We start from the raw sequence: 101,105 nt of genomic DNA on the forward strand, positions 1-101,105 counted from the left end.
GCCGGCCACCGAGACCGTCTTGCCGCCGAGCCATGAATGCGTGACGCTGCGGTAGTCCGGCGTGAAGAAGTACTGCGCCAGGCCGCGCATGACGATGGCAAGGCCAAAGGTCGAGAAGATCTGCACCATGCCGGCATTGGCTTTCGCGCGCACGGCAAATCGCACGATTAGTAGATAAACCACGGCCCCGAACACGAACAGCGCCGCCGCGACCAGCGGCGCCGCCAGCAAGGGGTCGATCGCAAAGAACACGAACAGGAAGAACGTCGCATACATCGCGATCATCAGGAATTCGCCGTGGGCGAAGTTCACGACGTCCATCAGCCCGAAGATCAGCGCGAGGCCGACGGCGATGAGACCGTAGAGCAGCCCCATGAGGAGACCGCTCGCCAGGCTTTGGATGATGGTTTCGGCGGTCACCGGCATTCCCCCATCGCACGTCGTCCCTGCGAACGCAGGGACCCATAACCACCGGAGTCGCATTTGAAAGAAGGACGTGAGGCCACGATGAAACCGATGCTCCCCGGCGTATGGGTCCCTGCGTTCGCAGGGACGACGCTGCGTTTGTGATGTCTTTCCAAAGAAAGACGGCCTACTTCATCGGCCAGACGGCTTCGGCGATGGCGGCCTGCGGCGGGAAGATGGTGACGAACTTGCCGCCGATATATTGCAGCAGCACCGGGTCGGCGTCGTTGTTCTGACCCATCTCGTCGAACTTGACGCGCTTCCAGGGCATGATGGTCTGCTCGCCCGGAATGTCGGTCGCAACCAGCGCATCGCGGATCTTTTCGCCGTCGGTCGACTTGGCGCGGTTGATGGCTTCCGCCATCACCAGGAGACCCATGAACTGCCGCGACGTCAGGTCGTTGAAGTCCTTGCCCGACTTCTCCTTGAACATGGCGTTGATCTTGCCGACCATCGGCCGCTTGGCGGCGAGATCGAGCGAGAAGCTGCCGCGCGAGATCACGCCTTCGAGGTTGTCGCCGACCGCGTCATACAGCGCCTTTTCGGAGAAGCCGGCGTTCTGCGCCACGATCGCGTTCGGCTTGTAGCCGAGTTCGGCCATGGTCTTGACCAGCAGGATACCGTCGGTGGTGTAGCTCGAGGGCATCAGCACGTCGGCATTCGCGGTCTTGAGCTGCTGCACTTCCGCCGACAGCGAAGGAGAGTTGGAGCGGTACTTGATATCGGAGATGACCTTGTAGCCGCGATCGGCAGCCAGCTTGAGCTGGGCGTTGGCGGAGTCGGTACCGAAAATGGTGTCCTCGTGGAATAGCGACAGGGTGTCGATCTTGGCGCCCTTCTTCTTCATCGCGTCGAAGAAATTGAACATGGCGGCCGAGAACATCTCGTCATGCGGCGCGGCGCGGAAATAGAACTTGAGACCGCGTTTGTGCAGACTCGGCGAGGAATTATCCGCCGAGATGAACGGGATCTGGTAGCGCTCGCAGATCTGGCTGACAGTGACGGCGACCGAGCTCTGGTAGGTGCCGATGACGGCGCAGACTTTCTCCTGGGTGATCAGGCGTTCGGTCTCGGCGCGGCCTTTCTGCGGATCGGCCTGGTGATCGGCGAAGACGAGGCGGATCTTGGCGCCGCCGAGGCCGGGCAGACCCTCGCCTTTCGCCAGCGGCAGATCGAAATCATGGTTCTTGTTGATGATGTCAAGCGCGGTCTCGAACGATTTCTGCGCATCGACGCCCATCTGGGCGCTGGCGCCGGAGAATGGATAGATCACGCCGATCACGATTTCGGACGTTTGCGCGCGGGCTGCGACGGGTCCGAGCGCTGCAGCAGCGGTGGCTCCAAGCAAGACGTTTCGGCGCGTGATGTTCATGGCGATATCCTCTGTAGGTCGGCAACTATCGATGAAACGGGCGAAGGTTGGGGTAAAGCCTCAATGATCAGCAAGCGCTGCATCAAAGCACGGCAAGCGCTTTATTCCTGAGATCGGTCACGAGCATCAATCCGGGCGCATGCGTAATCGCAAACGGCACCTTCGCGGCTTGGATGACCGATTGCGGGGTCACGCCGCAGGCCCAGAACACCGGAATTTCATCAGCTTCGATCGGCACTGGATCGCCGTAGTCGGGTTTGGCGAGGTCAGCGATGCCGATCAACTCGGGAAGACCGATATGAACCGGCGCACCATGCACCGAAGGAAAACGCGAAGTGATCTGCACCGCGCGGATCGCGTCCGCCGGCTTGAACGGCCGCATCGTCACCACCATCGGACCGGCAAACGGGCCTGCAGGGCTGCAGGCAATGTTGGTGCGGAACATCGGCACGCGTACATCGCGCTCGATATGGCGTATCGGCAGACCTTCCTCCAGCAGCGCCTCCTCGAATGAGAACGAGCAGCCGAGCACGAAGGCGACGAGATCGTCGCGCCAGTGCGCCATGATGTCGGTCGGCTCCTCCACGATCTCGCCGTCACGCCAGACGCGATAGCGCGGCAGGTCGGTGCGGATGTCGAGGTCAATGCCAAGCGCGGGAATGCGGGGATCGCCGACGTCGGACATGCCGATGATCGGACACGGTTTGGGATTGACCTGGCAGAAGCGGTGAAAGGCGCCCGCGAGTTTTTCCGGCAGGATTGCGAGGTTGCCCTGGACGAAGCCGTTGGCGACGCCCGCCGTGTGATGGGCCATGCCGGTCCGACAGGCATGCCGGGCCGCGACGCTCGGCGATAAATCCGCCGTATCGTGACCGGGTCGTTCGTTCCTCGCCAAGCTGGTCATCATTGATATCAGCTCCATTCTTGTCGACATCTACTCCCGCATAGGACTATGATAATGTCTAATCGTCTTTTTTAATCAAGTTCGATAAATCAAAGTTATCAAGATGCGGGCAGAGAGTGCATGACTGATTTCAAGGCAATTGAGACTTTCATGTGGGTGGTGACCCTGGGCAGCTTCCGCGGCGCCGCCCAGAAGCTCAACACCACCCAGCCTGCGATCTCGCAACGGATCGCGCAGCTCGAACGCGAAGTAGGCGTGCGGCTGTTACAGCGCGACCGCCGCATGGTGCTGCCGACGCCGAGCGGACGGCAATTGATGGTCTATGCCGAGAAGCTGATCGGGCTGCGCTCGGAAATGCTGGCGGTCGTCGGCGACCGTTCGGCGATGCGCGGCGTGCTGCGGCTCGGCGTCGCCGAAACCATCGTGCACACCTGGCTGCCGCAACTTATCAAAAGCGTCAACCACGCCTATCCGAACCTCTCGCTCGAGATCGAGGTCGACATCACCTCGAATTTGCGCAACCGGCTGCTGGCGCAGGAAATCGAACTCGCCTTCGTGCTCGGGCCGCTGACGGCGCCGATGGTCAATAACCGAACGCTGTGCGATTATCCCGTGGGCTTTACCGCCAGTCCCTCGCTCGGCCTCGGCAAGCAGGAACTGACCCTGCACGATCTGGCGAAGTTCCCGATCATCACCTTTTCGCGCCGGACCCAGCCTTACGAAATCGTGCGTTCCCTGTTCAACCGGCCCGACCTGCCGCCGATACGCCTGCATGCCAGCGCTTCGCTCGCAACCGTCATCCACATGGCGATCGAGGGTCTCGGCATCGCCTTGATACCGACCGCGATCGTCGAAGACGATATGGCGAGCGGACGGCTGCAATTGCTGTCGACCAATCTGCAGTTGGCCCCGCTGACGTTTTCGGCAAGCTGGCTCGCCTCCCCCGATACGGTCGCGGTGGAGCGCGTGGTCGAACTCGCCGCCAGCCTGGCGCGAGGCGGCGTCATTGTTGACGCGCCGCCGCAAGCGCGGCATTGAAAACGACGCCGCGCTCGCACCTCACGTTCGGAAGTACCCCATGACCAAAATCGGATCCAACCTGCAGATCGACTCCGCCCGGCTGTGGGACACGATTCACGAAACCGCCAAATTCGGCGCGACGCCGAAAGGCGGCGTGCGGCGGCTGACGCTCGGACCTGAAGACAAGCAGGTGCGCGACTGGTTCCGCGAACGTTGCGAGGCCGCAGGCCTTGAAGTGCATGTCGATGCGCTGGGCTCGATGTTCGGCCTGCGCAAGGGCCGCGACATGTCGAAGCCGCCGATCGGCCTCGGCTCCCACCTCGACACGCAGCCGACCGGCGGCAAATATGACGGCGTGCTCGGAACCCTGGCGGCGCTGGAGGTGGTACGTACGCTGAACGATGCCGGCATCGAAACCGAGACGCCGATCTGCATCTGCAACTGGACCAACGAGGAAGGCTCGCGCTTTGCGCCGGCGATGATGGCGTCCGCGGCTTACGTCGGCGACTTCACCACCGATGACATTTTGTCCCGCAGGGATGCCGAAGGCGTCACCGTGGCGCAGGCGCTCGACAGCATCGGCTACCGCGGCGAGACCCCGGTGGGGACGCAGAAATTCTCGGGCTTCGTCGAGTTGCATATCGAACAAGGACCGATTCTCGAAGCAGAGAACAAGACCATCGGCGTCGTCGATTCCGGCCAGGGCGTCTTGTGGTACGACGGCAAGATCACCGGCTTCGAGAGCCACGCCGGCTCGACGCCGATGCCGCTGCGACGCGACGCGCTGGCGACGCTGTCGGAAATCGTGCTGGCGATGGAAGCGATTGCCAGGAAGCACGGCCCGAAGGCGGTCGGTACCGTCGGCGAGGCGGTGATTGCCAACCCCTCGCGCAACGTCATTCCCGGCGAGATCGCCTTCACGGTTGATTGCCGCAGCGCGGATGCCGCCATCATGGATGCGCTGGATAAGGATTTGCGCAGCTCGATTGCCGAGATCGCGGCGCGGCGCAAGGTCGAGGTGCAGTTCGATCTGATCTGGCGCAAGCCGCCGACACATTTCGATCCCAGGCTGGTGGATGCGGTGGAGAACGCCGCAAAGATGCTCGGTTACTCGCACCGCCGCATCACCTCCGGCGCAGGCCACGATGCCTGCAACCTCAACACCGTGATGCCGGCGGCGATGGTCTTCGTGCCGTGCAAGGACGGCATCAGCCACAACGAGCTGGAAGACGCGACCCAACCCGATTGCGCAGCCGGTGCCAACGTGCTGATGCATACCGTGCTGGCGCTGGCCGGCGTCGCATCCTGATAATCAAAAACGAGGGGAAAAGCCGTGCGTGGAGTTTTTGTCGACGCCAATGAATCGCTGGCCGTGATCTTCGAGCGGCTGCAGAAGCCCGGCGATCCCGAGGTGCGGATCCACCGCGACCCCGACATCACCTCGGATCAGTATCCCCAGATACTCGATGGCGCCGAGATCGCCATCGTCGATCATACGGCGCTGCCGACCGACGTCGCGAAGAAATGCACCGGGCTCAAGCACATTGTATTTCTCGGCACCGGCGCGCGCAGCTACATGAACCCGGAAGAGCTCGCCGAGCTTGGGATTTCGGTGCACCTGATCAAGGGTTACGGTGATACGGCGGTCGCGGAATGCGCCATCGCGCTGATGTGGGAAGGCGCGCGCGGCCTCGCCAAGATGGACCGCGGCATCCGCGCCGGCAACTGGCTGCGCGACGACGGCATGCAACTGACCGGCAAGACGCTCGGCCTGATCGGCTTCGGCGGCATCGCGGCGGAAGTCGCGCGGATTGCGCTCGGTTCGGGCATGCGCGTCGTCGCCTGGAACCGGTCGCCGAAGAAATATCCAAAGGTCGAGTTTGTCGACCTCGACGAACTGCTGACCGAGAGCGACGTCGTCTCGATCCATCTGCTGCTCAACGACGAAACGCGCGGCATGATCTCGCGCGCCTGCATCGAGGCGATGAAGCCCGGCGTCATCCTCGTCAATACCGCGCGCGGCGCCATCGTCGACGAGGAAGCCATGATCGACGCCCTGAAATCGGGCCAGATCCGCCATGCCGGCCTCGACGTCTTCAACATCGAACCGCTGCCGGCCGACCATCCCTTGACGGAACTGCCCAACGTGACGCTGTCGGCGCATTCGGCGTTCCGCACGCCCGAAGCGAGCGAGAATTTGATGCGCGCGGCCTGGGAGCATTGCCGGCGGGTCGTGAAGAGGTGATGCCGCTTCTTCCTTCTCCCCTTGTGGGAGAAGGTGCCGTAGCGAAGCGTAGGCGGATGAGGGGTCTCTATCCGCGGAGACGGACCCCTCATCCGGCTCGCTGCCGCTTCGCGTCAGCGATCCACCTTCTCCCACAAGGGGAGAAGGGAAGAACTTTGCCTCACACTCCAGCCTCATCCTGAGGAGACCGCGAAGCGGTCGTCTCGAAGGATGGCCGCGGGCGAGATCGGGCCTCATGGTTCTCCCGGCGATGCGAAGCATCGTCCGGAGACGGCGCTTGGGCGCCTCCTCACCATGAGGGTCCGGCTAATCCACCATCTCCGCGACCGCCTTGCCGCTTCTTCCTTCTCCCCTTGTGGGAGAAGGTGCCGTAGCGAAGCGTAGGCGGATGAGGGGTCTCTATCCGCGGAGACCGACCCCTCATCCGGCTCGCTGCCGCTTCGCGTCAGCGATCCACCTTCTCCCACAAGGGGAGAAGGGAAGAACTTTGCCTCACACTCCAGCCTCATCCTGAGGAGACCGCGAAGCGGTCGTCTCGAAGGATGGCCGCGGGCGAGATCGGGCCTCATGGTTCTCCCGGCGATGCGAAGCATCGTCCGGAGACGGCGCTTGGGCGCCTCCTCACCATGAGGGTCTGGCCTAATCCACCATCTCCGCGACCGCCTTGCCGCAGGCAGCCGTGTCGGCGTTGCCGCCGAGATCCCGCGTGCGTAGCGTGCGCTCGCCCAGCGTGCGCTCGATGGCGCCGACGATGGACTCCGCCGCTTCCTTCTCGCCGAGATGCTCCAGCATCATCGCGCCCGACCAGATCATGCCGATCGGGTTAGCGATGCCCTGCCCGGCGATGTCGGGCGCCGAGCCGTGCACGGGTTCGAACACCGACGGAAAATTGCCTTCCGGATTGATGTTGCCGGATGGCGCGATGCCGATGGTGCCGGTGCAGGCCGGGCCCAGATCGGAGAGGATGTCGCCGAACAGGTTGGAGCCGACCACGACGTCAAACCAGTCCGGATGCAGCACGAAGTTCGCGGTGAGGATGTCGATGTGGTATTTGTCCCACTTCACGCCTGGATATTTCTTCGCCATCGCTTCCACGCGCTCGTCCCAATAGGGCATCGTGATCGAGATGCCATTGGACTTGGTCGCCGAAGTGAGGTGCTTCTTCGGGCGCGACTGCGCCAGATCGAACGCGAACTTCAGGATACGGTCGACACCAACGCGCGTCATCACCGTCTGCTGGGTGACGAATTCACGGTCGGTGTCAGGGAACATGCGTCCGCCGACGGAGGAATATTCACCCTCGGTATTTTCGCGTACCACCCAGAAATCGATGTCGCCGGGCTTGCGGCCCGCGAGCGGCGACGGCACGCCGGGCATCAGCCGCACCGGGCGCAGATTGACATACTGGTCGAACTCGCGGCGGAACTTGATCAGCGAGCCCCACAGCGAGATGTGATCCGGGATCTTCGCGGGCCAGCCGACCGCGCCGAAATAGATCGCGTCGTGCTTGCCGATTTTGGCCTTCCAATCCTCCGGCATCATCTCGCCGTGCTTTTCGTAATAATCCCAGGACGCGAAGTCGAAATGATCGAAATGAACCGACACGCCGTGCTTTTTCGCCGCCGCCTCGAGCACGCGTAGCCCTTCAGGAATCACTTCCTTGCCGATGCCGTCGCCTGGAACGACTGCGATCCGATACTGCTTCTTGGCGTTGCTCATCGAGAGTTTCCCTGAAAGGTTCGTTGGCTGTTTGTCAGGCGGCTAATGCCGGTTATTTGATTGCCTTGCAATGGACCAAACCTGCCGCCCGCGCAACGCTGCACTGCAATGTTGACCGCCACGGCACCGCGAGCCTAACAATTTCGCCAAGCTCCATCCCACCTCTCCTCACCCAGCGAGCATTCCATGGATCTGCACCTGCGCGGCAAGCGTGTCCTGATCACCGGCGCCTCCAAGGGCATTGGCGCGGCTGCGGCCGAAGCCTTTGCCGTGGAAGGCTGCGACGTCATGCTGGCCGCCCGCAGCGGCGATCAGTTGAACGCGCTGACCGAGCGGCTGCGCTCCGCGCATCAGATCGGAGCTACCGCCCATGTCGTCGACCTGCGCAAGGCGGAAGACATTGCAAGACTAGCCAAGGAAGCCGCCGATATCGATATCCTCGTCAACAATGCCGGAGACATTCCGGGTGGCTCGATCGACAAGATCGAAGAGGCGACCTGGCGTCACGCCTGGGAGCTGAAGGTGTTCGGCTACATCAACCTCACCCGCGCGATCTACGCCCAGATGAAGGCGCGCGGCGGCGGCGTCATCGTCAACGACATCGGCGCGGCCGGCGAAAAATTCGATGCCAACTACATCTGCGGCAGCGCCGGCAACGCCGCGCTGATGGCCTTCACCCGCGCGCTCGGCGGCAAGAGCCTCGCCGATAATATCCGCGTGGTCGGCATCAACCCCGGTCCCGTCGGCACCGACCGCCACGTCACGCTGCTGAAGACGCGGGCCAGGAACCAGTTCGGCGACGAGAACCGCTACAAGGAATTCCAGAAAGGCATGCCGCTCGGCCGTCCCGCGCACGCCCGCGAGATCGGCGATCTCATGGCGTTTTTGGCGTCGGACCGGTCTGGGTATACGTCGGGGGTGATCTTCACGGTGGACGGTGGGTACACGTCGGGGTGGGGTTAGGCGCCTCGCTACGCACACCGACCTCATCCTGAGGAGCATCGCGAAGCGGTGCGTCTCGAAGGATGGGCCGCGGATACGGTGGGGGCCTCATGGTTCTCCCGGCGATGCGAAGCATCGTCCGGAGACGGCGCTGTCGCGCCTCCTCACCATGAGGAGTAGACGTCGGCGCGACTAACTAACCCGTCGTCCGCTCGAACAACTGTCGGATCAGCGTCGTAATCCTTCCCTTCAGCGACATCATCTCGTACAGGATGGTGAAATGGTTCGCGCCGGGAATTTCCTCATACGTTACTGGCAAGCCATATCGGGCGCGGTGGCCGGCGAAATCGGCGGTCTGCTTCCGCAATAGCGGCAACTCGGCGCTGCCGACCACGAGCGACAGCGGTTTTAAGGGACCGCCTTCCTGCATCATCGGCGAGTTGCGGCGTGAAGTCGCTTCATCGGCCTTCAGCTTCTCGTTGAGATAGGAATGGCGGATCGGCTCCAGATCGTAGATGCCTGAGATTGCCATGCCCGCTCTCACCTTCGGATGCGATAGCACCATCGAGGTCAGGTGCCCGCCGGCAGACCAGCCTGATACCACGATGCCGCCGGCCGCGGCGCCAAGCGCCGGCAGTTGCTCGGAGAGATAATCGATGCCGGCGTGGATCTCAGTGACGATTTCGTCCAGTGTCGCCTCCGGCGCCAGCGTATAGCCGATCAGGGCCACGTTGATGCCGTGGGCCATCGGACCTTCGGCAACCACGGTGAAAACCTCCTTCGCCCGCGCCTGCCAGTAGCCGCCGTGGATGAACAGCAGCGTCGGCGCGTTGTCCGCCGCTTTCAAAAAATCAATCCGGTTGCGCTCGCGCGGGCCGTACCCCAGGTCGAGATGCCCGGGGAAGCGCTTGCGCAACTCGGCAGACCGCTGCTCCCAGCCCGCAATCATCTCGACGCTGCCGGGCACCGCAACACCGTTGTTGAGGCCGAGGTCGCGCTCCTGCTGGTTCATCGCGCGCCAGTCCAGCGCAGAGAACAATGTCGTCATGCAATATCTCCGGTCGGCCACAACTTCCATGTGATTCCACTTTGCCGGAAAATGTTCTACAGCACCATCTGCGACAAACGCAAAACGAGCGGAGATAGCGAAGTGGCTGATCAGGGGCTGGTGCGAGAGACGGCGATCGCCATTGTCGGCAAGCTGAAATCGGGTGAAGTTACGCCGCTCGACCTGCTCAACGTACTGGAAAAACGCATCGCCGAAGTCGACGGCAAGGTCAACGCACTCCCGACGCTGTGCTTCGATCGCGCCCGAAAGCACGCCACCGTGCTGATGAAAAAGCCGGCCAGCGAGCGCGGGCTGCTCGCCGGCCTTCCGATCCCGATCAAGGACCTGACCAATGTTGCCGGTGTGCTGACGACGCAAGGCTCGCCGATCTACAAGGATAATATCCCCGCGAAGTCCGATATCCTGGTCGAGCACCTCGAGAACAATGGCGGCGTGATCTATGCCAAATCGAACACGCCGGAATTCGGCGCCGGCGCCAACACCTTCAACGAGGTGTTCGGCCCGACGCGCAATCCATGGGACACGTCGCGATCTGCAGCCGGCTCTTCCGGCGGCGCGGCGGTTGCGCTCGCCACAGGCACCGCGTGGCTCGCACATGGCTCCGACATGGGCGGATCGCTGCGCAACCCTGCGAGCTTCTGTGGCATCGTCGGATTGCGGCCGAGCATCGGCCGCGTCGCGCATACGCTGGCGGCGGCGATCGACCGCAATCTCGGCGTCCAGGGCCCGATGGCGCGCAATGTCGAGGACCTCGCGCTATTGCTCGATGCCATGAGCGGCGAGCATCCCGCCGATCCGCTCTCGCTGCCCGTGCTGCCGACCTCGTTTCTGTCCGCCGCCCGTTCCGGCAACAAGCCAAAGCGCGTCGCCTATTCGCCCGATCTCGGCATCACGCCAGTCGATTCCGAAGTCGCCGCCATCACCCGCAAGGCTGCGCAGCGTTTTGCGGAAGCCGGCGCCATCGTCGAGGAAGCCCATCCGGACCTGCGCGAGGCCCATGAGTGCTTCCATGTGCTGCGCGCGTTCGACTTTGCGCTCTCCAAGGCGGCGCTGTTGCGTTCGAAGCGCGACCTGTTGAAGCCGGAAGTGATCTGGAACATCGAGGAAGGCCTCAAGCTGACGGTCGAGCATCTCGAACGCGCCGAGGCGCAGCGCGTCGCGATGACCGCGCGCACGCTGGAATTTTTCGACAAATACGATCTGTTGCTCTGCCCCGCCACCATCGTGCCGCCGTTCCCGGTCGAGAACCGTTACGTCGCCGAATGCGCCGGCAAGAAGTTCGACAATTACGTCGAATGGCTCGGCATCGTCTACGCAATCACGCTGGTGTGCTGCCCCGCGCTGTCGCTGCCATGCGGCTTCACCGCCTCTGGCCTGCCGGTCGGATTGCAGGTGGTGGCGCCGCCGCGCGGCGAGGCTCAGTTGCTCGCGGGAGCCAAAGTGCTGGAGGATATTCTAGGCGTGCGCGGCACGACGCCGATCGATCCGAAGGCGCCGAAGTAGATATCAACCCCTCATGGTGAGGAGCGCCAACGGGTCCGCGCGTAGCGCGGCCCGATGACAGGCTCCGCGCCGTCTCGAACCATGAGGCCACAGCCGGACCTTCATCCTTCGAGACGCCGCTCCGCGGCTCCTCAGGATGAGGTGAAATTTTCGCCGCTGGCGGTTCATGTCTGTGTCGCTATACTGCCGGCAACAAGGTCGCGATCGACATGACCAATGACCACGAGCCGCCGCCGGAGAGCAAGCTGACGCGCAGCAAAGAGCGCTGGGCGCGCGAGGGAAAATTCCTCACCGGCAAGATGTCACGGCCTCAGGAAGCGCGCCTGCCGCCGGGCCAGCATCTGACCAAGGATTGGCCGACGCTCGATCTCGGCTTGACGCCGAACATCTCGCGCGAGCGCTGGCGGCTCGATGTGTATGGCGCGGTGGAAGCTCCGCTGTTCTGGGATTTCGCGCAGTTTTCCTCGCAACCGCAGAGCAAGTTTATATCAGACGTCCACTGCGTCACGACCTGGTCGCGCTACGACAATCAGTGGGAGGGACTCTCGACCCGCGATCTCCTCGATGCCTGCCGACCGCGCGAGGAAGCGCGGTTCGTGGTGCTGCATTCGCATGACGGCTACACCACCAACCTGGCGCTGGAAGATTTCGCCGCCGAAGATGCCCTACTCGCCCATAGCTGGTCCGGTGCGCCGCTGGAGCAGGAGCATGGCGGCCCGGTACGGCTCGTCGTGCCGCACCTCTATTTCTGGAAAAGCGCAAAGTGGCTGCAAAGCATCGAGTTTCTCGCAGGGGACAAGCCGGGCTATTGGGAAGTCCGCGGCTATCACAACCGCGGCGACCCGTGGGCGGAACAGAGATATTCAGGCGACTAGAACCAGATCCGGGAGAACATCCGTGCCGAACGAACGCTTTCAATTCACGGGCGAAGGCGGCCACCAGCTTGCCGCCGCGCTGGATATGCCTGACAGCCCGGTGCAGGCCTACGCGCTGTTTGCGCATTGCTTCACCTGCGGCAAGGACGTGCTGGCGGCCAAACGCATTGCGACCGCACTAGCCTCCAAGGGGATTGCCGTATTGCGTTTCGATTTCACCGGCCTTGGCTCCAGCGAAGGCGAATTCGCCAACTCCACCTTCTCTTCCAACGTGGCCGACCTCGTCCGTGCTGCCGATCATTTGCGCGAAACCCGCGGAGATCCAGCTCTCCTGATCGGGCACAGCCTAGGCGGTGCGGCGATCCTTGCCGCCGCCGGACAGATTCCGGAGGCAAAGGCGGTCGTGACTATCGCCGCCCCTTCCGATCCCGTGCATGTCACGCATCTGTTCAAGGATCGTATCGAGGACATCCGCAAGCATGGCAAGGTGGAGGTTCAACTCGCCGGGCGGCCGTTCCACATCAAGCGCGAATTTCTCGACGACGTCGCCGAACACAACCTGATGTCGCATATCGCAAAGCTGCACAAGGCGCTGCTGATCATGCATGCACCGACCGACGACACGGTCGGTATCGACAACGCGACGAAGATCTTTGCCGCCGCCAAGCACCCCAAGAGCTTTGTTTCGCTGGCGGGCTCGGATCATCTGCTGAGCGGCAAGCGCGATGCGGCCTATGTCGCCGGCGTCATCGCCGCCTGGGCCGAACGCTATATCGAGCCCATTGCAGCGCAGCCCGCCAGTGCCGCGAACGATGCGCCGCGCCACGTCGTGGTGCGCGAAACCCGTAACAGCAAGTTCCAGCAAACCGTCACTTCCGGTCCGCATGAAATGGTGGCGGATGAGCCCGTTGCCGTCGGCGGCCAGGATAGCGGGCCCGGACCGTATGATTTCGTGCTCGCCGGCCTTGGTGCCTGCACTTCCATGACGATGCGGATGTATGCCGAGCGCAAATCGCTGCCCGTCGAGCGCATCACGGTGACGCTGAAGCACAGCAAGATTTACGCAAAGGATTGCGAGGAATGCGAAACGCGGGAGGGCATGCTCGATCAGATCGACCGCGTGATCTCGATCGAGGGCGTTCTCGACGCCGATCAGCGCAAGCGCTTAATGGAAATCGCCGACAAGTGTCCGGTGCACCGGACGCTCACATCGGAAATCCGTATCGTGACGAAGGCGGCGGACTAGTGGACCGGCCACGGGCCTTCATGGTTCGAGACGCGCAGCTTCGCCGCGCTCCTCACCATGAGGGGATAAAAAGACCTCATCCTGAGGAGCATCGCGAAGCGATGCGTCTCGAAGGATGAAAGCCCGGCTATCGAAGCGCGCTCTAAGCCGTCGCCAGCGGGCGCACGCGCAGCGCGCCGCGCAGGCCCGCGGCGGTGCCGACCAGAATGCCGGAGAATGCGATCAGCGATGCCACCGCCAGCGTGGAAAATCCCGTCAGGCCCTGCCCGATCGAGCAGCCGAACGCCATCACGCCGCCGGCGCCCATCAGCGCAGCGCCGCCACCGGAGCGCAGCATGTGGCGCGGCGACTGAAAGCCCTCGAGCTGAAAGCGTCCGGTCAACAGCGCGGTGACGAGGCTGCCGGCAAACACGCCGAACACCGTGACGATGCCGAAATTCAGCGTCGATCCCGTCGACAGCATGACGTATTGCAGCGCGTCCGCAATCGGCGCGATGAAGGTGAGCGAGGTCACCGGCGTCGGGTTGAAATCGTCGGCGCCGAGGTAGCCGGTCGCCAACCAGCCGCCGGCTACCAAAAGGCCGATCGCGAGGCCCGCGGCGATCTGGCCCGGCGAGCGCCGGAAGGCCGGATGCGCAAAGGCGAAGATGATCAGCGCCGCGGAGATGATCGAGGCGGCCAGCATCCGCGCCGCCGTTGCGCTCAGGCCCGCGGCGGCGAACAACGCCGCGACCGAATTTGCCGTCGTCGTGGTCTGCGACGCGGCGACCATCGCAATGCGGGGCGGTGCGATCAGGCCTTTCAGCGTCATCTGCGCGAAAATCGCCAGCACGACCACCACCACGAAGGAACGAAGATTGCCCCGGCCGAGCAGCACCAGCGCACGAGAGCCGCAGCCGTTCGAGAGCACCATGCCGTAACCGAACAACAGCCCGCCGAGGAACATCACCGGCGCGGAGAACGAGGACTGCAGATAGATCGACTTTCCGATATCGACGAGACCGGCGGCCGCCAGCAATTGCGTCGCGGCGACGGCGACGCCGATCGCCAGCGCATAGGTGCGGACCAGGCGGCCATCGCCATCGGCCCACCAGCCGCGCAAGCCAGAGAGCAGGCAGAAGCCGCTCAACAACCCGGCCGCCCCATAGATGAGGCCAATCAGCAACCCGCTCGCGACGATAATTTGGCCACCGTCCAGTACTGGCATTTCCCTGCTCTCTAGGCGCCGCGGACGCGGCTGCGACTGCTCGAATAAGATGCAATTTCCGGCTGCTAATACGTTGGAAGCATGGGTCCGTCCACGGCTTGCCAACGCAGAGAATGAATCTCTCGCACGACCTAACAATCGGGGAACAAAAATGTTGCCGGTAACCGAGGCAGGAGATTTGTTTTTCCGCGAAGTCATGGAGGTAGCGGCCGCGAAGCCTAGGCCGATGGCCGCAGGATCACGCGATCGCGCGATGATCCGGCCACGGCCATAAATGCCGCCTTGGCCTGCTCCAGTGGGTAGATCGCGCTCGGCTTGATCGGGAACGGCTTGAGATGACCACTGGCGAAGCCGGGACCGAGTTCCCGCAGCACCGCACCGGTCGCGACCGACGACAGGCCGAGCGTATCGATGCCCACGTAAGTGTGCTGGCCGCGATAGAATTCCAGAATGTTGAACTGCACGATGCGGTCAACCGCGGCGATCAGGATCTGCCGCCCGCGCAAGCCGAGCGATTGATGCGCGGCCTGGAAATAGGGATCGCCGACTGTGTTGAACACGATGTCAGCGCCCTTGCCATCAGTGAGTTCGCGCACGCACGCCGCGACATCGGTTTCGGAGGCATCGATGACTTCGACTTTCGAACTGGCATGGCCTTCATACGGCTCGGCCTTGCGCACAACGCCGATGACATGCGCGCCGTGCCAGCTCGCGATCTGTACCGCCGCCTGCCCGACCTTGCCGTTGACGCCCATCACCAGCACGGTCTCGTCCGCCCTGGGAATGCCGGCGCGGCGCAGGCCTTCCATCGCCGTGACAAAGGGCACGCCGATGCCGGCGGCCTCTTCCCAGGAAATGCTGTTCGGCTTCTCCACCACGGCGTCGGCTTCGACGACGAGATGCGTGGCATGCGTGCCGTCGCGGCGAATGCCGAGATCACCGGACGAGCCGAACACCTCGCGGCCGATCCAGCCCGTTGGCCCGTCGATCACAACGCCCGCATAGTCGCGCCCTGGGGTGCGGGGAAATACGGCATAAGGCATCAAGCCGGTCGCGGCCTTCACGTCGGATGGATTGACGGCGGCAGCCTTGATCTCGATCAGCAGATCGTTTTCGCCGCGTGACAACGCGCGCGTCTCGATGACCGGTGCAAGCGACGCGGCATCGGCGACTTTTGCCGGCAAACGGATGCAGCGGGCCTGGACTGCAAGGGGCTTAACATCTGACCTTTGGGCAACCGGCATCACGGCCTTCCCGCTCTCTCATTCATGAGGAGCACGAGTTACCCTTTCGGCCGCTTGTCGTAAACACGTTTTGCCTTGCCGAGCGAACGTTCGAGCGTGTTCGGGGCCACCGCCTTGATGCGCGCTGTGATGCCGATGGTGTTTTTGATGAAGACCGCGACTTTTTCGGCATGCGCGTGGAGCCCACTGCCGTCCCAGCTTTCCGGACGGACTTCGGCGAGCACGGTCATCTCGTCCATACGGCCCTCGCGCGTCAGCTCGATGGTGAAATGGCCGCCGCACCAATCGGTCGCGAGCAGCGCTTCCTCGATCTGGGTCGGGAATACATTGACGCCGCGCAGGATAATCATGTCGTCAGAGCGCCCTGTCACCTTCTCCATGCGCCGCATGCCCGGCCGCGCCGTGCCCGGCAACAGCCGAGTCAGATCGCGGGTGCGATAGCGGATGATCGGAAAGCCCTGCTTGGTCAGCGAAGTGAATACCAGCTCGCCCTTCTCGCCGTCGGGCAGCACCGCGCCGGTCTCTGTGTCGATGATCTCGGGATAGAAATGATCCTCCCAGATGTGCAGGCCGTCCTTGGTCTCCACGCATTCCTGCGCCACACCCGGGCCGATCACTTCTGACAGGCCGTAAATGTCGGTCGCGTCCATGTCGAAGGTCTGCTCGATCTCGGCGCGCATCGCGTTGGTCCAGGGCTCGGCGCCGAAAATGCCGAACTTCAACGACGACTTTCGGGGATCGAGGCCCTGTCGCTTGAACTCGTCCGATATCGCCAGCATGTAGCTCGGCGTCACCGTGATGATGTCGGGCTTGAAGTCGTTGATCAGTTGCACCTGCCGCTCGGTCATGCCGCCGGACACCGGCACCACCGTGCAGCCGAGCTTTTCGGCGCCGTAATGCACCCCAAGCCCGCCGGTGAACAGGCCATAGCCATAGGCATTGTGGATGATCATGCCGGTGCGGCCGCCGGCGGCGCGGATCGAGCGCGCCATCACGTCCGACCAGATGTCGACATCTCCTTGCGTGTAGCCGACCACGATCGGCTTGCCCGTCGTGCCCGACGACGCATGGACGCGCACCAGTTTTTCGCGCGGCACCGCGAACATGTTGAAGGGATAATTGTCGCGAAGATCAGTCTTTACGGTGAACGGGAATTTGGCGAGATCGGAGAGTTGCCTGAAATCGGATGGATGCACGCCGGCAGCATCGAAGGCCTTCTTGTAATGCGCGACGTTGTCGTAGGCATGCGTGAGCGACCAGGCGAGGCGCCTCGTTTGCAGTGCCATGATCTCGTCACGCGAGGCGCGTTCGGCCTCGTCCAGTTCGGGGCGATAACCGATTCCGCTGGATTTCAATCTTGCCATGGCCATGACGCGTTTCCCTTCCTATTCTTGTGTGGCCGCGCTCGGCAACCAGGTGCCGGAAATCGTGCGGGAGTGGCCGCGAAATTCGGCAATCACGACATCGCCTGCGGTGACGCGCACGTCGTAAATTCCGGACCGGCCGTTGCGCGAGATTTCCCGCGCGGTCGCAACCAGAACGTCGCCGAGCTTGCCCGGACGGATGAAGGCGATGTCGCATTGCGCGGCGACGGCGCGTTCGTTGCGGGAGTTGCAGGCAAAGGCGAAGGTGGAATCGGCCAGCAGGAAGATGAAGCCGCCATGGGCGATGCGCTGGCCGTTGACCATGTGCGGCTGCACCGTCATCGTTAGCGTCGCCCGCCCGGGCTTCACCTCGACAATTTTCATGCCGAGGCCCTTGCTGGCGTCGTCTTCCTTCCACATCGCATCCGCGCAGGCGCGGGCGATTTCGTCGGGCGACAGCGCGACGGTCATAGCTGATAGCCCGCTCTGCGAGATGGTTCCACGACGTTCTCTCCCTGTGCGTACGGGCCTGTTTGGCCTCTTTACGTAGTTACTCAGTGTTGGGACGAAGCACCTGAAGTGTCAACGATCCCTCGATTTACAACTGCTTCCGTCATTCCGGGATGGTGCGTTAGCACCAGACCCGGAATCTCGAGATTCCGGGTTCGCTTCGCGCCCCGGAATGACGGTGTAGTCACACATGGTCGTAATCCACCACGACCTTGTCCGAACACGGCCGCGCCTGGCAGGTCAGGATGAAGCCTGCCTTCAGCTCCCACGGCTCCAGCGAATAGTTCACTTCCATCTGCGCGTCGCCTTCGACCAGCTTGGCGCGGCATGTCGAGCACATGCCGCCCTTGCAGGCGAACGGCAAATCCATGCCGGCGCGCAATGCGGCGTCGAGGATCGATTCTTCCTCGGCGACCGGGACCTCGCGGCGCTTGCCGTCGATGATCAACGACGCCGTCGCCTTGGGCGGCGCGGACGCCTCAATGACCTTCTTCGGGCGCGGTTTGCCGCCAAACTCCGAGACGAAGCGCTCGACATGGATGCGATCTTCGGCAACGCCGATGTCGCGGCAGGTCGCCTCGATATCCTCGCTCATGCCCGCAGGCCCGCAGATAAAGACATGATCCACGCTTCCCGCCGGCACCAGCGAGCGCAACAGTACGCGCACCTTCTCGCCATTGAGTCTGCCGTGCAGGATCGGGATATCCTGCTCTTCGCCCGAGATGACGTGGAAGAGCGAAAGCCGCTGCATGAAGCGGTCTTTCAATTCCTCCAGCTCTTCGAGGAACAACATGCCCGATGTCGTGCGGTTGCCATAGAACAGGAAGAAGCGGCTGTTCGGTTCGCGCGCGAGTACGCCCTTGACGATCGACAGGATCGGCGTGATGCCGCTTCCCGCGGCCAAGCCGACATAAATCCGCGCCTCATCGGGCGCATGGGCGATGCCAAAACGGCCGGTCGGCGTCATCACGTCGAGCTCGTCGCCGCTCTTCAACTCTTCCGCGGCCCAATTGGAGAACGCGCCGCCGTCGACCTTCTTCACTGCGATACGCAGCTCGCCATCGTCAGGGCCAGAGCAGATCGAATAGGAACGGCGCACTTCTTCGCCGTCCATCGTCGTGCGGAGCGTGAGGTACTGCCCCGGCGCGAAGCTGTAGTCGTCTTCCAGCTCTTTCGGAATGGAGAAGGTCATGGACACCGCGTCGGCTGCCTCACGGCGGAGGTCATTGACGGCGAGACGGTGGAAGCGCGGTGCGTGAGACATCAGTGTTTCCCCACCGTCATTGCGAGGAGCGAAGCGACGAAGCAATCCACCGCCCTACAGCATGGTTAGATGGATTGCTTCGCTTCGCTCGCAATGACGGCATAGAGGACCTCAATGACACTTGAAATAATCGAATGGTTCGCGGCAGCTCTTGCAGCGCCAGAGCGCCTTGCACGAGGTCGAGCCGAACTCCGAGAGAAGTTCGGTATTTTGCGAGCCGCACTGCGGGCATGCCACCTGCTGTTCGCCGAACAACGCGCGGCGCGAGTTCGAGGCCTGCGGCGGAGCGATACCGTATTCACGGAGCTTGCTCCGGCCGTCCTCGCTCATCCAGTCCGTGGTCCAGGCCGGCGACAGCACGGTGCGGATGGTCGGCCGTGCGATGCCGGCGCGTTCCAGCGCCAGCTCGATCTCGAGTGCGATCACGTTCATGGCGGGACAGCCGGAATAGGTCGGCGTGATCGCGACCTCGACACGGCCGTCATGGACTTCGACGTCGCGCAACACGCCGAGATCGGCGATGGTGAGCACGGGTATCTCGGGATCGACCACCTTTGAGGCCGCGTCCCAGGCGCGACGGCGCAGATCGGTATCGTTTGATACTGAAATCACCATGTCGCCCCCGGAAAGGTTCGCTGCATCGATTGCAGCTCGCTGAGGAGATGGCCGAGATGCTCGCTGTGCCGGCCGCTGCGGCCGCCCTGCTGCATCCAGTCGTTCTTCGGCAAGGCCAGCGTAGCCTCGTCCACGACACCGGTGATCGTCTTCAGCCATTGCGGACGCAGCGGCGCAGGATCGATCGCGATGCCGGCATCGATCAGGCCGCGCTCGCTATCATCGACGGCGAACATTTCGCCGGTAAAGGCCCAGAGTTCATCGATCGCTCCTTGCGTGCGGCGGTGGCTTTCCTCGGTGCCGTCGCCGAGGCGAACGATCCACTCCGAACAGTGCCTGACGTGGTAGGCGCTTTCCTTTTCCGATTTCGCCGCGATCGCCGCCAGCGTCGCGTCGGTAGAGCGCATCATTGCCCGCCAGTAGAGATCGGCGAAGGTAGCGTAGAAGAATTGCCGTACCATGGTGCGCGCGAAATCGCCGTTCGGCTGCTCCAGCAGCAGCAGATTGCGGTACTGCCTGACGTCGCGCAGATAGGCGAACTTGTCCTCGTCGTTGCCCCTGCCCTCGACCTCTGCCGCATAGGAATAGAGCTCACGCGCCTGACCAAGCAGATCGAGGCCCATATTGGCGAGCGCCATGTCCTCTTCCAGCATCGGCGCATGGCCGCACCATTCCGACAGCCGATGCCCGAGGATCAGGGCATCATCGGCGCGGCGCAGGGTGTAGAGCACCAGTGGCGTTTCGGAGACGGTGATGTTGGCGACGGTCATTCTTGAGTCCTGCCTATTCACATTCCGACCTCATCCTGAGGAGCGCGGAACGCGCGTCTCGAAGGATGGGCCACGAGTCCCTTTGCCGCCATCCTTCGAGACGCTTGCTTCGCAAGCTCCTCAGGATGAGGTCTGTATTTCTTGGCCGCGGGCCTCGTGGTTCTCCCGGCGATGCGAAGCATCGTCCGGAGACGGCGCTTGCGTGCCTCCTCACCACGAGGGGTGAGGAATTCACATATGCCCGACTTCCTCCGGCACATCGTAAAACGTCGGGTGCCGGTAGATCTTGGATTCCGCCGGCTCGAACATCATGCCCTTCTCGGACGGATCGGACGCGGTGATCGCGCTCGACGGCACCACCCAGATCGAGAGGCCCTCACCGCGGCGGGTGTAGATGTCGCGCGCGGCTTGCAGCGCCAGCGTCGCATCGGTCGCATGCAGCGAGCCGACATGCTTGTGCGCCAGCCCGTTGCGGCTGCGGATGAAGACTTCCCAGAGCGGAATATTCGGCGTTGCCATTGCTCGTCTCCTTACTCTGCGGCCTGCAAGGCGGAGCGCTGCCGGCGCTTCTCGGCATAGGCCATCGCCGCCTCGCGCACCCAGGCACCATCTTCATGCGCCTTGCGCCGTGCGGCCAGACGATCGCGGTTGCAGGGGCCGTTGCCAGCCAGCACCTGCTTGAATTCTTCCCAATCGATCGCGCTGTATTCCCAATTGCCGTTTGCGTTCTGCTTCATGCCGGGATCGGGAATCGTCAGGCCGAGGAACTGCGCCTGCGGCACCGTGGCGTCGACGAATTTCTGGCGCAGCTCGTCATTGGAGAAGCGCTTGATCTTCCATTTGGTCGAGGTGTCGCTGTGCTGGCTGACCTGATCGGGCGGGCCGAACATCATCAAGACCGGCCACCACCAGCGGTTCAGCGCATCCTGCGCCATCGCCTTCTGCTCCTCGGTGCCGCGGCACAGCGTCAGCATGATCTCAAAGCCCTGGCGCTGATGGAACGACTCCTCCTTGCAGACGCGGATCATCGCGCGCGCGTAAGGGCCGTAGGAACAGCGGCACAGCGGGATCTGGTTCATGATCGCGGCACCATCGACCAGCCAACCGATCGTGCCGATCTCGGCCCAGGTCAGCGTCGGATAGTTGAAGATCGAGGAATACTTTGCCTTGCCCGCCAGCATGAGATCGACGAGCTCCTCGCGCGAGGAGCCAAGCGTCTCGGCGGCAGCGTAGAGGTAAAGTCCGTGGCCGCACTCGTCCTGAACTTTTGCGAGCAGCGCGGCCTTGCGGCGCAGCGACGGCGCACGCGTGATCCAGTTGCCCTCGGGAAGCATGCCGACGATTTCGGAATGCGCGTGCTGGGAAATCTGCCGCGTCAGCGTCTTGCGATAGGCCGCCGGCATCCAGTCGTTGGGCTCGATGCGCTCGTCGGCGTCGATGCGCGACTGAAACTGCGCAGCCCGCGCGGCGTCCTCAATGTTGCGGTCTTCGCCCTCGGACGAATTGAGCGCCTGCGTGTACATGGCGGACCTCCCGGTATTTGTTGGGAGGAAATATATAACATAATTTTCGATATGCAATGTCTTTCTGTAACGTATTCACGACCCATCGAACCGCTGGAACAGTTCGGCGGCGGGTTTCGGAAGCGGGCCGGTTTCGTTCGTCGCGTGCAGGTCAAGCCATTGTTCCGATGCTGGAAGCAGCGCGCGATAGATTTCGCCGCACAGCGTACGGGCTGCCCTGCCCGGCCAGTCCGCGGGCAACAGCGACGTCGGCAACAGCGGGTCACGGAGCACCACGCGGCGATAATGGTGGATCAGAAGCACGCGCGCGGTGAAGGCGTCGGCTTCCGCCAGCCGTTCCCCCCTGATGATCCAGCCGTGCAGCGGCTCGAAGGTCTTCATGAATTTCTGATAGGCGTCTGCGGTGCGATCAAGCGGCCAGCTTTCGCTGAGCAGGCGCCGCCCGCTGTCGTCCTCGGCCGACACTTCGAGACGAATGGCGCCCGAAGCTTCCTTAGGGATGGGCACGCCCGACGGTGCGACCCACACGCCCGGCAGCGGACTGCCGAAGCCCGCATTCTTCAGCGCCTCGCGCGAGGCGTCGCGATCTTCACCATTGCCGATCAGCAGCAGTTCGAACCGCCCGGTCCAGTCGGAGACCGGCGGCCCATAGATGTGTTTCGTTGCGATATCAAAAGTTTGCCGCCCGCTCTGCACCAAGCGATAGAAGCTGTTGCGGCCGACCTTGTTGCGCTCGAACCAGCCATCGGCGGTCAGTCGCGACATCGCAGTCCGCACCACGCTGGCGTCGATGTCGAGTTGCTCGAAGAACTCAAGCAGCGTGCCGAGCCATACCGAGCCGCCGCGCGGCACGATGGCATCGCCGAATACGGTGATGACGATGGAGCCGGTGCGCGAAGGTTCGCGCTTCAAGTGTTGAATGATACGGGCAAGCGGCGGCGGCATGCGTGAAGGCATACCGCGTTTTGGGGATTTACAACAACGGCAGCATCTCTCCCTCTCCCCGTTCTTCACGGGGAGAGGGTCGGGGTGAGGGGCTGCCTCGGCAAATTCGATAGATGTGAGCGCGCGGAGAGAGCGCCCCTCACCCGGCGCTACGCGCCGACCTCTCCCCGCAAGAGCGGGGCGAGGTTAGCAAGCGTCCGCCCGCCTCAGCGATGCGGATTCGGATAAACCAGGCTGCGCCAGCCGCTTCGATCGAACGGCGCCCACTCGCCTTCCGGCTGCGCCAGGCGGTCGGCGACCGCGTAGACCGCGGCCGGGTGATGGCCCATGCCGCAATGGCTGCTCTCGACCTCGATGCTCTCAGAAGTCGCTGACGTCTTCTCCATGCAGCCCTGCCAGGCGCAGATGCCGTCGGTGCGGCTGAAGATTGCGGTGGTCGGCACCGGCGGCGTCGCCGACAGCGCGCCGCCGAAACGCGCATCCTCTTCATCGGCGCGTCGCCCGCTTGCCATCTCGTAGACGCGCCACGCATTGGTCGCCTTTGGTCCCGCGGCAAACGGGCTGCCGAGCGTGATCACCGAGCGCACGCGCTCCGGCATCATCTTGGCAAGCTGCCGCGCATAGAGGCCGCCGAGGCTCCAGCCGACCAGCGAGACCTTGCGGCCATGGGTGTCATTCAATTCGTGAACCAGATCGACCATCGCGTTCTGCACACCGTGACGCAGCCCGAGATTGCGTCCCTGTCGCCAGCCGCTAACGGCATAGCCGCGATTGCGCAGAAAGGAACGCAACGGACGCGTCGAGGTGTCGGACGCCACAAGCCCGGGCAGCACCAGCACCGGATGCCCATCGCCACGCGGCGCGAGGCTCAGAAGCGGCAACGCGCCGAGAAACGCACCCAATTCGTGAATGGCTCGCCCCTCCAGAAACATCAGCGTTCTGGACGGCGGTGAAAGCGGCTGCGCAGCAACGGACATCGTATCTCCTCTCGGGCCGGCCCCTTACGTCTCGGCAGCCAAGCCGCTCGTTAGGTTGAATGGACGCAAACGCAGCAGAATCTCACCGCAACGCAACATGTTCCACAAAAAGCTAAGGAACCGGTTTTGCTCTTGCAAGCGGCCCAGATCACATCCGGAATAACGAAAGCGTTGACGTGATTAATTAGTCACAGCAGCCGCAGCAAGTATTCGAGAGTATAGAGCGCCAGTCCGGCAAGCCCGCCGATCAGCGAGCCGTTGAAGCGGATGTATTGCAGGTCGCGGCCGATGTTGATTTCGATCAGCGAGATCAACTGCCCCATGTCCCAGGATTTCACCTGATCGGAGATGAAGGTCGAGACGCCGCTCTTCTGTTCGGCGACCACGGTTCGCAGCACAGCCACGAGGCCCTGATTTATTTCGGTGCGCAGCTCGGCATCGCCGGCAAGCGCCTCGCCCGCTTTCACGAACATGCGCACCAGATATTGCTCCAACACCTGGGTCTCGCCCGAGGCGCTGCGTTCGAAGAACGTCCGCACGTTTTCCCAGATGTGCCGCGCGAGCCCCGCCACTTCAGGACGCGCCAGCAGATCGCGCTTCAGTCCTTGGATGCGTTCGGCGTAGCTCGGATCGGTGCCGAGGCGGTCGACGAAGGAGAGCACCATGCGATCGAACTCGCCGCGGAACGGATGCGCGGGATCGTTGCGGACTTCCTCGAAGAAGGCGGTGGCGGAAGCAACGATCTTGTTCACCAGGAACTTGTCGGCGCGATATAGCTTTAGCAGCGTCGGCAATTCATTGCGGACCTTCTCGCGGATCATGGCCATCGTTTCGGCCTGCGTCATCATCTCATGCACTCCGCGCAGGAGATCGTCGAGCAGCCCCCGATGGCGACCCTCCTTCACGAAGGTGCGCAAGGTGCCGGCCGCGAGGGGCGCGAGATCGATCGCCATCAATTGCGCGGTGATGCGGCGGCTGACGAATGTCATCAGCCCGGAGGTCTCTGTCGCTGCCACCGCTTCGGGCAGCAGCCGCAGCGCAAAGCGCGCGAGATCCTCGCTGCGCTTGCGGTCGCGCAGCCAGTCGGCGATGAACGAGCCGAAATCGATCTGCCGCAGTTTCGCTTCGACGGGCGCGGCTTCGAGGAAATGCTTCTCGATGAATTCGCCGAGCTTGTCGGCAATGCGCTGTTGATTGCTCTGGATGATCGCGGTGTGCGGAATCGGCAATCCCAGCGGCCGTTTGAACAGCGCCACCACGGCGTACCAGTCGGCGAGGCCGCCGATGGTGGCCGCTTCGGCAAAGGCTGCGATGAAGCCGAACGCGGGATGCAGGGGCAGCAGCGCCCTTGCGGCGAGGAAGATCGCAAACGTCGCCGCCAGCACCGACGTTGCCAAAATCTTCACGCGCCGCAACTCGGCGGCGCGGATCGCGTCGCCGGGAGAGTCGATGACGAAGGTGGCGGGAAGGGTCATGACGGCTTTCGGAGAGCTACACCCACTTCAATCATAGCGCGATGCGCCCACCGCCGTCATTCCGGGGCGTGCGAAGCACGAACCCGGAATCTCGAGATTCCGGATCGCCGCTTCGCGTCGTCCGGAATGACTGGGACACCCGACAAAAAGAAGGCCCGCCTAGGCGGGCCTTCGAAACGGCAGTTGGCAGGCGGATCGCGATCAGGCGGTCTTGGAGTAGACCTTGGCGAAGTTGTCCTGCGCGTTCTTGGCACCCTCGGTGACGAGCTTGCCGAGATACTCAGTGGTGGCCTTCGCCCGCGAGACGAACATTTCGCCGCGCGCACGGACCATGTCCGACTGGATCTGGGCGGCTTCGCTCAGCGACTTGGCCGAAGCAAGCTGGTCGATGCCGGCGAAGAACGCTTCCGCGTCCTGATAGAACGCCTGCTGGATGTTGCGGCTGATCTTGGCAGCCTCGGAAACCGAACCGGCAACGGCGGTCTCGATGGCGGCAGTGACCTTCTCGGAGCCGGCATGCATGTCGGCGGCGCGAACCTTCGCGGTCTCGGCCTGCTTCTTCACGAACTCACGGGCGGCTTCCGGAACTTCCAGGTTCTGGAGCTTGGTGAACGCCTCGGTGACGGGCGCGAAGGCTTCCTTGACGGTGTTCAGCACGGAATTGGTTTCGGTGGTCATTGCAGTCTCTCCATCCTCAGGTTTGAGCTATGGGCTCACCCCGTCCGGATTGGCCCGGGGCGTGAGTGTTGTGCCATAGTTAATGGTGCGTCGCAACATTAATGTTGCAGCGCGATATCACGAATTCGTGAAAAGCCTGATGGGTGAGCGGTTCGCCCAGAGGACCGGCAAAAGTTCCACTTTAGGCTAATGCCGGCGCCGGCCCATCTACTTTGCATGGGGTTGATTTCGCGATTTTGTGTCTGGCTAGTGCTGGACAGCTCCGGGAACCCCATAGGCTTCGAGTTGTGCCCGAACCTGCGCCACGTTGTGCCCGAGCACGACAATATCGTGCTTCTTGCCGTCGACGTCCCGCACATGGTCCCGCAGCAGGGCCTCGGCCTTGAAGCCCAGGCTTTCGAACAGGGCGATCGCTGCCTGCTGGTCGACGGTCATCTGCACCGACAGCTTTTCCAGGCCGGCGCCCAAGGCCAAGGCAAAGGTCTCCTGCGACAGCGCCCGGCCGACCCCCTGCCCGCGGACATCAAGCGAGACCACCATCCGGATCTCGCCGACATGGGGCGACCAGGAATGGGAATCGCGCACCAGCGTGCCGCAGCCGACCACCGTCCCGTTTTTCACCGCGAGCAGGCTGACGATGGCGCCGCGCTCGATCTCGTTGATCCAGGCCGATAGCACTTTCGGCTGGCTGATGTTGCGCGGCAGGAACAGCAAATCATGCGTCGGAAGTTTTTGCGCAAACGCCAGCACGGCCGGCTCGTCGGCACGCGACATCAGGCGGAATTCGATGTCGCCGGCGTCGGTCTTGACGTGGCGCGGGTAGGAACGTGTTTCGCTCATGTTGATCTCTTACCTAACCAGGAGTCCAGTTTCGGCCACAGCCGCTTGATGGCGTTGGCGCCGGCGACGAGGCTGACGTGACCGCCCTTCAGCATCACCTCTTCCTTGTCCGTCGAGCCGACCTTGGCGATCAGATGTCTTGCGGCGTCATAGGGCACGATGTGATCGTGTTCGGCCACCGCATGCAGGATCGGCACCGTGATCTTGGAAATATCCGCCGCGCGCCCGCCGACCGACATGGTGTCGTTGTAGAGCTTGTTGTCCCACATCAGGTTCTTGGTGACGTCGCGGAAATACTCGCCCGCCAGCGGCAGCGTATCGGTCGCCCAGCGGTCGAACATCCGGTACGATTTTACAAACTCGTCGTTCCAGATGTTCTCCCACAATTGCACCTGGCTGACGGCGCGCGAGGCCGGCCGCAGCATTTCGAACGAGGACAGGATCATCTCCGGCGGCACGTTGCCGACGCTGTCGACCAGACGGTCGACGTCGAAATAGCGACGGTCCGAAAAATTCTGGAACAGCTTCATCTCGCGGAAATCGATCGGCGTGGTGAAGCAGATCAGGTTCTTCATCGGCCCGTCGTTGAAGATCGAGCCGTAGAGCAGCGACAGCACGCCGCCGAAGCAATAGCCGATCACGGTGACGTCGTGCTCGCCGGAATCCTGCTGCACGCGGCGGACGCAATCCGGGATGAAGTCGAGGACGTAGTCCTCCATCCGCAGGCATTTTTCTTCCGGCTTCGGTGCGGTCCAGTCCAGCATGTAGACGTCGTAGCCGCGCTTCAACAGAAACTCGATAAAACTCTGGCCGGGCACCATGTCGAGGATGTAGCCGCGGTTGGTGGTGGCCATCACGATCAGGATCGGCACCCGGTAGATTTCATCCGCGACAGGACGATAGTGGTAGAGGTTCATGGTGCCGCGGGCGGCCAAAATGTCCTTCGGCGTCGAGCCGAGCGAGGGACCCGAGGAGGAAATATATTCGACGCCCTTGATGCTGCGCTGGATGGCGCGCTGCACCTCGGACTGAATCCGTTCCGGGATGTCAGCCAGATCGAGGCCCGCGGGAGCGTTCATTTCTGCTCCCCCTCAGATGGCGGACGCTTGGTGCGCGGCGGCCGCGGCGTGCCAAGGCCGCTCTCCGGCGACAGCGAGTTATGATGCACCTGATGCAGCAGCGCCTTGATCTCGTTGAGCTGACCCTCGATCGACTGCAGCCGCTCGGCCATGCCGACCATCTGGGCACGGCTCGGCAGGTTCATCGCGAGCAGATATTTCTCCATCAGTTCGCCAAGCTGCTTTTGCGCGCCCGCCGTCGCGCCGCCGACCTGGTTCATCGCCTTGGAAAATTCAGGCGACGCCATCGCCTGATTGGCAAAGGAGTTGAACCCCTTTTCCATCTCACCGATCATGGTCTGCCAGATCGCGGCAGGATCATTGCCTTTGTCGGCCATAGGCGCCCTCTCCCGAAAGGTTACGAGCGCTTGCCACGCTTCGCTTCTGTTGAGCCCATACCACACCGTTGCGGCAGGCCGGTCAACCACCGCAAAGCCTTCTGCGGTGCGGGAAACCATGCCATAGTTACTCAAAGCTCAGGTCACCCAAGGGAAGACACACGCGATGCTCGCCCATCAGCCGCCACAGATTGCTCGCGCCAACGGCATCGACATTTGCTACGAAATTTTCGGCGATCCGGCCGCGGAACCGCTGCTCTTGATCATGGGCCTCGGCGCCCAGATGATCCATTGGGATGACGATTTCTGCCGTCAGCTGGCCGCGCGCGGCTTTCGCGTCATCCGCTTCGACAACCGCGACATCGGCAAATCCTCCCACCTTTCCGGCGGCGGGAGGCTGACCCCGTTCGAATTGCTCAAGCTGCGGTTCCTGAAGATCCCGATCGCGTCGACCTACAAACTGATCGACATGGCCAAGGACACCGTCAGCCTGATGGACGTGCTCGGAATCAAGTCGGCGCATCTGGTCGGCGCGTCGATGGGAGGCATGATTGCGCAGGAAATCGCGCTCTCGTTCCCGCAGCGGGTGCGGTCGCTGACCTCGATCATGTCGACGACGGGTAACCCCAAGATACCGCCGCCGACCCGCGAGGCCTCCGCTGTGCTGATGGCGCCGCCGCCGAAGACCAGGGAAGAATATTTCGAGCGGTTCGCCAAGACCTGGAAAGTGCTGCGCGTCGGCTCGTTTCCCGAGGACGAGGCGCTCGACCCTGCGCGCGCCGCCCGCACCTACGAGCGCGGCCTCAATCCCGCCGGTGTCGGCCGGCAGTTGCGCGCCGTGCTGGCGTCCGGCAGCCGCAAGGAACGGCTGGGCCAGGTGAATATCCCGACGCTGGTCATTCACGGCACCGTCGATCCGCTGGTACGCCCCGAAGGCGGCAAGGACACGGCGGCGTCGATCCCCGGCGCAAAGCTCCTGATGATCGAAGGCATGGGCCACGCGCTGCCGATCCCGATGTGGCCGCAGATCATCGACGCCATCGACAAGCACGCGCATGGCGCGGCGGCGAAGGCGGCGTAACCTCTCACCGTCGTTCCTGCGAAAGCAGGAACCCATAACCACCCGGGGGCGATGGGTTAAGCAAGGCGGCAACCATTGCATTTCATCAGGCTGGCCGCGGCGTATGGGTCCCTGCGTTCGCAGGGACGACGGTGAGAGTTGAGGCGTTTAATTCTCAGCTCTTTGTTGCGATCCAGATGACGTGGCGAACACCGCGGCCTTTGCCGGTTGCGCGGAGATTGACTTCATTGACGTCGAAGCCCGCGCTCTGAAGGCGTTTTGCGAACGCCGGATTGGGCCCCGAAGACCAGACCGCCAGCACGCCGCCCGGCCGCAGCGCGGTGCGCGACGCGTTCAATCCGGCCCCGCTATAGAGCGCATCGTTGGCCTTGCGGGTCAGCCCTTCCGGCCCATTGTCGACGTCGAGCAGAATGGCGTCGAATTTTGAACGATGCGATCGGATGATTTCGGTGACATCGGCTTCGCGAATGGTCACGCGCGGATCATTCAGGCTGTCGCCAAAGATTTCCGCCATCGGGCCGCGCGCCCAGGCGACAACGGCCGGCACCAATTCCGACACCACGATCCTTGCCTTGCTGCCGAGAACGGCGAGCGCCGCGCGCAACGTAAAACCCATGCCGAGGCCGCCAATGAGCATATGCGGGCTTGCGAGCTTCTCGATCTTCTTTGCCGCTAGGGTCGCCAGCGCCGCCTCGGAGCCCGAGAGGCGGCTGTTCATCAGCTCGTTGGTGCCGAGCATAATGGAGAATTCTTTCCCGCGGCGCATGAGGCGGAGCTCGCCATCGGTGCCGGGAATGCGGGTGGTGTCGATCTTTTCCCAGGGAATCATGCGGCGGCTTTTAGCATGATCGGCTAGTAGCCGTCGTCCCGGCCAAGCGAAGCGCGAGCCGGGACCCATAACCACCGCAGCCAAATTGGCGATGGCTGGAGCTACAACCCAGTGCATCAACAAACGATTGTGGTTATGGGTCCCTGCGTTCGCAGGGACGACAGATAGAGCTTACCCACCAGCCCACACATCCAGCACGTAGCGGTTCTTGGTGCCGAGATCGTCGATCCAGCGCAGGCCGGCGTCAGCGTCGGCGCCGGACTTTTCGCGATAGATCGCAACCAGCGCGGCCTTGACGTCCGGCTCCATCTTGCCGCCGTCGCCGCAGACATAGACGATCGCGCCCTGCTCGATCAGGCTCCAGACGCGATCCTTTTGCGCCGTGACCTGATGCTGCACATAGGTCTTCGGCCCGTCGGCACGCGAGAAGGCGGTGTGCAGTTCGGTGATGCCGTCGGCGGCAAAAGCCTTCAACTCATCGGCGTAGAGAAAATCCTGGTCGGGATGCCGGCAGCCAAAGAACAGCATCGCCGGCCCAAGCCTGGCGCCGTGTGCCTTGCGGTGCGCGCGCTCCTGCAGGAAGCCGCGGAATGGCGCCAGCCCGGTGCCGGGACCGATCATGATCACGGGCTGCGCCGGATCTTCGGGCAAGCGGAAGCCGGCCTTGGTCTCGCGCACGGTCGCATGCACGTTGTCGCCGACGCGGCGGCCGGCGAGATAGTTCGAGCAGACGCCCTTGTAGACGCCGCGTCCCGAACTTGCCGGCGCTTCGACGACGCCGACGGTGACGCTGCAACGCGCCGCATCGCCCGACGGCGACGACGAGATCGAATAATAGCGCGGCGCCAGCAGCGACAGCATCTCCAGATAGGCGTGGAACGGCAGTTCGCAGGCCGGATGCTCCTCCAGCAAATCGAAGACCGATTTGCGCTTGGCCAGGACGTCGGCGCGGTAAAGCTCCGTAGAGGCGTCGTCGTCGCCTACATATGCGAGCAGCTTCGGCTTGGTGACGGGGCAGCGCGTGTGCTCCGACATGATCTGGATCTGCTTGCGGGTCGCGATCTGCTGCAACTCGACGAACTCGGTCAACAACCGGCCGACCGAGACGGCATCGCCGATCGGCAATTGCGCGCGGCGCCCTTCTGCGACCTGCAGCCGGATCTGGTCGGCCGGCAAAAAGCCGAAGCGGCGCGCAACGGAATCGACCAGCGCCGGATCGTTGCGCGGCACCACGCTGAGATGGTCGCCGACGCGGTAAGTAATACCGGGCGGCAGTTGCACCTCGACATGGCGGGTCGACCGGTCGGAACCATTGGCGCCGGCCTGGTTCTGCAGCTCGGAATTGACCAGCACCTTCATCGGAGCAACGCCGCCCTGCGCCACGATGGCGTGAACAGCCGACGGCGCCACCGGTTCGATCGAATAGAGCGGCGCATCGTCGGCGCTGCGGGTAAAGCTGGAATCGACACCCAACTCCTTCATCGCCGCGGGCGCGGCCGCCGCAAACCACTTCTCGAACTGGCCGTCGAGATCGCTGCGCGCATCGCCCTCGCCGCGAGCATAGAGGCTGCGCGCGCCATGCGCCGCCAACTGATCGTCGATCATTCGCGGCACGGATTGATAGGTCGCGGCCCAATCGCTGTTACCGCAGCCGAACACGGCGTAGCGGACCTTGGCGAGCGCGTCCTTCGGCAGGCCGCTGTCCAGCCATTTGACGAACTGCGTCGCGTTGTCAGGGGCTGCGCCGTTGTAGGAAGCGCAAAAGATCAGCAGCGCACCCTGCTCCGGCAGCTTCCCGACATGATCGTCGAGCGTGCCGAGCTTCGTCGCAAAGCCGTTGACCTCGGCCAGATCCGCCACCCGCGTCGCCAATTCTTCCGCCGTGCCGAGGTTGGAGCCGTAGAGCACCAACAGCGGTGTGTTGTGTCCCGGGCGGGTCCGCGCCTGCGGCGCTGCCGCAGCATTCGAGGCGGCTGCGGCGACCGCTGCGCGGCCGGCGAAGGCGCCACGATCCTTGTCGGCGCGCGGCCGCACCTTGATCTTGAAGCCGTCCGGCTTGATCGTCAGCGTTTCCTTCAGGTGCATCTGATAGCGGTGTGTGTCTATCAGCTTGAAGCGCTGCAGGATCATGCCGATCGCAAGCGCCGCCTCGTGCATCGCAAAGCCGCGGCCGATACAGGCGCGCTGGCCGTTGCCGAACGGCTTCCAGGCGTTGATCGGACGCTTGGCCTCGGCCTCGCGGCTGAAATTTTCGGGATCGAACGCATCGGGGTTCGGACCCCAGACGCTTGGGTCGCGGTGCAGCGCCATAACCAGCACCGTGACGAACGTATTCTTTTTCAGCTTGTACTTGCCGCCGATGGTTTCGTCCTGGAGCGGCGCGATGCCGTAGGCCGGCGCCGGCGGCCATAGCCGCAGCGCCTCCTTCAGGATCTGTGTAATGTAGGTGAGCTGCGTGACCTGCTGATAGGTCGGCCTGGCGTTGATATCGGGTCCGAGCACCCGGTCGACCTCTTCATACGCCTTCTTCAGCACGTCGGGGTGCTTGAGCAATGCGTAGATCGTGCACGACAGCAGTCCGCTGGTGGTCTCGTGGCCCGCGATCAGGAATGTGTTGATCTGGTAACGGATGTTGATGTCGTCGAGCTGTTCGCCGGTGGCGCGGTCGACGCCGGTCATCATGGCGCCCAGCATGTCCTTCTTGCCTTCGACGACCTCGGCGCTGCCGCGGCGCTCGGCGATGATTTCGTCGACCATCTTGTTCATGAAGGCGACGTCCTGTGCGAGCGTCTTGCGGCGCTTCTGCATCCAGAGATATTCCAGCGGCAGGCCGCGGGTCATCATGATGGTCTCGAGCGAGCGCACCAGCGATTCAACGAACGGGTGGTAGTCGCGGCGGTAGAACGAATTGAAGCGGTAGTCGAAGCCGCAGAGCCCGATGGTGTCGAGCGTCAGCGCCGTCATGTCGTGCACGACGTCGATTTCCTCATCGGCGTTGAGCCGCTCCCATTTCTTGACGAGCTGCTCGGCGATATCGACCATGCTCGGATGATAGGACTGCATCGCGCGATTACCGAACGGCTGCAGCAGGATGTTGTGCGCCTTGCTCCAGTTCGGCTCATTGGTATCGGCGGTGAACAATCCGTCGCCGCCGACGGCGCGGACGCGGCGCAGCGAACCGCGCACCGCCTTGTCGAAGCGCTTCTCGTCGGAAAGCTCGTCGATCAGGTCATGGCCAGAGACGATGACAAGCGGCGCGCCCATCATGTCGAGCCAGAAGATCGGACCCAGTTCCTTGGTCAGCCGCACCAGATGCTGCACCGGCGCGTTCGGATCCAGCGACAGCATGTTGCCGACGACGGGCTTTTTCGGCGGATGCGGTATCGGACTAAGTTTATTGGGGGACGCCATCTTGGTCGTGTCTCCTGCCCTGTCTCTTCTCACCGTCATTGCGAGCGAAGCGAAGCAATCCATCGTGCCGCAAACGAAAGAATGGATTGCTTCGTCGCTTCGCTCCTCGCAATGACGATGGGTTAGCTTCTTCAGCTCTATCCAAATCGCTTTCTACGCCATTCGATCAGCTTGGCGCTGACCTCGTCCGGCTTTTCCTGCTGTGTCCAATGGCCGCTGCCGCGCACGAGATACTTCTCCAGATCGGGGACCAGCTTCTCCATGCCGTCGGCGGACGATGGCGGCAGTACCGCATCATTCTCGGCCATAATCATCAGTGACGGCACGCGGACGGTATGGTCGAGGCCTTTCGAGCGTTGCCAGTTGCGCGAAAAATTGCGGTACCAGTTGATGCCGCCGGTGAAGCCGGTCCTGGTGAAAGTATCGACGAAGACCTTCTTTTCCTCCGGCGACAGGATCGGCGTGCGCGGATCGTGCTTGGCATCGTAGTTCGCGATCATCTGCGGAAACGCCAGATTGAGCCGCGGCGACGCGCCGATGCCGGCAATCGGCTGCTCCTCCGGTGTACCTTCGGGGCGCGCCACCGGCTTGCGCATGAACGCATCAAAGGTCTGCTCGACGCGGCTTGCGAAAATCCTGTCAGGCTCGCGGCCAGGGTCCTGGAATTGCACAATGTACATCTTGTCGCCGAAGCGCTGACGAAACAGCTCGATCGGATCGGCTGGCGTGCGGTCCCAATGCGGCGTGTTGACGCCGATGACGCCGGCCACGCGACCTGGATGACGCAGCGGCATCTGCCAGACGATGAAGCCGCCCCAGTCGTGGCCGACGAAGATCGCCTTGTCGATCTTCAGGTGATCGAGCAGCCCGACGAGGTCGCCGGTCAGATGCTCCATGTCGTAGGCCTCGACCGGCTCGGGCTGGTCGGTCGCGCCATAGCCGCGCTGATCCGGTGCGATTACCCGGATGCCGGCCTCGCTCAAGGCCTTGATCTGGTGACGCCAGGAAAAAGCGATTTCCGGCCAGCCGTGGCAGAGGATGACGGGCGGCGTGTCCGACTTCGGCCCTGCCTCATAGTAGCCCATGCGAATACCATTCGTCTGAGCGAACTGCAGCGGCGGCATGTCAATCATCACAAGCCCCTATTCAGCCGCGCGGGTCATGCTCGGCGGCGGCGCGAACGCCGCCTCCAGCGCCTCGAATTCGACCGGCAGCATGTCGCACATAACCTGGACATGCGGAATGATGTTGGCGCCCGCGATGAAGCCGAAATCGAGCTGGTCGCGATAGCTCTGCACGGTGATGTTGAGCGCGATTCCATGGGTTGAGATCGACACCGGGAAAATGTGCAGCAATTCCGCGCCCGCGGCGTACAGCGTTTGCCGCGGCCCCGGCACGTTGGACACTGTGATATTGGCCGACGGCGGCAATACGTTCGACAAGTCCGAGCGGCTATAGAGCAGCGCCAGGATCTGCACCAGAATCGGCGCACCCAGCATCGAGACGTTGGAGACCTGCGGCATGAAGGCCCGCAGCGGATGCGACATCTCCTTGGACTTGGTGGACTGCGCGATGATCGCCTCCAGCCGCGCCTTGGGATCCTCGATATTGGTGGCGATCGAGCAGATCATGCCGAACACCTGGTTGTTGGCCTCGGTGTTGCCCTCCTCGCGCAGCGAGATAGGCACCGCGGCCGTCATCGACTTCGCGGGCAACGCGCCGCGCTCCAATAGATAGCGCCGGACCACGCCGGAGGACAGCGCCAGCACCACGTCGTTGAGCTTGCCGCCGGATGCCTTGGCGACCGCCTTGGCCCGCGATAGCGAAATCGAGGTGCCGGCGAAACTGCGCTCCGACGAAATCGCCTTGTTCAAAATCGTCGACGGCGAAACCATGCTGGCGATGCTGTCGCGCGAGTTCGGGTCGGAGATCTTGCCGACCACGTCAGAGACGCTTTTGAGCATCGCGGGAATGCTGCCGGCGAATTTCACCGCGCTTTCGATCTGGAACATGGCGTTGTCGAACAGGATCGATCCGAGATCGCTCTTGCCCGAGCGCGGCAGATCGAGGGTCTTCGGCGTCGACGAGCCGTCGAACGGCTGACGCCAGAGCTGTTGATAGGAATCGATCAGGTTGGCGGCGATGTCGCGCGGCTCGTTGCCGCCTTTCGCCTGCGGAAGCGGTTTCTCGACCACGCGCGGCACCGGTGTGACGTCATAGATCATGTTGGTCAGTGCCGCGCCTGCACCGCCATCGATGCAGGCATGGTGCATCTTGGAATAGAGTCCGATCTCGTTGTCCTTCATGCCCTCGAAGACATAGAACTCCCACAGCGGCCGGGCGCGGTTCAGGAGCTTGGCGTGCATCCAGCCGACGATGCGTTCCAGCGTCGCGCGGTCGTAAGGCGCGGGCAAGCTGCCGCGGAAAATGTGACGGTCGATGTCGAATTGATCGTCCTCGACCCAGGACGGATGATCGATGTCGAGCGGCGCCTTTTCCAGCCGCGCTTTGAGGATCGGCGCGATGTGCAGCCGCGAGGCGATCATCGCCTTGAAGTCCTCGAAGAAGTTGCCGCTGTAGTTCTCAGGCAGGCGGAAGATCGCCATGCTGCCGACATGCATCGGCATCTCCGGCGTTTCCAGATACAGAAACGACGCGTCCATCGAAGACAGCTTCTTGGCGTCCGCCATTTATTCCTCCCGCGGTAGAAAACGCGGCGCCTTGGCGGCGCTTCTGGCGTCTGGAATGTCTTTGTTATTGGAGCATATCCGAAAACCGCTAGCCATCCCGCATCAATTGCAGGGCGGGACCTTTCGAGATTATGCCCTCAAGCTCAGGGCGTAGGCTCAGGATTGTGCATTTTCAGGGGGGCCGTAGGCAATGGCAAATGGTCCTGATCGGTCAAAATGCTTAAATTCGCCCTCGGCCTGCGCCAGACGGTCGGCCACCGCCCACAATGCAGCGGGATTTACGCCGAGCCCGATATGGCTGGCAAAGTGCACCTCGATGTTCTCGGCCGTCGCGGAGGGACGCGACAGGCTGGTGTGCCAGTTCACGATGCCGTCGGTACGGGAATAGATCGAGGTCGCCGGCACCGGCAGGTCACCGGCGATCGCCTGGCGGATTTCCAGATTATCGTCGACCGTCTCCCCCGACAGCACCTCATAGAGCCGCGTGGCGTTGGTCGCCCTTATGTCGTTGGCAAACGGACTGCCGAGCGTAATCACCGAGCGCACCATGTCCGGCATCTGGAGTGCGAGATCGCGCGCATAGACGCCGCCGAGACTCCAGCCGACCAGGCTGACCTTGCGGCCGGTCGATTCGTGAATGCGCCGCAGGAGGTCGCGCAACGCACCACGCTTGGAGGCGACACCGCCGAAATTGCGGCCCATGTGCCACGCATAGGTGTCGTAGCCGAGTTCTTTCAGGTAGCGCCGCATCGGCGCCATCGAAAGATCGCTGGCGAGAAAGCCCGGCAGTGCCAGCACCGGATGCCCGTCGCCCTTCGGCGCGCGCAACAATAGTGGCGACAGCAGCAGGCTCGAATTCAGTTCGAACAAGCACCTCGCCTCGGCCAGCATCAGGAACAGGCTCGGCGGCTGAAGCCTTTGCTCGCTTGTCGCTGCGCCGCCGTCCGCGAGGGCCACTATTTATTGTCCTTCTTGGCCATGCCGCCGAGACCGGCCATGGTCACGAACATATCCTGGAAACGTTCAGCGACCTTGGGATCGAAGGTGAACCAGCTTTGAAGCAGCGACTCCGGCGAGACCTTTTCGATGTTGGCCATCACCTGCTGCTGCATCTTGTCCATCACGGCAGTCTGCATCGGCGAGACATCGGGCAGTCCGAAAAATTGTCTGGCCTCCAGCGGCGTGCAATCGATTTCGACGTTAACTTTCATGGACCGCTCCTTTTGCTGGCTTGCTGCAGTATCGCCACGATGGCCCGAGTCACGCAAGGACAAGAGCCGGGCCCCGGCCCTCTCAATTTCCGATATGGTCAACCAAAGCGTTCGACGGCAAAAGGCCTAACATCGGCAAACGGGGTTTCACCGGTCATCATTTCAGCCAACAGGCGCCCGGTTGCGGGTCCGAGCGTCAGGCCGTGGTGCTGATGGCCGAAATCGAACCACAGCCCGCCATGGCGGGGAGCCTTGCCGATAACCGGCAGCATATCAGGCAGACAGGGCCGCGCGCCCATCCAGGGCCTGGCGTCGACCGGCCCACCGAGCGGAAACAGTCTGTGCGCCCGCGGCAGGGCCCGCTCGACCTGGACCGGCGTCGGCGGCGCATCGCGGTGGGCAAACTCCGCGCCGGTCGTCAGGCGAATGCCGCGATTCATCGGCGCCAGCAGATAGCCGAGATCGGTGTCCAGCACGGGATGATTCAAGACCGCGTTGCCACGCGGCTCGAGGTGCAAATGATAGCCCCGCTTGACCTGAAGCGGGATCGAATAGCCGAGCGGCGCGAAGATCTGGTCGGACCACGGCCCCATCGCCACCACGACCTCGCGCGCCGTAATGGTGCCTTCCAGCGTCGCCACCCGCCACCGTCCGCCTGAGGGTTCGAGCGTTCGGGCGTCGCCAACCAGATAGCGCCCGCCCTTGCGGCCGAACAGCGCCGCATAGGCCTTGGCCAGCCCGCCGGGATCGGGCACAAATCCCGGAGCTGGGAAATGGATTGCGCCAGTGAAATCGCCGGTCAGATGCGGCTCGCGCGCTGATATCGCCGGCCCGTCCAGCACTTCTCCCGTCACGCCATACTGCCGGGCGCGCTCCAGATCCCGCACCGCGTCCGAAAGCGTCACCTCCGAGCGAAACAGCTTGATCCAGCCCGACCGCTGCAACAGTTCCGGAACATTGGCTTCCGCAATCAGCGCCTCATGCTCGATCAGGCTGCGCTGGATCAGCGGCAATTCGGCCATCGCACTGTGCAGTGCACGCTCCGGCGACGAGGCGAGGAAATACCGTGTCAGCCACGGCAGGAAGGCCGGCAAATCCCTGAAATGGTAACGCACCTGTGGCGCGCGAAGGAACGCGTAGCGCAGGATCTGGCCTACATCGCGCGGAAACATGTAAGGAAAGACCGAGGCGCATTCGATCAGTCCGCCATTGCCGTAACTGGTTTCCTCGCCGGCGACCTCGTGCCGGTCGATCAGAACCACGTTCCGGCCGCGCTTCTGCAGATGTAAAGCGGCGCTGACGCCCACCATGCCCGCCCCCAGAACGAGAACGTCGGCCTTCAGTTCCGCCATCCGGCACTCCGAAAGTTTAATGTCACGTGCTTGCGCGCGCGCCTTAAGATGAAACTAGTCTTTGCCGCACCGCCGCGCAAACCGGCACGCGGTGCAGGATAATGATGCTTGCGCGGCGGCTGGACTTTGGCAACATGGCTCGGCAATATCCGCCGCCAGTTGCGGAAATTGGCGATCAAAGCGGGGAAATTGAACAAATGTCGGTACGTCGGAGTTTGCTTGCAGCGGCCACGGCTTCCATTCTTGCCTTGGCGATGGCCCCGGCATTGGCCCAGTCCTTGCGCTATGCCAACCAGGGCGATCTCAAATCGCTTGACCCGTACACGCTGAACGAGAGCACGACCCATGCGCATCTCGGGCAGGTCTTTGAGGGCCTTACCGCCCGCGACAAGGATCTGAAGATCATCCCGGCGCTGGCGGAGAGCTGGGAAACGCCCGAGCCGACACGCTGGCGGTTCCATCTGCGCAAGGGCGTGAAATTCCACAACGGCGATCCCTTCACCGCCGATGATGTGTTGTTCTCGGCGGACCGCGTACGCAAAAAGAGCTCGAACCTGCAGACCCGCGTTGCTCCCGATACCAAGGTCGTCAAGGTCGACGATTACACGGTCGATTTCATCCTGACCTCGCCTAATCCCATTCTCAATTCGCAATGGGATACGTGGTACATCATGAGCAAGAAATGGGCCGAGGCGAACAATTCCGTCGACCCGACGCCCGCCGCGGCGACGACGCCGAGCTTCGCCTCGCTCAACGCCAATGGCACCGGCGCCTTCTCGGTCGAAAGCCATCAGCCTGGCGTCAAGACCGTGTTCAAGGCCAATCCCAACTGGTGGCGCAAGCCGGAATACAACATCAAAGAAATCGTCTTCACGCCGATTGGTTCGGATGCGACCCGCGTAGCCGCGCTGCTGTCGGGCGAAGTCGACGTCATCGAGCCGGTTCCGATCCAGGATATTTCGCGGGTCGATTCCAGCCCCAACGCCCAGGTGCTGAAGGGACCTGAACTTCGCACCATCTTCCTCGGCATGGATCAGGTCCGCGACGAGCTGCTCTACTCTAACGTCAAGGGCAAGAACCCGTTCAAGGACGTCAAGGTGCGCGAGGCCTTCTTCAAGGCCATCGATATCGAACTGATCAAAACCCGCGTCATGCGCGGCCTGTCGACGCCCTCGGCGCTGATGATCGCACCGCAATTGTTCAAACTATCCGGCGACTTCACGCGGCCGAAATTCGATCCCGACGGCGCCAAGAAGCTTCTGACCGAAGCCGGCTATCCCGACGGATTCGAAGTCACGATGGATTGCCCGAACGACCGCTATGTCAACGACGCCGCGATCTGTCAGGCTGTCGTCGGCATGCTGGCCCGCATCGGCGTCAAGGTGACACTGCTGGCGCAGCCCAAGGCGCAGTATTTCGCCAAGGTGCTGAAGCCCGGCGGCTACCAGACCTCGTTCTACCTGCTCGGCTGGACTCCCGGCACGCTCGACTCCCACAACGTCCTGTATGATATCATGGGCTGCCGCGATGATCCGAAATCCAGTCGCGGCGAGGCCAATCTCGGCGGCTACTGCAACAAGAAGCTCGATGAGCTCACCGACAAGGTGCTGCAGGAATCCGACACGACCAAGCGCGACCTCCTGATCAAGGAAGCCTTCCAGATCGCGGCCAAGGATTTCGGCTACATCCCACTGCACCAGCAGGCGCTGGCCTGGGGCGTGTCGAAAAAAGTCAAGCTGAGCCAGCGCGCCGACAATCAGGTCCTGCTCTACTGGGCGACCAAACAGGACTAGTCAGGCGTCAGCACCAGGTCCCGGCGGCTTAGTGGCTTCCGGGACCTTTCTTTTCGAGGCGACAGCGACTTGCGCCGCCGCACGAGAAAGCAGTGAAAGGAATCCATGCTCGCTTTCACTCTTCGCCGCGCTATCCAGGCCATCGGCGTCATGATCGCGGTCGGCGTCATCGCCTTCTCGATGTTCCGTTTCGCCGGCGACCCCGTCAACCAGATCGTTTCGCTGGATACGCCGGCCGCTGAGCGCGAAGCGGTGCGCAAATCGCTCGGTCTGGACGATCCGGTGCCGGTGCAGTTCGCCCGCTATTTTGGCAACGCCGTGCAGTTCAAGTTCGGGGTGTCCTATCAGTTCCGCCAGCCGGTCTCGAACCTGCTGATGGAGCGGATGCCGGCGACGCTGGAACTCGCCGCCTGCGCCACCGTTCTTGCCATGGTCTTCGGCATCCTCATGGGCGTCTATTCCGCGCTGCGGCGCGATACCATTCTCACAAAGTTCTTCCAGGCCGTGTCTCTGATCGGAATCTCCCTGCCGACGTTCCTGATCGGCATTCTCTTGATCTATCTGTTCTCTGTCACGCTGGGCTGGCTGCCTTCATTTGGGCGCGGTGATGTGGTGCGGATCGGGTGGTGGACCACCGGCCTCCTGACGCTCTCCGGCCTCAAGGCGCTGATCATGCCCTCGATCACGCTCGGCCTGTTCCAGATGACCCTGATCATGCGGCTGGTGCGCGCTGAAATGCTCGAAGTGCTCCGTACCGATTACATTCGCTTCGCCCGCGCCCGCGGCCTGACGACCCGAGCGATCCATTTCGGTCACGCGCTGAAGAACACGCTGGTTCCCGTTATCACTGTGGCAGGCCTGCAGTTTGGCTCGGTAATTGCATTTGCCATCATCACCGAAACCGTCTTCCAATGGCCTGGTATGGGATTGTTGTTCGTGCAGGCCGTCCAGAATGTCGATATCCCGATCATGGCCGCCTACCTGCTGATGGTCTCGCTGATCTTCGTCACCATCAACCTGGTTGTCGACATCCTCTACACCATCGTCGATCCGCGCCTGCGCTCGACCATCAGCCGTCCGGCTTAGGAAAGACACCAGATGTCTGACGCCGTAGTCCCTCACCGACTAGAGCCGAACGCGCAAGCGTCGCGCTCCGGCCCGGGTTGGCTCAAGCGCGCGCTCGACAGCGACATCTTTTATTCGTTCCGCCGTTCACGAATGACCATGGTCGCGGCGGCCGTCACCATTCTGTTCTTCCTGCTGGCGATCTTTGCATCGCAACTGTCGGTGCAGAACCCGTTCGATCCGGCGCAACTGCAATTGATGAACTCGCGGATCTCGCCGCTGTGGACCGCCGAAGGTCAGAGCCCGTTCCTGCTCGGCACCGACGAACAGGGCCGCGACGTGTTTTCGGCCATTCTCTATGGCTTGCGGATTTCACTCGTGGTCGGCGTGCTCGGCGTGGTGCTTGCCGGCACGCTCGGCATCACGCTCGGGCTGATCGCAGGCTATTTCGGCGGCACCGTCGACGGACTGATCATGCGCATTGCCGACGTGCAGCTCACCTTCCCTGCGATCCTGATCGCGCTATTGGTCAATGGTGTCGCCAAGTCCGTGTTCGGCAACCGGCTCGACGCCATGAGTACGCTGGCGGTGCTGGTGGTCGCGATCGGCCTGAGTTTCTGGGTGCAGTATGCCCGCACCGTGCGCGGCTCGGTTATGGTCGAGAAGAACAAGGACTATGTCGCGGCCGCGCAGTTGATCGGCCTTCCCGCGCCGAAGATCATTTTCCGGCACGTGCTGCCCAACACGATGGGGCCGATCCTGGTGATCGCGACCATCAATCTGGCGCTCGCCATCATCACCGAGGCGACGCTGTCGTTCCTGGGCGCCGGCATGCCTGACACCATGCCCTCGCTCGGCACACTGATCCGGATCGGCAACAACTACCTGTTCGCCGGCGAATGGTGGATCGTCGCCTTCCCCGGCATTGCGCTGGCGGGACTGATCCTCTCCATCAACCTGCTCGGCGACTGGCTGCGCGACGCGCTCAATCCAAAGCTCCGATGACCGTGCCTGTCCTCTCCGTGCGTAACCTCGAGGTGGAATTCCTCACCCGCCGCAGCACGCTGCGCGCGATCAATGGCGTGTCCTTCGACATCGCCAAGGGCGAAGTGCTCGGCGTGGTCGGCGAGTCAGGCGCCGGCAAATCAGTCACCGGCCTTGCCGTAATCGGGCTGATCGACCCGCCCGGCCGCATCGCCGGTGGCGAAATCTACCTGTCGGGCACCCGGATCGATCACCTGCCGCCGGAAGAAATCCGCCGCATCCGGGGCAAGCGGATCGGGATGATCTTCCAGGATCCGCTGACAAGCCTCAATCCGCTGTATCGTATTGGCGACCAGATCGTGGAGACGATCCGGACCCACCTGAATCTTTCGGAGACGGCGGCGCGCAAACGCGCCATCGATCTGCTCGCCGAAGTTGGAATCCCGGCGCCGGAGAAACGCATCGACGCCTACCCACACGAATTCTCCGGCGGCATGCGCCAACGCGTCGTGATCGCGCTTGCGATCTGCGCCGAGCCGGAGCTGATCATTGCCGACGAGCCGACGACCGCGCTCGACGTTTCCGTGCAGGCGCAGATCATTTCGCTGATCAAGCGGCTCGGCCGCGATTACGGCACCGCCGTCATGCTGGTCACCCACGACATGGGCGTGATTGCCGAGACCTCCGACCGCGTGGCGGTGATGTATTCGGGCCGGATCGCCGAAATCGGCCCGGTGCAGGATGTCGTGCAGAACCCGCTGCATCCCTACGCCAAGGGCCTGATGGGCGCGATCCCGACGCTGGCCGGCGAAGACAAGCGGCTGGTGCAGATTCCGGGTTCGATGCCGCGGCTGTCGGCGATTCCGCCGGGCTGCTCGTTCAATCCACGTTGCGCCTTTGCGTTCGACCGCTGCCGCGTCGATCGGCCGGAGCCGCTCAAGCACGGCTCGCACGCCGTGGCCTGCCATCTCTTCGATACCGCGCCCGGTGAAGCGGCGAAGGAGACCGCGGCATGAGTCCGCCCTTTGTAGATGTCAGAAATTTACGCCGCGTGTTCGACGTCTCGAAGCCATGGCTCAACCGCGTCCTCGAAGGCGGCCATCTCGAATTCCTCAAAGCCGTCGACGGCGTGACCTTCGATATCAAGAAGGGCGAAACATTCGCGCTCGTCGGCGAGTCCGGCTCGGGCAAGACCACCGTGGCGCGGATGGTGGTAGGGTTGCTGCCGCCGAGTTCGGGCGAAGTGATCATCGACGGCGTGTCGATGACGAGTGCCAGACAGGCACAGGCGCGGCAGCGGCTGCGGCGCCGCATCCAGATGATCTTCCAGGATCCCTATGCGAGCCTCAATCCCCGCTTCCGGGTCGATGCCATCGTCTCCGAACCGATCCGCGCCTTCGATCTGATCCAGGGCGAGCGCGACATCCGCATGCGCGTCGGCGAATTGTTGAACCTCGTCGGGCTGCATCCCGATGACGGATTGAAGTATCCGCACGAATTTTCCGGCGGGCAGCGCCAGCGCATCGCGATCGCGCGCGCGCTGGCGTCCGAGGCCGAATTCATCGTCTGCGACGAGCCGACCTCGGCGCTCGATGTCTCCGTGCAGGCGCAGATCCTCAATCTGATGCGCGACCTGCAGGACAAGTTCGGCCTGACCTACCTCCTGATCAGCCACAACCTCGCCGTGGTCCGCCATATGGCGACCCGCATCGGCGTGATGTATCTCGGCCGCATCGTCGAGATTGCCGAAGGCCGCGAGCTGTTCGCCAATCCCCGAATGCCCTACACCAAGATGCTCTTGGGCGCGGTTCCTGATCTCGCGATGTCCGGCCGCCAGCGGATTCCGGTCAAGGGCGAAATCCCCAATCCGATCCATCCGCCGCCCGGCTGCGCCTTCAATCCGCGCTGCCCGTTGGCCTTCGATCTCTGCCGCCGGCAGGCGCCGGCGCTGATCGACGGCGTCGCCTGCCATGCCGTCAACCATCCGGTTGAAGCCGCCGCTGCGATATGATCACAGGGATGGGAGCAATGCGTGGCATGCCACCGGTTGGCATCCAGCTTCGCCTGTGGTCAAGTGCACCGGCATCGCGATACCAGCACGGCATTGGATTCCCATGAGCAACATCAACCCCGATCCCTTCACCACAAGACCGGAAATCGAAGGCACCTTTGGCGTGGTCACCTCCACCCACTGGATCGCCACCGCGGTCGGTATGAGCATTCTGGAAAAAGGCGGCAACGCGTTCGATGCCGGTGTTGCTACCGCTTTCACGCTGCAGGTGGTTGAGCCGCATCTGAACGGTCCCGGCGGCGACGTGCCGATCATTGTGCACGACACCAAGCGCGGCCGTACCGAAGTGATCTGCGGCCAGGGTCCGGCGCCTGCGAAGGCCACCATCGCGCATTACAAGAGCGAAGGCCTGGAAATGGTGCCGGGCACCGGCCTTCTCGCCGCCTGCGTGCCCGGCACGTTCGAATCCTGGATGCTGCTGCTGCGTGACTACGGCACGATGCGGCTGCGCGAGGTGCTGGAGCCCGCAATCGCCTACGCCCGCGACGGCTATCCGCTGGTCGAGCGCGCTTCCGCAACCATCCAGGTCGTCGAGCAGTTGTTCAGGAAGCACTGGACCACCTCGGCGGCGGTGTACCTGCCGAGCAACGAAGTGCCGAGGCCCGGCACGCTGTTCACCAACAAGCAGCTCTCGGAAACCTACGCCCGCATCCTCAAAGAGGCCGAAAGCGCCGGCTCCGATCGCGTCGCGCAGATCGAACGCGCGCGAAAGTCCTGGTCGCAGGGTTTTGTGGCGGAAGCGATCGACAGGTTCTGCCGCACGCAGGACGTGATGGACGTCTCCGGCTCGCCGCATCGCGGCGTGCTAAGCGCCGACGACATGGCGCGCTGGCAGCCGACCGTCGAGGCGCCGCTCACCTACGACTATGGCCGCTACACCGTCTGCAAGCCCGGCGTCTGGAGCCAAGGCCCCGTGATGCTGCAGCAGCTCGCGCTGTTGAAGGGCTTTGAGCTCGACGGGCTCGATCCCGCCGGCCCCGACTTCATCCATCTGCAGATCGAATGCGCAAAGCTCGCCTTCGCCGACCGCGAAAAATTCTACGGCGATCCAAAGTTCACGGACATCCCGATCACGACCTTGCTGTCGGACGCCTACAATGACGAACGCCGCAAGCTGATCTCGAAAGACAAGGCCTCGCTCGACTTCCTCCCCGGCTCGGTCGAAGGTTTCGGCTCGGTGGTGAAGCTGCGCCGCGCCGAAGGTCACCGCGAGGCGGTTGGCGCCATGGGCGCGGGCGAGCCGACGGTCGGCCGTTTCGGCGAGGTGCGTGGCGATACCGTTCATTTCGATATTATCGACCAGGCCGGCAACATGGTCTCGGCGACCCCATCCGGCGGTTGGCTGCAATCTTCACCCGTCATTCCCGAACTCGGCTTCTGCCTCGGCAGCCGCGCGCAGATGTTCTGGCTGGAAGAAGACCACCCGGCGGCGCTGGCGCCGGGCAAGCGCCCGCGCACCACGCTCTCGCCGACCATGGCGCTACGCGATGGCGAGCCGTACATGGCCTGGGGCTCGCCCGGCGGCGACCAGCAGGATCAATGGACCACGCAATTCTTTCTCCGGCACGTCCATGCAAAACTGAACCTGCAGGAATCGATCGACGCGCCGGCCTGGCACTCCGAACATTTCCCGATTTCGTTCTGGCCGCGCACCGCGCGTCCCGGCGTGCTCGTGCTCGAAAGCCGCGTGCCGAAGGCGACGATCGACACGCTGAAGGGCCGCGGCCATGTCGTCGAAATCGGTCCCGAATGGTCGGAAGGCCGCCTCACCGCAGCCTCCAGGGTCGGCCGCCGCCGCCGCGCCGCCGCCAATCCCAGGGGCATGCAAGGCTACGCGGCAGGCCGGTAATTCACAGGAACGAGACAAGATGACCTGGTCGATCATCGCCCGTGATCCCTCAACCGGCCAACTCGGCATCGCGGTTGCGACCAGGTTTTTTGCGGTCGGCGCGCGGGTGCCGCATATCGCACCCGGCATTGGCGGCATCGCGACGCAGGCGCTGGTCAATCCCTATTACGGCATCGACGGCGTGAGGCTGCTGCGCGAAGGGCGCAACCCGCGCGAGGTGGTGGACGCGCTGATTGCCGCCGACGACGGCCGCGAGAGCCGGCAACTGCATGTCATGGATATCAAGGGGCGGATCGCTGCGCATACCGGAGCCGAATGCATCGACTGGTGCGGGCATATCCAGGGCGACGGCTTTTCCCTCGCCGGCAACATGCTGGCTGGCGCCGCCGTGCTCGACGACACCGCACAGGCTTATCTCGGCAACGCCAAACTGCCCTTCGCGCAACGGCTGATCGCGGCGATGAAAGCCGGCGAGGCCGCCGGCGGCGACAAGCGCGGCAAGCAATCCGCGGCGCTGTTGATCCATGGCGAGGAGGAATGGTCCGATCTCGACCTGCGCGTCGACGACCACGCCGATCCGCTCACTGAGCTCGAGCGGCTGGAACAGGTGAGCCGCGAGCGCTGGGTGCATTTTCGTCCCTTCCTGCCGACGCGCAAGAACCCGGCCGGGATCACCGACCGCGCCGTCATCGATGCCAGCGTTCAAGCGGCGACGGCGGGCAAGGCATGAGCGCGAGCCCGCTGATCGAAATCGAGGGCCTGCGCGTCGTATTCCACGGCGATGACGGCCGCACCACGCACGCGGTGGACAGCGTCGACCTCAGCGTGGCCAATGGCGCGACGCTGGGCCTCGTCGGAGAATCCGGCTGCGGCAAGAGCGTGACTTCGCTCGCCATCATGGGACTTTTGTCGAAACATTCAGCCGAAGTCTCCGGCTCGATCCGCTTCGACGGCTTCGATCTGCTCGACGTCCCCGACGACACGCTGCGCGACCTCCGCGGCAACCGGCTCGCGATGATCTTTCAGGAGCCGATGACCTCGCTCAATCCGAGCTTTACCATCGGCGACCAGATCACCGAGACAATCCTGCGCCATCGCGGCGGCTCGCGCCGACAGGCGCGCGAGCGCGCCATCGAGCTATTGCGCCGCGTCCACATTCCCTCGCCCGACAAGCGGATCGACGAATATCCGCATAAGCTTTCCGGCGGCATGCGCCAGCGTGTGATGATCGCGATGGCGCTGGCCTGCGACCCGCGCCTGCTGATCGCGGACGAACCGACCACCGCGCTCGACGTCACCCTGCAGGCGCAGATCCTCGATTTGATGCGCGAGCTGAAAGCCGCAAGCGGCGCTGCGATCATCCTGATCACCCATGATCTCGGCGTGGTCGCTGAGGTCTGCGACGAGGTCGCGGTCATGTATGCCGGCGAGATCGTCGAGCGCGCGCCGGTCGACGAGCTCTTTGCCAACCCGCAACATCCCTACACCGTCGGCCTGCTCGGCTCGATTCCACGGCTCGGCCGCCGCACCGCACATCTCGCGACGATCGAGGGCATGGTGCCGAACATGGCGAACCCGCCTTCCGGCTGCCGCTTTGCCGCCCGCTGCCCCTTTGTCATCGAGATCTGCACCGCTGCACCGCCGCCGCTGGCGATGGTGAGCCACGGTCACGCCTCGCGCTGCATCCGGGCACCGCTGGAGCGACTGGTGTCATGACGACCTCATTCTCAGCTTTCGTGCCCCGGGCGCGGTGCAGCGCAAGCGAAGCGCGACGGTGCACTGCTGAACCGGGGCCCATTTTCAGTGTCTCCTCCTGCAGGTCCCGGTTCTGCAGCGCAACGCTGCGCGCTGCGCTGCGCCCGGGACACGAGGAGCGTCAGCAATGACCGCCCTTCTCGAAGTCGAAGGCCTCGTGAAGCATTTCGTCGCCGCGCGTTCGGTGTTCGGCCGGCCCACCGCGTACGTGAAAGCTGTCGACGGCGTCAGCTTTACCGTCGAGGCCGGCAAGACGCTGGCGCTGGTTGGCGAATCCGGCTGCGGCAAATCCACCGTGAGCCGGCTGGTGCTGCGGCTGATCGAGCCGGATGCGGGAACCGTTCGCTTCGAAGGCCGGGACCTCGGCGCGCTCGGCGCCAACGCGTTGCGCGCCTTCCGCCGCGATGCGCAGATCATTTTTCAGGATCCCTATGCGTCGCTCAACCCGCGCATGACTGTCAGCCAGATTCTGACCGAGCCGTTGGCGCTGCACGATCTGGTGCCGGCTCCGCGCCGGCGCGAGCGGGTCGAGGAGCTGCTGCGGCTGGTCGGGCTCGAGCCGCGCTTTGCCCGCCGCTATCCGCACGAGTTTTCTGGCGGCCAGCGCCAGCGCATTGCGATTGCGCGGGCGCTGGCGGTCGAGCCGAAGCTGATCATCTGCGACGAGCCGGTATCCGCGCTCGACGTCTCGATCCGTTCGCAGATCCTCAATTTGTTGCGCGACCTGCAGAACCGGCTCGGTCTCGCTTATATCTTCGTCTCACACGATCTTGCGGTCGTGAAGCATATCGCTGACCGCGTCGCCGTGATGAATCTCGGCGGCATTGTCGAGACCGCGGACGCCGAGGCGCTGTTCGCCGCCCCGCGGCACCCCTATAGCCGCGCATTGTTGTCGGCCATTCCCGTGCCCAAGCCCCAGGCGAAGCGCAGCCGCATCGTGCTGGAGGGCGAGTTGCCGAGCGCGCTCGATCCGCCCTCCGGCTGCCGCTTCCATACCCGCTGCCCTTACGTCATCGAGCGCTGCCGCGTCGAGGTTCCGCCGCTGCTCTCCGACGGCACAGGACATGCCACGGCGTGCCACCGCACGACTGAGCTGCCGGCAGCCGAGGCCATCATTCCTGCCGATGGCGATTTTTCGCCGGTGCTGGAAAAATTGGTCGCCGCCTTTAGCGGTGGCACGGAAGGCGCAAGCCGCGCCGGGGTTGATATGTCAGAGTCACGGCCAATGGCGTAATCGTGAATAAGGGGATGGCAGCAATGAAAATTTTTCGTTTGGCAGTTACCGCGGCGGCGCTGCTGCTGTCGCTTCCGGCAACCGTTCAGGCCCAGACGACGCTTCGGATCGGGCTCGCCGAGGATCCTGATATTCTCGACCCGACCATGGCACGCACCTATGTCGGCCGCATCGTGTTCGCCTCGTTCTGCGACAAGCTTTTCGACATCGACGAAAAGCTCAACATCGTGCCGCAGCTCGCGCTGAGCCACGAGACGTCGGCCGACGGCAAGGAAGTCACCATCAAGCTCCGGCCCGGCGTCAAGTTTCACGACGGCGAGGCCTTCAACGCGGAGGCTGCAAAGTTTTCGCTGGAGCGCCATCTGACATTTCCGGGCTCGTTCCGAAAGCCGGAACTGGCGGCGGTCGATCACATAGATGTCGTCGATCCCCTCACCATCAAACTGGCGCTGAAGGCCCCCTACTCGCCGCTGGTCGCGCAGCTCACCGATCGCGCGGGGATGATGGTGTCGCCCAAGGCGGCAAAAGAGGCCGGCGACAAGTTCGGACTGCGCCCGGTCTGCGCTGGTCCTTACAAGTTCGTCGAACGCGTGCAGCAGGACCGCATGGTGTTCGAGAAATTCGCCGACTACTGGAACAAGGACAATATCCATATCGACCGTATCGTCTATCTGCCGCTGGTGGACGCGACCGTCCGCCTTGCCAACCTGAAATCCGGCGGCCTTGACCTGATCGAACGGGTGCTCGCGACAGATCTCAAGGAGGTGCAGTCGGACTCGAAGCTCAAACTGTCCAGCGCGATCGAGCTCGGCTATCAGGGTGTGACGTTGAACGTCGGCAAGGACAAGGCCAAGGGGCCGCTCAGCCAGTCCGCCAAGGTGCGACAGGCACTCGAGCTCTCGCTCGACCGCGACGCCATCAGCCAGGTGGTGTCCAATGGAGAGTTCAAACCCGGCAACCAATGGATCAACCCCGACCATCCCTATTACCAGAAGGCCTTTCCGATACCGAAACGCGACGTAACCAAAGCCAAGGCGCTGCTGAAGGAAGCGGGCATCACGACGCCGATCAGCGTCGACTTCATGGTGTCAAAGGGAGCAGAAACCGAAGCAGCCGCTCAAGTGATTCAGTCGATGGCGGCGGAGACGGGTTTCGACATGAAGCTCCGGGTCACCGAGTTCGCGACGTCATTGAAGCAGGCCGAGGCCGGAGAATATCAGGCCTATCTGCTGGCCTGGAGCGGGCGGATCGATCCGGACGGCAATTCCTACGTCTTCCAGAAGACCGACGCACCGCAGAACTACAGCGGCTGGTCCAACAAGGAGGCCGACAAGGCGCTCGATGACGGCCGCCTCGTCACCGATCAGGCGCAGCGCAAGGCGATCTATGAAAAACTTGCGAAGATCGTGCTCGAGGAGAAGCCGCTGCTCTACATCTATCACCGCCGTATCCTGATCGCGCATACCACCAAGCTCGAGGGCTACAAACAGATGCCGGACGGGCTGGTGCGGGTGCTTGGGCTGAAGCTGAAGTGAGCAGCGTTCTCTCGCTCTCGTGTCCCGGATGCATTGCAGCGCGCAAGCGGTGCAATGCTAAGCCGGGACCTATTTCCTGTGGGACATGGGTCCCGGTTCTGCGGCGCAACGCTTCGCATTGCACCGCGCCCGGGACACGGATAGCGCTATGCTGAACTTCCTCGTGCGGCGCATCGTGCAGCTCATTCCGACGCTGTTCTTCGTGTCGGTGCTGATCTTCTCGCTGCAGCAACTGCTGCCGGGCGATCCGGCGCTGGTAATGGCGGGCGAGGAACGCGACCCTGACGTCATCGCGCAGATCCGCCAGCAGTACCGGCTCGATCAGCCGGTGCCGGTGCAATATGTCTACTGGGTCAAGGGCGTGCTATCGGGCGATTTCGGCGAGTCGCTGCGCAACAAGGTGCCGGTGCGTGAGCTGATCGCGCAGAAACTTCCCGTGACGATGCAACTGGCATCGATGGCGATCATCATCGCTTTCCTGATCGGCATTCCCGCCGGCATCGTCTCGGCGGTAAAGAAGGGCACGGCCTGGGACTATGGCGCCAATTTCTTTGCGCTGTGGGGCATCTCGACGCCGAATTTCTGGCTCGGCATCATGCTGATCTTCCTGTTCTCGATCGAGCTCGGCTGGCTGCCGGCATCGGGCTATGTGCCGCCGACCGAGAATTTTCGCGCCAGCGTTGCCTCGACCATCATGCCCGCTTTCGTGCTGGGCAATGCGATTGCAGCGATCCTGATGCGGCACACCCGCAGCGCCATGCTGCAGGTGCTGGAAAGCGACTACGTCCGCACCGCCCGCGCCAAGGGCCTTTCCGAGCGTTCCGTCATTCTCAAGCACGCCATGCGCAACGCACTGACGCCCATCATCACCCTCGGCGCGCTTGAGCTGGGTACGCTACTGTCGGGCGCGGTGCTGACCGAGCAGATTTTCTCGATTCCGGGTTTCGGCAAGCTGATCGTCGATGCGGTGTTCAACCGCGACTATGCGGTCGTGCAAGGCGTCGTGCTGACGACGGCGACGATCTACATCACGCTCAACCTCATTGCAGACATCGCCTATGTCCTCGTCAACCCGCGGCTGAGGACGTAGGCCATGACCAATACCACGCTCAGTGCGATACCGATTGCGATCTCCGACGAACTCGAGAGCCCCGCACGGCGCGCGCTGCGGCGGCTGTTCAAACGCAAGGGCGCGGTGGCGGGCCTTGCCGTGATCGCAACCTTCGTGCTGCTCGCGTTGTTTGCGCCGCTGATCTCGCCTTATGAGCCGATCGCGACGAGTTGGTCGCTGGTGCGCAAGCCGCCTTCCACACTGCACTGGTTCGGCACCGACGAGCTCGGCCGCGACATTCTTGCGCGCGTGATCTACGGCGCCAGGGCGTCGCTGCTGGCCGGCGCGATCTCGGTCGGGATCGCGCTTTCGATCGGCGTGCCGCTCGGCCTGTTGTCGGGCTATCGTGGCGGCTTCATCGATGCCCTGATCAGCCGCATCACGGACGCAATGCTGGCCTGCCCGTTCCTGATCCTCGCGATTGCACTGGCCGCATTCTTAGGCCCCAGCCTCGGCAACGCCATGATCGCGATCGGCATATCGGCAACGCCGATCTTCGTGCGGCTGACCCGCGGCCAGGTGATGAGCGTCAAGGTCGAGGATTACGTCGAGGCCGCGCGCGCCATGGGCAATCCGCGCTGGCGTATCGCGTTGTTTCACATCCTGCCCAACATCATGCCGGCGCTATTGGTGCAGGCGACGCTGTCGATCGCTGCCGCGATCATCGCGGAAGCCGCGCTGTCCTTTCTCGGCCTTGGCCAGCAGCCCCCGGCCCCATCCTGGGGAAGCATGCTCAACGTCGCGCAACGCTTCCTCACCAATGCGCCGTGGATGGCGATCTGGCCGGGACTGGCGATCTTCCTCGTCGTGCTGTCGTTCAATCTGGTCGGCGACGGCCTGCGCGACGCGCTGGACCCGAGGGAGCGGTGAGTATAAGTCCCTCATGGTGAGGAGGCGCATAGCGCCGTCTCGAACCATGAGGCCCACTGTGGCCTCATCCTTCGAGACGCGGCGCAAGCGCCGCTCCTCAGGATGAGGGGTTAGATCACCACCTCCCGCAACACCCTCCGGCAATCCATCTCATACTCGAGATCGATCACCGGCGGCCGCGCGAAATGCCAGGTCAGGCCTGAACGCGCGGCGCCACGGCGAACCAGCGCGTCAGTAAAGACGTGGTGGAAGTCGTGGATTGTGTAGGTCTGCACCGCGGTCGCATCCTTCCAGCCGAACCCGAACTCGCCCATGCGCCGCTCCATCACGCCGGCGACGTAGCGGACCTTCTCTGCAATGCCCTCAGGGCTGACGTCCCGGTAACGGACCGTGCGCTCCGCATAGCTCGCGTTGCCTTCCTGCGACTCGCCGCTGCCTGCGATCACGAAACTCGGCATCGCACCCTGGTTCGGGCGCGTAAACGAAAAGGCGTAGAACGACGGCTCGGCCGGCGGATCGATCTCCGGACAGACGTTGCTGCGCGCCACCGGATTGATCGTACCGTCATAGACGCCCCATTCGCTAAGCGTCTTGACGTAGTGCAGGTTGAAATTGCGGAACCCCTCGTCGGTGAATGCCGCCGGCGACCGTAATTCACAAGCACAGAACGACGTCAGCGGCCTGCCCGCCGCCTCTATGTAGCTTGCGATCCGCGCAAAACCTTCGGCCAGCGGCAGCCATTTGTCGAAGCGCACCCGCTCGATCTCAAATCCAGGATTGGCGGCGACACCGCCCGAATACTGGAACACGGCGGGAATGAAGCGGTAATTGCCGGCGGGAAAGTCGCTCGTCATGTTGGCTCCTTGCTTTTTCTATCTTTTAGCATCGAGATACACCGGCGTCGCATCTCCCGGCATGAAAAAGCGGCGGCAACGATTTCCCGCTGCCGCCGCTTGCTATTCTAGAGTTACAAAGACTCAGGTCGGCTTGAGCCCCGACCTTCCGAGATCGAAATCGGAGATCTCCTTGGTCCGCTGCGAGCCGGCCTTGGCCTGGTGGTCGGTGGCCATCCAGACATAGACCGCCGGCAGCACGAACAACGTGAACAGCGTGCCGATCGACATGCCCGCGACCACGACGAGGCCGATCGAGAAGCGGCTCGCCGCGCCCGCGCCGGTCGCCGTCAGCAGCGGGATCAGGCCGGTGACCATCGCCGCCGTCGTCATCAGGATCGGACGCAACCGGATGCGGGCCGCCATCTCGATCGCCGAACGCTTGTCGAGACCTTCCTTAAGCTGCAATTCATTGGCGAACTCGACCATCAGAATGCCGTGCTTGGTGATGAGGCCGACCAGCGTCAATAGCCCGACCTGGGTGTAGATGTTGATGGTCGCCACGCCGAAGAACAGCGGGATTAGCGCGCCGACGATCGCCATGGGTACGCTGATCATGATCACCAGCGGATCTCGCAAGCTCTCGAACTGGGCCGCCAGCACCAGGAAGATGATGATCAGCGCGAAGCCGAAGGTGATCGCAAGCTGGTTGCCTTCCTGCACATATTGGCGAGAATCAGCCAGATAGTCATGGCCGAACCCGGCAGGCAGCTTTTTGGCTTCGCCCTCCAGGAAGTCCACGGCCTGTCCCACCGTCACGCCCGGCATCGGCACCGCCGAGAAGGTCGCGGAGTTGAGCTGGTTGTAGTGCGTGAGCGAATTCGGATCGGTACCGGTCTCGATCGACACGATGGTCGAAAGCGGCACCAGTTGCCCGGTGTTGGTCGGGACGTAGTAGCCGCCGAGCGATTCCGGCGACAGCCGCTTGTCCCGCGACACCTGCGGGATGACCTGATACGAACGTCCCTCGAGATTGAAGCGATTGACGTAATTGCCGCCCAGCAGCGTCTGCAAAGTGGCGCCGACCTGCGACATGTTGATGCCGAGATCACTCGCCTTGGAACGGTCGATGGAGACGCGCACCACCGGCTGGTTGAACTCGAGGTCGCTGTCGGACACGATGAACAGCCCGCTCTTGCGCGCGGCGTCCTTCACCTTCGCCATCTCGTCATAAACGGCCTGGAAGCCGGCGGTGGAATTGACCACCATCTGTATCGGCAGCCCGCCGGGTCCGCCCGGGAGCGGCGGCAGGTTGAACGCGAACGCCTGGACGCCTTCGATCTTGCTGATCTCCGCCTGCACCAGCGGCTTCAGCTTAATCGAGGAACGCTCGCGCTCATCCCACGGCTTGAGCAGCATGCCGGCAATGCCGCCCTGCGGCCCGTTGATCCCGTTCAGGACGAAGCGCAGGTCGGTTTCCGGAAATTTGGCAAACGCCTTGTCGAGCTTGTCGCCGTAGAAATCGACATAGTCGATGTTGGCGTATTTCGGCGCCTTGGTCACCGAGAACACGATGCCCTGGTCTTCCTCGGGCGCGAGCTCCTTGGAAGTGTTCATATAGAGGAAGCCGACCAGACCGAGGATCGTCAGCGCGAACAGCCCGGTGATCGGACGATAGTCGAGCGAGCGGTCGAGCTGGCGTCCGTACCAGCGGGTCATCGCGCCGAATACCCTGTTGACCAGTCTCGAGAATCGCCCTTCGTCCGCGCTCTTCAGGAGGACCGAGCACATCATCGGCGACAGCGTTAGCGCGATCACGCCCGACACGATCACCGAGCCTGCAAGCGTGAAGGCAAACTCTCGAAACAACGAACCGGTCAAGCCGCCGAGGAATCCGATCGGCGCGTACACCGCTGCCAGCGTGATAGTCATCGAGATTACGGGACCTACAATTTCGCGCGCGCCCTGCAGCGACGCCTGTACCGGAGTTTTTCCCTCTTCCAGATGTCGATGGATGTTCTCGACCACCACGATGGCGTCGTCGACCACGAGCCCGATCGCCAGCACCATCGCCAGCAACGTCAGAAGGTTGAAGCTGAAGCCCATCGCCAGCATCAGGCTGCAGACGCCGATCAGCGACAGCGGAATCGTCACCACGGGAATGATGACCGAGCGGAACGAGGCCAGGAACAGGAAGATCACGACCACGACGATCAGCACCGCCTCGATCAGCGTGTTCTGCACCTCGTCGATCGACGACTGAATGAACTTGGTGGAATCATAAGCCACCTTCATCTTCATCGACGGCGGCAGGTTGCGTTCGAGCTCCGGAAACAGCGCGCGCACGCCCTTGACCAGCGTCAGCGGGTTGCCTTGTGGCGTCGCCTGCACGCCGATGAAGATCGCGCGCTCGCCGCTGAAGGCGACGCTCGCATCCGAGCTTTGGGCGGCGAGTTCGACAGTCGCGATATCCTCGATCCGCACGAAGCCGCCGTCCTTGGATTTGACGATCATCTTCTTGAATTGATCGAGATTCCGCAGGTCCGTGTTGGTCTGAACGTTCGAGACGATGAAGTAGCCCTTGGCCTGACCGGCCGCGGCCTGGAAGTTGTTGGCGGCAATCGCCGCCGAAACGTCGCTCGGCGATACGCCGCGCCCCGCCATCCGCACCGGATCGAGCCACAGCCGCATCGCGAACGTTTGTCCGCCGAGAATGTCGGCGGATGCAACGCCGTCGACCGTCGACAGCACCGGCTGCACCACGCGTGTCAGATAGTCTGAAATCGCCGACCCCGAGAGTTCTTCGCTGGAGAAGCCCAGATACATCACCGCCGTGGTTTGGCCGGTCGTCTTGGTTATGACCGGATCGTTCGATTCCTTCGGGATCAGGTATTTGACCGAGTTCACCTTGGCGAGAACCTCGGTCAGCGCCTGATTCGGGTCGAAATTCAGCTTGATGTAGACCTGGATCGTGCTGGTGCCTTGCACGGACGACGAGGTGATGTAGTCGACGCCCTCGGCGGAGGCGACCGCCTGCTCGATCGGAGTGGTGATGAAGCCCTGAATGAGGTTAGCCGACGCGCCCGGATAAGACGTGGTGATGTTGACCACCGTATTCGACAACTTCGGATATTGCCGGATCGGCAATACGCTGGCGGCCCTGAGACCGATCAGCAGGATCAGCAGACTCACGACGACCGAGAGGACCGGACGCTTGATGAAGATATCGGTTAAGGCCATCGCAGATTTATCCCGGTGAGTTCAGCAGTTTTGGGCGCGGTCTCGTCTCGAGGGCCGCTGCCCGTCTTTCGCCAACGCGGCCCCTCAGGATCGCGCTCATCTGTTGTCAGTAGCGCGGTGGCTTCGCGGGAATCGGCGGTGTCGGATCGGTCGAGATCGTCACGGCGGATCCCGATTGCAGCTTGAGCTGCCCCACCGCCACGACGCGGTCGCCGTCCTTCAGGCCCTTCAGGATTTCAGCCCGTCCTTCGACGCGCTTGCCGGTCTGCACGAACGTCCGCGTCACCGTGAGGCTGGTTTTGCCGTCCTCTTCCTTTTTCTCGCTGAGCAGGAAGACCGAGTCGCCATAGAGCGTGTAGTCAACCGCGGTTTCGGGCACGGTGACCACAGGCGGCTTGTCCGGCAGCACCACGGTGGTGGTCACGAACATGCCGGGCTTGAGGATACGGTCCGGATTCTGGATCGTCGCCTGCACGCGAATGTTGCGCGTTTCGGCCGCGATCTGCGGCTCGATGGTGGTGATCTTGCCCTCGAAGGTACGGCCCGGATAGGCATCGACCGCGATACGGACGATCTGGCCGACCTTGAGCTGGCCGGAATCCTTTTCCGTCACGGTGAAGTTCGCATACAGCGCCGACAGATCGGTCAGCGAGACGATCTGCGTGCCGGCCGTGAGATATTGTCCAACCTCGACCCTGCGAACGCCGAGTTCGCCATCGAACGGCGCCCGCACCAGCTTCTGCGAGATGATCGCCTCGGTCTTGGCGATGCCGGCGCTGGCCTGGTCGAACGCCGCTTGCGCGGTGTCCACCGTCGCCTGCGGCCCGACCTGACGCTCGGCCAGTTGCTTGGCGCGATCCAGCGATATCTGCGCCACTCGCTGCTGCGCCTTATAGTTCGCGAGGTCGCCCTGCTCCGGACCGTCGAACAACTGCACCAGCGGCGTACCTGCCTTCACGCTTGCACCAGCTGTAAACTGGATGTCGGTGATGCGGCCGTTGACGTCGGAGGTGACGTTGACCTGATGCACGGCGGCGAGATCGCCGACCGCGGTCAGGAGGTTCGGAATGGTCTCGGACTTCGCCGTGGCAACGTTGACGCTCACCGGCGGCGGCTTGTTGTTCGCGAAGAACTGCGCAATCATCTTGCCGCGGAAGTAGTTGAACCAGACGAGGCCGCCGACCAGCAAGGCCAGCAACAATCCCACGACGATGAACCATCGCACCATCCGGACCGGCCGCTTGTGCGTCTTATCGACAATCGGCTTGCCCGATATCTTGTGTTCAGTCACGATATTCATGTCATGCACTTTCTGCAGTTACCGATCGTCCCGAATTCGGTGACAGCTCGCCGTCCAAATGAGAAGCAATTGCGGCTTCGGTAAGTCCGATGCCGCGCAGGATGAATTGACAAAGTTGCCGCTGCAGATCGGCGGCGTTGCCGTAGGAAAGACAGGGCACGGCCGGAAGCCGCGTGAGCGCCGCCATCAGCACGGTGTGGTGCGCGAACCAGAACAGGTTGAGCGGGTCGCTGCCGATCCGCACCGCATCGCCAACCGCGACCGCGCGTTCGATCGATGTGGAAAATACCGGCCCGATTAGGCCGCCGATCTTGTCGTAAAGCAGCCGCGCGAATTCGCCGTCGTCGAGATGGCTCGTCGTCATCAGCCGCAGCCGCTGCGCTTCCTCCGGATCCGACCCGTCCGACACCTCGACGAAATGGCCAACCATGCCCTTGACCAGCTCGACCAGTGTGGCAGTTGAAGGTTCTTGGCCGAGCAGATGTGCGAAATCCGGATCGGCCTCGCACTCCTCGGTGAGAATTTCGGCGTAGAGCGCGGCCTTGGAGGGGAAGTGCTTGAACAATAGCCCTTCCGAAATGGCTGCGGCCGCTGCCACGCTCTTGGTCGTGGTGCCGGCAAAGCCGTTGCGGGCAAAGCATCGCTTGGCGGCGCTCAAGATCAATTGCCGCCGCAAATCACTGGTCATGCGCAGGGTAGACATGGGGGCGTGAGTAATCACTCACCTTGACAGAGTCAAGGATCCATTGCAGCGCACCAAGCGAATTATGTCGCGGGGTGACGTCAAAGACACAGCTTCATCGCGTTGTTTGAGCATGACTTTTCCTGGAATCCGGCGCTCACCTTGCCGGCTCATCCTGGATCAGCTGCAACCCCAACGCGCCGCGGATGGTTTCGGAGCTGGAAAATGCGCTCTGGCTTGACGCCCCGGGAATGGCATCTAAGATAGTTGCAGTTGCGACTAATTTGATGGTCGCTTGCTTAATTTTCCCAAAGAGTGTGCCGGGCCATGAATTTGGATGCGCGCGAACTGGCGGCCACCTTCGACCTCGAAAGGCTGACGCGGGAGTTCTACGCCGACCCCTACCCGACCTACCGCGCGCTGCGCGAGACCGAACCGGTCAAGCGGCTGCCGAATGGCTCGTATTTTTTGACCCGCTACGACGATCTGGTTGCAGCCTACAAGAACACCAAAGCCTTCTCTTCGGACAAGAAGAAGGAGTTCTCGCCGAAGTACGGTAATTCGCTGCTCTACGAGCACCACACCACAAGCCTTGTGTTCAACGATCCGCCCGCCCACACCCGCGTGCGGCGGCTGATCATGGGCGCGCTCTCGCCGCGCGCGATCGCCGGCATGGAGCCCGATCTGATCCGGCTGGTCGACCGCCTGCTCGACGCCATCGCCGCCAAGGGCAAGGTGGACCTGATCGACGATTTCGCCGCCGCGATCCCGATCGAGGTGATCGGTAATCTGCTCGACGTCCCCCAGGGCGAGCGCGAGCCCTTGCGCGATTGGTCGCTGGCTATCCTCGGTGCGCTGGAGCCGGTGATCGGCCCGGACGCCTTCGCCCGTGGCAACAAGGCGGTGGAGGATTTCCTGTCCTACCTCGAAGGGCTGGTGGCGCGGCGACGGGCCAAGCCTGGCAATCCCGACCGCGACGTGCTGACGCGGCTCATTCAGGGCGAAGACAATGGCGAACGGCTGACCGAAAAGGAGCTGCTGCACAACTGCATCTTCCTGCTCAATGCCGGCCACGAGACCACCACCAACCTGATCGGCAACGGCCTGGTGGCGTTGTCGAACCACGCCAGCGAGAAACGCCGGTTGATCGAGAATCCCGCGCTGATCAAGACCGCTGTCGAGGAAATGCTGCGGTTCGAGAGCTCCAATCAGCTCGGCAATCGCATGACGGTGGAGCCATTCGAACTGGGCGGCATCGCGATGCCACCGGGCACGCCGGTGACGCTGTGCATCGGCGCCGCCAACCGCGACCCCGCGCAGTTCGCCGATCCCGAACGTTTCGATATCAGCCGCACGCCGAACCGGCATCTGGCCTTCGGCACCGGCGCGCATCAATGCGCCGGCATGGCGCTGGCGCGGCTCGAGGGCGCGATCGCGATCTCTCATTTCCTCGCGCGCTTTCCGGATTATGCGCTCGACGGCGCACCGGTACGCGGCGGCCGCGTGCGCTTCCGCGGGTACTTGAGCGTGCCTTGCACGGTCAGCTAGCGCCGTAGGCGAACTGCATCAGTCCTGCGTCGCAAAATCGCAATGTAAGCCACAGACGCCAGGCGAACGATTTCTGCGGTTGCGCGTTGACACTTCCGGGCGACGAAGCACGAGGGAGTTGAGACCATGCTTCCGCGCGTCGCCCGCGTTGCAACGCTTCTTCTTGGTGTCTCCGCGATCGCGCTGAGCACCGGCTCATCCGCCCAAATGGGAAGGGGTCACGGTCCAGGGGGCGTGGCTGCGCCGGCAGCACCACCTGCCATGTCCCGTCCAGCGGGACCACCGCCGGCTATGGCCCGCCCAGCGGCACCTCCGGCTATGGCCCGCCCGGCGGCACCGCCCCCGATGGCTCGTCCTGCGGCGCCTCCGGCTATGGCGCGACCCGCCGCGCCGGCGATCCGTGCAGCTCCCCCGCCTCAGCGTCCAGCCATGGCCCCGCGCGCGGCGCCGCAAATCGCCGCACCGCCGCGAGCGGCCGCGCCGCGCATTGCAGGGCCACGACCCGAGATCCAGCGTTCCGCGCCGTCGCAGCGACCGGCCATGACGAGACCCGAACCGCGCATCGCCGCACCGTCGCGCCCGAGCACGCTGCCCGCTGTGGGCGGCCGACCGTCGCGACAGGAGCAGATCGAAACGCGCGCGCAACAGCGTGAGCAGCGCATCCAGCAGCGACAGCAAATTGTGCAGGAACGCCAGCGCGAGACGCTGTCGCGCCAGAGCACAGAGCGCCAGAACCGGATCGATCGCTTGCAGCAGCGCGTACAGCAATTGCAGTCGCAGCAGCCGGAAGGTCTCCGGGCGCAACGTGCGCAGGAACGGTTGCTGCAGACGCAGAACCGGTTGCTCCAGCGCGAACAGCGCCTGCAGCAGACCGATCAGGCGCGCCTGCAGCGGCTGGCGCCACCTCCTTCGGCTGAACGATCCGCCGCTGCTGCCGCCGCGCAGGCTGCAGCCCGCGGACGGTTTGCCGCGCAGTTCCGCAGCAATGATGCCTTGCAAGCCCGAACCGCGCTGATGGCCCGCGAGAACCACTGGGCTCCCCGCCACGCTTGGCGGCACGGGCACCGCGCCGCGTTTGTGGCCTGGCTCGGCCCGGTCTTCTGGCCCTACGCCTATTCCGACATCTTCAGTTACACCTTCTGGCCCCATGCCTACGATCCCGGCTATTGGGCCTACGCCTACGACGATTTCGTCGACACGGTGTTTTGGGGTACGGACAGCCCGTACTCCGCTTATGCCAGATATCCCGAACCCGGCGCGGCAATCACCGATTTCCGAGCGCGCAAGCCTGCAAGCGTGAGCCGGCAGACGATCCGGCAATTGTGTGGCGATCCGGATAAGGGCGTGACCGCCTGGCCAATCGCGGAGATCACGCGCGCGGTCCAGCCAACGCCCGAGCAGCGCGCCCTGCTCGACGAATTGAAAGCCGCTGCGGCAAAGGCTGCCGATGTGTTCAAGGAATCCTGCGCCGATACCTATGCGATGACGCCGCCCGGCCGCTTGCGGGCAATGACGAACCGCGTCAGCGCAACGCTCGACGCGGTGAGGATCGTCCGGCCGGCACTGGAGCAGTTCTATAATTCGCTGGACGACGAGCAGAAGGCGCGCTTCAACGCGCTCGGCCCGAACGTCGGCGAGCGATCGCCACAGCCGCCACAGCAGGAAGCGAATGCTCAGGCCGAGGCTTGTGGCGATCCGAAATCCAGCCTCACCCAGCTACCGATCGAACGGATCGAGGCTGTCGTACGGCTGGCGGGCGAGCAAAAGGAGGCGCTTGACCGCTTGAGCGACGTGACCAAGAAGGCCGTTGCAGGGCTACAAGCTGCCTGCCCGGACGACGTGCCGCTTACGCCGGTCGGGCGGCTGGACACGATGGAGAAGCGGCTCAAGGCCATGCTCGAGGCAGCCGATTGGGTGCAGGACGCATTGGACAAGTTCTATGCCACGTTGAGCAGCGAACAGAAGGCGCGCTTCAATACGCTGCAACAGACCGCAAGCCCCTGACCACAACTCTGACCCGATCCTCTTGCTGACGAGGTGATCGAATGAGGCAATGGAACTTCATCATGCTTCTGGCCCGGCCAATGTCCAGCCGGCTAGACGCATCTGTGCGGCGCCGTAACCGGATGTTCCTGATAGGGACATTGAGCGCAATGGCGTACATGTTTCCATCGCCTTCCGCCCTGCCTCAGGCGTCGCAGGGCACGGAGGACGCCTCAGGACAACAAGCGTTCAACAATGCCTGTAGAACCTGTCATATCGTGAGAGAGGGCGACAACCGGCTCGGCCCGAACCTGCACAAGATTATTGGTCGGAAGGCAGGATCGCTACCGGACTACGGGTTTTCCAGCGCGATGAAGGAGGCAGGCTTCGTCTGGGACGAGGAGAAGCTCGATCGCTTCATTGCAAACCCCGATGAGGTCGTACCCGGCAACAGCATGAAGCCGTATGGCGGCCTCACATCGAGCGAGGATAGAAAAAAGATCATCGCTTTCCTTGCTCAACCGCGATGACGCCGCAGCCGCAGGCGTTTTCGGAACGCAGGTCGGCTAGCCATCCATTACCTCACCGTGCGCGCCAATGCTAAAGCGCGTTCCATCGCCTGCGTCACAATCACCGCAGAGCGTTCGTCGAGATGAACGCCGTCCGCCCAGCGCAGTTCGCTTCGGTTCACTTCGACAGGCAACCATCGTTTCGTATCCGGAAACGCGGCGTGAACCATCTCCCGCGTGGTCGCTGCATACCGCGAGCCTTCAATCGGCTCCGAATACGGTAGCTCGAACAGCAACACCCGCGCGCCGCGATGCTCCACCATCCGGATCAATTCCTCAATTCGTTTCGCGTTGACCCGGGCGGCATCCGCCGGATCCTCCGCATTGAATTGCTGCAGCGCGCGATCCGCATAGACCCGGTTGTCGAAATCGCTCGGCGGCTGCTCGGTCAGTTTGCGCAGATTGAGTACGACCTGCTCATGCGTGAGGGGGGCGTGAAGCCGCTGCTCATAGGCGGCGACCGCAGCCCTGACGGGGCGAAAGAACAACGGCTCGGTGTCACCGCGTGAGTAACGCTCGACCAGCGCGGCATCGGTGGGACGGGTCAGAACATTCGCCTCGACCAGAATGAATTTCGGGAGCGGCGGCTGGTTCGCGACGATCTCCAGCCCGGTGATCGGAGAGCCCCCCGCAAGCGCCAGATTCCGCAAGCCGGCCGTTGCAAAATATTCCTCCTTGAGGCGGAACGTGATCGAGCTGCCCACCAGCACGATGTCAGGCACGGGCTCGCGCAGGTAACGGCTCAGGTTGATCAGCGTGCCATCCCGTGTCGTCGTCGCCGGCATTTGCAACCCGATGCCGAAGCGCATGGTGGCGAAGCCGCAGGCGATCAAGACAATCGCCGCGGCAGCCCCGCATTGTACCAACCACCTAGCGGCAGACATTTTTTCCTCGTCCCTAGAACTGAAAGTAGATGAACGACGTTTCGGGACCGGCCTCCAGATACATCAGCGCGGCCATCGAGCCATAGAGATAAGGTTCCACCCGGCGCAAATTGCCTTCGAAAAGCGGTCGGGAAACAAAGTGCTGGATCATGACGGGCAGCGAATAGAGCAGCGCCAGGCTGTAGAACAGCTTGGTCGGATTGGGATTCGTGCTCGGCGTAAACATGCCCGTGAGATAGCCGATCGCATGATCGAAGTTCGGCAGCTTGAAGAAGATCCAGAGCATGGTGACGCAGACAAAGACGACGGTCATTCGCGCCGCTCGAAGCGCCGCAAAATCGATCGAAGCCAGCCGCGCCAACAAGGGGCGTTCGAGCACCAGCAACAGGCCGTGCATCAATCCCCACAGCAGATAGCTAAGACCGGCGCCATGCCAGAGACCGCCTAGTCCCATGACGATCATCAGGTTCAAATAGGTCCGCCATATGCCATGGCGGTTGCCGCCGAGCGGAACGTAAAGATAGGTCCGCAGCCAGGTCGATAGCGAGATGTGCCAGCGCGTCCAGAACTCGGAGAACGATGTCGCGATGTAGGGAAGATTGAAGTTGATCGGCAGACGGTAACCGAACAAGAGACCAAGGCCGATCGCAATCGCGGAATAACCGAAGAAGTCCGCATAGATCTGATAACTGTAGAGGAAGACGAGCAGCCAGCGATCCTGGGTCTGTAGCGTCTCGTAGAGCGGGAAGCTCATATAAGACGTCATTTCATTGAGGTTGTTCGCAACGTAGAGCTTGAAGAAGAACCCGGTCAGGATCCATTTCGCGGCCTCGACGAGCGGAACGTCCGAAAAATATTTCGGCTTGATTTGCGGCATGAACATTTCCGCGCGCGTGATCGGACCTGACACGAGTTGCGGAAAGAAAATGATGTAGAGGAATACGCCGGTCAGCGTCGGCGGTGCCGTCTTCTGCCGGGTCAGATCAACCAGAAGGCTGATGTTGTGGAAGACGAAAAAAGAAATGCCGATCGGCAGCGGCAGTTTCAGAAGAAAGTCAAGCGGCGCGAAGTCGACCAGGCTGGGCGACGCCGGATCGATGAACAGCAGCTTGTACTTGAAGAAGGCTAGCAGTGCGACGTTGAAGACGATGCCGACCGGAAGCCAGACCTGCCGGTTTCGCAATGCCAGGACCAGGAAGAGATAAGTTCCGAAAACCGCGACAGCCAACAGCGCCAGCAGTTCCGGCTGGCCATATCCATAAAAGAACAGGCTGGCGAAGACCAGGAGATGGACCTGAAACGCCCTCAGCGCCGGCAGATAATAGGCCGCAAATATGATCGCGACAAAGGCGCCGAACTGCCAGGAAGTGAAAGTCATGCCGCCCCAACGGTGGTTGGGGAAGCTCTAGCATTTCGGCCCCGGAGGGCATAGCCGAAACCGGACCACCGTCCCGCATCGGGCGACCCGAGAGGGCTCAGGCGCCGCTCGGTTCCGCCCTAGCGTGCGGCAGTTCTAATTGCCGGCGGTGTTGAAGCGGGAAAGATCGCAATCCCGTTCGGCATATTTCACGCGCCGCAGGCCCTCGCGGTCTTCGACCACAGTCGGTCGGCAGCGCTCCTTCCAGGCAGCCTGGGCGGCGGCCTCATCGGCCTTCAACTCTTCCGCTGTCCGGGGCGCGATCTTCAAGGTGCCGCGGTTGCCGACGTAGAAGTTGGTTTGCTGGCTGGGAAGCAGCGGCGCGCCGGAGGCAATGGCCGCGGCCTTGGCATCCGCTGCAGCCCGCGCCGCCCGGGCGGCCTGCGCGGCATCCGCGGCGTGGCCGTGATCCATCGCGAATTGCGCGGACGCGGACGATACCGAAGCTGCGACAATCGAGATGGCGATGAAGACGCGCATGGACACTGCCCCTTGAAATGAATGCCGAACGTCAGGAATGCCCGACAAGCATTGAGGCGGCGTAAAGCGGCGTGACTAACCGGGTCGCAATTTGGTAGATAAAGATTTAGCGGAATTTCGGGCGCGACAAGGCGCCGTCGAGCCCGGAGTGCTCCGCGCCGATTGCGGGGAGCGCAAGCGACCAGTTACTCGCTGCGGCCGAACTCGCAGCCCTTGCGGGCGTAAACCAGGCGGACGACGCCTTCGCTATCGTAGGTGCGCTGCGGCTTGCAGAACGCTTCCCACTTCTCGATGCTGGCTCGCCTTGCCTTCTCGTTTTCCTGATCCTGCGCCGCGTTGCGCGGCGGATCGTCCAAGTAGGACGTCGTACACACATTGCCATAGAACTTGCTGTGGGTGCAGCGTTCGACGATCTGCCATGCCTGCGCCGACGTCGACAGCAGGGTGAGGGTCGCAATTGCGTAAAGGATTTTCATGTTGTCGCTCATCGCTATCGGAGACGTTCTCCGTGCGGAGTAGCTAGCGCCGGAGTTCTCGCGCGCGCAACGGTAACCCTTTGTTAATCTAAATAGCCACGGAAAAGGTTAAACCTGGAACCGCGCGCTGTCTCTTCGCGCGACATTATCAGAAAAGAGAACGCGCTGCAGTTCACATACGAGACAACACCGTCCGCCATTGAGACAGCGAACAAACGACTTCGATCGCCGGCTGCTACACTACCGTGCGATGCCGCTCGATGCAGGTCCTCAAAACCTCGTCCATCGGCCTTGCCCACCAGTCGCTGGAGAAGATTTCGATCTCGGAATAGCCGGCAAAGCCCTGCGCCTCAACTGCCGATCGTGCGGATTTGATGTCGATGACGCCGTCGCCCATCATGCCGCGGTCGTTGAGAATGTCCTTGGTCGGCACCAGCCAGTCGCAGACGTGAAACGCAAGCAAACGATCCTTCCCCGCGCGCGCGATCTGCGGCATCAATTCCGGATCCCACCAGATGTGATAAACGTCCAGCGCGACACCGAGCGCGCCGGTGCGCTGCGGATCGAGCTCGTCGCAAATATCCAGCGCCTGTTTTGTCGTGTTCACGCAAGCGCGGTCGGCGGCATAGGCCGGATGCAGCGGCTCGATCGCCAGCGGCATACTGGCCCCTTTCGCGTATTCCAGCATCTCCGCGATGGCGTCATGAACCTGTGTCCGCGCAGCGACGATGTCTTTCGAGGCCGCGCTTCCCGGGCGCGAATATTGCGGCAGGCCGCCGACGACCAGCACGATGCAGGGCGCGCCCAGCGCCTTGGCTTCGTCGACGGCGCGGCGGTTATCGTCGCGCGCCTCGATGCGGTGCGCCGCATCTGAGGTGAACATGCCGCCGCGGCAGTAGCCTGACAATTCAAGCCCGGCGTCACGCACCGCGCGGACGGCGCGATCGAGACCAATGGCCGCGACCTGGTCGCGCCAGGGATCGATGGCGCGGATGCCATGGCGCGCGCAGGCGTCGATGATGGCAACGAGATCGCCCTGCTTGCGGACCGTCGCCGTATTCAGCGACAGCCAGCGATGATCGGAAGAAAAATCGCGCATCAGGGCTCGATGCCGCGCGTTGCCAACACCGTCTTCATGCGCCGTGTCGCCAGTTCAGGGTTGGAGAGCAGCCCGGCCTTGTCGGCGAGCCGGAACAGGTCGGCCAGATGCAGCGTCGAGCGTGCGCTCTCCTGCCCGCCGACCATGGTGAAATGATCCTGATGGCCGTTGAGATAGGCCATGAACACGATGCCGGTCTTGTAGAACCGCGTCGGCGCCCGGAAGATATGGCGCGACAGCGGAACAGTCGGCCCCAGCACGTCGTGGAAGCCGGCCTCGTCGCCGGCGGCGAGCCGCGACAGCGCATAGGACGCCGCCGGCGCGATGGCATCGAAGATGCCGAGCAGCGCGTGCGAAAAACCCTTGTCGTCGCCGGCGATTAGTTCGGCATAGTTGAAATCGTCGCCGGTATACATCTTGACGTTCTTGTCGAGCCGCCGGCGCATGTCGATCTCGCGCTGCTTGTCGAGCAGCGAGACCTTTACGCCATCCACCTTGGCCGCGTTGGCGTTGATAATGGCAACCGCAATATCCATCGCCTTGTCGAGATCGGCAGTGCCCCAATAGCCTGAAAGCGCCGGGTCGAACATGTCGCCGAGCCAGTGGATAATCACGGGCTCGCGAACCTGCGACAGCACGCGATTATAGACCTTGGCGTAGTCGTCGGCGCTGCGCCCGAGTTTCGCCAGCGCGCGCGAAGCCATCAGAATGATGCGGCCGCCGGCCTTCTCCACCGCCGCGATCTGCTCTTCATAGGCACGGATGACGTCGTCGATCGTCTTGGCGTCCTCCACCGCGAGGTGATCGGTGCCGGCGCCGGAAAACACCAGCGCATTGCCCTTTGCCTTTGCCGCCTTGACCGAGCGCTGGATCAATTCCAGCGAGGTCGGCCAGTCCAAGCCCATGCCGCGCTGCGCGGTATCCATCGCCTCCGCGACGCCGAGGCCGAGGTCCCAGACATGCTCGCGGAACGCAATGGTCCGATCCCAGTCGATCGCAGCGCTAAGCCAGGGATCGTTGTCCGCCAGCGGATCGGCGACCACATGCGCGGCCGAGAAAGCCACGCGGCTCAGCGTGCCTTCGAGCTTTGCCGGAAACGTCCGCGACGCCGCCAGACGATAGGTCTCGATCGAGCGATCCGCTGCCGGCAATTTCAGCGACAGCGATGACATCGGTGGGACAGGCTTGTTCATGGTTAGGCCTCCTCACACCTTGATCGGGGCAACGTCGATCCAGCGCCGCTCCCGCCAGCTCTGCAGCGCGCATTCGGCAAGCTGCACGCCCTTGGCGCCTTCGAGCAGCGTGAACTTGTAGGGCGCATCCTCGCAAACGTGGCGGATGAACATTTCCCACTGCTCCTTGAAGCCGTTGTCGTAGACGACATTTTCCGGAACCTTCTGCCAGTCGGCATAGAAATCATGGGTGCGCTTCTCGTCCGGATTCCACACCGGACGCGGCGTCGCCTGGCGAGCCTGGATCACGCAATCGGTCAGGCCGGCCACCGCCGAGCCATGAGTGCCGTCGACCTGGAAGGTGACGAGGTCATCACGATAGACCCGCGTCACCCAGCTCATGTTGATATGCGCGATCACGCCGCCCTTGAGGCGGAAGGTGGCGTAGGCGGAGTCATCGGCGGTCGCCGTGTACTTCTTGCCCTTCTCATCGAAACGCTCGGGGATATCAGTCGTGCCGAGGCAAGAGATACTTTCGACCTCACCGAACAGATTGTCGAGCACGTAACGCCAGTGGCAGACCATATCGAGAATGATGCCGCCACCATCCTCGCTGCGGTAATTCCACGACGGCCGCTGCGCCTCCTGCCAGCCGCCCTCGAACACCCAGTAACCGAACTCGCCGCGCACCGAGAGCATGCGGCCGAAGAAGCCGGAATCGCGCAGGAACGCGAGCTTCTTCAGGCCCGGCAAAAACAGCTTGTCCTGCACCGTACCGTGCTTGACGCCCCTGGCATTGGCGAGCCTGAGCACCGCAACCGCCTCATCCAGATTGGTCGCGATCGGCTTTTCGCAATAGACGTGCTTACCGGCTTCGATCGCCTTGGTCAGCAGCGAGGGACGCGCCTGCGTGGTTGCGGCGTCGAAGAAGATGGTGTCGTCCTTTGCGGTCAGCGCCTTGTCGAGATCGGTCGACCACCGCTCGACGTTGAAGCGCTTGGCGAGCCGTTCCACCTTATCCGCATCGCGGCCGATCAGGATCGGGTCGGGCAGCATGCGGTCACCGTTAGACAGCAGCACGCCGCCCTGGTCGCGGATCGCGACGATGGAGCGGATCAGATGCTGGTTGAGCCCCATGCGGCCGGTCACACCGTTCATGATCAGGCCGAGGCGTTTGGTCGTCATACTGCTTTCTCCAAGGAAATTCTGGCTGTGGGCTGCTCAAGCGGCGACATCGCGGACCATTCCGGATGCGTGGCCGTGGCGAAGCCCGGCGTGGTCAGCGATCCCGTCAGGAGATCGCCATCGTGTATCGCGAGCCGGACCTTGCCGGCGTCGCGGGCATAGAGATCGGGATGCGCCGCAAGAAAAGCCGCCGCTTCGACGGCCGGCGTGTCGCCAAAGCCGTCGACATAATGATGACCGTTGCGCTCGGCATGGGTGACGCCGATCAGCGCGCCGAGCGCGAGATCCTGCTGCACGGCAAGGCCCGCCTGACAAGTCAGATCCTCGCCGGCAACGAAGCATTTTTCGCCGCCTGCGCTCCACTTGGCCGCGCGGGTCGCGTTAATCACCGATTTGTAGATACCCTTGCAGGATTTTGAGGAGATACCACGATAGCCGAGCGTCCGCGCCACTGGGAACGCGTCGTAAGAGTCGTCGGCTTCGTCAACGATGAAATCGCGCCGCGCCAGCGCGCCGAGCGGCGATTGTCGGGTGATGTCTCGCGGCATCGGCTGTTCGATATAGAGCAATTTGGACGCGATCGGCCGTAGTGCAGCCTCGCGATCGAGCCGCTCGACCAGCGCGCTCAAAGCTGCGAGATCGGCATATTGCTCGTTGGCGTCCAGCGTGACGCGGTAATCATGGGGGAGCGTGGCAAGCTCGCGGCCGATCCGGATGAGCCGATCTGCGTCGTGAGTGGGATCGCCGTTGAGCTTGAGCTTAAAATAGCGTGCTCCGGCGTTTTCCCTGCTGTCGGCAACCCCGCCCTCGCCTTCGACCTTATCGTCCATGCCGACGGTGTGTCGGATCGCGACGCGCTCCAGCCGCTTGCGGCTCGCGAGAAACTGCGTCACGTCATTATCGCCGAGATCACGTGACAGGCGGGCATCGATTCCGGCGACATTGGCCGCCATGCCGTCGAAGAAATTGGCGCCGGTGCAGCGCAAAAGGGCATCGAGGATCGCTTTGTCGATTTCGGCCGGTCCGTACGCCGCGGCCAGCCGCGGGATATCTTCTCTGGCGCATGCTTCGATCTGCGCGCCGATGCAGGCGGCATGCAGGCCGAACGCGGTCTCGAACCCGGAATGGGCCAGATAAATGTCCCGCGCGATCAGCAGTGAGCGCCGCAGTTCGGTCACCGTCTCCAGCGGCGAAAGGTGCGGCCGCTTGTCGAACCATTTTGGCACCAGGAATTCGGCGCTGGCGCCAATCGCGCTGCCCTTGCCTTCGACCTCGATTTCGACCCGCACGAAAGCCTGCGGCGTCGCGTTGATGACAACCGCGCCGAACCGGAACGGCCGGGCAAAGTTTACCTGCCGGTCAAAAAAATCGATGTCCTTTACGGCCAAACGATACGGCATGAAGCCAGCTTTCAGTCCAGCGCGCTTTGGGTGAAGAAATGCTTGCGAATCCGCTGCACCAATTCGGTGAAAGCGGGATCGGCCATCGCATCCAGCGAGCGCGGGCGCGGCAGCGGCACGTCGTAGATGGCGGCGATCGCGCCGGGACGCTCGGTCATGACCAGCACGCGGTCGGCGAGAAACACGGCTTCCGGTATGGAATGCGTGATCAGGAGAACAGTCTTGCCGGTCTCGCGTTGAATGCGCATCAGCTCAACGTTCATCTTTTCGCGCGTCATGGCGTCGAGCGCGCCGAACGGCTCGTCCATCAGCATGATCTTGGGATCGTGCACCAGCGCCCGGCAGATCGAGGCGCGTTGCTGCATGCCGCCCGAAAGCTGCCAAGGCAATTTCTTCTCGAAACCTTCCAGGCCGACCAGCTTCAACAGCGCTTTCGCCCGCGGCAGGTACTCGTTGCGCGGCAGTTTCTTCATGTCGATCGGCAACATCACGTTGGACAGGATGTTGCGCCATGGCAGCAGCAGCGCGTTCTGGAACACGATGCCGACATTGCCGTGCGGCTTCGTCACCGGCTCACCCTCGACCAGGATTTCGCCGGTCGACGGCGCGAGCAGCCCGGAGATCATCTTCAAAAGCGTGGACTTGCCGCAGCCGGACGGGCCGACCACGACAAAGAACTCGCCCTCATTGATGTGGAAATCCAGCGGCCGCAGCGACGGCACGTCGCCGTCGCGCGAGCGATAGGTTTTTGAGACGCCGGATAGCGTGATGCCCGGCGCAGCGCTACCTGCGCGATCTGACACCAGACGCAGATGTGCAGTTGGTTGGTCGATCTCGGTCGGTTTGGTCGCAGGGTTCATTCAGATGAGTCCATTCGGAAAAGTCTCTCCGCTCGTCGTCCCTGCGAAAGCAGGGACCCATACCCCGTGTCCTTTAGTTCGGGCACCCTGGCAGGGACCCGCTGTAACAACAAAGGCCGGTGGTTATGGGTCCCCGCGTGCGCGGGGACGACGATAGAATTGTCAAAAGCAGATCACGAACCGCCCTGCGGCAGGTAGTCGTTGGTATAAAACGCCTTCGGATTGTCCTTGGCCTTGGCATCCAATCCGCCATATTCGACCATCAGATTGACCGTGTCGGTCATATTCTGGTCGGTCACCTGGAACGGCCGCTTGTTCTTGGTTTCAGCCGTCCGGTAGAGCGGGATCGTCAGCTCAAAACCCTTCGTCAGCGTCTCGATCTTGCCGCCCTTCGGGTTGGCATCGAGGATCGACTGCGCCGCACCCTTCGGATCCTTCTCGGCGGCTTCGACCGCTTTCGTCGTCGCCGACATGAAGCGCTTGACGAGGTCGGCATTGGCCTTGACGAAGTCGGTGTTGGCGACGACGCCCGAGCAGACCATGTTGATGCCGTAGTCGGCGAACTTGATCGCGTTGACGTCCTTGCCGGTCGCGTCTTTGATCTTCATCGACTGGTCCATGACGTAGCCGAGCAACAGATCGGCCTGGCCGTTGATGACGGCGTTCAGCTTGGTCTGGCCGTCGCCCGCCACCGTCTGGAAGTCGCTTTCCTTCAGGCCGGTCTTCTTCAAGAACAGCGGCCAGATCTGCGTCATGGAATCGGCCGGCGTGATCGCCACCGTCTTGCCCTTGATGTCCTCGGGCTTCTTGATGTTCTTTTCGACAAAGCCCATCGCCGACATCGGGCTGGTTTGCAGCAGCACGCCGGTGGCGACGATCGGCGCGCCCTTCACCGCCGCGCGCATCATGGTGGGCACGTCGACATAGCCGAAATTGGCGGTCTTGGCCGCAACGGCCTGCGTGGTCGCCGCCGACCCGCGGCCTTCCTGGATCTCGAGGTCGATGCCCTCGGCGGCATAGATGCCCTTGGCCTTGCCATAATAGAACGGCGCGTGCTCGCCGTAGACGTACCAGTTCAGCATCAGCACGACCTTGTCGGCGGCCGATGCCGGAAACACCGAAAGCGCGGTCCAGATCAGGGCGACGGAAATTGCCGCTATCGTTCGTATCATTGTCTTCCTCCCTTTTGCTTCGTCATTGCGAGCGAAGCGAAGCAATCCATTTCTCTACTTGCGGCGCGATGGATTGCTTCGCTGCGCTCGCAATGACGGCCATTACCTTCTCTCGTTTACGAAGCAAAAATGATGTCCTCGCGCTGGCTGACATGCCAGGGAATCACGAGGCGTTCGATGCGATCGACGACCCAGAACAGAACGACGCCGAGCAGCGCGAGAATCACCAGCGCGGCGAACATCGTCGGCAGGTCGAACGTTCCGATCGAGCGCTGCATCACATAGCCGATGCCGGAATTGGAGCCGACGAATTCGCCGACCACGGCGCCGACGACGGCGAGCGTCACCGACACTTTCAGGCCGGAGAAGATCGCGGGCATCGCATGCGGCAGGTTGACGGCGCGAAACACCTGGAAGCGGCTGCCCTGCATCGCACGGGCAAGGTCGACCATATCAGGGTCGACCGACTTGAAACCCTGCACCGCGGACACCACGACAGGGAAAAATCCGAGCAGGAACGCCGAAATCACCTTCGGGATGATGCCAAAACCGAACCACACCACGAACAGCGGCGCGATCGCGATCTTCGGCACGGATTGCGAGAACACCAGCAGCGGATAGACATAGCTTTCCACCGTCTTGGATCCCGCGATGAGCATCGCGACGGGGATGCCGAACAGCGCGGACAGCAGGAAGCCGCAGATGGTGGCGTAGGTGGTAGGCCATGCCTGCCGGAGCAGTTCCGGCCACTCCGTCCGCAGCACCGCCACGACATCGCCGGGCGCCGGGATCTGGTAGGCCGGAATCTGGAACAGGCGAATGGTGAGGTCCCAGGCCACCACGATGAACAGCAGGAACAGAAACGGCCGCACCCACGCCGCGTTCAGCGCTTTCGACACGCCACTCTCGCGCTTCAGCTCGGCCACGTCCCGCTCCCTGGTGATCGTCTCTTGGAACGAAATTAACCCGTTGGATAAATACTGGCAAGCGGGTTTTCGTGCGATATTTTGTCGTTCCTGCGAAAGCGCCCGCGGCGTTATGCCCCCCGGAATCCCCCGCTGTGGAAAGCAGGGGCCCATAACCACAGGCGCCTGTTTAGCGAAGGCTGGGGCCGCCGTCCGGTACGACAACAATCAAGATCGGTGTTATGGGTTCCTGCGTTCGCAGGAACGACGGTTAGACCGGCTGACGCTCAGGCGACCGCGTGCCTTGCCCCACGGCCTTGCCGAAATCCGCTGTTGATTTCCCCGTCAGCGCCGCCAGCACCAGCGCCACCATATGCGCAAGCCGCTCGTCCCTCGCCTCCTTCTTCAGGAGGTCGCGGCCGAAGATCACGGAAAGTGTCGCGCTGTTGGAGAGATAGAAAAAGCACAGCGCCGCGATTGAAATGTAGAGCTGGACCGGATCGACGGCGACGCGGAAGTCGCCGCTTTCGACGCCGCGCGTCACCACCGTGCGAATCATCTCGACGAACGGCGAATGCATCGATTTGACCTTGGTCGAGCGCTTCAGGTGCCGGGCTTTTGCAAGGTTTTCGGTGTTGAGCAGCGCCAGGAATTCGGGGTTGCGGAGGAAATAGTTCCAGGTGAAGTCGATCAGCCGTTCGATCGCCTCCGGGGGATCTAGATGCTCGAGATCGAGGCCACGCTCCTCGGAACGGATCTTCTCATAGGCGCCCTCGAGCACCGCGAGGTAGAGGTCTTCCTTGTTGCCGACGTGGTAGTACAGCATGCGCTTGTTGGCGCCGGCATTGGCGGCGATGCGGTCGACGCGCGCGCCGGCCAGGCCGTGAGCGGCGAATTCCTGCTTGGCGGCCTCGAGAATGCGAAGTCGCATGCCCTCGGGGTCCCGCTGCCATTTCTGAACGCGTTTTGCCTTTGCCAAATCAGTCGCCCGGTAGACACACGATGTCTGCTGTAGCACGCGTTGCGCGATTTGAGAACGAGGCGGTACTGCTCTTCCCCTTCTCCCCTTGTGGGAGAAGGTGCCTTCGCGAAAGCGAAGGCGGATGAGGGGTCTCTATCCGCGGAGACAGACCCCTCACTCGTCTCGAATGAGCTGACGCTCATTCGATCCACCCTCTCCCACAAGGGGAGAGGGAGGGCTTACGCCGGCCCCGCCGACGGCTGCACCAGTAGTGTCGGAACGCCGCACGTCCCGCTGCGCACCGTCACGACCCGCGTGCCCGGCTTGCGGCCGGTGCGGACTTCCGAGACGTCGACGCCGGCCTGAACGAGCCGCGCGTGGGTGGCGTCGATGTCGGCGACGCGCCAGCACAGGCCGTGCAATTTGTCCTGCGTCGTGTCGGCCTGCTTGCCGGGTCGATGCGTGACCTCGACAATAAGGTCGCCGCAGCGGAAGAACATCAGCCGGCCCCAATCCGGGTGCGAGCGATCGAGCGCCATGTCAAGGCCGAGCCGCGCGCCATAGAGAGCGGCGGCCCGCTCGGGGTCTGACGTCGAGATCACGACATGGTCCATCGCCGTGATCGATCCGGTCGTCGTTCGCACCGAAAGCGGCCGCTCCTTGTCGCGCTCGAGGAAGAACATACGGACGCCGCGCGTGGCCTCCGTCGCCGCACGGGTCCGCTTCCATGCCAGCACAGCACCCGAGACCACGTCGCGGCTTTCCACCTCGGCAATGGTGTCGGGCTTCAGCGTGAGCCGATCGAGCCTGCGATGCATCCTGGCGATATCGCCGGTCCGGAAGCAGATGCTCGCCAGTCCCTCGCCCTGGGCCGCAAGCACCGCGCGAATCCGGTCGGCGTTCGCGCCGTCGCCGCTCGGCGCGATCAATTCCAGCGAGGTGTTGTCGAGCGTGAATAGGACGCGGTCGGCGCCCTCGCCGCTGTTCTGCCAGGCCGGCGCGCGCGCAAACAAGGTCTGGTAAGCGGCGGAGGCGGCATTGATGTCGCCGGTGAGAACGACGACGTGATCGAGGCCGGTGATCACGGAAAGAGTCCTCGCACGTTCTTGGCCGCGCGCACCTTCTCGACGCCGATCGCCATCGCCGCCGTGCGGTGCGGGATCTTATCGGCTTTCGCGCGCTGCACCATGGCATCGAAAGCGCGATCGAGGATCGCATATTCGCGCCGCGTCACCTCCTCTTCCTCCCAGAACAATTGCTGCAGGTCCTGCACCCATTCGAAGTAGCTGACTACGACGCCGCCGGAATTGCAGAGAATGTCGGGGATCAGGAACACCTCGACCTGCCGCTTCTCCAGCACCAGATCGGCTTCCGGCGTGGTCGGACCGTTGGCACCTTCGGCCAGCACGCGGCACTTCAGGTTTTCAGCGACCTTGGCATCGATCACGCGCTCCATCGCCGCCGGCACCAGCACGTCGCAGGGCAGCGTGAGGATCTGCTCGGGATCGAAAGTCAACTCATTGGAGAATCCGGCGATACTTCCGTGCGCGCCCGCATGTCGCATCAATGCTGGAATATCCAGCCCCTTCGGATCATGCAGCGCGCCTGTGTGATCGCTGACCGCGATGATCTTCAGGCCATATTGTTGTAGTTCCAGCGCGGCATAGGAGCCGACATTGCCAAAGCCCTGGATCACGGCGGTCGCGCTGCCCGGATTGATCGATAGCTCCTTGAGCACCCGCTTGGCGAGATAGGCGACGCCGCGCCCGGTTGCTTCGCGACGGCCGAGCGTACCGCCTGACGATACCGGCTTGCCGGTCACGATCTCGGTCACGGTTTGGCCCTGATACATCGAATAGGTGTCCATGAACCACGCCATCACCTGTTCGTTGGTGCCCATGTCCGGCGCCATCACATCGGTATGCGGACCGACGAACGGGATCATCTCCTGCATGTAGCGGCGCGACAGCCCTTCCAATTCGCGCTTGGAAATGGTGGAGAGATCGACATTGACGCCGCCCTTGGCACCGCCATAGGGCAAACCGACAAGGGCACATTTCCAGCTCATCCAGATCGCCAGCGCCGCGACCTCGCCGATGTCGACAGAGGGAGCAAACCGCGTGCCGCCCTTGGTCGGACCGAGCGTAAGGTGGTGCTGGACACGATAGCCTTCGAACACCGCAACTGTGCCGTCGTCGCGGTGGATCGGGCAAGAGACAGTAACCGCCCGCTTCGGCATCAGGATGCGATCGCGCTCGTCCATCGGAATTTCCAGATGGTTGGCGATGACGCCAAACTGATTAACTGCCATGTCGAACACGGGACCGGAATAAACCGTCATCATTTCCTCCACTTTTGTCGCGCCGGCGGGAAACCCGGGCAGCCGTCAGCCGTTATACGACGGTATGCCCAAGCCCCCCTTAAGGACGGTCGCAGTCTCCTCTATACTCCCATCTCAGGCAGCAAAGACGGCACGGTTGCGAATAATTTCAGCGAATGCATCCGATAACCAGTGCTAATGTGTGTGCGCCGCGCCGGGACCATCTTCGCCCAACACTCTGCAGGACACGACGGAAAACGCATGCAGGCTCTCTTCATCGGACAGACCTATATCGACGTTACCTTCATCACCGACCACATGCCGACCGGCGACGAAAAACACGTGGCCTCCGCCTACGCGGTGTCGTTTGGCGGCAACGCGGTAACGGCGGCATTCTGCTGCGCCAAGCTCGGCATCGTGCCGGACCTGATCGCGACCATGGCCAACGACTGGCTCGGCCGCATGTTTCAGGACATGACCGCGAAATACGGAATCTCGATCCATCCGCGCAAGGTCAACTCCTCCTCGCTGTCGTTCATCATGCCGAAAGACGGCAAACGCGCCATCGTGCGCTGCCGCGACGACGAACACATTCATCCTTTCCCGATGCTGAACCTGAAGGGCTGCCGCGCGCTGCATGTCGACGGCCATCAGCCGGACGCAGCAATCCATTACGCAAAACTCTGCCGCGAGGACGGCATCCTGACCTCACTCGACGGCGGCGGCCTGCGTACCAACACCCATGAGCTCCTGGAATTCATCGACGTTGCCATCGTCGCCGAACGGCTGTGCGAGCAGATGGACAAGACGCCGGAGGCCATGCTGGATTACCTGAAGAGCCGCGGTTGCCGGATCGGCGGCGTCACCATGGGAGAGAAGGGCCTGCTCTGGTATGACGAGACGGGCGCCGTCCGCCGTCTTCCCGCGCTTCCGGTTCCGCCCGAGCGGGTCATCGATACCAACGGCGCAGGTGACGTCTTCCACGGCGCCTATGTCTATTCCTATCTCGCCAATCCCGCTAAAAGCTGGCAGGAGCATTTCGAGTTTGCGCGCGCTGCCTCGACCTTCAAGGTCCAGCGCCTCGGCAACGAGGCCGGCTTGCCGACGGTGACGGATATCGAGGCGATCAAGCGGGAATTTCAGGTACACGCCTGAGGGCGCGAACGGGGGTATTACGTATGGGGCGCGTGTTCGTTGCCGGCAGCATCAACATGGATGTGGTGGCGACGGCCGACCGGCATCCGAAGGTCGGCGAGACGGTCGCCGGCAAGGAGGTGCACTATTTTCCAGGCGGCAAGGGCGCCAACCAGGCCGTGGCCGCCGCAAAACTCGGTGCACCGTCAACGCTGATCGGCCGGCTGGGGATGGATGCGTTCGGCCAGCAATTGCGACAATTTCTCGCCGCGCAAGGCGTCGACCTCGCCTTGGTCAAGGACACCGCGGATATCCATACCGGGACGGCCGTAATCACCATTGCCGATGCCGACAATACGATCGTCGTCGTGCCCGGCGCCAATGCGCTGGTCAGTACTGAGGATGTCGCCGCGCCCGTCCTAGCCAAGGGCGACGTTGCGGTGAGCCAGTTCGAAATTCCGCAGCCCACGATTAGCGCCTTCTTCAAACGGGCGCGTGCGGCCGGGGCCACCACGATCCTCAATCCCGCGCCGGCGATCGCCTGCGGCCCTGAATTGCTCGATCTCGTCGATATCCTTGTTCTCAACGAAACCGAACTGGGGCTTCTCGCGCAGACCGAGCTTCGCGACACTGATGCCCCGGTCCGTTTCACCGAAGCGGCGCGGCGCCTGCCAACGGGCTCCGAGAAAATCATCTGCGTTACACTCGGCAAGCGCGGCGTGCTCGCGCTTGTCGGCGGCGAACCCTCGCTGATCGCGGGACGGACCGTAAAGGCCGTGGACACCACCGGCGCCGGCGATTGCTTCGTCGGCGCCCTCGCCGCGCAGCTTGCCAACGGCAAGGCAATCCACGAGGCGCTCGAATACGCCAATGCCGCCGCGTCGATCTGCGTGCAGCGAATGGGCGCTGCGCCGTCGATGCCGACGGCGGCGGAGGTGGCGGCGGTTTTGCGTTCGTAGCTTCGTAGGGTGGGCAAAGCGACAGCGTGCCCACCATCAGGCGCTCCGCAACAACGGTGGGCACGCTTCGCTTTGCCCACCCTACGAAATATCAACCGAGCGCGCTCTTCAGATCGAAGCCGGTGTCGGCCGCCTGCTCGGGCGTGATCGAGCCGTTGGCGGCAAGCAGGCGCCGTCCGAACATGTGGTCGCCCGCGCGGTTGACGGACTCGATGCCGACGAGCTGTCCGGATTTGTAGCAGAACGCGGAGAACGCCCCCTGCGCGCGATCGCCACGGACCACCACGCGGTCATAACCGGTGGTCAGTCCCACCATCTGCAGCTTGTCGGGGCCCTGATCGCTCCAGAACCAGGGCAAGCCGTCGTACGGCTTGGCATCGCCGGTCAGCCGGGCCGCGACGCAGCGCGCGTGGTCGGTGGCGTTCTGCACCGATTCCAGCCGCAACGAGCCGCCGAACCGTGGGCTCTCATATAGCGCGCAATCGCCCACCGCCGAAATATTCGGATCGGCCGTCAGGAGATGCTCGTCGACAACGATTCCGGCCGCGACCGGCAAGCCAGCCTCCGCCGCCAGTTCGACGTTGGGCAGGACGCCGACGCCGACTACGATCAGATCGGCTTTGATATGCCGCCCGTCGCTGAGGCTCACACCAGTGACCTTGCCGCCATCGCTTTCGATGCTCGTGACCTGTACGCCGAGATGAATCCGGATACCGGCCGCGGCGTGCCGAGATTGAAAATATTCCGAGATTTCCGCGGTCACCGCGCGCGCCATCACCCGCGGCGCGAGCTCGATGACGTCGACTTCGGCGCCCTTGGCCCGGGCGGTCGCAGCGAATTCCAGGCCAATGAATCCGGCGCCGATCACGATGACGCGCTGACCCGGAGCGATGTAGTCCCGCAGAGCCTGGCTTTCGTCGAGCGTCCGCAAGTAGCGCACGCTGTCGAGATTGGCGTTGGGAATATCGAGCAGGCGATTGCGTGCGCCGGTCGCCAGCACCAGATGGCCGTAATCGAGGAAAGCGCCGGAGGCGAGCAACACCTTGCGCCCGGCGCGGTCGATCGATACCGCGCGACCTGCGATCAGATCGATCTTCTGGTCGAAATAGAATTTTTCCGGGCGGAACATCAGGCTATCGGGCCCGCCGGTCCCCTTCAGGTAGGCCTTGGATAGCGGCGGCCGCTGGTACGGCAAATGGCCTTCATCGTTCAACAGCGCGATGCGTTCGGAAAAGCCGTGCTGGCGCAGCGACATCGCGAGCTGGAAGCCTGCATGGCCCGCGCCAATGATGACAACCGGTCCTACCATCATGGAGACATCCTACGTTCGAGCACACGGGAATGACCCATGTCGTTTCCTCTCCACTGATGTTGGCTTGCCTGTCTCGTCCCTTGGAAGCGGCGCTCGTGTCCGTCCTGAACGATGACAGACGCTATCTGACCTCATGGCGCGATGAGACGCAAGAGCGCCGTGGCCCAGGGGGAATGATTGTGCGGTATTTTGCGGACCTTGCCGGGGGATTGTCACCTGTTATCCTCTCTATTTAAATGCTGCCCCCGTTCCGAGCCGAGGCCCAGCCATGCCGACCTCCAATGATACCGCCGCCAGCGCCCCTGCCCTGCTCAGGATCGATGGCGCGATTGCCACGATCACGCTCAACCGGCCAGCGGCCTTCAATTCGATCAATCTCTCGATCGCGCAAAAGCTCGAGCAACTCGGCGCCGAGGTCGAACGCAACGACGACATACGGGTGCTGGTGATCGAGGGCGAAGGCCGCGCTTTCTCCGCCGGCGGCGACTTGCAGACCATCGGTGCAGCCGCCGCCAACGACACCGTTGCGCCCGTGGTGGGAGAATTGCTGAAGCACTACCACGCCTTTATCGAGACGGTGCGACGGATGCCGAAGATCGTTCTCTCCAGCGTCCACGGCTCCGCCGCCGGCGCCGGCATGGGGCTGGCCTTCGTCACCGACCTCTGCATTGCCGCCGATGACGCCCGCTTTACGCCGGCCTATGCCAAGATCGGGGTTTCGCCGGATGGCGGCAGTACGGTCGGCATGGTCGGGACCGTCGGCACCCGTCGCGCGCTTCAGATATTTTTGGCCGAGGACAGCTTTACCGCGCAGCAGGCTTATGAATGGGGCCTGGTCGCCCGCGTCGTTCCGGCCGCGGAGCTGAAAGCGGAAACGCGCAAATTCGCCGAGCGGCTGGCGCAGAACCCGCCAGCGGCGATCGCAGGCACCAAGTCGCTGGTCTATCAGGCCGCCGTTACGCCGACCAAACAGCAGCTCGATGCTGAGGAAGCGAAGATCATCGACGCCATGCAGACCGACGACTTCCGCGTCGCCGTGAAGAAGTTCACCAGCAAGTCGAAGTGACTGTTGGCAGAGCTGGTGCCTCGCATGCGGCTGTCGTCCCGCTCTGGAAGTCGTCCCTGCGAACGCAGGGACCCATAACCACCGTCTCGAGTTGTTTGAAGACGCGACTGTCATCTCACTTCAACGGAGAGCACAACGCGGTATAGGTCCCTGCGTGCGCAGGGACGACCATATAGTGCGCTGAAGCGTGCTAATCCTTGCCCTGCTCGCGCATGAAATCGAAGTCGCAGCCCTCGTCGGCCTGCAGAATGGTCTCGTTGAACAGGTGCGCGTAGCCGCGCCTGGCCCAATCGGGCGCGACGGCGGGCGACAGCGCCGCGCGACGTTTCTCCAGTTCGGCCGCGTCGATCAAGAGATCGATGCTGCGCTTCGCGACATCGAGGCGGATCATGTCCCCGTTCTTCACCAGCGCCAGCGGCCCGCCCACGGCGGATTCCGGCGTGATGTGCAGCACGATGGTGCCGAACGCGGTTCCGCTCATGCGTGCGTCGGATATCCGCACCATGTCCTTGGTTCCGCCGCGCGCGAGTTTCTTGGGAATCGGCAGGTAGCCAGCCTCCGGCATGCCGGGCGCGCCCTTGGGGCCGGCATTGCGCAGCACCAGCACGTCGTCGGCGTTGACGTCGAGATCGGGATCGTCGACCCGTAGCGTCATGTCTTCCACGGATTCGAACACCACGGCACGGCCCGTATGTTGCAGCAGCTTGGGGCTCGCCGCCGATTGTTTGATGACCGCCCCGCGCGGCGCAAGATTGCCGTGCAGCACCGCCATTGCGCCTTCGGCCTTGATCGGATTGTCGCGCGGACGGATGGCGTCCTGCCCCGGCACCTCCTCGGCGCCGGCGACAACATCGCGCAGCGTTTGGCCGGTGATGGTCTTGGCATTGAGGTCGATGAGATCGCCAAGCTGTGCCATCAGCTTCGGCACGCCGCCGGCGTGATGGAAATGCTCCATATAATGCTCGCCTGACGGTTTCAGGTCGATCAGCACCGGCACCTCGCGGCCGAGCTTGTCGAATGCTTCGAGATCGATACGGTGTTTGGTGCGGTTAGCGATTGCCGTGAGGTGAATGAGGCCGTTGGTCGATCCACCGATCGCCTGGAGCACCACCTGCGCGTTGCGGAACGAAGCCGGCGTCAGCAATTCGCTCGGCCTTGGTCCCTTCGCCTTAGCCATCGCGGCGGCGACTTTGCCGCTGGCTTCAGCCGAGCGAAACCGCTCGGCGTGCGGCGCCGGAATCGTCGCGCTCATCGGCAGCGACAGGCCTAGCGCCTCGGTGATGCACGCCATGGTGCTCGCGGTGCCCATCACCATGCAAGTGCCGACTGAAGGTGCAAGCCTTCCGTTGACGGCTTCGATCTCGTTGTCATCGATTTCGCCGGCGCGATACTTCGCCCAGAGCCGACGGCAATCGGTGCAGGCGCCGAGCACCTCGCCCCTGTGATGTCCGACCACCATCGGCCCGACCGGAATGACGACGGTCGGCAGATCGGCGGAGACCGCCGCCATGATCTGCGCCGGCAACGTCTTGTCGCAACCGCCGATCACGACCACGGCGTCCATCGGCTGGGCGCGGATCATCTCCTCGGTATCCATCGCCATCAGATTGCGCAGGTACATCGAGGTCGGATAGGCAAAGCTCTCGGCGATCGAGATGGTCGGGAACACCATCGGCATCGCACCGCTCAGCATTACGCCGCGCTTCACCGCTTCGATGATCTGCGGAACGTTGCCGTGACAGGGATTGTAGTCGCTGTACGTATTGGTGATGCCGACGATCGGCCTGTTCAGCGCATCATCCGAATAGCCCATGGCCTTGATGAAGGCCTTGCGCAGGAACAGCGAGAACCCAGCGTCGCCATAACTCGTCAGTCCCTTGCGAAGTCCGTCGGCCATCTTCTTGTTCCCGTCTTCGAGGCTCTAGATTCCGGGCGCCCTAGCGAGCTCGGGCCACGATATGATCGTCAGTATGGTTTCCAGGCCCGCGCCGCAAGGGCGCATGACCCGGAATTAGAGATCTCACTTCCAGTCGATGATCCTGTTCTTGTCGCCGTCGAACTCCATGCTGCAGAACGTGCCGCCCTGGTAGTAATCGCCGACCGGATCCGGCTTCAGCTTGGCCTGCTCGGCCATGGCGTGTTCGCGGAAATCCTCGCCGCGGCCGGTCGGCCGATAGCCGAGCTCGTAGGCGCGGTGGTTGTCCCACCAGGCGCGCTCATTATGGGAGGCGCCGTAGAAGATCTCGAAATGGATGTCAGGGTGCTCGAGCCCGATGCGGCAGAGCTGCACCAGGTCTTCCGGCTTCAGCCAGATCGAAAGCCGGCGGTGGTCCAGCGGCATCTCGCCGAAATTGCCGATCCGCAGGCAGGTAACGCCAAGCCCGTGCTTGTCGGCATAGAGCGCGCCGACGGCTTCGCCGAACACCTTGCTGACGCCGTAGCGGCTGTCCGGGCGCGCGGTGACGTCGGTGCCGATCCGGTGATGGCGCGGATAGAAGCCGACGGCGTGGTTCGACGAGGCGAATACTACCCGCTTCACGCCCTTTTTCCGCGCCGCCTCGAACAGGTTATAGCCGCCGATGATGTTGGACTGCAGGATTGAGTCCCAGGGACCTTCGACCGAATAGCCGCCGAAATGCAGGATGCCGTCCACGCCTTCACAGATCGCCTCGACCTGCGCCAGATCGGCAAGGTCCGCCGCCTTGAATTCCTCGTCCTTGCCGAGATCGACCGGCGCCTTCAGATCGCTCAGCAGCAGATCCGGATAGATCGGCGGCAACAGCTTGCGCAGGCTCGTCCCGATCCCGCCGGCAGCGCCGGTCATCAATATGCGTGGCATTTCGTTCCTCTTAATCTCGCGACCGATTTGCGGTCATTAGCCGGGAATGATAGCAAACTCAAACGGTCAGGGAACGCAACAACGAGAACAGCAAATGTCCGATGCAGCATCGCATTCCGCCGGCTGGCGCCCGGCGACGTACTACCCCGATCCGGCCATCCGTGCACTCGATCCGCGCTTTGAAAAATATTGGCTCAAGCTGTCGGCGGTGGAGCGACTGACCACCGGCCTGCGCTGGGCCGAAGGGCCGGTATGGTTTGGCGACGGGCGGTATCTGCTGTGCAGCGATATTCCGAACCAGCGCATCCTCAAATGGGAGGAGGAGACTGGCACGGTAAGCGTGTTCCGCAAGCCGTCCAACTTCGCGAACGGCAACACCCGCGACCGTCAGGGACGGCTGGTCACCTGCGAGCACGGTGGCCGGCGGGTGACGCGCACCGAATATGACGGATCGATCACGGTGCTGATGGACTCCTTCGATGGCAAGCGGCTGAACTCGCCGAACGACGTCGTCGTGAAGTCCGACGGCTCGATCTGGTTCACCGATCCGGTGTTCGGCCTGCTCGGCAATTACGAGGGCTACAGGGCCGAACCCGAGATCGACGCCAATGTCTACCGGATCGACGGCGCGACCGGCAAAGCCACCATCGTCGCCGAGGGTGTGCTCGGCCCGAACGGGCTCTGTTTCTCGCCGGACGAGAAGATCCTCTACATCATCGAATCCCGCGGCGTGCCGAACCGCAAGATCCTCGCCTACGACATCGCTGCCGGCGGCGACAAGCTCTCCAACAAGCGCGTCCTCGTCGATGCCGGCCCCGGCACACCCGACGGCATGCGCTGCGACATCGACGGAAATCTGTGGTGTGGCTGGGGCATGGGCGACCCCGAGCTCGACGGCGTCGTGGTGTTCGCGCCCGATGGCGTCATGATCGGCCGCATCGCCCTGCCCGAGCGCTGCGCCAACCTCTGCTTCGGCGGCTTGAAGCGCAACCGCCTGTTCATGGCCGCGAGCCAGTCGATCTACGCGCTCTATGTGAACACGCAGGGCGCGCCTGGCGGCTGAGTATCCTGCATATATTTCTGTCGTCCCTGCGAACGCAGGGACCCATACCGCGTGATCTATCAATGAGGCAGTGTGGCTGACGCCTTGTAACGCAATTGCATTCGGTGGTTATGGGTCCCTGCGTTCGCAGGGACGACACTGAATTTGTTTCTGCAGCGAACAGAACGCAACACGCCGGAGCGAGATTCGCTCCGGCGCTTGGTGACCCCTCGATGATTTACGCCGCGTTGTAGCCGGCGACCGCCTTCACCTCGAGATATTCCTCGAGGCCGTACTTGCCCCATTCGCGGCCGTTGCCGGACTGCTTATAGCCGCCGAACGGCGCAGTGCGGTCGTTCGGCACGCCCTGCAGGTTGATGTTGCCGGCGCGAATCTGTTTGGCCACGCGACGCGCGCTTTCCACCGTATCGCCCGAGACGTAACCGGCGAGACCATAGGGCGTGTCATTGGCGATCTTCACGGCGTCGGCTTCATCCTTGGCGCCGATGATCGTCAGCACCGGCCCGAAGATTTCCTCCCGCGCAATCGTCATGTCGTTGGTGACGTCGGCGAAGATGGTCGGGCGCACGTAGAAGCCCTTGTTGACACCCTCAGGCAGACCGGGACCACCGGCCACCAGCGTCGCGCCTTCGTCGATGCCCTTCTTGATCAGCGCCTGAATCTTGTCCCACTGAATGCGCGACACGACCGGGCCGATGGTGGTGCCCTCGGCGCGGGGATCGCCGGCCTTGGTCTTGTCGGCGACGCCCTTGGCGATGGCAGCGACTTCCTTCATCTTCGACAGCGGCACGATCATCCGCGACGGCGCGTTGCACGACTGGCCGGAGTTGTTGAACATGTGCATCACGCCGCCGGTCACGGCCTTGGTGAGGTCGGCGCCTTCGAGGATGACGTTCGGCGACTTGCCGCCCAATTCCTGGCTGACGCGCTTCACGGTCGGCGCGGCACGCTTGGCGACATCGACGCCGGCGCGGGTCGAGCCGGTGAATGAGATCATGTCGATGTCAGGATGCTCGGCCATCGCGGCGCCGACTTCGGGACCGAGGCCGTTCAGCAGGTTGAACACGCCCTTCGGCACGCCCGCTTCATGCAGGATTTCGGCAAAGATCAATGCGGACGTCGGCGTGAATTCCGAGGGCTTGAGGATCATGGTGCAGCCGGCGGCGAGCGCGGGCGCGACCTTGCAGGCGATCTGGTTGAGCGGCCAGTTCCAGGGCGTGATCATGCCGACGACGCCGACCGGCTCGCGCAGCACCACGGCGGTGCCGACGTTCTCCTCGAAGTGATAGTTCTTCAGCACTTCAAGCGTGGAAGCGATGTGGCCGAGGCCGGCGCCGGCCTGCAGGCGTTCGGCCATCGGCAGCGGCGCGCCCATCTCGTCGGACACGGCGGCGCCGATGTCCTTCATGCGGGTCTTGTAGATCTCGATGATCTTCTCGAACAGCGCGATGCGCTCTTCGCGGCTGGTCTGCGAATAAGTCACGAAAGCGCGCTTGGCGGCGGCAACGGCCTTGTCGAGGTCGGCCTTCGAGCCGAGCGCAACTTCGTACATCGCTTCTTCGGTCGCCGGATTGACGACGGGGGTGGATTTCTTGACGGCCGGATCGACCCAGGCGCCATCGATGTAGAATTGCATGCGATTGACCATCGGAAACCTCTTTAATCTCGGAGCAATGGAGGAGCAGCGGAAGCGTTCTGCAACATCCTTGCACGAAAGCCAGGGCAGTTGAACCCGCCATATGCGGGGTGCCGCGATGCGGCAGGCGCTGGATATAAGGACAGGGGCATGGGGGTGGCAAGGTGCTCCGCCCGTCATTCCGGGGCGCGCCTCTTGGCGCGAGCCCGGAATCCATCGGGCCGCATAACCCGTGTCACGATGGATTCCGAGTTCGCGCTGCGCGCGCCCCGGAATGACGGCAGCAGATGTCTCACACCGCCATCTTCCGGTGCCGCACCGGCGCCCCGACGGTCAACGCCTCCGCCGCATCGATGATGGCGTTGGCGTCGATGCCGTAGTGGCGGTAGAGATCGCCAATCGTGCCGGTCTGGCCGAACTGCTCGACGCCGAGCGCCTCGAGGCGGTGGCCGCGCACGCTGCCGAGCCAGCCGAGCGCGGCCGGATGGCCGTCGATCACCGTCACAATGCCGCAGTCGCGGGTGAGCGGCGCCAGCAGCTTTTCGACATGGCTGAGATGCTGGATGCCACGGCGGTCGCGCCGCAAATTCCGCGCGGCGGACCATCCCGCATGCAGCCGGTCCGCCGAGGTTACCGCCAGTAAACCGACATCGCGGTGGCTTTCGCCGATGAAGCCCACGGCCTCGATCGCCTCCGGCGCTACCGCCCCGGTATAGGCAATCACGATATCGCAATTCGGCCCGGGCTCGCGCAGCCAGTAGGCGCCCTCGGTGATGTCCCTTTGCAGGTCCGGCGTCATGATCCGCTGCGGCTGATCGACCGTGCGGGTCGACAATCGCAAATAGACCGAGCCGCCCTCGCCGGCTTCGCGCTGCATGTGGCGAAAGCCCCACCCCATGATCACGGCAAGTTCATCGACGAAGGCCGGTTCGAACGAGGCCAGCCCATCCTGCGCCATGCCGATCAGTGGCGTCGCGATCGACTGATGCGCCCCGCCTTCCGGCGCCAGCGTGATTCCCGACGGCGTCGCCACCACCATGAAGCGGGCGTCCTGGTAACAGGCATAATTCAGTGCATCGAGGCCGCGCTCGATGAAGGGATCGTACAGCGTGCCGACGGGCAGCAGCCGCTCGCCATTGATCTGATGCGACAGCCCCAGCGCCGAGAGCATGATGAACAGGTTCATCTCGGCGATGCCGAGTTCGAGGTGCTGCCCCTTCGGCGAGAACTCCCAGGTGTAGGCGGACGGGATCTTCTCCTGCCGGAACAGGTCGTGGTTCTCGGCCTTGGCAAACAGCCCGCGGCGGTTCACCCAGGCGCCGAGATTGGTCGAGACGGTGACATCAGGCGACGCGGTCACGATCCGCGCGGCCAGTTCGGTATCGCCGCGCGCGAGTTCATTGAGCACCAGCCCAAAGCCCTGTTGCGTCGACATCTGCGCCGCCGGCTTGAAGGTGAGCTGTTGCGGAACGTCGATGACATCAGCGGTGAGACGGCGGCGCCCCTCCTGATTGAACGGTGCTGCCGCCAGGAATGCTTCAAGCTCGGCCGGCGCCTGCGACAGGCCTTCGAACTTGTCCCATTCATGGCCGGGGCGGATGTTCTGCGCGGCGCGCCACTTCTCCATCTGCGCCACCGTCATCAGGCCCGCATGGTTGTCCTTGTGGCCCTGCATCGGCAGGCCGACGCCCTTGATGGTGTAGGCGATGAAGCAGACGGGACGATCGTGATCGATCGCCTCGAATGCCTCGATCATGCTGGCCATGTCGTGGCCGCCGAGGTTGGACATCAGCGCCAGCAGCTCGTCGTCGCTGCGCCGGTCGATCAGTTGCGACACCTGCCCCTGATCGCCGATGTCGTCCTGCAGATGCTTGCGGAAGGCCGCCCCGCCCTGGAAGCACAGCGCCGCATACATCTGGTTCGGGCAATTATCGATCCAGCGCCTCAAGGCCTCGCCGCCGGGTTCGGCGAACGCCGCCTGCATCAGGCGACCGTATTTCACGATCACCACGTCCCAGCCGAAATTGCGGAACATGGTCTCGAACTTCTCCCACAGCCCTTCCCGCACGACGGCATCGAGGCTCTGTCTGTTGTAGTCCACCACCCACCAGGTATTGCGCAGCGCATGCTTCCAGCCTTCCAGCAGCGCCTCGAAGATGTTGCCCTCATCCATCTCGGCGTCACCGACGAGCGCAATCATCCGCCCCTCGGGGCGGTCCTTCATCCAGCCATGCGACGTGACGTAGTCCTGCACCAGCGAGGAGAACAGGGTTTGCGCGACGCCGAGGCCTACCGAGCCGGTGGAGAAGTCGACGTCATCGGTATCCTTGGTGCGCGACGGATAGGATTGCGCGCCCTTGAAGCCGCGGAAATTTTCCAGCTTGTCGCGGGTCTGGTGCCCGAACAGATACTGGATGGCGTGAAACACCGGGCTTGCGTGCGGTTTCACCGCGACACGGTCCTGCGGGCGCAGCACCGAGAAATACAACGCCGACATGATGTTGGCGAGTGAGGCGGATGAGGCCTGATGGCCGCCGACCTTGAGCCCGTCGGCACTGGGCCTGACATGGTTGGCATGATGGATCGTCCACGACGACAGCCATAACACCTTGCGTGCCAGCGCGGACAACAGCTCGAGGCGTGCGGGCTCTATGGGCATGGCGATGCTCCCGGAGAGAATTCAGTATGCGCCGATCTTAACGGCCGCGCAGGAGCCAAAATTCTCAATTTCCTGCGGCATACCGCCCAATATTGGGATAAAATACCACCATATGCCTTCAAACCGCGAGTTTATCCCAATGGCAACCCTCGACGCCATCGATCGCAGGATCCTCAGCCTACTGCAGACTGACAGCCGCATGACCATGCAGGAGCTAGCCGACAAGGTCGGCCTCTCAGTGTCGCCCTGCCATCGCCGGGTCAAGCTGCTGGAAGAACGCGGCGTCATCACCCGCTACATCGCGACCGTCGATCAGAAATCGTTGGGCTTGCACGTCAGCGTCTTCATCTCGATCAAGCTGGCACGGCAGAAGGAGGAGGACCTCAACCGGTTTGCGAAAGCGATTTCGAAATGGGACGAGGTGCTGGAGTGTTATCTGATGACCGGCAACCGCGATTATCTGCTGCGCGTCGTCGCCGCCGACCTCTCCTCCTATGAAGCGTTCCTGAAGAACAAGCTGACACGGCTCGACGGCATCGCCTCGATCGAGTCGAGCTTTGCGCTCAGCCAGGTGAAGTATTCGATCGCGCTGCCGGTGTAGCCGTCGTCCCTGCGAAAGCAGGGACCCATAACCACCGTCGCCAATTGTTGAGGGAAAGCCGTCAACCATCTTGCCAGGACAACAACCGCCGCGGCGTATGGGTCCCGGGATGTTGCACGAGTTCGTCATACCCGCGAAGGCGGGGTATCCAGTACGCTGCGGCCTATCGGTTCAATCACTGGCGTCTCTGGGATACTGGGTCACCCGCCTTCAGCGCCGCTGCATGAAGTTGCGCTTGCGTGCAAAGCAAATCAGTCCGGAGAAGTTTGCAGGGTGGGCAAAGCGACAGCTGTGCCCATCTTCACAAGCGCAGCATGAATGGTGGGCACGTCGCTCACGCTCCTTTGCCCACCCTACAGGATCTGCCGGCCTTGCAATTGCGGCGTGTACGATCCACCTTCCTGAGTGGCGGCATATCAACAGCGGCATATCGAATTGGAACGGTTGGACGATCTCGAAGCCTTTCTGGCGGTTATCGAGAAGGGCAGCCAGGCGGCGGCATCACGGCATCTTCGGCGCCCGCTGCAATCGCTCAACCGGTCGCTGATGGCGCTGGAGCGCGCGCTTGGCGTCGAGCTCGTGAAGCGCACCACGCGGCGATCAGAACCCACCGAGGCGGGACGCGTGTTCTATGAACGTATCAAGCCGGCGGTTGCGGAGATCATCGAAGCGCGGGCCGAGGCAGCCAATCTTCGCGGCGAAATCTCGGGCCCGCTGAAAGTCGGTGCGCCAATTCTGTTTGCGTCATCCTACGTCGCGCCGATCGTCAGCCGTTTCCTAAGGCTCTATCCCAACGTGGAGATCGAACTGCGCGCCTCCGACGAGCAGGTCGACCTCGTTGCAGAGGGCCTCGACATCGCCGTGCGGATCGGCGACTCCACCGATGAGTCCCTGATCGCGCGCCGATTGCACGTGCTGCGCGTCGTCATCGCCGGCGCACCATCCTATTTCGCCGAACATGGCCGGCCGAAGCATCCCAGCGATCTCGAGCTGCGTTCCTGCATCTTGCGGGCCGGTACTGAGGTGGTCGACAAATGGCCGTTTCGCATTGACGGCCAGATCCAGTCGGTCAAAGTGCACGGCCGCTTTCGCTCGAACAGCGCCGCCGCAATCCGCGCCGCCGCGAGCGAAGGCGCCGGGCTTGCCCGGCTGCCGCTGTGGCAGATCAGCGATCTCGTCTCACAGGGCGCGCTCGCAATCGTTCTGCCGGAATTTGAAACCGAGGGAATGCCGATCCAACTCGTCTGGCCACCGACACGAGCACCGCTGGAAAGAGTCCGGCGGTTCGTGGATTTTCTGGCGAGCAGCCTGAAGACCGATCTGCTTTAGCGGGGCACTCCTCGCAGCTCGCCCCGCGTCAAAATACATTATAGCCGGGCGCAAGCAGGTGCTCAGGATCGTGGCGCCGCTTGGCCTCGCGAAGCTGCGGCCAGCCTGATCCGAAATGAACCTCCCAGTGGCCGGGCGACATCGCGAAGGCGCTGACCGGATACTGAACGCCGCCGGCTTCTCGAATGCGATCGTACAGCGCGCGATTTTCTGTGGCCATCCGCTCCGCCGCCGCCGCATCGTTCGATGCCGGGATGCGAATGAGATTGAAGACAAAGACGATGTCTTCCGCCGGCAGGCGAAGCAGCGGCGTCCGAAACGCCCTTGTGAGTAAGGGATAGACGGTTATCCGCCCGAACGGACCGACCGCATCGCCGGTCAGGCCGGCCAGGATGTCGCCGGCAACCCGTTCGGCATTGCTGCCGCGCAGGAACGTCAAAAGCCAGGGCTGCGGGTTGGACCACTGGCCTTTCGACCGCAGCAGATTTTCGAACTTTCCAAACGCCAGGGCATCCTCGCGATAGGTCAGGTCGGCGATGACGGCGGCGCCGCGCTCATCCGACAATCCGGAAAGCACGGCCGTATCGTCGGGAGCCGAACCGCTCCCATAAGATACCGCGCCGTCGAGCTGATACCGCCAACCGCCGCTTCCATCGGGAAGGACTGCCCCCTGTAACTGATCGAAGCGCCCTTCCGTGAGCACGCGCCGCTGGTCCGCCGTCAGCGACGGCAAATCGCGGTAGAAGAGCTGAAAGCGCCTGATACGCTCAGGCGCGCGCACCAGGCGCAGCGTCGCTCGCGTGACGATGCTGCATTGGCCTAGGCCGGCGCGGACGCCGTCAAAGAGATCCGGATTTTCGGTCGCAGAACAGCTCACCTCATTTCCGTCGCCGGTCACCACGTCGAGCGCAATGACGTTGTCGGTTTGCATGCCATGCCGGGATGACGCAGCTCCAATGCCGCCCACCGCGATCGTTCCGCCGATCGAGAGGCCGAGATAGTTGGTCAGCACCGGCGGCGTAAGGCCGTGCGCCAATGTCGCCTCAAACAGATCTCTCCACGTCGCTCCGGCATCGACCACGACGCGATCGACCTTGATATCGCGGATCGAGTTCATCGCGCCCATATCGACCACGATGCCGTTCTCGACCAGGGCGCGGCCGTAGATCGAATGGCCCTGCCCGCGCGCCGCCACCTTGACGCCCTGGCCCTTGGCCCAACGCATCAGGCTCGCGATGTCGGCACCCGATGTGGGCCTCTGTACCCCGTGCGGTTGCCTGTGAATGAGGCGGCCGAAATCATGGGCGGTTGCGGCACGGGCGTCCGCATCCAGACTGACATTGCCAGGAAGAGGCGGGCTCTCGAGTGAGACCGCTTGCGCCGATGTCGTCAGCCCACTGGCGCGCGAAGCAAGCGCGGCGGTGACGCCGAGGCCTGCGCTCAAAAACATGCGTCTGTCCGATGGCATGAAGCCCTCCTTGTCCAGAGGCCGTGATGCTTTCCCGTAAAACTGCGGCGCCATACGGCATCAGACAATGGCCGCCTCGCCGGATGGACATTCCCGCAAACCGGGAGGATCCCTATTGCGTCGACCGCCGTCATGCGTGAGCGTGAAAGCTAGTGTCTGGAATTCGCCCTCCGCGGTTCCTCGATCTCTCAACTTGCGTTCCCCGGACGCAAGCGCAGCGCGTTCGGGATCGCGCTTCGCGCGACTCCTACGGTGCGCTGCAGAGCCGGGATCCACGCGGGCACACACAGCCATAGGTCCCGGCTCTGCGGTGCAGCGTTTCACGCTGCACCGCGTCCGGGACACGAAACTCGGACTGCGTCGTCGAGGTTTACCTCACGCCCCTTTCGTTTCGCATTTCTCGATGCATGGCCGTTTTCGCCGGATTTATGTCATTTCAGACGGATCATGGCCGCAGTAGAACTGGAACCGGTTGAAATGAGTGAGGCGCGAGCCGGCAGACCATGAATTCTCGACGTGTATTGTGGAGCGCGCTCGGCGCAATCGCGCTTGCCGCCCTGATCGGCGGCGCCTGGATTTTCTCGCTGCCGACGGCGCCTTCCGTCGCCGCCCCGCCGGCGATCGCGCAAGACGAACACGATGCGACGATCGCGGCGCTGAAGCCGCCGAAGCGACAGCGCCCGCTGATTGCCATCATCGGCATCAACGATGCTACCGAAACCACCGATTACCTGCTGCCCTACGGCGTCCTCAGGCGCGCCGACGTCGCCGACGTCGTGACTCTGGCTACCGCTCCCGGTCCCGTGACGCTCTATCCGACGCTGAAGGTCGAACCGCACGCAACAACAGCGGAGTTCGATGCGCAGCATCCCGACGGCGCCGACTATGTCATCGTCCCCGCGATGAGCCGCGATGATGATCCGGCGGCGCTGCAATGGATCAGGAGTCAAGCGGCCAAGAAGGCGATCATCATCGGCGTTTGCGTCGGCGCCAAGGTGGTCGGCGATGCCGGGCTGCTACATGGCAAGCGGGCGACCACGCACTGGTATTCCATCAAGGAATTGCGCGGCAAGCACCCCACGATGCGCTATGTCGAAGACCGCCGGCTGGTGGTCGATGACGGCGTGGCGACCACGACAGGCATCACGGCATCGATGCCGATGTCGCTGACGCTGATCGAGGCCATCGCCGGACGGGAGAAGGCCAAGGCGGTCGGCCGTGATATCGGCCTGACCGATTGGGACACGCGGCATGAAAGCGACGAGTTCAGGTTCACTCGGCCGTTTGCACTGACGGCGATCGGCAACACGGCCGCGTTCTGGGCGCACGAGCGGCTCGGCATCGAACTGAAGGAAGGCGTCGACGAAGTGTCGCTGGCGCTGGTGACGGACGCGTGGTCACGGACCTATCGATCGCAGGCGGTGACGTTTGCGCGCGCAGCCGGTGCCCACCAAAGCCGCAATGGCATCCGCATCTACCCCGATCAGGTTGCGTCAAGCTGGCCAGCGGAACGCCTGCTGCCGTCTCTCGGGGACCGGAAACCAGCGGACGCGCTGGACAACGCGCTAGAGGGAATTGCGGCGCGCTACGGGACGCAGACGACCGACTTCGTCGCAATGCAGCTTGAGTATCCGAGACATCGGGCAGCGGGTCCGTAGTATGGCAAAGCGGAGCGTGCCTGGTCTCTCGTCATTGCGAGCGCAGCGAAGCAATCCATTGTCACCCTATGCACGGAAAGATGGATTGCTTCGCTGCGCTCGCAATGACGTGGAGAGAGCGCGGGCCTCATGGTTCGAGACGGCGCTAAGGCGCCTCCTCACCATGAGGGTTTAATAGTTGCTACGCGTTCCGACGATCATCACCGCCACGGCTGGACGATGATCTTGGTGTGTGATTCCGGGTTGGCGAGGTCGGCGAACGCCTTCGCGACGCCGTCGATGCCGACGGTGGCGGTCACCATCGAGGCCGCATCGACCTGTCCTTCGGCGATCAAGCGGAGTGAATACGCGAATTCTTCCGGCGTATAGCCCAGGACGTACTGAACATTGAGCTCCTTGAGGATGCCGAGCATCGGCTCTGAGCGATCGGTTTCCATGCAGACGCCGACCACGACGATGCGCGCATCGCGCGGCGCGCTCTCGAACACCTGCTGGATCAGGCCGGGAACGCCGACGCATTCGAAGATCAGTGCAGGCTTCAGCGCGGGCAACAGCGCCTGTAGCGGCGGGCGCGCGGCTTTTTCCTCGGGCGACATCTGGGCGTGCTCGGCCCACGTCGCATAAGGCTGCGAGCGCGCGGGATCGACGACGACGTCGGCGCCGAGCTTTTCGGCGAGCGCGCGGCGTGCCGGCGAATAATCGGCGGCGACGATCGGGTGCAGCCCCCTGATCTTCAGCGCCGCGATGACCGCGAGGCCGACCGGCCCGCAGCCGATCACGAGCGGCACCTCGCCGCCTTTGATGTTGGCTTTCGCTACCGCGTGGACGCCGACGGCCAGCGGTTCGGTCAGCGCGGCGTGTTCGGCGGCGAGGCCGTTCGGGACCTCCAGCAGCAAGGCTTCGCTGAGCAGCATGCGCTCGGCGTAGGCGCCGATATTGTCGTTGGAGTAGCCGATGCCTTGCGGGCCGTCCGCGGTCAGCAGCGCGGGAAGCGAGCAGACCCTGGTGCCGGGCCTGAGTTTGCCCGTGGTGCCCGGACCGTAGTCGAGCACCTCGCAGCAGAATTCATGGCCGAACACGACGTCACGGGAAAGGTCCATCGGCTTGCGGCCGGGAAAGTGCTTTGCCAGCTCGACCATGCGGTGCGCGTGCTTGCGCGCGTGCAGGTCGGAGCCACAGATGCCGCAGGCCAGCGACTTCACCAGCACCATGCCCGCGCCCGGCTTGGGCTCGGGCATCTCGTCGACGATGATCTCGCCGCTTCTGAAAATGGCAGCGCGCACCAAAGTTCCTCCCGTGGTTTCCCCTCACATTACCACGGAGGTTCACCACGCATAGCGCACAACGCCCTTCCCTGCGTAGGAATTGGTGACGTTCGAGAACTGCCCTTCGAAGATCGCAGCCGCCGACCAGCCGTTCAGCCACGTCATCTCGGCGGCGCCGGTGACGAGCGCCGAATCGCGCGCCTGCGCCGCGCCGTTGACGACGAAGGCCGCGCCCGGCAGCGTCTGGAACAATGCCGTGACGTTGCGATCGGTATTGAAATCATGGGCCCAGGCGGCGTGGCCGCGCAGGGTCAGTATGCCATTCTGCACGGCGAAGGATTTATCGGTGCGCACGCCGAGTTCGGTGCGCGAGGCCGTGACGTCCTTGGCCGCATAGTTCAGCGCGAACGTGCCGGCGCCCGCCAGCACCTGCTCGGCATAGGCCGGCAAAGTGTAGGTGGTGAACTGGCCGGCTGCGTAGGGCGTGATGCCCATCCAGGGCGTCGTGTAGCGGTAGCCGCCCTCGATGCGGCCGGACCAGGCGTTGGCGTTGAACTGTGCGCGCAGGCGCTCGAAGCCGGCCACTGTGACGGTGCGGTCGGTCGTCACGTCCTGCCAGCCATAGGCCGCCGCAGCGGTGATGTAGGCAGCGCCCATATTGTGACGCAGGAAGGCGCCGGCCTGGAACAGATCCGAGCGCCCGGAGCCGAAACCGCTGACGCTGAAATTGGTGCCGCCGCCGGCTAGCGCAAAACCGGCCAGCGTGTCGCGCGAGAAGCGATAGTCGGCGCCAACAGCAAAACCGAAGGCGCGCGCGGTCGCGTCGTTCGATCCGAGCGCGGCGTTGCCTGACGTGTTGCTGCCGCCGCCATAGGCGGAGCCCCAGATGCTCCAGCGCTGATCGAACAGATCGTTGCGCACGGCATCCGCTTTGGTCGGGAATTTGGCAAAGGCGTCGCGCGCAGCGCGCGGCTTCTTCGCGGCATAGGCGCTTGCGCTCTCTTCGGCGAACGGGATCGCGCCGGCATTGCCGCCGAAGCCGCCATGGCGACCTACCACGAACGGATCTGAGATCAGCGAGAGGAACAGGTTCATGGCGTCGAAGGTGGCCTGCTGCGAGCCGGTCGCGAGCTCGCCGGAGACCTGCGTCAGGCCGGCCGGCGAGAGCGAGGCGAAGCCGACCGGAATGCCGCCGGTGGTATTGAAGAAATTGGTCAGCGCGTTGGCGACGTTCTGCTGATTGACATTGAGGCCGCCGCCGTAATTCAGCGCAAAATTCAGATAGACGTTGTTAGCGTCGTAGCTGAGGGCCGGGTTCAGGTTAGGCGAAACGCCAGATACCACCGGGTTGAACGTGTCGGGCACGCCGCCGGTCGCGGTCAGGATCGTGTACTGCTTCGTCACCGTACCGCTGGGAATGACGACGACGGTGGCGCCGCCAAGGGTCGCCACGCCGCTGACCCGGGTCAGATCGCTGCTCGCGCCCGAGACCTCGACCATGTAGCTCGACGCCGCCGAAAACGTCAGGCTGCCCGCCACGTTGAGCGTGCCGATCGAGTTACCCGGCGCCAGCGCACCGCCATTGACGAAGACGTTGTTGATCGTGCCGATGCCGCCGAGCGTGCCGCCGGCATTGACCGTCGCGAGACCGTTGATCACGCCGTTGACCGAGAGCGTGCCGCCGAGGACATTCCAGTTCTGCGCGCCGGTGCCGATGACGCTCCAGGTCGAACTGTCGACCTTGTTGAAGGTCGTGAAGCCGTCATATTGCCGGCCGCCGCCGATCAGGCTGAGGTTGAAGGTGTCCTTGCCGGTGCCGCCGAGCTGGAACGTATCTGTTCCATTGCCGAGCACGAGGCCGTTGATGACGCTGCCCGGGCCAAGCGTCAGCACGCTGTTGCCGCAGCCGCAGAGTTCGATCGCCGCGAACCCCGCCCCGGCATTGATGGTGCCCGAGTTGAAAATCGTACCGGTGCCGCCGAGGAGTATACCCGTCGCGTTCGCGCCGACGTTGATGGTGCCGGTGTTGATGACGGAATTGCTGCCGCCGAAACTGGCGACGTCGATGCCGACGGCGAAGCCGGCTCCGACGGTGATGGTGCCGCTGTTGGTGACGGTGTTGGAATCGCCGACCACGACGATGCCGAAGGCATCGTCGCCAAGAAGGATGCGGCCGCTGTTGTTGACCGTGCCGGACGAGCCGTTAAAGGCGATACCGGCGCTGTCGATGGTGCCATTGATGGTGCCTTTATGGGTGATCAGGGCGCGGTCGCCCTGCGCCGAGATTCCAGCGGCGTTGCCGGCAATGTTGATCACCCCGATGCTCGTGATCAACGCATCGTCGCCGAACACGTTGATCGCGGTGCCGGAAACTCCAACGTTGATCGTGCCCGCGTTGTTGACGATGAAGCGATCGCCCTGCGCGAAGATACCGTCGGCGTTGAGGCCGACGGTAATGGTCGCGCCGGCGAGGTTGCTGACGGTGTTGTCGTCATTGATTGCAAGGATGGCGGCTGCCGGGCCGGCCGCGTCGCCAATCGTAATGGCGCCGGCGTTCGTCACGGTGCTGTTGCCGGCCGCGAAGATGCCCGAGCCGCCGTCGCCGACGGTGATGACGCCTGAGGCGGCGTTGACAATCGTGTTGTTCACCCCGGCGAAGATGCCGGTGACCGAGGGCCCGGCAGTAAGCGTGCCGCCGTTGGTGACCGTGTTGAGGTCGTTGACGCCGATGATCACGCCGCCGCCGCCGTCGCTGACGACAGCCCCGGACAGGACGTCGACGGTGAGGTTGTCGACGCCGCCGCCGGCCTGAAAGCCGCCCGGCACGTTGCCGCTGCAGGTGACCGTCTGGCCGCTCGATGCCGGATCGGGCGTGCACGCCGCGTTCGCGGGCGTCGTCAGGCCAAGACCGACGAGAAATGCCGATATCGCGACTGCGCATGCAGCCGCATCCCGGCGACGTCGGCCCTGCGCCGACGAAAGCAACTGAAAATGCAACGCCCGAACCCCATTCCCCGGCGCTCTGCGGCGCCATCGGAACGCACTAGCATGGGTTCCGCCGTGGAATTACGGATGCGAGGTTGAATCCGGCAGATTTGCGCCACAACCAAGCGTTTTGCGGCGCCGCTGTGGCACTCGCGCCACGTTTCGGCGGCCCAGCCACGACAGCGGCCGGGCAGAATCAGGCGTTCGGCGACGGCTCGCCCGAGACGACGAGAAGCTGCGAGCGCCTGATACGCTCGCGATGGGCGGTGTAGAGCCCGCTCGCGACAATGAAGACAGCGCCGGTGATGGTGTACGCGTCCGGGACCTCGCCGAAGACCAGGAAGCCGAGCACGCTGACCCACAGCAATTGCATATAGGAGAACGGCGCCAGCACGGAAGCGTCGGCATAGCGAAACGCCAGCACCACGATCCACTGCCCCGCGGTCGAAGCGACGCCGATCAAAACGCCGAAGGCGATGTCGTGCCAGGTCGGCGTCACCCAGACGAACGGCACCAGCGCGGAGAGAATGAAGAGGCCGGCGATCGATGAATAAGTCATGGTGGTGATGGCGCGCTCGGTGCCGCTCATCATCCGCGTCATGATCAGCGTGCAGGCCCAGGCCAGCGCCGAAACCAGCGGAAAGAACGCAGCCGGGTGAAACGCGCCGGTGCCTGGGCGCAGAATAATGAGCACGCCGATCAGGCCCACTGCCGTGGCGATCCAGCGGCGCAGGCCGACCTTCTCGCCGAGGAAAATAATCGACAGCGCTGTGACGAACAGCGGCGCGACGAATCCGGTGGCGGAGGCTTCGGCGATGGGAAGGAACCGCAGGCCGGAGATGAAGAACAGCGACGAGCCAAGCAGCGCCGCGCCGCGCAACAGGTGCAGGCCGCGGCGCTTGGTCTGCAGCGCAAAGAGCGGGGAACCCGGCATCATGGCCGGCGTCATGATCAGCGCGAACACCAGGAAGCGGATCCAGGCGATCTCAATCGAGGGCAGCGTCGCCGAGAGGTATTTCGCCGTCACGTCGGAGGCGCCGAGAAAGACCGTCGAGGCCAGCACCAGCGCGATGCCCTTGAACGGCCGGTCGGCGCGCGCGGGCGCCTTGCGGGCGACGGACTTCTTCTCGGGCAAAGGTAATGGAGCGCTGTCCAGCCTCGCGGCTGCGGCGGGGGGCGGTGTCACGGCAATCTCGAAAGGCAGTAATGTTCGAATCGGGCGAGGCTGTAAAAAACACCAGATAGGCCGGCAGGACTAGGTCCGAAAACAGGATGCGGATATGCGCGGAGGGCGCGATTGCAACACTTTGTTAAGTACGGTGTTCCCAGCAGTGACTGCTTCGATGCGAGAGCGATGTGGGGTGGACCCATCTTCTCCCTCGCCCCGCTCTTGCGGGGAGAGGGTCGGGGTGAGGGGCATCTATCCGCGAATGCTGCGGCCCATTGATTGACCTGTACCCCCTTGTATCTGCCCATTGAGCAAAATGTGCGATGGAAGCGACTGAGCGCTTTGGCCGGTGGCCACCGGCCAAAGCGCGCGGCGATGTCGCCCGATACCCCCTGGGTAACACCCGTG

Annotated in this window: 85 protein-coding genes (1 of these 85 cut by a window edge); 30 read left to right on the top strand and 55 right to left on the bottom strand. The window is 63.2% G+C overall.

Annotation, left to right across the window (positions count from 1 at the left end; all coding sequences use genetic code 11):
- From GWE18_RS18315 to GWE18_RS18325, 3 genes are all read right to left on the bottom strand, one after another.
- Positions 1-420: the 5' end (the start) of a branched-chain amino acid ABC transporter permease gene (locus GWE18_RS18315; RefSeq protein ID WP_057854060.1), read on the bottom strand. 459 nt of this gene lie to the left of the window's left edge; only the first 420 of its 879 coding nucleotides appear in the window; it begins with the start codon at positions 418-420; the stop codon falls past the left edge of the window.
- Positions 421-592: 172 nt separating this feature from the next.
- Positions 593-1,837: an ABC transporter substrate-binding protein gene (locus GWE18_RS18320; protein ID WP_275187104.1), complete on the bottom strand. Its 1,245-nt coding sequence runs from the start codon at positions 1,835-1,837 to the stop codon at positions 593-595.
- Between the two features lie 82 nt (positions 1,838-1,919).
- Positions 1,920-2,741 (bottom strand): putative hydro-lyase, encoded by an 822-nt coding sequence (locus GWE18_RS18325; protein ID WP_275187185.1) that lies wholly within the window; start codon positions 2,739-2,741, stop codon positions 1,920-1,922.
- Between the two features lie 120 nt (positions 2,742-2,861).
- Between GWE18_RS18325 and GWE18_RS18330 the strand changes: the two genes are divergently transcribed.
- From GWE18_RS18330 to GWE18_RS18340, 3 genes are read left to right on the top strand one after another with little or no spacing between them, the layout of a single operon-like run.
- Positions 2,862-3,779, top strand: coding sequence for a LysR family transcriptional regulator (locus GWE18_RS18330; protein WP_057854058.1), 918 nt, complete (start codon positions 2,862-2,864; stop codon positions 3,777-3,779).
- A gap of 40 nt (positions 3,780-3,819) precedes the next feature.
- Positions 3,820-5,070 (top strand): Zn-dependent hydrolase, encoded by a 1,251-nt coding sequence (locus GWE18_RS18335; RefSeq protein WP_275187105.1) that lies wholly within the window; start codon positions 3,820-3,822, stop codon positions 5,068-5,070.
- 24 nt (positions 5,071-5,094) lie between these two features.
- Positions 5,095-6,006, top strand: coding sequence for an NAD(P)-dependent oxidoreductase (locus GWE18_RS18340; RefSeq protein WP_275187106.1), 912 nt, complete (start codon positions 5,095-5,097; stop codon positions 6,004-6,006).
- A 639-nt stretch (positions 6,007-6,645) separates the two neighbouring features.
- Here the strand turns inward: GWE18_RS18340 and GWE18_RS18345 are convergent.
- A complete protein-coding gene (locus GWE18_RS18345) occupies positions 6,646-7,725 on the bottom strand; it encodes a tartrate dehydrogenase (RefSeq protein ID WP_275187107.1) in 1,080 nt (359 codons plus the stop codon).
- A gap of 186 nt (positions 7,726-7,911) precedes the next feature.
- Between GWE18_RS18345 and GWE18_RS18350 the strand changes: the two genes are divergently transcribed.
- Complete coding sequence (locus GWE18_RS18350) at positions 7,912-8,688, top strand: SDR family oxidoreductase (protein WP_275187108.1); 777 nt, start codon at positions 7,912-7,914, stop codon at positions 8,686-8,688.
- 175 nt (positions 8,689-8,863) lie between these two features.
- Here GWE18_RS18350 and GWE18_RS18355 read toward each other — a convergent pair whose 3' ends face one another.
- Entirely contained in the window at positions 8,864-9,715 is an 852-nt protein-coding gene (locus GWE18_RS18355; protein ID WP_275187109.1) for an alpha/beta hydrolase, read from the bottom strand.
- A gap of 102 nt (positions 9,716-9,817) precedes the next feature.
- Here GWE18_RS18355 and GWE18_RS18360 point away from each other — a divergent pair, with 102 nt between their 5' ends.
- From GWE18_RS18360 to GWE18_RS18370, 3 genes are all read left to right on the top strand, one after another.
- Positions 9,818-11,239 (top strand): amidase family protein, encoded by a 1,422-nt coding sequence (locus tag GWE18_RS18360; protein WP_275187110.1) that lies wholly within the window; start codon positions 9,818-9,820, stop codon positions 11,237-11,239.
- Positions 11,240-11,448: 209 nt separating this feature from the next.
- Entirely contained in the window at positions 11,449-12,114 is a 666-nt protein-coding gene (locus GWE18_RS18365; RefSeq protein ID WP_275187111.1) for a sulfite oxidase-like oxidoreductase, read from the top strand.
- A 22-nt stretch (positions 12,115-12,136) separates the two neighbouring features.
- Positions 12,137-13,360: a bifunctional alpha/beta hydrolase/OsmC family protein gene (locus GWE18_RS18370; protein ID WP_275187112.1), complete on the top strand. Its 1,224-nt coding sequence runs from the start codon at positions 12,137-12,139 to the stop codon at positions 13,358-13,360.
- A gap of 142 nt (positions 13,361-13,502) precedes the next feature.
- Here GWE18_RS18370 and GWE18_RS18375 read toward each other — a convergent pair whose 3' ends face one another.
- The 16 genes from GWE18_RS18375 to GWE18_RS18450 form a co-directional block, all read right to left on the bottom strand.
- A complete protein-coding gene (locus tag GWE18_RS18375; protein WP_275187113.1) occupies positions 13,503-14,567 on the bottom strand; it encodes a YeeE/YedE family protein in 1,065 nt (354 codons plus the stop codon).
- A gap of 218 nt (positions 14,568-14,785) precedes the next feature.
- Positions 14,786-15,811: a zinc-binding alcohol dehydrogenase family protein gene (locus GWE18_RS18380; protein WP_275187114.1), complete on the bottom strand. Its 1,026-nt coding sequence runs from the start codon at positions 15,809-15,811 to the stop codon at positions 14,786-14,788.
- A gap of 38 nt (positions 15,812-15,849) precedes the next feature.
- Entirely contained in the window at positions 15,850-17,181 is a 1,332-nt protein-coding gene (paaK, locus tag GWE18_RS18385; protein WP_275187115.1) for a phenylacetate--CoA ligase PaaK, read from the bottom strand.
- Positions 17,182-17,196: 15 nt separating this feature from the next.
- Entirely contained in the window at positions 17,197-17,646 is a 450-nt protein-coding gene (paaI, locus tag GWE18_RS18390) for a hydroxyphenylacetyl-CoA thioesterase PaaI (protein WP_275187116.1), read from the bottom strand.
- 223 nt (positions 17,647-17,869) lie between these two features.
- Complete coding sequence (paaE, locus tag GWE18_RS18395) at positions 17,870-18,949, bottom strand: 1,2-phenylacetyl-CoA epoxidase subunit PaaE (protein ID WP_275187117.1); 1,080 nt, start codon at positions 18,947-18,949, stop codon at positions 17,870-17,872.
- A 111-nt stretch (positions 18,950-19,060) separates the two neighbouring features.
- The gene (gene paaD, locus GWE18_RS18400; protein ID WP_275187118.1) at positions 19,061-19,564 is read right to left on the bottom strand and encodes a 1,2-phenylacetyl-CoA epoxidase subunit PaaD; all 504 of its coding nucleotides are present in this window, start codon (positions 19,562-19,564) and stop codon (positions 19,061-19,063) included.
- Positions 19,558-20,334: a 1,2-phenylacetyl-CoA epoxidase subunit PaaC gene (gene paaC / locus GWE18_RS18405; RefSeq protein ID WP_275187119.1), complete on the bottom strand. Its 777-nt coding sequence runs from the start codon at positions 20,332-20,334 to the stop codon at positions 19,558-19,560. Before paaC ends, paaD begins: the two co-directional genes overlap by 7 nt.
- A gap of 231 nt (positions 20,335-20,565) precedes the next feature.
- Positions 20,566-20,853, bottom strand: a complete 288-nt coding sequence (paaB, locus tag GWE18_RS18410) for a 1,2-phenylacetyl-CoA epoxidase subunit PaaB (RefSeq protein WP_057854047.1) — start codon at positions 20,851-20,853, stop codon at positions 20,566-20,568.
- An 11-nt stretch (positions 20,854-20,864) separates the two neighbouring features.
- A complete protein-coding gene (paaA, locus tag GWE18_RS18415) occupies positions 20,865-21,857 on the bottom strand; it encodes a 1,2-phenylacetyl-CoA epoxidase subunit PaaA (protein ID WP_275187120.1) in 993 nt (330 codons plus the stop codon).
- Positions 21,858-21,932: 75 nt separating this feature from the next.
- Positions 21,933-22,802 (bottom strand): phenylacetic acid degradation operon negative regulatory protein PaaX, encoded by an 870-nt coding sequence (paaX, locus tag GWE18_RS18420; RefSeq protein ID WP_275187186.1) that lies wholly within the window; start codon positions 22,800-22,802, stop codon positions 21,933-21,935.
- Positions 22,803-23,008: 206 nt separating this feature from the next.
- Positions 23,009-23,779, bottom strand: coding sequence for an alpha/beta hydrolase (locus GWE18_RS18425; RefSeq protein WP_275187121.1), 771 nt, complete (start codon positions 23,777-23,779; stop codon positions 23,009-23,011).
- Positions 23,780-23,967: 188 nt separating this feature from the next.
- Positions 23,968-25,254, bottom strand: coding sequence for a DUF445 family protein (locus GWE18_RS18430; RefSeq protein WP_275187122.1), 1,287 nt, complete (start codon positions 25,252-25,254; stop codon positions 23,968-23,970).
- Positions 25,255-25,455: 201 nt separating this feature from the next.
- Entirely contained in the window at positions 25,456-25,932 is a 477-nt protein-coding gene (locus GWE18_RS18435; protein ID WP_275187123.1) for a phasin, read from the bottom strand.
- Positions 25,933-26,178: 246 nt separating this feature from the next.
- Positions 26,179-26,772: a GNAT family N-acetyltransferase gene (locus GWE18_RS18440; RefSeq protein ID WP_275187124.1), complete on the bottom strand. Its 594-nt coding sequence runs from the start codon at positions 26,770-26,772 to the stop codon at positions 26,179-26,181.
- Positions 26,769-27,851, bottom strand: a complete 1,083-nt coding sequence (locus GWE18_RS18445; protein ID WP_275187125.1) for an alpha/beta fold hydrolase — start codon at positions 27,849-27,851, stop codon at positions 26,769-26,771. Before GWE18_RS18445 ends, GWE18_RS18440 begins: the two co-directional genes overlap by 4 nt.
- Entirely contained in the window at positions 27,848-28,228 is a 381-nt protein-coding gene (locus GWE18_RS18450) for a hypothetical protein (protein WP_057854039.1), read from the bottom strand. The genes GWE18_RS18445 and GWE18_RS18450 overlap by 4 nt, the downstream gene beginning before the upstream one ends.
- Before the next feature lie 166 nt (positions 28,229-28,394).
- Here GWE18_RS18450 and GWE18_RS18455 point away from each other — a divergent pair, with 166 nt between their 5' ends.
- Positions 28,395-29,309 (top strand): alpha/beta hydrolase, encoded by a 915-nt coding sequence (locus GWE18_RS18455; RefSeq protein ID WP_275187126.1) that lies wholly within the window; start codon positions 28,395-28,397, stop codon positions 29,307-29,309.
- 154 nt (positions 29,310-29,463) lie between these two features.
- On the opposite strand, the gene GWE18_RS18460 is transcribed toward GWE18_RS18455, so the two are convergent.
- The 7 genes from GWE18_RS18460 to GWE18_RS18490 all read right to left on the bottom strand — a co-directional run bounded on the left by GWE18_RS18460 (position 29,464) and on the right by GWE18_RS18490 (position 38,802).
- The gene (locus tag GWE18_RS18460) at positions 29,464-30,138 is read right to left on the bottom strand and encodes a spermidine synthase (RefSeq protein WP_275187127.1); all 675 of its coding nucleotides are present in this window, start codon (positions 30,136-30,138) and stop codon (positions 29,464-29,466) included.
- A 171-nt stretch (positions 30,139-30,309) separates the two neighbouring features.
- Positions 30,310-33,549 carry a cytochrome P450 gene (locus GWE18_RS18465; RefSeq protein ID WP_275187128.1) on the bottom strand — a complete coding sequence of 1,080 codons (3,240 nt, stop codon included), beginning with the start codon at positions 33,547-33,549 and terminating at the stop codon, positions 30,310-30,312.
- A gap of 137 nt (positions 33,550-33,686) precedes the next feature.
- The gene (locus GWE18_RS18470) at positions 33,687-34,682 is read right to left on the bottom strand and encodes an alpha/beta hydrolase (protein WP_275187129.1); all 996 of its coding nucleotides are present in this window, start codon (positions 34,680-34,682) and stop codon (positions 33,687-33,689) included.
- 9 nt (positions 34,683-34,691) lie between these two features.
- Positions 34,692-36,239: a wax ester/triacylglycerol synthase family O-acyltransferase gene (locus tag GWE18_RS18475; protein ID WP_275187130.1), complete on the bottom strand. Its 1,548-nt coding sequence runs from the start codon at positions 36,237-36,239 to the stop codon at positions 34,692-34,694.
- Between the two features lie 156 nt (positions 36,240-36,395).
- A complete protein-coding gene (locus GWE18_RS18480) occupies positions 36,396-37,130 on the bottom strand; it encodes an alpha/beta hydrolase (RefSeq protein ID WP_275187187.1) in 735 nt (244 codons plus the stop codon).
- Between the two features lie 65 nt (positions 37,131-37,195).
- The gene (locus GWE18_RS18485) at positions 37,196-37,450 is read right to left on the bottom strand and encodes a DUF6489 family protein (RefSeq protein ID WP_275187131.1); all 255 of its coding nucleotides are present in this window, start codon (positions 37,448-37,450) and stop codon (positions 37,196-37,198) included.
- 98 nt (positions 37,451-37,548) lie between these two features.
- A complete protein-coding gene (locus GWE18_RS18490; protein ID WP_275187132.1) occupies positions 37,549-38,802 on the bottom strand; it encodes an FAD-dependent oxidoreductase in 1,254 nt (417 codons plus the stop codon).
- 197 nt (positions 38,803-38,999) lie between these two features.
- Here GWE18_RS18490 and GWE18_RS18495 point away from each other — a divergent pair, with 197 nt between their 5' ends.
- The 12 genes from GWE18_RS18495 to GWE18_RS18550 all read left to right on the top strand — a co-directional run bounded on the left by GWE18_RS18495 (position 39,000) and on the right by GWE18_RS18550 (position 53,069).
- Complete coding sequence (locus GWE18_RS18495; protein ID WP_275187133.1) at positions 39,000-40,595, top strand: ABC transporter substrate-binding protein; 1,596 nt, start codon at positions 39,000-39,002, stop codon at positions 40,593-40,595.
- Positions 40,596-40,700: 105 nt separating this feature from the next.
- Entirely contained in the window at positions 40,701-41,681 is a 981-nt protein-coding gene (locus tag GWE18_RS18500) for an ABC transporter permease (protein ID WP_057854029.1), read from the top strand.
- Positions 41,682-41,693: 12 nt separating this feature from the next.
- A complete protein-coding gene (locus tag GWE18_RS18505) occupies positions 41,694-42,665 on the top strand; it encodes an ABC transporter permease (RefSeq protein WP_275187134.1) in 972 nt (323 codons plus the stop codon).
- Positions 42,662-43,660: an ABC transporter ATP-binding protein gene (locus GWE18_RS18510; RefSeq protein ID WP_275187135.1), complete on the top strand. Its 999-nt coding sequence runs from the start codon at positions 42,662-42,664 to the stop codon at positions 43,658-43,660. The genes GWE18_RS18505 and GWE18_RS18510 overlap by 4 nt, the downstream gene beginning before the upstream one ends.
- Positions 43,657-44,655: an oligopeptide/dipeptide ABC transporter ATP-binding protein gene (locus GWE18_RS18515; protein ID WP_275187136.1), complete on the top strand. Its 999-nt coding sequence runs from the start codon at positions 43,657-43,659 to the stop codon at positions 44,653-44,655. The genes GWE18_RS18510 and GWE18_RS18515 overlap by 4 nt, the downstream gene beginning before the upstream one ends.
- A gap of 103 nt (positions 44,656-44,758) precedes the next feature.
- Positions 44,759-46,564, top strand: a complete 1,806-nt coding sequence (locus GWE18_RS18520) for a gamma-glutamyltransferase family protein (RefSeq protein WP_275187137.1) — start codon at positions 44,759-44,761, stop codon at positions 46,562-46,564.
- Between the two features lie 19 nt (positions 46,565-46,583).
- Entirely contained in the window at positions 46,584-47,294 is a 711-nt protein-coding gene (locus GWE18_RS18525; RefSeq protein WP_275187138.1) for a DUF1028 domain-containing protein, read from the top strand.
- Positions 47,291-48,280 carry an ABC transporter ATP-binding protein gene (locus GWE18_RS18530; RefSeq protein WP_275187139.1) on the top strand — a complete coding sequence of 330 codons (990 nt, stop codon included), beginning with the start codon at positions 47,291-47,293 and terminating at the stop codon, positions 48,278-48,280. The genes GWE18_RS18525 and GWE18_RS18530 overlap by 4 nt, the downstream gene beginning before the upstream one ends.
- Positions 48,281-48,446: 166 nt before the next feature.
- The gene (locus tag GWE18_RS18535) at positions 48,447-49,553 is read left to right on the top strand and encodes a dipeptide ABC transporter ATP-binding protein (RefSeq protein WP_275187140.1); all 1,107 of its coding nucleotides are present in this window, start codon (positions 48,447-48,449) and stop codon (positions 49,551-49,553) included.
- A gap of 23 nt (positions 49,554-49,576) precedes the next feature.
- On the top strand, positions 49,577-51,088 hold the full coding sequence (locus GWE18_RS18540) for an ABC transporter substrate-binding protein (RefSeq protein ID WP_275187141.1): 1,512 nt from the start codon (positions 49,577-49,579) through the stop codon (positions 51,086-51,088).
- Positions 51,089-51,236: 148 nt separating this feature from the next.
- On the top strand, positions 51,237-52,178 hold the full coding sequence (locus GWE18_RS18545; RefSeq protein WP_275187142.1) for an ABC transporter permease: 942 nt from the start codon (positions 51,237-51,239) through the stop codon (positions 52,176-52,178).
- Positions 52,179-52,181: 3 nt separating this feature from the next.
- On the top strand, positions 52,182-53,069 hold the full coding sequence (locus GWE18_RS18550; protein ID WP_275187143.1) for an ABC transporter permease: 888 nt from the start codon (positions 52,182-52,184) through the stop codon (positions 53,067-53,069).
- 110 nt (positions 53,070-53,179) lie between these two features.
- Here the strand turns inward: GWE18_RS18550 and GWE18_RS18555 are convergent, their stop codons facing one another.
- From GWE18_RS18555 to GWE18_RS18570, 4 genes are all read right to left on the bottom strand, one after another.
- Entirely contained in the window at positions 53,180-53,923 is a 744-nt protein-coding gene (locus tag GWE18_RS18555) for a hypothetical protein (protein ID WP_275187144.1), read from the bottom strand.
- 123 nt (positions 53,924-54,046) lie between these two features.
- Positions 54,047-57,142 carry a MexW/MexI family multidrug efflux RND transporter permease subunit gene (locus tag GWE18_RS18560; protein ID WP_275187145.1) on the bottom strand — a complete coding sequence of 1,032 codons (3,096 nt, stop codon included), beginning with the start codon at positions 57,140-57,142 and terminating at the stop codon, positions 54,047-54,049.
- A 106-nt stretch (positions 57,143-57,248) separates the two neighbouring features.
- Positions 57,249-58,442, bottom strand: a complete 1,194-nt coding sequence (locus GWE18_RS18565) for an efflux RND transporter periplasmic adaptor subunit (RefSeq protein ID WP_275187146.1) — start codon at positions 58,440-58,442, stop codon at positions 57,249-57,251.
- A 1-nt stretch (position 58,443) separates the two neighbouring features.
- Entirely contained in the window at positions 58,444-59,145 is a 702-nt protein-coding gene (locus GWE18_RS18570) for a TetR/AcrR family transcriptional regulator (RefSeq protein ID WP_275187147.1), read from the bottom strand.
- A gap of 306 nt (positions 59,146-59,451) precedes the next feature.
- On the opposite strand from GWE18_RS18570, the gene GWE18_RS18575 reads away from it, so the two are divergent.
- The 3 genes from GWE18_RS18575 (at position 59,452) to GWE18_RS18585 (ending at position 63,185) form a co-directional block, all read left to right on the top strand.
- A complete protein-coding gene (locus GWE18_RS18575; protein ID WP_275187148.1) occupies positions 59,452-60,672 on the top strand; it encodes a cytochrome P450 in 1,221 nt (406 codons plus the stop codon).
- 540 nt (positions 60,673-61,212) lie between these two features.
- Positions 61,213-62,676 carry a Spy/CpxP family protein refolding chaperone gene (locus tag GWE18_RS18580; RefSeq protein ID WP_275187149.1) on the top strand — a complete coding sequence of 488 codons (1,464 nt, stop codon included), beginning with the start codon at positions 61,213-61,215 and terminating at the stop codon, positions 62,674-62,676.
- 158 nt (positions 62,677-62,834) lie between these two features.
- A complete protein-coding gene (locus GWE18_RS18585; protein ID WP_275187188.1) occupies positions 62,835-63,185 on the top strand; it encodes a c-type cytochrome in 351 nt (116 codons plus the stop codon).
- Positions 63,186-63,232: 47 nt separating this feature from the next.
- Here the strand turns inward: GWE18_RS18585 and GWE18_RS18590 are convergent, their stop codons facing one another.
- The 14 genes from GWE18_RS18590 to GWE18_RS18655 form a co-directional block, all read right to left on the bottom strand.
- Entirely contained in the window at positions 63,233-64,108 is an 876-nt protein-coding gene (locus GWE18_RS18590; RefSeq protein WP_275187150.1) for a hypothetical protein, read from the bottom strand.
- Positions 64,109-64,121: 13 nt separating this feature from the next.
- Positions 64,122-65,486 (bottom strand): MBOAT family O-acyltransferase, encoded by a 1,365-nt coding sequence (locus GWE18_RS18595; RefSeq protein WP_275187151.1) that lies wholly within the window; start codon positions 65,484-65,486, stop codon positions 64,122-64,124.
- A 135-nt stretch (positions 65,487-65,621) separates the two neighbouring features.
- A complete protein-coding gene (locus GWE18_RS18600) occupies positions 65,622-66,005 on the bottom strand; it encodes a hypothetical protein (protein WP_275187152.1) in 384 nt (127 codons plus the stop codon).
- A 185-nt stretch (positions 66,006-66,190) separates the two neighbouring features.
- The gene (locus GWE18_RS18605) at positions 66,191-66,481 is read right to left on the bottom strand and encodes a hypothetical protein (RefSeq protein ID WP_275187153.1); all 291 of its coding nucleotides are present in this window, start codon (positions 66,479-66,481) and stop codon (positions 66,191-66,193) included.
- A 235-nt stretch (positions 66,482-66,716) separates the two neighbouring features.
- Positions 66,717-67,580 carry a sugar phosphate isomerase/epimerase family protein gene (locus GWE18_RS18610; protein ID WP_275187154.1) on the bottom strand — a complete coding sequence of 288 codons (864 nt, stop codon included), beginning with the start codon at positions 67,578-67,580 and terminating at the stop codon, positions 66,717-66,719.
- Positions 67,580-68,773: a dihydrodipicolinate synthase family protein gene (locus GWE18_RS18615; protein WP_275187155.1), complete on the bottom strand. Its 1,194-nt coding sequence runs from the start codon at positions 68,771-68,773 to the stop codon at positions 67,580-67,582. The genes GWE18_RS18610 and GWE18_RS18615 overlap by 1 nt, the downstream gene beginning before the upstream one ends.
- Positions 68,774-68,785: 12 nt before the next feature.
- Positions 68,786-69,937, bottom strand: coding sequence for a Gfo/Idh/MocA family oxidoreductase (locus tag GWE18_RS18620; RefSeq protein ID WP_275187156.1), 1,152 nt, complete (start codon positions 69,935-69,937; stop codon positions 68,786-68,788).
- Complete coding sequence (locus tag GWE18_RS18625; RefSeq protein WP_275187157.1) at positions 69,934-71,337, bottom strand: hypothetical protein; 1,404 nt, start codon at positions 71,335-71,337, stop codon at positions 69,934-69,936. Before GWE18_RS18625 ends, GWE18_RS18620 begins: the two co-directional genes overlap by 4 nt.
- Positions 71,338-71,348: 11 nt before the next feature.
- Positions 71,349-72,197, bottom strand: coding sequence for an ABC transporter ATP-binding protein (locus tag GWE18_RS18630; protein WP_275187158.1), 849 nt, complete (start codon positions 72,195-72,197; stop codon positions 71,349-71,351).
- 173 nt (positions 72,198-72,370) lie between these two features.
- The gene (locus GWE18_RS18635; protein WP_275187159.1) at positions 72,371-73,369 is read right to left on the bottom strand and encodes an ABC transporter substrate-binding protein; all 999 of its coding nucleotides are present in this window, start codon (positions 73,367-73,369) and stop codon (positions 72,371-72,373) included.
- A 116-nt stretch (positions 73,370-73,485) separates the two neighbouring features.
- Positions 73,486-74,295, bottom strand: coding sequence for an ABC transporter permease (locus tag GWE18_RS18640; RefSeq protein ID WP_275187160.1), 810 nt, complete (start codon positions 74,293-74,295; stop codon positions 73,486-73,488).
- 250 nt (positions 74,296-74,545) lie between these two features.
- Positions 74,546-75,205: a TetR/AcrR family transcriptional regulator gene (locus tag GWE18_RS18645; protein ID WP_275187161.1), complete on the bottom strand. Its 660-nt coding sequence runs from the start codon at positions 75,203-75,205 to the stop codon at positions 74,546-74,548.
- 269 nt (positions 75,206-75,474) lie between these two features.
- Complete coding sequence (locus GWE18_RS18650; protein WP_275187162.1) at positions 75,475-76,320, bottom strand: VOC family protein; 846 nt, start codon at positions 76,318-76,320, stop codon at positions 75,475-75,477.
- On the bottom strand, positions 76,317-77,576 hold the full coding sequence (locus tag GWE18_RS18655) for a Glu/Leu/Phe/Val dehydrogenase (protein WP_275187163.1): 1,260 nt from the start codon (positions 77,574-77,576) through the stop codon (positions 76,317-76,319). Before GWE18_RS18655 ends, GWE18_RS18650 begins: the two co-directional genes overlap by 4 nt.
- A 240-nt stretch (positions 77,577-77,816) precedes the next feature.
- Between GWE18_RS18655 and GWE18_RS18660 the strand changes: the two genes are divergently transcribed.
- Complete coding sequence (locus GWE18_RS18660; RefSeq protein WP_275187164.1) at positions 77,817-78,710, top strand: sugar kinase; 894 nt, start codon at positions 77,817-77,819, stop codon at positions 78,708-78,710.
- Positions 78,711-78,733: 23 nt separating this feature from the next.
- The gene (gene rbsK / locus GWE18_RS18665) at positions 78,734-79,648 is read left to right on the top strand and encodes a ribokinase (protein WP_275187165.1); all 915 of its coding nucleotides are present in this window, start codon (positions 78,734-78,736) and stop codon (positions 79,646-79,648) included.
- 91 nt (positions 79,649-79,739) lie between these two features.
- On the opposite strand, the gene GWE18_RS18670 is transcribed toward rbsK, so the two are convergent.
- Positions 79,740-80,960, bottom strand: coding sequence for an FAD-dependent oxidoreductase (locus GWE18_RS18670; RefSeq protein WP_275187166.1), 1,221 nt, complete (start codon positions 80,958-80,960; stop codon positions 79,740-79,742).
- Between the two features lie 268 nt (positions 80,961-81,228).
- Here GWE18_RS18670 and GWE18_RS18675 point away from each other — a divergent pair, with 268 nt between their 5' ends.
- On the top strand, positions 81,229-82,026 hold the full coding sequence (locus GWE18_RS18675; protein WP_275187167.1) for an enoyl-CoA hydratase/isomerase family protein: 798 nt from the start codon (positions 81,229-81,231) through the stop codon (positions 82,024-82,026).
- Between the two features lie 190 nt (positions 82,027-82,216).
- Here the strand turns inward: GWE18_RS18675 and GWE18_RS18680 are convergent, their stop codons facing one another.
- Together GWE18_RS18680 and GWE18_RS18685 are read right to left on the bottom strand one after the other, a co-directional pair.
- Positions 82,217-83,923: an IlvD/Edd family dehydratase gene (locus GWE18_RS18680; protein WP_275187168.1), complete on the bottom strand. Its 1,707-nt coding sequence runs from the start codon at positions 83,921-83,923 to the stop codon at positions 82,217-82,219.
- Between the two features lie 123 nt (positions 83,924-84,046).
- Complete coding sequence (locus GWE18_RS18685; protein ID WP_275187169.1) at positions 84,047-84,865, bottom strand: NAD(P)-dependent oxidoreductase; 819 nt, start codon at positions 84,863-84,865, stop codon at positions 84,047-84,049.
- A 94-nt stretch (positions 84,866-84,959) separates the two neighbouring features.
- Between GWE18_RS18685 and GWE18_RS18690 the strand changes: the two genes are divergently transcribed.
- A complete protein-coding gene (locus tag GWE18_RS18690; protein WP_275187170.1) occupies positions 84,960-85,928 on the top strand; it encodes an SMP-30/gluconolactonase/LRE family protein in 969 nt (322 codons plus the stop codon).
- A gap of 217 nt (positions 85,929-86,145) precedes the next feature.
- On the opposite strand, the gene GWE18_RS18695 is transcribed toward GWE18_RS18690, so the two are convergent.
- A complete protein-coding gene (locus GWE18_RS18695) occupies positions 86,146-87,576 on the bottom strand; it encodes an aldehyde dehydrogenase family protein (RefSeq protein WP_275187171.1) in 1,431 nt (476 codons plus the stop codon).
- A gap of 280 nt (positions 87,577-87,856) precedes the next feature.
- A complete protein-coding gene (locus GWE18_RS18700; RefSeq protein ID WP_275187172.1) occupies positions 87,857-90,223 on the bottom strand; it encodes a transketolase in 2,367 nt (788 codons plus the stop codon).
- Between the two features lie 139 nt (positions 90,224-90,362).
- Here GWE18_RS18700 and GWE18_RS18705 point away from each other — a divergent pair, with 139 nt between their 5' ends.
- Positions 90,363-90,824, top strand: a complete 462-nt coding sequence (locus tag GWE18_RS18705; protein WP_275187173.1) for an Lrp/AsnC family transcriptional regulator — start codon at positions 90,363-90,365, stop codon at positions 90,822-90,824.
- Between the two features lie 435 nt (positions 90,825-91,259).
- A complete protein-coding gene (locus GWE18_RS18710; RefSeq protein WP_275187174.1) occupies positions 91,260-92,153 on the top strand; it encodes a LysR family transcriptional regulator in 894 nt (297 codons plus the stop codon).
- 28 nt (positions 92,154-92,181) lie between these two features.
- Here GWE18_RS18710 and GWE18_RS18715 read toward each other — a convergent pair whose 3' ends face one another.
- Complete coding sequence (locus GWE18_RS18715) at positions 92,182-93,621, bottom strand: FAD-binding protein (protein WP_275187175.1); 1,440 nt, start codon at positions 93,619-93,621, stop codon at positions 92,182-92,184.
- Positions 93,622-94,124: 503 nt separating this feature from the next.
- Between GWE18_RS18715 and GWE18_RS18720 the strand changes: the two genes are divergently transcribed.
- On the top strand, positions 94,125-95,279 hold the full coding sequence (locus GWE18_RS18720; protein ID WP_275187176.1) for a DJ-1/PfpI family protein: 1,155 nt from the start codon (positions 94,125-94,127) through the stop codon (positions 95,277-95,279).
- 200 nt (positions 95,280-95,479) lie between these two features.
- Here the strand turns inward: GWE18_RS18720 and GWE18_RS18725 are convergent, their stop codons facing one another.
- The 3 genes from GWE18_RS18725 to GWE18_RS18735 all read right to left on the bottom strand — a co-directional run bounded on the left by GWE18_RS18725 (position 95,480) and on the right by GWE18_RS18735 (position 100,715).
- A complete protein-coding gene (locus GWE18_RS18725) occupies positions 95,480-96,562 on the bottom strand; it encodes a zinc-binding dehydrogenase (protein ID WP_275187177.1) in 1,083 nt (360 codons plus the stop codon).
- A gap of 42 nt (positions 96,563-96,604) precedes the next feature.
- Positions 96,605-99,541, bottom strand: a complete 2,937-nt coding sequence (locus GWE18_RS18730; RefSeq protein ID WP_275187178.1) for an autotransporter domain-containing protein — start codon at positions 99,539-99,541, stop codon at positions 96,605-96,607.
- A 184-nt stretch (positions 99,542-99,725) separates the two neighbouring features.
- Positions 99,726-100,715 carry a DMT family transporter gene (locus tag GWE18_RS18735; RefSeq protein ID WP_275187179.1) on the bottom strand — a complete coding sequence of 330 codons (990 nt, stop codon included), beginning with the start codon at positions 100,713-100,715 and terminating at the stop codon, positions 99,726-99,728.
- Positions 100,716-101,105 lie beyond the last annotated feature (390 nt).

Origin of the sequence: Bradyrhizobium sp. CSA112, assembly GCF_029051645.1 — a bacterium.
Taxonomy (GTDB): Bacteria; Pseudomonadota; Alphaproteobacteria; order Rhizobiales; family Xanthobacteraceae; genus Bradyrhizobium.

Coding starts and splice junctions, on each gene's coding strand:
- GWE18_RS18320 (WP_275187104.1), bottom strand. CDS start 1,837: ATGAACATCACGCGCCGAAACGTCTTGCTTGGAGCCACCGCTGCTGCA.
- GWE18_RS18325 (WP_275187185.1), bottom strand. CDS start 2,741: ATGACCAGCTTGGCGAGGAACGAACGACCCGGTCACGATACGGCGGAT.
- GWE18_RS18330 (WP_057854058.1), top strand. CDS start 2,862: ATGACTGATTTCAAGGCAATTGAGACTTTCATGTGGGTGGTGACCCTG.
- GWE18_RS18335 (WP_275187105.1), top strand. CDS start 3,820: ATGACCAAAATCGGATCCAACCTGCAGATCGACTCCGCCCGGCTGTGG.
- GWE18_RS18345 (WP_275187107.1), bottom strand. CDS start 7,725: ATGAGCAACGCCAAGAAGCAGTATCGGATCGCAGTCGTTCCAGGCGAC.
- GWE18_RS18350 (WP_275187108.1), top strand. CDS start 7,912: ATGGATCTGCACCTGCGCGGCAAGCGTGTCCTGATCACCGGCGCCTCC.
- GWE18_RS18355 (WP_275187109.1), bottom strand. CDS start 9,715: ATGACGACATTGTTCTCTGCGCTGGACTGGCGCGCGATGAACCAGCAG.
- GWE18_RS18365 (WP_275187111.1), top strand. CDS start 11,449: ATGACCAATGACCACGAGCCGCCGCCGGAGAGCAAGCTGACGCGCAGC.
- GWE18_RS18375 (WP_275187113.1), bottom strand. CDS start 14,567: ATGCCAGTACTGGACGGTGGCCAAATTATCGTCGCGAGCGGGTTGCTG.
- GWE18_RS18380 (WP_275187114.1), bottom strand. CDS start 15,811: ATGCCGGTTGCCCAAAGGTCAGATGTTAAGCCCCTTGCAGTCCAGGCC.
- paaK (WP_275187115.1), bottom strand. CDS start 17,181: ATGGCCATGGCAAGATTGAAATCCAGCGGAATCGGTTATCGCCCCGAA.
- paaI (WP_275187116.1), bottom strand. CDS start 17,646: ATGACCGTCGCGCTGTCGCCCGACGAAATCGCCCGCGCCTGCGCGGAT.
- paaE (WP_275187117.1), bottom strand. CDS start 18,949: ATGTCTCACGCACCGCGCTTCCACCGTCTCGCCGTCAATGACCTCCGC.
- paaD (WP_275187118.1), bottom strand. CDS start 19,564: ATGGTGATTTCAGTATCAAACGATACCGATCTGCGCCGTCGCGCCTGG.
- paaC (WP_275187119.1), bottom strand. CDS start 20,334: ATGACCGTCGCCAACATCACCGTCTCCGAAACGCCACTGGTGCTCTAC.
- paaB (WP_057854047.1), bottom strand. CDS start 20,853: ATGGCAACGCCGAATATTCCGCTCTGGGAAGTCTTCATCCGCAGCCGC.
- paaA (WP_275187120.1), bottom strand. CDS start 21,857: ATGTACACGCAGGCGCTCAATTCGTCCGAGGGCGAAGACCGCAACATT.
- paaX (WP_275187186.1), bottom strand. CDS start 22,802: ATGCCGCCGCCGCTTGCCCGTATCATTCAACACTTGAAGCGCGAACCT.
- GWE18_RS18425 (WP_275187121.1), bottom strand. CDS start 23,779: ATGTCCGTTGCTGCGCAGCCGCTTTCACCGCCGTCCAGAACGCTGATG.
- GWE18_RS18430 (WP_275187122.1), bottom strand. CDS start 25,254: ATGACCCTTCCCGCCACCTTCGTCATCGACTCTCCCGGCGACGCGATC.
- GWE18_RS18435 (WP_275187123.1), bottom strand. CDS start 25,932: ATGACCACCGAAACCAATTCCGTGCTGAACACCGTCAAGGAAGCCTTC.
- GWE18_RS18440 (WP_275187124.1), bottom strand. CDS start 26,772: ATGAGCGAAACACGTTCCTACCCGCGCCACGTCAAGACCGACGCCGGC.
- GWE18_RS18445 (WP_275187125.1), bottom strand. CDS start 27,851: ATGAACGCTCCCGCGGGCCTCGATCTGGCTGACATCCCGGAACGGATT.
- GWE18_RS18450 (WP_057854039.1), bottom strand. CDS start 28,228: ATGGCCGACAAAGGCAATGATCCTGCCGCGATCTGGCAGACCATGATC.
- GWE18_RS18455 (WP_275187126.1), top strand. CDS start 28,395: ATGCTCGCCCATCAGCCGCCACAGATTGCTCGCGCCAACGGCATCGAC.
- GWE18_RS18460 (WP_275187127.1), bottom strand. CDS start 30,138: ATGATTCCCTGGGAAAAGATCGACACCACCCGCATTCCCGGCACCGAT.
- GWE18_RS18465 (WP_275187128.1), bottom strand. CDS start 33,549: ATGGCGTCCCCCAATAAACTTAGTCCGATACCGCATCCGCCGAAAAAG.
- GWE18_RS18470 (WP_275187129.1), bottom strand. CDS start 34,682: ATGATTGACATGCCGCCGCTGCAGTTCGCTCAGACGAATGGTATTCGC.
- GWE18_RS18475 (WP_275187130.1), bottom strand. CDS start 36,239: ATGGCGGACGCCAAGAAGCTGTCTTCGATGGACGCGTCGTTTCTGTAT.
- GWE18_RS18480 (WP_275187187.1), bottom strand. CDS start 37,130: ATGCTGGCCGAGGCGAGGTGCTTGTTCGAACTGAATTCGAGCCTGCTG.
- GWE18_RS18485 (WP_275187131.1), bottom strand. CDS start 37,450: ATGAAAGTTAACGTCGAAATCGATTGCACGCCGCTGGAGGCCAGACAA.
- GWE18_RS18490 (WP_275187132.1), bottom strand. CDS start 38,802: ATGGCGGAACTGAAGGCCGACGTTCTCGTTCTGGGGGCGGGCATGGTG.
- GWE18_RS18495 (WP_275187133.1), top strand. CDS start 39,000: ATGTCGGTACGTCGGAGTTTGCTTGCAGCGGCCACGGCTTCCATTCTT.
- GWE18_RS18500 (WP_057854029.1), top strand. CDS start 40,701: ATGCTCGCTTTCACTCTTCGCCGCGCTATCCAGGCCATCGGCGTCATG.
- GWE18_RS18505 (WP_275187134.1), top strand. CDS start 41,694: ATGTCTGACGCCGTAGTCCCTCACCGACTAGAGCCGAACGCGCAAGCG.
- GWE18_RS18510 (WP_275187135.1), top strand. CDS start 42,662: ATGACCGTGCCTGTCCTCTCCGTGCGTAACCTCGAGGTGGAATTCCTC.
- GWE18_RS18515 (WP_275187136.1), top strand. CDS start 43,657: ATGAGTCCGCCCTTTGTAGATGTCAGAAATTTACGCCGCGTGTTCGAC.
- GWE18_RS18520 (WP_275187137.1), top strand. CDS start 44,759: ATGAGCAACATCAACCCCGATCCCTTCACCACAAGACCGGAAATCGAA.
- GWE18_RS18525 (WP_275187138.1), top strand. CDS start 46,584: ATGACCTGGTCGATCATCGCCCGTGATCCCTCAACCGGCCAACTCGGC.
- GWE18_RS18530 (WP_275187139.1), top strand. CDS start 47,291: ATGAGCGCGAGCCCGCTGATCGAAATCGAGGGCCTGCGCGTCGTATTC.
- GWE18_RS18535 (WP_275187140.1), top strand. CDS start 48,447: ATGACCGCCCTTCTCGAAGTCGAAGGCCTCGTGAAGCATTTCGTCGCC.
- GWE18_RS18540 (WP_275187141.1), top strand. CDS start 49,577: ATGAAAATTTTTCGTTTGGCAGTTACCGCGGCGGCGCTGCTGCTGTCG.
- GWE18_RS18545 (WP_275187142.1), top strand. CDS start 51,237: ATGCTGAACTTCCTCGTGCGGCGCATCGTGCAGCTCATTCCGACGCTG.
- GWE18_RS18550 (WP_275187143.1), top strand. CDS start 52,182: ATGACCAATACCACGCTCAGTGCGATACCGATTGCGATCTCCGACGAA.
- GWE18_RS18555 (WP_275187144.1), bottom strand. CDS start 53,923: ATGACGAGCGACTTTCCCGCCGGCAATTACCGCTTCATTCCCGCCGTG.
- GWE18_RS18560 (WP_275187145.1), bottom strand. CDS start 57,142: ATGGCCTTAACCGATATCTTCATCAAGCGTCCGGTCCTCTCGGTCGTC.
- GWE18_RS18565 (WP_275187146.1), bottom strand. CDS start 58,442: ATGAATATCGTGACTGAACACAAGATATCGGGCAAGCCGATTGTCGAT.
- GWE18_RS18570 (WP_275187147.1), bottom strand. CDS start 59,145: ATGTCTACCCTGCGCATGACCAGTGATTTGCGGCGGCAATTGATCTTG.
- GWE18_RS18575 (WP_275187148.1), top strand. CDS start 59,452: ATGAATTTGGATGCGCGCGAACTGGCGGCCACCTTCGACCTCGAAAGG.
- GWE18_RS18580 (WP_275187149.1), top strand. CDS start 61,213: ATGACGAGACCCGAACCGCGCATCGCCGCACCGTCGCGCCCGAGCACG.
- GWE18_RS18585 (WP_275187188.1), top strand. CDS start 62,835: ATGTTTCCATCGCCTTCCGCCCTGCCTCAGGCGTCGCAGGGCACGGAG.
- GWE18_RS18590 (WP_275187150.1), bottom strand. CDS start 64,108: ATGTCTGCCGCTAGGTGGTTGGTACAATGCGGGGCTGCCGCGGCGATT.
- GWE18_RS18595 (WP_275187151.1), bottom strand. CDS start 65,486: ATGACTTTCACTTCCTGGCAGTTCGGCGCCTTTGTCGCGATCATATTT.
- GWE18_RS18600 (WP_275187152.1), bottom strand. CDS start 66,005: ATGCGCGTCTTCATCGCCATCTCGATTGTCGCAGCTTCGGTATCGTCC.
- GWE18_RS18605 (WP_275187153.1), bottom strand. CDS start 66,481: ATGAAAATCCTTTACGCAATTGCGACCCTCACCCTGCTGTCGACGTCG.
- GWE18_RS18610 (WP_275187154.1), bottom strand. CDS start 67,580: ATGCGCGATTTTTCTTCCGATCATCGCTGGCTGTCGCTGAATACGGCG.
- GWE18_RS18615 (WP_275187155.1), bottom strand. CDS start 68,773: ATGAACAAGCCTGTCCCACCGATGTCATCGCTGTCGCTGAAATTGCCG.
- GWE18_RS18620 (WP_275187156.1), bottom strand. CDS start 69,937: ATGACGACCAAACGCCTCGGCCTGATCATGAACGGTGTGACCGGCCGC.
- GWE18_RS18625 (WP_275187157.1), bottom strand. CDS start 71,337: ATGCCGTATCGTTTGGCCGTAAAGGACATCGATTTTTTTGACCGGCAG.
- GWE18_RS18630 (WP_275187158.1), bottom strand. CDS start 72,197: ATGAACCCTGCGACCAAACCGACCGAGATCGACCAACCAACTGCACAT.
- GWE18_RS18635 (WP_275187159.1), bottom strand. CDS start 73,369: ATGATACGAACGATAGCGGCAATTTCCGTCGCCCTGATCTGGACCGCG.
- GWE18_RS18645 (WP_275187161.1), bottom strand. CDS start 75,205: ATGCGACTTCGCATTCTCGAGGCCGCCAAGCAGGAATTCGCCGCTCAC.
- GWE18_RS18655 (WP_275187163.1), bottom strand. CDS start 77,576: ATGACGGTTTATTCCGGTCCCGTGTTCGACATGGCAGTTAATCAGTTT.
- GWE18_RS18660 (WP_275187164.1), top strand. CDS start 77,817: ATGCAGGCTCTCTTCATCGGACAGACCTATATCGACGTTACCTTCATC.
- rbsK (WP_275187165.1), top strand. CDS start 78,734: ATGGGGCGCGTGTTCGTTGCCGGCAGCATCAACATGGATGTGGTGGCG.
- GWE18_RS18670 (WP_275187166.1), bottom strand. CDS start 80,960: ATGATGGTAGGACCGGTTGTCATCATTGGCGCGGGCCATGCAGGCTTC.
- GWE18_RS18675 (WP_275187167.1), top strand. CDS start 81,229: ATGCCGACCTCCAATGATACCGCCGCCAGCGCCCCTGCCCTGCTCAGG.
- GWE18_RS18680 (WP_275187168.1), bottom strand. CDS start 83,923: ATGGCCGACGGACTTCGCAAGGGACTGACGAGTTATGGCGACGCTGGG.
- GWE18_RS18685 (WP_275187169.1), bottom strand. CDS start 84,865: ATGCCACGCATATTGATGACCGGCGCTGCCGGCGGGATCGGGACGAGC.
- GWE18_RS18690 (WP_275187170.1), top strand. CDS start 84,960: ATGTCCGATGCAGCATCGCATTCCGCCGGCTGGCGCCCGGCGACGTAC.
- GWE18_RS18695 (WP_275187171.1), bottom strand. CDS start 87,576: ATGGTCAATCGCATGCAATTCTACATCGATGGCGCCTGGGTCGATCCG.
- GWE18_RS18700 (WP_275187172.1), bottom strand. CDS start 90,223: ATGCCCATAGAGCCCGCACGCCTCGAGCTGTTGTCCGCGCTGGCACGC.
- GWE18_RS18705 (WP_275187173.1), top strand. CDS start 90,363: ATGGCAACCCTCGACGCCATCGATCGCAGGATCCTCAGCCTACTGCAG.
- GWE18_RS18715 (WP_275187175.1), bottom strand. CDS start 93,621: ATGCCATCGGACAGACGCATGTTTTTGAGCGCAGGCCTCGGCGTCACC.
- GWE18_RS18720 (WP_275187176.1), top strand. CDS start 94,125: ATGAATTCTCGACGTGTATTGTGGAGCGCGCTCGGCGCAATCGCGCTT.